This is a genomic window from Vibrio sp. D417a (assembly GCF_030248595.1).
In the GTDB taxonomy this organism is placed as follows: Bacteria; Pseudomonadota; Gammaproteobacteria; order Enterobacterales; family Vibrionaceae; genus Vibrio; species Vibrio alginolyticus.
Genome location: NZ_JAHGAM010000027.1, coordinates 1 through 115,343 on the forward strand (window position 1 = coordinate 1; position 115,343 = coordinate 115,343).

Here is a 115,343-nt window from a genome sequence, read left to right on the forward strand (position 1 = left end):
AAACGTTAACTCGCCATCCACGTTATCCACATCGCTGAAAGCGGTATTCAGATTGATGCTGTATGGGGTGAAATCTTCCGCCAAGGTTTGGTCTGCAATGCTGCTTTCAACCACAGGCGTGTCGTTCACCGCATTCACGGTGACGTTAACCGTCGCTTGGTCAGTCAGTGCACCATCGGTCACGGTGTAAGTGATTTCAGCGTCACCATGGAAGTTCTCAGCCGGTATGAAGACCAGTTTGCCATCAACGATCTCAACTGTACCTTGTGTTTCAGGTACGGAAGCCGATTCAATCGACAGCGTATCGCCATCAATATCGGTGTCGTTTGGCAGGACATCAACCGTTACTGAGCTATCTTCCTCTGTAATTGTTGTATCATTAGAGGCAATAGGCGCATCGTTAACTGAGTTTACTGTTACCGAAACTTGGGCTTCATCCTCTAACTCACCATCTGAGATGGTGTAGCTAATCGTTGCATTACCGTTGAAATTTTCAGCCGGAGTGAAAACAAGCTTACCATCGATAATCTCAACGATACCTTGCTCTTCTGGTACAGAAGCAGAGGTAATGATTAAATCATCACCTTCAATATCACTGTCGTTAGCGAGCACATCAATTACAACCTGGGAATCCTCGTCAGTTTGAATCGCATCATTAGTTGCTATTGGCGCGTCATTAACAGGCGTAATATCTAAGTTAGCAGTGCCATTAATAACACCGCCATCGTTATCAATAATGTCATAGGAGAATGACACTTCAGTGTCATCGTCAGCCTCTGGAATGTAAGTCCAAGATCCATCGCTGTTATCAATTAAGGTGCCATTCCCACTCTCAATAGTGACGTTTGTAATGACAAGAGTATCGGCATCATCAATATTGACGTTCGATAGTAATTCATCAGTAGTTATCGTGATTGGATCGCTATCTTCCTCAACAGCGCTTAATGTCACTGGAGAATTAGTAAGTGGCTTACTTGAGCCATCCCCACTTGTCTCGATACCTGTTGTGAAGAAGTCATTTAAGGTCAACGCTTGAGTTTCAGATAAGCCGAGGGATTCTAAGCCAATAGTTTCAAAGTTTGTTGAGGCTAGCACTTCAGTACCATCTCGTACAATCGTGGCACTATTTTGCAAACTGGAGCCACTATTTTCACCCGCTGCAGGTGCGAGTTCTTCATCAATAGCAGAAGGGTCTTGACCTTGCTCAATAGCACTAATAATCTGTGCTACATCGTCTGAAACATCTTTTAAACCTTGCTCTTGAGCAAGCTGAATTTTCAGGTCTTGAGGCGCAGCATCTGTCATTGCCACTATCACTTCACCTGGTAGAGGCTGCTGTCCTTCTGCAAGGACTCTCAGCTGCCCATCCAAACCTATTACGACGACTTGATTACCGAGTGGCACTAATGCTGTACGATCCATATAAACCTTAACCCTAAATAACTGTCAAGTTTTTGACTAACAATACTAATTTGCTATATATTGCCCGAATATATAGTGCAATAACAGCAATTTGATGCTCAATAAAGTAATTATGTGTCATACATCAATAAGAATCCAGATGCATAAGTGTTTTATTTTATTAAAATCTGGACACTCGTTTCTAGCCATTACCTCCATCTTTAATTTGAGATCTTAATTCAAGTTTTAGGCAGATTTAGTAGGTTGATTTATCAAAATTGAAACAAATGAACAGCGAATCAACAGGTTACTTCATCGCATATTAATGTTATTGTGCGCTAAATTATTGACGCCCTTATAAGTATTCCACTTATAAGCCCTATCACCTCGAGAATTTTTACCATTATCTAGGAGAATCACAGTGAAGTGGACTCGTGCCAACGCCTTTTGTATTGGTATGTTCACCGCTAGTCATGCGTTTGGGCAAACGCTAGAGCAAGCGGTTGAAAACACATTAAAAACCAATCCTGACATCAAAAGTGCGTTCAATGAATTCGTTAGCAAGCAATATGTGAATGAAGCATCTGGTGGTGCTTACCTCCCATCCGTAGACTTAGATGCCGGTATCGGTTACGAAGGAATCAAACCTGCAGAGTCAGGGCGAGATTCAACCGATCTGACAAGAAAAGAAGCCACCGTGACACTAACCCAGCTAATATGGGATGGTTCAGCGACACTTAATGATATGGATCGAACAGCAGCTGATGCTGAATCGGTCCGTTATCAACTTCTAGCTGATGCCCAAGACACCGCTCTAGAGGTCGCGAAAGTTTATTTAGACTCAGTAAAAGCTTATGAAATTCTTACACTTTCCGAGAATAACTTGAAAGTGCATAAGAAGATCTATGAAGACATTAAAAAGCGAGTTAACTCAGGTATCGGTTCTACAGCAGACCTAACCCAGGTAGAGGCTCGTTTAGCAAAGGCTCACGGTAACTTGGTGGCAGCTCAGAACAACTTATATGACAGCCACACCACCTTTACACGCCTTGTCGGACAGTCACCACAAGGATTGATTTTCCCAAGAGCGGACCAAAACTTTATTCCCTACACCATCGATGAAGCGATTGACTTGGCATTCGAGTCACACCCAGTAATCAAAATCTCGGTAGCTGATGTGGACTCTGCAAAGTTCCAATACAAGCAATCTAAGGGAGCTTACTACCCAACGATATCGGTAGAAGCGGCTCAAACATGGCGTGATGATGCAAGCGGTATTGAAGGAAGCAGCGAAGAGACAACAGCGATGTTGCGCATGCGTTACAACCTCTTTAACGGTGGTAGTGACGTAGCCAACGCTGAAAGTTTTGCCTACCAACTAAACAAAGCAAAAGACCTAAGAGAACGTGCATACCGCCAAGTAGAAGAAGGCCTTCGTCTATCTTGGAGTGCGTTAGATTTAACACTTCAACAAAAAGAGTTCCTAGCGGATCACGTAGATTCGGCCTCTGAAACTGTCATCGCCTACGAAAAGCAGTATCGCATTGGAAAACGCACTCTGCTGGACTTGTTAAATACTGAAAACGAACTTTTCGAAGCGAGAAAGAACTACTTGGATGCTCGATACTCAGAGCAGTACGCCAAGTACCGCGTTATGAACGCGACTGGCCAATTGTTAAATGCCTTGCGTGTCGATGTACCTACAGAATGGAATGAAAAGGTGGAGTACTGATCATGAAACCAGTGAAGATTCTATTTGCATTGGGTATGCTCGCCATCACTCAACACGTTGTTGCTGAAGACGAATATGAGTATCGTCCTGTACCAAATGCAGAACAAATAGCAGATTTGCAAGATGACGATAACGATGGTGTCATCAATGCTCGAGATATGTGCCCAGGTACACCTGAAGGCTCAGAGGTCGACAACGACGGTTGTGGAGAATACATTAAAGCATCAGATAACATGCAAGTGCGGATACTTTTTGCTAACGACTCTGATGAGATCAATCCAGTCTTCAGAAGACAAGTTCGAGAGCTTTCCGACTTTTTAAAAGAGTACCCTACTACTTCGATAGAGCTGCACGGCTATGCTAGTAAAGTTGGTGGTTCGAAGCATAACCAAGATCTTTCTGAAAGACGAGCACGCAATGTCCGTGAAGCCCTACTAAGCTACGACATCGAACCGAGTAGAGTCCGCATTGTTGGTTTTGGTGACACTCACTTAGCACAGCAAGGGACCGATGAAGTCAGCCATGCTTTAAATCGTCGAGTAACCGCATCAGTCGTTGGTTACAAAGGCGAGATAAAAAGAGAGTGGACAATATTCACAACTCTTCCAGAAAGGTAAAGTACCTGTTTTTGTTTGCTCTGCAAGCACAAAGCAAACAAAAACGAGTGAATACTTAACCTCAGAAAAGGAGCTTCGGCTCCTTTATTTTTACTCATTTCGACAACCGTATTATGCTTTAGGAATCGGCACTTTAGTGTTACTCTAGCCACGTCATAACAACGAGAGTTTTGAAATGAGCAAACTTACATCAGATATCCAAGCGAACCTTGACCTTTTTGTTGCAGAAACGAAAGAAAACCAATTGGTTTGGGGTTTACGCAATGAAGAAGGTTGGCTATCTTGCGATTCAACTGAATTCGAAAACAGCGAAGTCATGCCTTTCTGGTCTTCTAAAGAAGATGCAGAAGCACATAATGTTGAAGAATGGGCAGATTTTACTGTACTAGAAATCCCATTAGATATCTTTGTTGAAGATTGGCTTTTGACTCTTGCTGAAGATGGTGTTCTTGTTGGAACTAACTGGAACGATCAGTTAGAAGGCAAAGAAATGGAGCCTCAAGATCTAGCAAAGCTTTACATTGATTAAAGATTTCTGACCTCAACTTTATGTTGAGGTCTTTCTTTTTATGCCTCTTCTTTCAATATCTCGACCAAGTGCATAGTTTTACTGCTCTTTTTCTTAGTACACCCAACTTAATCACAACGCTGATGCGTTAAAAGCGCTATGATAACTCAACTTTAAAGGCACCTTAAATTAAAGGCTCGTTTAAACATGCGCGTGCTCTATCCCTTGCTTGCGTCACTTTTGCTCACTCCAGTATATGCAAGCGACACTCAAGATATTGAACCAAACCAAAATATCACACAGTGGCACTCTGTCTACCAAACCACACTACGAAGCAACCCTGAGTCGGCATTGAGCATGCTTCAAGATCGCTACCATACAGCGAAATCGGACAGCGAAAAGCTCTACGTAAGTGGATTGATTTATGAATATATGTCAAACATAAATCAGCCTTACTACGGCAGCAGTCAAGTCTTAGACAACCATTTTTCTCAATTAGAATCAGAATATATTCTTGCCTTAAATGAACGTAAGCATGGTAGTTACGAGGCCTCAGTAGATAGCTTTTCTTCTTTGCGACAGACAATGAAGAAAATATCCGATTCCGAAGGCAAGGCTCTGATGAACTATCAACTTTGTTATACGCTGAATCAACAAGGTCGTTATCACAAAGCAAACTTTTATTGCTCATCCTTAGAGAGCCACTTAAATCATAAGCATCAAGAAAACTTCCCTGTTGATCTTGCTTTGCGCGTGATAGCAAATAACTACAATTACCGCGGTGACTATGAAAAAGCCTTAAGTTTGTATCGACAGTTGATGGCCAACATGTCGAAGCAAAGCGATCCTTCAGGGATTTACAATGACGTCGGCAATTTACTTGCAGAGCTGGGGCAATTTGAACAATCAGAGCAATATCTCATTCAAGCCTTACTGGTTCGCCAAGATGAAGGGACACCTCTTGAAGTTGCGCAAGTCGAACATAGTCTAGGAGCGATGTACAGAAAATCCAAAGAACTCGATAAGTCCATCAGCCACTACAAAAATGCATTAACGATTCTCGAACAACTTCATTATCCATACGGGCAAGGGTTGACCTATTTAGGGTTATCTGCTGCTTTGGCCGATTCTGGGCAATTGGATACCGCGGTAGATTACATTGGAAGAGCATTAAACATTGCCCAAACTTATGAGAATACGCACCTTGAAACAGAGGGTCATTTGGCTGCTGGATTGGCATATTTAAAGAACCATACACCCGAAAAATCGATTGAACACGGTACAATTGCGTTAAGATTAGCGGTAAAAAACGCTAGGCCCTTATTGCAAGCGCAAGCCCAATTACTCCTCTCAAAAGCATACCAAGCTCAAAATGATTACAAAAAGGCACTGGAGCATCACGAGGCCTACTCGACGATTGAACTAACGAACCGAGACGCGAGTAATATCAAGGCGTTAGAGGCACTAGATCTCACTAAAAAAGAGTATGAATATGATCTACAAGTCGCGCAGTTGAACAACGAAACTCTTCTAAGTCAGTATCAGTTTGAAAAACTCACAGACCAACAACGCACTTATAATTTTGTTGTTTTCTGTTTATTGCTTCTCCTCGCTCTGGCATTGATGATTCAGCGACAAACACGCTTAAAAGCCAAAATAGACAGCTTAACGTGTGCATTAAACAGAGCGGCAATTATAGAGACGATTAAAAGCCAAACCTCCAAAGCGGAAGGAGACTTCCGCTACGTTCTAGCATTAATCGATCTAGATGACTTTAAGGCGATTAATGATCAGTATGGTCATCCAACTGGCGACTTAGTACTACAACAGGTGTGCAAAGCGCTTAAAGCTAAACTTAATAAGGGAGAGTACTTGGGTCGTTTAGGTGGAGAAGAGTTTATCTTGCTATTGAAAAACGTCGATGAGATTGACGTTCCCTTTAGAATACAAAGTCTGCATAAAACAATTTCAGAAAAGAGTGTACATTCGCTTAATAACCATCAATTGAATATATCTGCGAGTCTGGCCTATCTATCAACCTCAATGCCACTCACCAACTTTGATGAGCTCTATTCGATATTAGACCAAGCGTTATACAATGCTCAGAAGCAAGGAAAAAACTCTCTTGTGGACGCATACAACGAGCCGATCAGTTTAAGTGCTGAGTATATTCTCTAATAAAGCCAAACCACCAGCGTAGTGGTTTGTTATAGGTGGAAGCATCAGTAAGCCATTCAGATGCAACACCATCATCAAGGAGTCTTTGTGCCCAAGGCAAGAAAAAACATTCAGTCTCTAGAGCGAGGTTTTCTAATCCTCGAGTTGCTCTCGATGAGTGAGTCTCCCCTATCATTACAGACGATCAGTAATGCGATCCAGTTAAATAAGACGACTGTTCACGGGTTACTTGCGACTCTACACTCTCTTGGATATGTATCCAAACACAACCATAGCTACAGCCTAGGGTTTAGATGCTATGAACTGTCTAAGCCGATTGAACAAAAAAACGAAGCTATCCGACAACATTTTGTTCCATTGCTGAAAAAAATGGCCCAAATGACTAACAACACAGCTTACCTCGCTGTACAAAGTGGCGCTAAAGAGTACTTGTATATCGATGCTATAGAGCAGGATAACCCTCTTACTATCCGTAGCCCGAGAGGGAAACGAGAAGGACTCACAACATCTGCGATCGGCAAGGTTTTTCTTAGTTTTGATGATGAGCTTCGCCGAACATTGCGCCTTGAAAGCCAAATATCCCCCACGTTAGAAACTGAACTTAATCAGGTTGTATTATCAGGTTACGCACTCGATTTAGAAGAGGCAGAGCCAAACCTCAATTGCTTAGCGATCCCCCTTTACTTGGATGGTAAAGTCGTTGCTGTTGCAGGTGTTAGCGGTGCTGCCTCCGAACTGACGGTCACTAGGCTAAAACACTTTGCAAGAATCTTTCTCAAATTTTAAGATTTGACAATGTCGAATCCTAGGCCATTTTTATACTGTTTTGATTACATGCTTATACGTCGCCTCTAATATGGTCGTTGTTCAACTCAACAACGTAGGAGAAGCGATGTCTACTGTATTAATCACTGGCGCTAACCGTGGCTTAGGCTTGCAATTTGTCCGCCACTACCTTGGAAAAGGTTGGCAAGTTATCGCAACTTGTCGTTCACCAGAAAATGCTAAGCAGCTCAATGAACTAGTAACCCAATCCAATCAACTTCAACTGATGGCTCTAGACGTCACTAACCAACAAGATATCGATCAGTTAGCCACTCAATTAGCGGATCGTCCGCTCGATCATTTAGTTCTTAATGCAGGTGTATTAGGCGAAGAGTGTGCAAAGCTTGGCGAAATGACCCAGAAAAAATGGCTAGAAGTACTAAACATAAATACCGTCGCACCTGCCCTGCTAATTCAAGCCCTACAAGACAACGTTGCGAAAAGTCAGCACAAAACCATCGTGGGAATCTCAACCCGAGTTGCGAGTTTAAGCGATAACAGTTCAGGTAACATGTACAGTTATCGAGCATCTAAAGCAGCGCTTAATCAGGTTCTAGTATCAGCAGCACGCAATCTCGAATCACGAGGAGTAAAAACTGTCGCAGTTCATCCCGGCTGGGTAAAAACCGATATGGGCGGTGAGGACGCAACCTTTTCTGCCGAGGAAAGTGTTGCTGGTATTGTTTCGGTCGCAGAACAGCTAACACTTGAGCAATCCGGAAGCTTCCGCGTATTTGATGGCTCTACAATCGAATGGTAAATGATCTCTAAATGACGTCTCCCGGCCAAATTGAAGGCCGGGAGAATACAATAAACCAATAGGCCAAAAAGATAAAAGCACGCGCTATCGTCAGACAAGCTAGCCGTTATCGTCTATGGTGTTGTACCACCGTCAAGCGCTGAGGAAGTCAGCGATTGCAGCGGCATCATTTAGGCAATGATTTCCCGTGAAACTCACTCAATCATCCCACTCAGGCGCTAGCCCTTCAGGGTTTACTTCGCGGCCATTTCTTTCCAACGCATCTATCTTTGCAATCGCCTCTTCACTCAGATTAAGTTCAAGTGCTTTCAGGTTACTTGCTAAATTCTCTCGTTTAGTTGAAGACGGGATCACCGCGTAACCTTTTGACAAAGCCCAAGCAAGCGCGACTTGAGCTGGCGTGGCCTGATAGTCCTCAGCAATACCTGCAATAGTTGGGTCCCCAAGTACTTTCCCATATGCCAAGGTCATGTAAGACGTTACCTGAATATCGTTTTCCTGCATGAAGCTGACCAACTTACGATTTTGCAAATAAGGGCTAAGCTCGATTTGGTTAGTAACAATATTCTCTTTACCGACCACTTCTATCGCTTGTTGCAACAAGTCAATATTAAAGTTGGATACGCCAATATTACGGGTTAACCCTTGCGATTTAGCTTCAAGTAATGAAGCCATGTATTCGTTCAAGTTATTGTTATTGCCAGGCCAATGGATCAAGGTCAAATCCACATAATCTGTATTTAGCTTTTCTAAGCTCTCTTTTAGACTTGGAATGAGTTGTTCCGTGTTCATGTTATCAACCCAGATCTTGGTCGTAATGAATAGCTCATCACGTGCAATACCGGACTGTGTCAATACTTCACCGATTTCTGCCTCATTACCGTAAATCTGTGCAGTATCAATTACGCGGTAACCCACTTCTAACGCATTACGGACTGAATCCTTAACTACTTCACCCTCTAAACGAAACGTGCCGACGCCAAATGATGGTACTTTCATCTAAATCTCCTGAATTATCGATTTTATAGTTGATTCGAAGCAAAACTTTACGCCGCAAGAAACTTTCCGTAAAGTTAACAATACTCAAATCTAATTTGAAATATATTCAACAATGAAAGCTACTCTAGATGAAATGCGCACCTTTATGGCCGTGGTCGATACGGGTTCAATCAGCTCTGCGGCTGAACTGTTATCGATGACCGTCTCGGCGGTGAGTCGATCGGTATCTCGGCTAGAAGCCAAACTCGAAACGACCTTGTTAAATCGCACAACCCGTAAGTTAGATGTTACTAATGAAGGAACGATATATCTCGATAAAGTCAGACATATTGTAGAAGCAGTAGAGAATGCCGAAGCACAACTGAAAAGCCAGAAATATAAGCCTTCTGGCCTCCTACGAATAAACGCAGCTACCCCCTTCTTACTGCACGTACTAACGCCGCACATTGCTAAATATCAGAGCTTGTATCCAGAAGTCGAAATCGATCTCAATTCCAATGAGGAAAATATTAGCCTTTTGGGAACAAAAACCGATATTGCTTTTCGTATCGGTGAGCTACAAAACTCAACCATGCGCGCGATATTTCTTGGTAAAAGTCGGATTCGAATCGTCGCGAGTCCAGAGTATTTAAGACAACATGGTACTCCAACCTCAATAGATCAGTTACTCAATCACAAGCTACTTGGATTCAACAAGCCGGAGTATCTTAAGGAATGGCCGATCATGGATGATAAGAACAAACTTCTGCGTATTATGAGTAGCCTAAGATCTGATAATGGCGAGACGCTAAGATGTTTAGCCTTACATGGTGCGGGGATAGCTTGCCTGTCTGACTTTATGACCTACTCTGACCGACAAGCTGGTCGCTTAGTGGGCGTGCTTAGTGAACACACGCATAATGTCGAACAGCCCGTTCATGCGGTGTATTACAAAAATGCCAGCACCTCACGCCGGATCAGCTCTTTTATTGACTTCATCAAGCAAGAAATCAAGGTAGAGAACCACCAGTTCCTTTAAAGACCACCGCTGTTTGTGGCAAAACACTTTTGTCTTTTTGCCGCTTTTTCTCACAACAAAAATCTCATAGTGTCCTGAATATCAGGGAGGCACCTTGCCTCCTAGTACTCACAGTAATAGTCAGGCTTCATAATGCATAAAGATTTAAGTAACAGATTCACCATCGGGGTTGAGCTCCCCCTAGATAATGACTGGACCCAAGAAGGCCAGAAAAAACGCCTGCTCCAACGAAAACCGTTCGGCGTACCAGACATGAGTGCACATAAACAGCGTATTATGTTAGCCGATAAGTTAGGCTTTAACGTAGCGTGGGTGAGAGATGTCCCGTTGTACGACCCTAACTTTGGAGACGCGGCACAAATTTATGAACCGTTCAGTTATCTTGGCTATCTCTCTGCGTGCACCGACAACATTCTACTAGGGACAGCAGCGATAGTATTACCGTTAAGACAACCTTGGCTAGTGAAAAAAGCCGCTGCGACCATCAACGAGTTAAGTGGTGACCGCCTGATACTCGGTGTGGCTAGTGGAGACCGCCCTAGTGAATATCCCGTTTTTAATGCCAACTTTGACAGCCGTGGCTCAGCTTTTCGAGAAAGTGTAGAGATTTTGAAAGATACGCAAAATGATAAGCTGGGTAACGATCTACAGTTATTACCCGAGTTTGCTGATATTCCTATCTATGTCGCAGGGTTAGCGCAGCAAAGTCCACAATGGATAGGAGAAAACCTAGACGGCTGGCTCGCCTACCCAGGCACACCTGATGATCATGAACACCGCGTTGCACTTTGGCGCTCCGTAGCGGGAAACAAACCCTACGCCAGCTTTATTCATCTTGATTTAGTCGATAACCCAAATGCACCAGTCGTTCGGCATCATTTTGGTATCCGGGCCGGAGTCAATGGCTTGAGCGATGAGCTAGAAAAAATGCAAGAAGCAGGAGTCAATCACATCGGGTTGCATTTCCGTCGTAATAGCCAACCAATTGAGAAATCAATGGAACAGATCGCTCAGTACGTGTTGCCACGCTTTAACTAAGATCAAATAAAAATATGTGCCACCTTACTAAGGGGTGGCACGCTAGGCTTGGCACTTGGAAAAACAAAAGCTGCAATAACGACAAAACTCTTTTGTTAAAACAACAATAATAGAGTTATTTTAAAGTAAGTCTTGGTTGAATAAAGTCGATGAACGCGGAAATACGTTTAGAGACTGAAGAAGATTTGTAGAAGACAGCATTGACCTGTTCTCGTCCAGTATTTGTGATTTTTTCCGATTCAAACAATGCCACTAACCGTCCAGAATCAAGATCATCTTTCACCATAAAGCCAGATAAACATGCAATGCCGTTCCCTGCCAACACTAACTGTCTAACCGTTTCACCACTGCTGGATAGGATATCAGGCTCTATCATCTCAAACCCTCGTAATGGCCACTGATTTAACACTTTAGCGCCAGAAAAACCGATCAAGTTATGACTGCGCAAATCGCTCACCGCTTCAGGGAAACCTCGTTTAGATAAATAACCAGGCGTGGCAACGATAAATAGTGGGCTTGTTCCTAAAGGTTTAGCATGCAGTGTTGAATCCGATAATCGTCCAATACGTATCGCCACATCGGTTCTTTTTTCCAATAGATCCACAAAACCCTCATTAGAGGTAAGATCGAGTTGAATATCAGGATAAGCCTCTTTAAATGGCTGAATTAACGGCACGAGTTGATGTAAAACAAATGGGCTAGCGGCATCAACTCTTAAGCGCCCCTTGGGTAATTCACCTCGTGTGATGATCTCTTCTTCAGCTTGCTGTATTTGTAGTAAACCTAAGCGAACCGCTTCAACAAACTGATGCCCTTCCTCAGTAACTTCCACTCTGCGCGTCGTGCGATTCAGCAAGGTTACCCCCAGCTGTGATTCAACTTTACTAACCGCACGAGATACCCTAGCGACTTGAATACCTAGTGCATCAGCAGCGGAAGAAAATCCACCACTATCCACAACTGCCATAAGAATCTCTAATTCATCTGATCGGGTTAACATTTCATCCCCTTTCTTAACTGCGCACTTTCATCATTTATAACAAAAGTATTTTGTAATAAACACCATTTTTCGCAACGAATAACTCTTTAATAATACACGACATGGAAACGGGCTATTCGTTTATCCATTCATATTCAATGATTATAAGAGAGAGTTGTTATGCCTTTAGCTTTACTTGCATTGACGCTTAGCGCCTTTGCTATTGGAACCACGGAGTTTGTAATTGTCGGTCTGATACCGACTATGGCCTCCGACCTCAACGTATCATTACCTTCAGCGGGTCTTTTAGTTAGCCTGTACGCACTTGGTGTTGCGGTTGGTGCTCCCGTTTTAACAGCGCTGACTGGTAACTGGAAAAGAAAGTACGTTCTGCTTTCTGTTATGGCACTGTTTGTTCTTGGCAATCTGTTAGCCTGGCAAGCACCTGGATACAACACACTAGTTACAGCAAGGATACTGACCGGGCTTGCACACGGTGTGTTCTTTTCGATCGGCTCGACTATCGCAACTGGCCTAGTGTCAAAAGAAAAAGCCGCTAGCGCAATTGCTATTATGTTTACCGGTCTCACCGTAGCTCTAGTGACGGGCGTGCCACTTGGCACCTGGATTGGCCAGACATTTGGTTGGCAGGCAACCTTCCTAATCGTCGCGATCCTTGGAATCATCGCACTGATAGGAAGCGCTCTGCTAGTGCCGAGTAATCTGAAACAACCACCAGCAACCAAGCTGTCATCGCAAGTGAAAGTCTTGACTCAGCCTCGTCTACTTTTGGTGTACGCAATCACCGCGCTAGGTTACGGTGGTACGTTCACAGCCTTCACTTACTTGGCTCCTATTTTGGAAGAAGTATCGGGGTTTGGCTCTAGCGCTATCAGCCTAATTATGTTGGTTTATGGTGTATCAGTCGCATTCGGCAACATCTGGGGCGGAAAGATGGCCGACTCTATGGGGCCAATCAAAGCTCTGACAGCGATTTTCTCGGGCCTAATTGTGGTATTGCTCGTGTTTAGTGTCACAGCATTTAATCCAATTTCTGCAGTAGTGACCATTCTTGTCTGGGGTGCCTTTGCCTTTGGTAACGTTCCAGGACTTCAAGTTTATGTTGTCAAACTAGCAGAGAAATATTCACCTGATGCAGTCGACGTCGCTTCTGGTCTCAACATTGCTGCATTTAACGTAGGTATTGCACTGGGTTCTTGGGGCGGTGGCCTTATCGTGGCCAATGCTGGGCTGATGCACACACCTTGGATTGGCGCGATCGTAGTATTAGGTGCTCTACTACTAACCCGTTTCAGCGGAATGCTAGACAAGCGTGGAGAGCAGCACGCAACGGCACACTGATTCACGTTCCGAATCGATAAAAATCACTTAAGTTAGCCCGGCATTACGTCGGGCTTTCAATACAGAGTTTAAATACACCATTGACTGAGGTAGAAAGTTTATTCTACCCTTAGGTAAAACAAACGTTCTACCTGGTATGTCAAATAGTGAAAGAAAAAATCGCAGCAAGCCTAGAAAAAGCATTCAGTCAGTATGGCTTCGCCGAGCCGAGCGTACCCCAACTCAAAAACGCCTGCGAAGTCAGCCTGAGAACCCTGTACAAATACTACCCCTCCAAGGAAGCGATGATTGTTGCAGCTCTCGAGCATCGCCATCAAAGGTATTTGAGTTTTTTGCTCGAAGACGCCCCTGCCAATGGAACACCGGCTGTATTACACCTATTCACTCGCCTCGAGGATTGGATGAAGGAGTTTGCACCGAATGGCTGCATGTCCATCAATGCATTAGCAGCCTATCCAGAAAATCTATCGATTAATCAAGCAGTAAAACAACACAAATTGGCGGTCCGTCAGCTTATGCTCCAACTAAGTCAGCGAGAAGACCTCGCAACCACACTCTTCTTGTTACATGAAGGTTTATCCAACGCATGGCCGGTTCTCGGTCACGCTGCCTTTGCATCCGCTGAACACACTCTGCTAGAACTAATGAAGGAGAACAATCAATGACCACAATCCCGAAAGTAATGAAAGGCGTCCAACTTATCGGTCATGGTGGGCCAGATATGCTTCGTTACCGCGATGATATACCTGTGCCAGTCCCCTCGCCTGATGATGTATTGATCCAAGTTGCCGCCGCCGGAGTCAATAACACCGACATCAATACCCGAACAGCATGGTATTCTAAAAACGACGCCAATAGCATGGATGCAAGTTGGTCAGGAGACGCGCTATCTCTCCCTCGAATCCAAGGTGCCGATGTATGCGGTACCATCGTCGCTGTTGGTGAGAATATCTGCCCATCACGAGTCGGCCAGCGTGTGCTTATCGAACCATGTATTACGCGCTTCAACAGTCAAGCACTTAGCTCGCCTTGGTACTTCGGTTCAGAATGTGATGGTGGCTTTGCTCAGTTCACTGTTGTTGACAGTGAACATGCATATGCAGTGAATAGTAGTTTATCGGATATCGACTTGGCCTCCTTCCCTTGTTCTTATTCAACTGCCGAGAACATGCTTGTCCGCTCTAATGTCACAGCGAGCGATACCGTACTGATTTCAGGGGCATCCGGTGGTGTTGGCTCTGCCGCAATCCAACTGGCGAAGGCGCGTGGAGCATACGTCATTGCTATCGCCAGCCCAGAAAAGAAAGAACAGATCACGGCATTAGGAGCAAACCAAGTTATCCCTCGCGATGCAAATTTGCCGGCGACTCTCGGAGAAAACAGCGTTGACGTAGTGATTGATCTGGTCGCAGGAGAGCAGTGGCCACAATTTCTTCAGGTACTAAAACCAGGATCAAGATACGCTGTTTCCGGCGCCATAGGCGGTCCAATTGTCGAGCTGGATGTAAGAACTCTTTACCTTAAAGACCTAGCGTTATTTGGTTGTACCGTTTTGGCACCAGAAGTATTCGGTAACTTGGTTCGCTATATCGAACAGAACGCAATTCGCCCCTTAGTCGCGGAGTCATTTCCCTTAAACCAGATAGGTCAAGCGCAAGAAGTATTTTCACGCAAGCAACATACTGGGAAACTGGTTTTGGAAATCACATAGCTTTTCGATTAACAGCGGCCTATACAAGTCGTTGTAATTTGAGAACACTTTAAGCATCCTAAAAAGTTCTCAATACTTAGAAGATCGCTACGGTTGGCTTAGCTTGTTATCCCTTTTCATCACGCTAAGCCAGCTTGTAAAAATATGTGTTTGTTTCTGAGTTATAAATGTTTAATACCAACATTATCTTACTTCTGGCGTTCATGAACAGAACCGAGATCTGAACGACTTCGGTGTTAAACCTACGATCCTATTAAATATTTTCCTGAACGCGCTCACATCTTGGTAACCCACTCTAAATGATATTGCGTCAAATGTTAGGGTTGTCGACTCAAGTAAATCACAAGCTTTTTGTACTCTTAAGCTTTGTATATATTGGTTAACATTGAAACCTGTCGCCTTTTTAAAGCGTCGCTGCAATGTCCTTTCTGTTAAACAACTCAACTCTGCAAGCTCTTTATTGCTCAGTTTTCCTTGATAATGATCGTTTATATAGTGCTGTAGTTGAACAATTACCTCATCACCATGTTGGAAGTTTGGGGTAAACTGTTGATAAAAGCGTTGCTCTCTCGGACCAGTATCAATAACCAACATTTTGCCTAACAGGCGCATTACTGCCGGTGACGCAAATAAGGAAACCAACTCCAAACCTAAATCCACCCATGACATCATACCCCCAGCCGTAATGATCGTTCCTTCGTTAATAAGGATGGCTTCTTGTCTTACGTGGATATCGGGAAACTGACTCGCTAATGAAGGAGCCAAGCCCCAGTGTGTTGTACAAGACTTATTGGTCAACAACTGGGTTTGAGCAAGAATAAAAGTACCAGCGCAGGCGGAGGCTAAAATCGCACCTTTACTATATTGGACATTTAACCAGTCGAGTAGCTCTGGTTCTGGTTCTAAGTAATATTGACCAGTGCCGCTAGGCGGAATCATTACCGCTGTTTTCACATCGAAGTGCGTGTTTGGCCAGTGATCCAATATCTCTACTTCAAAGTGCACATCAACGCCCAATTTAGCCGCCGCACGGTTTGCCATCTCGAAGAGTTCGCTTAAACCATATACGGAGGCTTGCGAGCTATCTGGGTAATTAACGAGTGCTATTTTCATTTTCAATTATCTTCAAGTGTCGCTTTTTGACTCTTTTGTGTCATTTTAGACTCTAAAGAAGGTAGCTAAAAGTCTTTATATTATTCGTACCGCAATGATCCTGAATAAAAGGAAAAGAAAATGACTCAAAAAGCCCTACTTGTAATTGATTTGCAAAACGACTATTTCCCAGAAGGAAAGTTTCCTTTATGGAATACAGAATCAACTTTAGACAATGTTAAGAGAGCAATAACTAAAGCCAATGAGCAAAACATTCCTGTGATTCATATTCAGCATATTGCCGATCCTGCCATGGGTATTGCCCCGTTCTTCAATGAAGGCAGCGACGGTGCCAATATTCACCCAGAAGTTCTTGCTTTAGCGCCGAATTCCGAAATCGTGGTAAAGCACTTCGCAGATAGCTTTGAAGGAACACGTTTAGAAGAAGTATTGGCAAGCAAAAATGTAACGGAGTTACTTGTATGCGGAATGATGACACAAAACTGCGTGACACATACTGCTATCTCAAAATCTGCGGACAAGTATGATGTTTCGATCTTAATGGATAGCTGTACCACGGTCGATGAAATGATTCACAACATTGCACTTCACGCTGTCTCAACGAGAGTTCCCCTCGTAACTATTGAAGATAAGCTGTAATACACGTAAAACCTTTCGCTCACACAATGCGGGCGAAAGGTCACACATATATGCACTTTCATTGATATTTGCTTACTTTGTGTTAAACATTGGTTTCCAAACAGTTACAAGGAAACGTTTATGAAATGGATAGTCGTATTGTTTATTAGCTTATTTTCAGTTTTCAGCCATGCGAAAGAGTGGAAACAAATTCGCTTCACTGTTGAAGGGGCTTACCCTCCATTTAGCTGGACGACAAAAGAGGGAAAGCTAGAAGGGTTTGAAGTCGACCTCGCTAACGCGTTATGCAAAGAGTTAGAAGTAAAGTGCGTTATCTCAAAAATGGATTGGGATGGCATCATCCCTTCTCTCCTTAGTCGCAAGAACGATGCGATTATTGCTGCAATGACAATCACAGAAGAACGAGAAAAGAAAGTCGATTTCACCGTCCCTTATGCAAAAGTACCGACTCGTTTTGTAATGAAAAATGATAGAGAAATCAACATGGATGACGGCAGCCTAAATCGTTTATCTATTGGAGTTCAAAGAGCCACAATTGGTGATAAGTACCTTTCGGCCTTGTATCCAGATATTGATATTCGTCGTTATGGTACGTTCGATGAGGCATTTACCGATCTACTCAATGGACGGTTAGATGCTGTATTTGGCGGCTCAATCGGTTTAAGTGCTGGTTTTCTTGAAACTGCACAAGGTCAAGGCTATCACTTTACTGGACCAGCGTTTACTGAGGAAAAGTGGTTCGGCCGTGGCATTGGCGTAGCAGTGAGAAAACAAGACAAAGAATTAAAAGCATTACTCGATAGCGGAATACAAAAATTGATCCAGAGCGGTAAGCATAAAACCATCGCCAGCAAGTATTTCTCCTATAGTATTTACGAGTAACCTCTTTATCTTTTTATAGCCTGCGCGGTATAGGAAACTTCCCTTTCCCTATATGGCGACAAAAACGGAGCCCTCGAGCAGTCGCCCGAGGGTTATTTTTATAAAAAAGCCCACGTATATAAGTAACCCGCTCCCATGGCCATCGTTAAGATAACGATTAGGAAGGCAGCGATCATTTGGTTCTTAAAAATTGATTTCAACAAAATCACTTCTGTAAGACTTGCGCCAGCACTACCAATAATAAGCGCCATAACAGATCCAAGAGCCATACCTTTTTGTACTAGTGCCGCGCTAAGTGGAATGACCGCCTCTGCACGGATGTACAATGGAATACCAATGATTGCTGCGACCGGAATCGCGTACCACTTCGCTTCACCAGCGAACTCCGCAATGAACTCCGTCGGGATGAAGCCATAGATAAATGAACCAATCGCAATGCCCATCATGAGATAATGGAACACTTGCTTAAAGTCTTTCCAAGTTGATTGCCAAATACGTACCCAGCGGCTAGGTTCTTTCTCTTCCACGACTGTCGCTGTTGCACTACCGTCTGATGAGCAGCAAGACACTTCCACTTTAGGTTCAGGTTTTGGTGCATCACCACAGCAAGATGTTTTCGCCGCAACTGGCGTAGGTTCATTGCAGGCGCTGGTACCACAGATTGATGCTGGTCTCGCTTCTTCTTTTTTCTTGCTTGAATCGCCACAAGAAGTACCGCACGAAGAAGAACCTACCGCTTGATATGCTTCTGGTTTGACGTAACGTTCAAACCCTAGTTTTTCAAGTACATAGCCTGCTACCACTGATACTGACATCGCGATAGCAAAGTAAAATACCGCAACTTTCCAACCAAAAGTCACCACAAACAAGCCAATAATCACTGGGTTAAGCAACGGGCTTGCAAATAGGAACACCATCATAGGTCCAAAACCTGCTCTTGCACGCAACAAGCCTTTTAAGAAAGGAATGGTCGAACACGAACAGAAAGGCGTAATCGAACCTAGCAACGCAGCAATGAAGTAACCTTTACCCTTTTTCGAGCTGAGAATAGATTGAATTTTTTCTGGCGTTAGAAAATCTTGCAACACACCGACAATGTAGCTAATTGCCAGAAATAAGATGATAAGTTCGGTTGCTAGAAACGCAAACATATCCAGCGCTTCTTTAGCCATAATTATAATTTCTGTATTCACATTTACTCTCCTCGTCATTTTTCGCTAACAAGCTTACCTGATAGATAAGCCTTTATTTCGATATTTCTGGAATTATAGAATCACAAAACAAAAGATCAACAAAATATTTCCATAAAAATGGAATAATAAAACTAGTCATTACTTATCATAAAGTTACATGTCATTAGCTATGCAGACTGGTTGTCGATGATAATTTCAGAGCATCTCGAATCCTTTTTATCAAACATAACCTAAAATTATCAAAATAAGAAAAAACGATAATTATTACAGTACTACCCTCTGAGTTAGTATGACTTTCGACCATTCTTAATAATGAGGAAAACCTATGAGAGCGATAACTTACCAACGAGATAACGATACTTTCTCTTTATCCGAATTACCTACACCAAAACTAGAAACCCAATTTGATGTATTGGTTAAAGTTAACGCTGTTGGTTTGAACCCTGTCGATGCAAAAATTCATTATTGGTCAGACATGGTCACTAACATGGGTAACAATTTTGTTGGCGGGTTAGACGTATCAGGAGAAATAGTCTCTGTAGGCGATGCGGTCGTTGATTGGAAGGTTGGCGATAAAGTGTTGTATCACGGAAACATGAGACGCCATCACGGTGGATTCGCTGAATTTGCTATCCATGATTCAAGAACGCTCATAAAGCACCCTCAGGTTCCGGTTGAAGTGGCAGCATCTACACCTTGCGCAGCCTGGACCGCATATCGCGCTTTGGTAGACAAGCTCGATATTTCAAATCGAAGCAGCATTTTTATCGCCGGAGGTGCTGGCGGCGTTGGAAGCTTTGCTATTCAGTTAGCAAAGACATTTGGTGTTGAACAGATCATTGCTACTAGTTCAGAAGCTAATCACGCATATTTGTCCTCGTTAGGAGCAACCCATATGATTGATTATCATCATGAAGATGTAGTTCAGCGAGTAATGGACATTACCGGAAATCATGGCGTTGAGGTTGCACTCGATTGTGTAGGCGGTGATAACGACCGAATTGCAGCCTCGGTGTTAACCTTTGAGGGAGAAATGGTGGAGCTCGTCAAGACTGTCGACCCTTCTCAATATCCAGATGCCTTCTTAAAAGGCTTGGGCTTCCACCAAATAAGTTTGGGCTCTGGTCATGTCTTTGGCGAGAGAGGGTTTGCAAGTATCGTTAATGCCGGAAAGGAAGTGTCTGAGCTATTAGAAAATGGAGAATTGGAAGTACCGAAACTGAAGATCATCGGCTTAGAAGATGTAGGTAACGCACTCTTGGACATGCGAAATCAGAGAACAGTTGGAAAGATTGTCGTTAATCTGAACCAAAAATAATTAATAAAAATCTCGAGGCAAACTGGCAAGGTAATGAATGAGCAAGTTAAAGCATCTTGTTACTTTGCCAGATATGAAAGGCCTTTATTTTATCTATAACGATGAATAAAAAACAAAATCTCTTGTCATGCTTCCCTGCGCTTCACCAAAATTAGGCGTTTTCGAGAGTGTCTCTCCAAGTCGCTAGCAATTTAATATGACGTGGTTCAATCCCACAGCAACCACCAATAATGCTTGCTCCCTGCACATGCCACTTTTTAGCATACTCAAGATATTCAGTCGGAGAGAAATGACGAACTTCCTGAATGGTCTCGTTGGCTTGGTGCGCTTGCTTTATCGGAGCAAAGCTATTTGCGAAAACACCTATCGTCAATTCTCTACCTGACTCACTCAACACTGCTTGTGTATCAATGATCGCTTGCTCGACAACTTCAGGAATAGAGCAATTGAAAAAGATACCTGAAACATTTGTTTTCAACAGCGTATTGACCGCGGCTTTGAGAGATTCCCCTGAGCGAAGGCGAGGCAAAGAGTTAGGCTCATCCATTAAGGTGAAAGCAAGATAATTGGGCTTATCTGTTTTGGCTAAAATTATTGATAGAACTTCAACTTCAGCGAGGCTAGACACGGTCTCAGCTAACCAAATATCAACATATTGATCTTGAGCTTCAAATAACTCAGAAGCCACTTCCAGTGCCCTTTTCGGCTCGAATAATTCAGGCCTGTAAGACCCCATGACAGGAGGAAGAGACCCCGCAACGAGCACTCTATCGTTAGAGCTGGTGACTACATCTCTGGCAATTTTGGCTGCAGATTTTGCTAACTCAATCCCTCGCTTCGCATAGAGTTCCTCTCCTAAGTGAAATGGAACACATGCATAACTGTTAACAGTGATAATCTCAGCGCCAGCGTCTATGAAATTCTCATGGGCCATTTTTACATATTGTGGTGATTCAATTAGCGCTTGTGCACTCCAAAGCGGCTGAGAAAAAGGGGCGCCAATACGTTTTAACTCTCGCCCCATGCCACCATCTAAAATTGTTACTTTCTTCATTTAGACATCCATACCGCCAAACATCCATAAGCTCTATTCAAACACAATTTTTATCAATTCAAAATGAAATTGTTATGTTTAAAGTGAACAAAACTTAATGGCTGATTAAACACTCTAGTATTTACCAGACCTTTCATTCGGACCAAGATAATGTTATCGCCATTAACTTCGAGTAAAAAGCCCATTATCTATGTCTCTCGGCGAGGCGAGCGTTACGAGCCACAATAGTGCATGAAGTGATTGAGGGACTCGCCCTCAATCAAATTTTCTTTTTATTATAAGACTTTAGATAAAAACTTCTGCAATCTAGGGTTGGTGGGGTTATCAAAAAATCGCTCAGGAGAGTCAGAAACCAAAAGCTCACCATCTTCCATAAACAACACCCTATCAGCGACCTCTTTTGCGAAACCCATTTCATGAGTAACCACGACCATCGTCATTCCGTCCTTGGCCAAATCTTTCATCACATCAAGAACTTCTCCAACCATTTCAGGATCTAGTGCTGATGTGGGTTCATCAAACAACATAATGTTGGGCTTCATTGCTAACGCACGAGCGATTGCGACGCGCTGCTGCTGCCCACCTGATAAATGATTAGGATAATTATCCATTCTCTCCGACAGACCGACTTTATAAAGCAAATCTTTTGCTTCTTTCTTCACCGATTCAGGGTCACGTTTAGAAACCTTTAAAGGTGCCAACATGACATTCTCTATCGCCGTTTTATGTGGAAAAAGGTTGAAGCCTTGAAATACCATGCCCACATCAGCGCGTAGTTTATTGATATCCGTAGATTTGTGGTACATATCGATACCATCTACGATTATAGACCCACTATTTATTGTCTCTAATTGATTAATCGTCCGTAAGAATGTTGACTTACCAGAACCTGACGGTCCTACGATGACAATCACTTCCCCTTTTTCTACATTTACCGATACGTCCCTGAGCGCATGGCAGCCATTAGGGTAAATTTTATTAATTGTTTTTGCTGAAATAATGTATTCCATTAATGACTCCACCATTAATCACTTGCTGCCAATTTCTTTTCTAACGTTTGTATTGCCCAAGATAAGGTACTAGTTAGAAGCAAATAAAGGGCCGCAACGGTAAACCAAACTTCAAATGGGGCAAAACTACCACTTACGACTTCCCTGCCCGCTTTTGTCAGATCAGTAATCGAGATCACGGAGACGAGTGAGGAATCTTTTATCAGGTTGATAAACTGCCCGGCTAAGGGAGGTAATGTCTGCTTAAACGCTTGAGGTAAAATGACATAAATCATCGCTTTGGGATAATTCATTCCTAGTGAACGCGCCGCTTCCATTTGTCCTCTTGGGATTGACTGGATTCCTGACCGCACAATTTCTGCGACGTAAGCGGCGGTAAACACGGAGAGCGCTATCACTCCCGCAGTAAAACGCTCAAGGTCAAGCACAGTACCAATAAAGAAGTAAACGATAAAAATCTGTACTAAAAGAGGCGTTCCACGAATGACCTCGACATACACAAGCGCCAGCTTTTTTAATGCCGGATTGCTGGATATACGCATTAGTCCGACAACTAAGCCCAACGCTAGAGCAATGATAAGTGACCAGAGTGAGATTTTAATGGTCGTCACAACACCATCTAAAATTGGGCCAGAGCGCCACTCTTTTATAGTTGCTAAGGTATCTCCTTCAAAAATAAGATCACCTTCATAGACGTCCACAGACTTATATTGGCTTAGTTCAAGAACAATATCACCATGAATACTCTCCAGAGCCAGTTGGTTATTCTCGTCGAGAATGATGTTCCCATCGACAGGCGCGGTAATGGATGAAGCAGCGTTAGTGGCAATATAAGGAAGGACACGCTCCCAATTCCAGCTGTAATCGATTCGCTTACCTGACAGATAGACAAGACCGCAAATTGATAGCAAAACAAGAACAAAAACAGCGTTCCACAATAGGGATTTAAAGTTATTTTGCATGTGATTCCGAGAATGACTTTGATTAAAGTTGGTTGGGTATTTGAATAAAGAAAAGCGTTAGCTTCACAGCGCGAACCGTTTGGTTGGCGATGAACCGAGCCAGAAGCTAGCCGCTCCTCTACAATAACAAAATGATTACTTAACTTGCTTTAACCATTTATCGTCGTTAAACCACTTATCGTAAATGCGATCGTAAGTTCCATCGCCCTTAATTTGACGTAAATAGTTGTTTAAGAAGTTAAGCGTATCTGGATTTCCTTGCGGCACAGCCCAACCCAAAGGCTCGTAAGTAAACGGTTTAGCCAAGTGCATTAACTGCCCTTTGTTTTCCGCCACATAAATAGAGTTGTAAGGAAAGTCATAAACAAACGCATCTACCTTTCCGTTGGCAACCTCAAGTACCGCTTCAGACTGAGTTTCGTATAGATTTATCTTAGCTTTCGGAAGGTATCGTTTTACCGCTTGCTCACCCGTTGTCCCAAGCTTAGTTGCAACAACATATTCTGGACTATTGAGATCTCGGTAACTAGACACTTTACCTTCATGTTTGAGATCTACGAGAATGGATTGGCCAATAACCACATAGGGATCAGCGAAATTCACCTGAGTATTTCGCATAGGTGTGATCGTCATCCCGCCCATAATCATGTGACACTTACCAGTCAACAGTGTTGGGATAATGCCATCCCATGAAGTGTTTACCGGCACAAACTTAACATCCATGGCACGCGCCATTTGTTTACCCAAATCGATATCAAACCCGATGTACTGCCCATTTTTTGCTGTCATTTCAAAAGGCATATACCCAGAATCAAAGCAGACTTTTAGCTCCCCTGTACTTTTGATGTCGTCTAAAATTGGGTCTGCATTAACCGTCGTCGAAACAGCTAACCCCAGTGCAGCAAAACACAATAACTTTTTCATGGATATTCCTTTATCATTTGTTGTAAAGTTTTTTTATACACGACAATAGAATAAAAAACCACAAATAATGACTTTTTAATCACTAGAATTTGTAGAATCGTCACTAAGACGGAAGATCTGAATGAAAATCTATACCAAGGCATTGCAATTGAATTGCATGCATTAAGTGATTAAGTTGTAGGCAGGTCACTATAACGACAACAAACATACGCTTTGACTGAATAGTCAGCGTTTCCGAAAGTGGTTTAATTATTAACGAAACCATACAGATATTCGCTTTTTCACATTGACCGTAATGTCAAAAGTGCTTGAGTTTTATTGTTGACAATTCTTCCATAGTCAATGGTCACAAATGTGATGTACAGCACATTTCTATAATGGCACTATCACCTTTGTCGAGAGATATTAACAAGGATTCGTTGGACATCTTGACTTTGTAATACAAATAAAAAGGTGACTATATGAAAAAACTAATGACGCTCTCATCACTATTATTATTCAGTTTATCTGCTACTGCTGGTATTCATGTCGAACACTCTACAAACAAAGTTGTTCTCAATGACTTTACGACAAAAGATGCCGCTTATAGCTCTGCGTTTGATCTTGTCGATGAATACCAAACGCTATCAAAACATGAACTTAGAAATCGTCTAAACATCATTGGAAGCGGTTTCCCTCGTGATATTGCAATCGATGATAGTAAGGTGAGAGTTGAAGAATACGCACTTAACCGTGATGAAGTTAAATATCGTGCAATCATAAACTTCGATTATCACTTCAGAACAAGTGACGGCGGTAAAAACTAAAAAATCATCTGCACCTTTACTTTCTTAGAGCCCTTCCTATTTTAAGAAAGTAAAGGTGTCTAATCACATTGAAACGACGGCTTTTCATAAATCGCTCTCTCCTTACATAAACAGTATCAATCCCTACCTCTATCGTTTACATAAAAATAATTTTTCCAATCTTCATTGAGATACATTTCGTCGTTTGGCGCTTTATCATTCACTTGGTTCGCCATATGGATTCCACATCACTTAAATGAAAAATACCCTTGAAATTGAGTTCACTTTTTTATGAAGATTAACTCAACCTAAGATTGACAATTGTCGTTATATTTTTCTCGTTTATAGCAATATATAAAAAACTCTTTTTGTTTTAATTAACCATAAGACGTAAAAATAAAAAAAGGCAACAAGATACTTCTTGTTGCCAAAGAAAAAATCATCATTCAAAAAATATGAAAATGAAAACTAGCAGTGGACTAGCTAACAAAACAATTATATCCAAAACACTTTAACAAGTAACGATCAATATAATCCATTATATATGGATGAAAATCAGCACTTATAAAATTACACCGATAAATAAAAAAGCCTGAAAATAGTTTCAGGCTTTTTATATTTATTAATTTTTTAGAATGAATATCTCGCAGCTATTGCAAGAATATCGTCTTCATTGTCTACATCTGTAATTCTGTATTCTGCTAGTGCTTTAAAATTAGAAGTCAAATCGTACTCTGCACCTAGTGAGTAGTAATCGACGACGTCTTCATCATCACGCTCTAGATTGTTATAGCCAACAAGTGCCCAAAGCTTATCTGTTATTTCATAAGTGGCAACTGCTTCAATACCGGTGTAATCAATATTACTTTCAGAACCATCTTTAGCCCAGTTTTCACCATCACTGTATAAAACAGAGGCATAAAACTTGTCGTATTCAAATGCAATAGCACCCGTTAGCAGCTCTGCATCTTCTGCACCCGATTGCCCTTCACCTTCGTTGTAACCAAGCGCAACTTTGAAGCCATATGGCAACTTGTAGTCCGCCGCCGCACCATAAGAGGCTGCATCTGTTGACACTTCATCGTTTTCAGCCTGATAGCTAACATGAATATTCAAACCTTCATAGCTTGTCGTTAGCTTAAATACTGAATCGGAGCGACCGGTACCATATAGATCCGCACTTACGCCAGCAGCTTCATTACCAAACTCCGGGAAAATATCCGTGTAGTCAGATACTAAAGTGACCGCACCGTATTGACGTCCATAACTTACTGTTCCGTAATCTGCACCAACTCCTACATAGCCTTTTCGGATATCAAATTCATCATCTTCAATCCCATCAGCATCTCTGCGATTAGACTTAAATTCCAACTCATATAAGCCGAAGGCATAAAGATCTTCATTTATTTTAGACTCACCTGCAAGTCCTACACGAATGTAGCTATTATCTCCGTCTGCATTTTTATCATCAGAGAAATAATACATCCCTTGCGCTCGGCCATGAATATTTAATACTGATTCTTGATCTTCATAAACTACGGCTGAATTTGCAGCACTTGCAGAAAAAAGTGCAGCGATTGCGATCGACGTTCTTGTCATTTTCATTTAATTACCACTACTTGTGTTGTTTGAATCGAGTGAAATTATGAACAGTGGCAATTATTTTTAAAGTGCAAATTCAACCATATTCTATGGATAAATATAAACAAGCCCTCAATCTAAAACATTATGTCCTAGTACTCATATTAGTTGAGATAATCCATCCAAACAGGAGGCGTCCCTATTATTTTTTGAACAGTATCAATGAACAGTTTGGCTAATGGTTGTTGATTTCGGTGAGTATACATTGCATATATTTCCCCTATCGCGGGAAGATTATAATCAGGAAGCAACTGTACAAGATCTTGTTTACTCAAACTCTCCTGAAGAAAGAACTGCCCTATTAAAGCATACCCTAGATCAGATTTTACGGCATCGAGCATTAACTCAGTTTCATTCACGAAGTACTGCCCATTGATATTATACGTTCTAACGTCGCTTGATGACTGGCTTGGCGCTATACGTAGCTTATCTGCCTTAAAGTTAGCATTAGAGTATATTACTGCTGGCATTTTTATAAGCTCTTCTGGAGAGCTCGGGGTTCCATACTTGTCAATAAAACTCTTCGATGCAACCAGTGCCATATTATTGCTTGCCAACTTACGTACTATCATGTTGGACTCTCGGATTGGTCCGATACGAAACACAACATCAAAACCTTCGTTGATAACATCGACTCGATTATCATCGAGCAGCAGCTCTACAGTAATGTTTGGGTACTGTTTTATAAACTCTTTAACTGCCTGATTTAAGTATGCTCTGCCAAAGAAAGTGGAGCTTGATATTTTCAGATTACCTTTCGGTTCATCCTGAAATGTAGCAGCAATACTACGAGTTTCAGTTAGAACCTCTCTTACTTTCTTAGCTTGCGCCACCATCTCAACACCAGCATTGGTCAGGGATAGCGAACGCGTGGAACGGTTTAACAGCCGTAAGCCCAATTCATCCTCTAGCTTTTTGATCTGTTTTGACAAAGCTGAACGATCTATATGATTTCTGTCAGCAGCCTTAGCAAAAGTTCCGTATTCAGAGACATCCAGTAGTAATTCAAGTTGGCTTGCGAGATCCACTGCACAATTCCTTATTTAGTTTTTATTCTTTATGTGATGGGAAATGGATTTTACAAAATTAATTTCAATTTTTTATGGTTCAAATTGCATCAGTGAATTGCAAATAATGCACGAATTAAAAAAGCTTTAATTTTCGTCGCTATCTTTAGCTTCTGTTTAGTTATTCCTATCTATTATGGCTTATTACATTTAACAATACTCCACGTCTTTAAAACCCTAAACTGACCTTTTTCAAACCAAAAAGTGAGCATTTTGACCAATATTTAATCGTGCATTTTTATCACTACTCTATGTTCGCTGAGGGCCTATTTACCCATAGGTACAATGAATACAATGCCGTTCCTTTTAGTATGAACAGAATCATTTAGGGCGCGACAAATGTTAAAGAAAGTTTTCGGCATTGGCCTTTTATCCGTTTTAGCTGCTTGTGCAGACGAAGAGATAACCAAACAACCTAATACTCCCTTACCTACGATAGACGTCTCCAAAGTCATCTATGAGCCCGTTCAATCGTGGTTCACCTTTACAACAAGGCTTCAAGCACCAGAGAAAGTTTCTTTAATGCCACGCGTTTCCGGAGTTATTGAAACGGTAGAGTTCAAAGACGGACAGAGTGTCAACAAAGGCGACTTACTCGTCACTCTTGATGATCGAACATTCAAAGCTCAGGTCTCACGACTTGAAGCGCAAGTTAAGAGTGCTCGAGCTGCGCTAGAGCAAGCAGCAAACGAACAAAAGAGAGCCGCTCAACTGGTTAAGCGAAAAGCCATCTCAGCGGAACAAGCAGAGGCCCGAGATACCGCAGTAAAGCAACGCTCTGCAGAACTAATGGCTTTGCGTGCTCAGTTAGAATCCGCAAAGTTAGATCTTGAGTTTACGAAGATATATGCCCCTATTAGCGGCACTATTTCAAGAGCATTCATTACTAAAGGAAACAATGTAAACGCAAATCAAAGCGTTATATCAAACATTGTCTCTAACGATCAGGTATATGCATACTTTGATGTCGATGAGCGAACTTGGAACCGTTACTTCTCGACAATCAATGCCGACTCTAACTTACCTACTCGTCTTGAACTATCTGGACAAAATGGGCAGGAGTTTTTTGGACGCGTTGACTTTGTCGACAACTCCATCAACGAAAACACCGGTACTTTGCAGGTTCGAGCGGTATTCGATGCAACAAAATCAAACTTAAAAGTGGGATCGTTTGGCCGAGTTCAGATATCAACAACCAAACCAGTTGAACGAGTTCTCGTTCCAGAGCGTTCTATTGGCACAGATCTAGAAAACCGCTTTGTATTAACACTCAATGAAGAGAATACGTTGCAATACAGCATCGTAACCTTAGGCGAACGTTACGGAACATTTCGTGCTATCGAGAATGGCTTGAACGCCGACTCAATTATTGCGGTAAATGGCCCAGCAAAAGTTGGCCCAAATAGCAAAGTCACACCAAAAAATGTCACGCTAGATATTAGCAATACTTCATTGATTATGGCTTCAAACTCAACATCGTTGCCAAACAAACGTTTAGCTCAAGACTAAGAAGACAACCGAATGAAATTTGCACACTTTTTTATTCAAAGACCCATATTTGCCTCTATGTTATCGCTATTGATATTAATAGTAGGCGCAATTTCACTTTTGCAGTTGCCTGTGAGTGAATATCCAGAGGTTGTCCCTCCTACAGTGGTAGTTACAGCAAACTATCCTGGTGCGAACCCAAAAGTAATCGCAGAAACAGTTGCTACGCCTCTGGAGCAAGAAATTAATGGTACAGAAAACATGTTATATATGTTTTCACAGGCAACCAGTGACGGCAGAATGACATTGACCGTAACCTTTGCTTTAGGTACGGACTTGGACAAAGCTCAGGTTCAAATTCAAAATCGCGTCACTACAGCTTTGCCCCGATTACCAGAAGCCGTCCAACGGTTAGGAGTTGTTGCCGAAAAAGCCTCTCCTGATCTCACTATGGTTGTGCATATATATTCTCCAGATTCTAGCCGTGAAGTCAGTTATTTAGCTAACTACGCTAATTTAAACTTGAAAGATGAGATAGCTCGGCTCGGAGGCGTCGGCGATGTGCGCCTTTTCGGTGGTGACGAGTACTCAATGCGCTTGTGGTTAAATCCAGATGAGCTCGCTTCTAGAAATCTAACCGTAATGGACGTTGTGTCCGCCGTCCGATCTCAAAACCAACAGGTGGCAGCAGGCTCATTAGGTGCGCAACCAGCCGCTAATGAAAACCAATTCCAAGTTTTGTTGAACGTAAAGGGCCGCTTGGAGAATATTGATGAATTCAACGACATTGTAGTAAAAGTTGACGAAACAGGGGCTTTGACACGTCTTAAAGACGTTGCACGCGTAGAGCTAGGTCAAAACTCTTATGCACTGCGCGCCTTGTTAAATGGTAAACCAGCGGTGGCGATGCCCGTATTCCAACGCCCTGGTGCTAATGCTATTGAGCTATCTAATCAGGTTCGTTCAACCATGGACCGTTTACAAGCAGCCTTTCCAGCTGGAGTTTCATATGAAATAGCCTACGACCCGACCGTCTTTGTCCGTGGATCGATAGACGCAGTGGTTCATACTCTGCTAGAGGCAATTGTACTAGTTGTTGTTGTAGTCATTTTGTTTTTGCAAACATGGCGCGCGTCTATCATCCCTATCATTGCGGTGCCTGTTTCATTAATCGGTACGTTCGCCGTAATGCAAATGCTCGGAGTATCGATTAACACGCTTTCGTTGTTTGGACTTGTTCTCGCCATAGGCATCGTCGTCGATGACGCCATTGTCGTCGTCGAAAACGTGGAACGGAACATCCATAATGGTCTTGCACCACTAGAAGCAACGAAACAAGCAATGACCGAAGTTACCGGGCCAATTATTGCAATTGCTTTAGTATTATGTGCGGTGTTCATCCCGACGACCTTTATTACAGGGTTATCCGGTCAGTTTTATAAGCAGTTCGCACTAACAATTACGATCTCGACGATTATTTCAGCAATTAACTCGTTGACGTTATCGCCTGCTTTATCAGCACTGCTATTACAAGATAAGAACGCAAAACCCGATCGGCTAACCAAGCTATTGGATGCGGTTTTTGGTAAGTATGTTTTTGCGCCATTCAATAGAATTTTTGAGTATAGCTCGAACCAATATCAAGCTCTGGTCAAGAAGCTGATTCGTTTTAGCCTTGTTGTTGTGGTGGTATACATTGCGTTACTCGGGGGAACGGTTTCTCTATTCAAAGCGGTTCCTGGTGGATTCATTCCTCAACAAGATAAGCAGTATTTAGTTGCGATCGCCCAACTTCCAGATGCAGCAAGTTTAGATAGAACAGAGTCCGTTATTAAAGAAATGGAAAACCTCGCGCTGGCAACACCTGGCGTAGCACAAACGATTTCTTTCCCAGGCTTATCGGTTAATGGTTTTACTAACAGTCCGAATAGTGGCATCGTTTTTGTTACGCTTGAGGACTTCGATAAACGAAATGATCCAACTCTCGGAGCAAATGCGATTGTTGCATCTTTGAATAAGAGCTTTTCAATCATTGATGAAGCCTTCGTTGCGATTTTTCCACCACCACCAATCCAAGGACTTGGCTCAACTGGCGGCTTTAAGCTTCAAATCGAAGACCGTGCGAACAAGGGGTTTGATGAGCTCTTCAAGCAATTGAACTTGGTAATAAGTGAGGCATCAACAAGACCCGAGCTGATGGGATTATATTCCACATTTCGTATACAAGTGCCGCAGATGGACATCCAAATAGATCGTGAACAAGCGATGCTGCAAGGTGTTCCTCTAGAGCAGGTTTTTGATGCGCTTCAAGTTTATTTAGGATCGTTGTACGTCAATGACTTCAATATGTTTGGTAGAACATACAAAGTGAATGCCCAGGCAGACATGAACTATCGTCTCGAACCTGACCAAATACTTAACTACAAAGTAAGAAATGCTGCCGGACAAATGGTTCCTCTCGGCGCTGTACTGGAGATCATACCTACGATTGGGCCTGACCGCGTGATGCACTATAACGGCTACCCTAGTGCAGAACTAAACGGCAGTCCTGCTTTTGGTTACAGTTCTGACCAAGCCCAAACGGCTATTGAGGAAGTACTGGCTCAAAACCTAGCAGAGGGAATGGTTTATGAATGGACTGATGTAACCTACCAGCAGATTTTGGCTGGTAACACGATGGTGTATATATTCCCACTTGTTGTTTTGTTAGTTTTCATGGTGCTAGCTTCGCAGTACGAGAGTTTAAAACTGCCATTCGCTATCATTTTGATCGTTCCTATGACCATTTTTTCTGCACTAGCAGGTGTTTGGTTCATTGGTGGTGACAACAATATATTCACACAAATTGCTTTGATTGTCCTTGTGGCTCTAGCGTGTAAAAATGCCATCTTGATGGTGGAGTTCGCTAAAGAACTTAAAGACAATGGTCAAGATACCTTATCAGCGATTTTGGAAGCATGTCGTTTACGTCTTCGACCGATTCTAATGACATCAATTGCATTTACCGCTGGTGTTATTCCATTAATGATTGGTACAGGGGCCGGAGCGGAAATGCGACAAGCAATGGGTATTGCCGTATTCTCGGGTATGGTAGGCGTAACGGTATTTGGATTACTACTCACACCTGTTTTTTACATGTTAGTGAGTCGAAACAAAAAACGTCAAACACTATAACCATAATATAAATACTCATTTAAATTCATACTAAAGGGAGCTATTGCTCCCTTTTCTTTTGGTTATTAAGTATATTAATAATTTCTAGACAGAGCAGCAGTTATACATGAAACTAATACGCTAATATCTAACTTGGATAAACATTGTGGATTTAGCAAATAAACTACACCTGCTTTTAGAAGTCTCTAAAGCTGGATCTTTTGCAAAAGCAGCAGATGGGATGAATATCGACCGCTCTGTTTTATCTAAACACATCAAGCAGTTAGAAGAGCACTTAGGCGTTAGGCTATTAAACAGAACAACTCGCTCTCTTTCATTAACACAAGTCGGCAAGCAAATAGTTGAAAAAGCAGACCAAATATCTCAACTCCTTGATGATACTCAACAAATAGCGGAGAACTTTCAGACTGAGCCTTCAGGGAAAGTACGAATTTCAAGCTCAACATTATTTGGAAAGCTCTATCTACAACCTTCGATAGAGAAGTTTTTACATAAGTACCCAAAAGCAAGTGTTGAACTAATGCTAGATGATCTTCATGTAGACGTGATTAGAAGTAATTTTGATATTGCTTTTCGAATCGGACCTATGAGGGATTCATCAATGGTAGCAAGAAAATTAGCAAAAAATACGACTGCAATCATTGCTTCTCGAAATTTAATTGAAAAACATGGTAACCCAGAAACGCCTGATGAGTTAGTTAAGCTACCTTTTATTATTTATTCAAATGGTAATTTTATTGTCGATAAACTTAAATTCTACGACAAAGCAAAATCAGATGGTTTAGATACATACCCAATATCAGGGTCATACATGGTAAATGAAGCTGAGCTAATAATTGAAAGCGTAAAGTCAGGTCTGGGCGCAGCACTTATAGGTCAATTTATGCTTCCTAACAACCTAGAGTCTTCTAATTTAGTTCAACTTTTACCAGAATATGAAACTCAAGATTTTGGTGATATTTATGCCATGTACTCACACCGTCAGCAATCACCATTGGTTAGGGCATTCATTGATATCGTTCAAGAAGAAATTGGCATACCACCAATATGGGAAAAGCATTTCAATAAAAGCTAGGTAATTCTATTTAACCAAAATTAACAGCAAATAAAACATCAAATAAAATCAATAAGTTAAACTAGAAATATTTAATGTTCATCGAAATTTAATGTTAGGTGAATTAAGTTCCATTCTAAATGGCGATTAATTCACTAAATATAAAACACTCTTGATTTATAATACTAACAAATCCATCACTTATACAAGTTACGATGTATATTAAAGAAAAACACACCTCGATCACTAGTTTGTTAGTATATAAAATATCTTATCTTATTTTTTTGGTTATTTATACGTTAGCAACGATTTATTTTAGCGTACAAATGGACAAAAGCACATCGGAGAACTCTCTTATAGAAATGACTCAAATAGCATTTGTGCTTTTTTCATCGTTAATGTGTTTGTATAAATCTAAGGAATATCTTGAACTCAAACACATATTAGTAATAATGTCTTCATTTTTTATGGTTATATTCGTTAGAGAAATGGACTACCACATAGAGCAGTATTTCCCTCACGGTTCATGGAAGTATCCTGCTTGGATTATAATAGTCTCGGTCTGTTATTTTTGTTTTAATAACATAGTTAACATAAAAAATGAGGTAAAACTTTTCATTTCTCATTCTAGCTTCACGACATTAACGATTGGCTTTTTTATTGTTTTCTTATTCTCACGCTTTGCAGGGTATGGTGATTTTTGGGTCGAGTTCATGGGGAACTCATACAATAGAGACGTGAAAAACTTGGTCGAAGAAAGCTTAGAGTTACTAGGTTACGCGATACTTTTAAACGGTGTTTTACTTATTAAAGTAGAAAATCACTAAGTATAAATAAGAGTTCAGAGCTTGTAGTTCAAGCTTTGAACTTTTTTGGCTAAAAAAAAGCAGCAAATTATATTTGCTGCAAATGATGAAAAAAACAATATGCGTAAGTTAACTTCCTAGCAATGGATGCGTTAACGAGTTAATAATAACGAACCGTAACAATTAAGTCTCGTTGAAAATAATCCATAAAGAATGGCATTTATTACACTGTTAATTATGTAACCTTATCTAATCTAGTTATCACACGCCGTCATTTTTATATCTTATCTCTTTCCGTCAATAAATAGCTCTTCACATCAGATCCCATTTATCATCCCACAACAGTCGGATTCACAACAAAGCAATAAAAATCAATAAATTAGAAGTAGCCACTTAAAAAGTAAAAAGGAGTAAAAACGAAACTATGTCAGATAGAACATATTAAAGATCACCGACTCTGAGTAGAAAACCGTTCATACTCGTTACGCATACAATCAATAAAGACTTCCATCGCCGGCGTCACACACTTCCCAGCATGATAAGCACAAAGTGGCTTGATCATCTGTGAAAATTCGGTGAACTCAAGCTCTTGTAAACTGCCCTCTTGCAACTCTTTTTCAACCGTAAAACGAGGTAAATAAGAGATACCAATATTACTCTCAACGCAATTTTTGATCGTATTAATACTGCTAAGTTCGATCATGTTGTCGATGCTAATATCACGCTCCTGAATAATGCTCTCAAACATCTGTCGAAAAAGGCACTTAGAGCCATTGCTTATAAACCCTAAATCAATATGTTGCTCTCTCTTCTTTAAATCTAGCCCTTTTAAAAGCGGTGAAGCAACCAATACCAGTGGCTCCTGCTCAAACTCGTGGACCTTGAGCGTATCGTCATTACCTACTCGATAAAACACACCTAAATCAGCTTTATCCGCTATCAACTCATCTCGAATCTGATAGCAATTTTGTGATTGCAGAGAGAGTCTGACATTGGGCGCTCTGATCCTGAACTCTTTTAAAACATTAGCCATCTTATAAGCAAGTTGAGTCTCAGCAACCAGCACTTTCAATTCACCGGTCGGCTCCGAGTTTTCTTGCTGTGCTGTTCCCTCAATATTTTCCATCACTCGCGCCAGTTCATAGACGTAAGGCAGTATCTTTTCTCCTGCTTGAGTCAAAACCATCTTACGCCCTATTTTTTCGAACAGCTGCAGAGACAGATCTTGTTCCAACTGCTTGATTTGAAAGGTGACGGTTGATTGCGTGCAATAAAGCTTCTGTGACGCTTTTAGAAACGATCCTTCTTCAACAATAGCTTTAAAAGTAAGAAAGCGTTTTAGATTCATGACTAGACTCCACAACCAACAGTTCAATAAATTAAAAGTCTAAGTTTTAATTTATTCAATTTTTTAATCAATTGTAGCGAAGTATAGTGCAGTAAAAACAGGAGAGATAGAGATGACAGCCATCTACACCGCATTTTTTACTTACGTAATCATTACTTCAATTACACCAGGGCCAAACAACATTTTATCGCTCAGCATCGCGACGCAATATGGACTAAAACGCTCAACAAAAGTGATTTCGGGGATGTTTTGTGGCTATGTTGTTTTGATGCTACTTTGTGGCGCTTTCACGTATAACATGATCAGCCTCTTGCCCGTGATTACACCTTGGCTAACATGGATTGGAGCAGCTTATATTGTTTGGTTGGCTTGGGGGCTTGCTACGAGTGAGATCAAAACTTCATCGGATAATTCTAAAGGTATCAGTTTCTTAACAGGTTTCGGTTTGCAGTTCGTTAATGTGAAAATCATTCTTTATGGAATTACCTCTATTTCTACGTTCGTACTGCCCCACACTCAGAATATCTACTGGATCTTAGCGACTAGCCTCATTCTTGCTTTGATCGCACTCCTTAGCAACGTAGTTTGGGCCGTTGCAGGAAAGCTACTTCAATCGCAATTCCAGAGATATGGCAAAGTCATAAATATGAGCTTAGCAGCAGCTCTGATCTATTGTGCGACACAGTTATTTACTTAAGTATATAGTTGATCATCAAGAACAATATTGCTCTTCAACTTAGACGACTACGTTTATGTGAAGAGCAAATTCTGCTCTACAAATAGCTGCGGTTTCTCGTGCCCTTACTCGCTCCTTCATACGGCAGTTTTTGAAGAAGTAGGTTCAACGTCACTTAATCAACCTAAAGATACGAAATCTTTTTTAGTTTTACAGACACGGCCTTGGCGACCTCGGCAATAACTAAGCATTGCTTAGTATACACAAATCAGAAAAACTAAGATAATCTTAGTCATCCAAGTCCTTCGTATGAACTTTAAGTGTTGTTTAATAACCCACTCCCAGCCCGCCTTAAGCATGCGCGTAAACAAGCGAATCTGTCCCAAAAAGCACTGGGCATCCGTATCGGCATGGATGATAGTTCTGCAAGTGCAAGGATGAATCAATACGAAAGGGAGCGCCATACTCCCGACGTAAAAACGCTCAAACTTATCGCAGATGAGCTAAACGTGCCTCTAAACTATTTTTTTTGTGAAGATGAAATCACCGCTGAACTTGCTGTGAATCTCCACAAGCTGTCAAATGATGACAAGCAAAGAGTGCTTGAGAGCACAGCCCAGCTGATTGCAGACGCAATCGCCACGAAGTCGAGTACGTAATTGGGATTAAACGCCTAAGAATACGTATCAATACCAAAGAATCAAAGAGCATAACTAAGGGTTCAACATGGCTACAACAAAAGCACTTGTGGTTTTTTCCGGTGGGCAGGACTCTACGACCTGCTTAATCGATGCATTAAATACATATGATGAAGTTCATGCTATAACGTTTGATTATGGCCAGCGTCATTCAGATGAAATAGATATCGCTATCGAATTAGGTAAGCAACTTAACATCAAAAGCCACAAAGTCCTGGATGTAAAATCAATTAATGAGTTAGCGATAAGCTCGCTGACAAGAGACAACATTCCGGTATCTAATGACTTAAGCGACGCTAACGTACCCAATACATTCGTTCCAGGGAGAAACATTCTCTTTCTTACTTACGCATGTATCCATGCTTACCAGCTTGGCATTCAAGACATCATTACGGGAGTCTGCGAAACAGACTTTAGTGGTTACCCTGACTGCCGAGACAACTTTATTCGCTCTCTAAATCTCTCTTGCAATTTAGGTATGGATAAAGCCTTCAACATTAAGACTCCTTTAATGTGGCTTACTAAAGCCGAGACCTGGGCTCTAGCTGATAAGCACAATATGTTGGAGTTTGTCCAAAACAATACTTTAACATGTTACAACGGAATCGTTGGTAAAGGCTGTGGTGAATGCCCAGCGTGCCTACTGCGACAAAGCGGCTTAGAAGAATACTTAGCGAGCAAATAGTCTTTGTTAGCGGTAATAGCGCTGGGATAAAACCTTTTGCGTTAGCTTCTAAACGCTTTATCTCAGCGTGAAACTCCAGCCAACAGAGCTTCATTTTGATGCCGCCAGATTGGTGGCATCAATTAAATGCGAAACGATTGTCGAACCAAAGATAGCACCACACCACAATAGCCAACACTTCTTAGCTTTTACAACGCTATAAATTGTTTAGATATATCGACAATGTTTCGATAGCAAAGCTACCAACGGCATTACTCGCGAAACCGGGATTAGATAGAAAAGCCACTTCGAATGATGACGAGCCTCTCGTCTAAGCAATACTCAAATATTTATGAGTTTGAACAGACAAACGCCAATTGCGGGCAATACACGTATCAATACACAATTGCGTAGCACGAGGCTTCTGGCTAATTGGTTGTAGTGCAATGATAGTCTCAGCCGCTACGTTCGCATTTGCTAAAAGGTCATCAAGGTGGTCGATGTCTTTCTGGGTGCCGACTGGATGCTTAATCTCATTTGCCCGCTCTAACGCGCTATTAAGCACTGGTAATTTACCTTTCATTGCTACTTTTGGTGACACTGTCACCCACGTATTTTCTGAAGTAATCACTTCTGATGTGCCACTGGTTTCAATTTGGCATTGGCACCCCATATCTTCAAACGCCTTTGTTAAAGGGCGCAGATCATAAATACAAGGCTCTCCACCAGTAATCACGATATGCTTAGCATTAAAGCCTTGCTGTTGATATTGCTCTACGATGTTCTCGGCAGATGCAACACACCACGTCGGAGAGTCTTCCGTTTTCACCAGAATATCGCCTATTTGACGTTGATCATTCTCATCTGCATACCACGTTTGTTTGGTATCGCACCATGAGCAACCAACCGGACACTCTTGAAGCCGAACAAAAACAGCAGGGACTCCAGTAAAAACCCCTTCCCCTTGGATGGTTTCAAACATCTCATTTAGCTTATACAACGCAGAACTCACTCAACTCATAACATTTCGAGGCGAAGACCATAATGGACACGCGTGTCTAGGTCAATTTAAACCAAAAATTAATTGTTAAAATAGACCATTTTGTAGTTTCATAGCCTAATGAATGTAGGTTTCTGGTTAACGTTAAACCAAGCCTTTTTCACTGACAGATCCCAAAAAACTTTAAGGTAAGAAATGATGTATAAACTGATCGCACTAGATATGGATGGCACGCTACTCAATAGTGATAAAGCCATTTCTGAAGAAAACAAACAAGCGATCGCAAAAGCTCGAGAAGCAGGCGTTACTGTCGTTCTCGCTTCTGGTCGCCCATTAGAAGGAATGCAAGACAAGCTCGACGAACTGAATATCCATTCCGATCGAGATTTTGTTCTTTACTACAACGGTTCGATGGTCAAGAACGTAGGCACAAACGACATCATCCACCAGCAAATCATAGATGGTAAAGCTGCAAAATTGGTGGCGCGAAAAGCCGAAGAGCTAGGTGCGTACGTCCATGCTTTTAGTCAAGTTCATGGTTTAATCACCAACGAACACAACCCTTACACCGATATTGAAGCAAAGATAAATGGCTTAAATGTCACCGAGATGAACTTCGAATCACTAGAAGACGATCATCCAATCATCAAAGCTATGATGGTTGCAGAGCCAAGCAAACTAACAGAAGTTATAGCAGCACTGCCAGCTGAAATGCGCGAAGCGTTTACGGTTGTTCAAAGCGCTCCGTTTTTCCTTGAGTTTCTTAACCCTGCGAGCAACAAAGGTATTGGTGTTGCCGCAATTGCCGAGTATCTGGGAATTAAACCGGAAGAAGTTATCTGTATGGGTGACGCAGAAAATGACCACCACATGCTGAAATACGCTGGCCTTGGTATCGCGATGGCAAATGCAATGGAAGAAACCAAGCAAATCGCTGACTACATTACGGCAAGTAATGATGAGCACGGTGTCGCTAAAGCTATAGAAAAGTTCGTGCTCAATGCATAGTCCTTTCCGCCATGTCTGTTGCGTTAAGCTTCTTACGTTTAACATCCCTAGCCGTCCAAGATAGGCAAGCGGCGTTGTTCGTGGACTAAACGTGTAAAAGCCTTGCTGTAATGCAAGGCTTTGTTTTTACTTAAATACTAATAGATAACAAATACAGCCATCAATCTAGCAACGTTTTGCTCGGTTGGTTTTCACAAGTCAGCTTCCTTGCAAGCAGCATAAATAACAACATTAATAATGGATAATGTAACGTCGACAAGACTAATGACCACAAACCGCTAAACGATACGATATTAGCCGAGTACAAATAGAGTTGATCAACAAGCAACAATGCCAGCGTCACAAAGATCATCTGCCGAGTATCTAAATGTGCTTTCGACTCTTTAAATGTCATGACCAACGCTGATGCAGTGATTAAAATTGCTAGCCAGCGACCAAACACAGGTAATGGCCAGATGACGGAGATGACCGCTGTTGCCGCAGTCATAATGAACCAGACGCCTTTTGAGCTTAGAACTTGATCAACGTTCACATCTTGATTTGTTTCCAATCGAAGAACATGCCAAGCCACCAAGCTGCCTAACAGCGCGCCAAATAACATATCTAAAATAAAGGCACTGCCGAGGAAAAACTTACCTAACACCACTGTAAGAGTGATGAACACGAAGACTGCCGTTGTTCCATTCAAACCAAAATACTGGGTTCTATGAAACAAGAACGTCAGCACACAAAACCACACAGCGATAGGCAAGCTAGGAAAACTAAAGCCAAAGCTGTGCGTTAACTCCATCATTGGTATATAGACATGTGGGCGCGGTAACGAAAAGCCTTGTTGAGCGACAAGCACCATAAGCGACGTTGCACTAATTGCAAAAAAGAGTCGGTACACAAACCGGCTACCAAAGCGCATCATGGCAAAAGGAAATAGAAAGAGTAGTACCGTCGGTTCTGTCAGGTCTATAACCAGTTTCGAGATCTGACTAGCTACCTCGTAACTCGTTTCTGACAACGCCCCTACCCAACTCTGTAAATCTATCAGCCACGCCAATTCAACCTGACGAAATGAAGGCGCGGATTCGATCAACTGAGTCACATAAGATACTGATTGCTTGGTAGCTTGATCAAAAAACTGAGTGGCTTGTGGCCATTGCTCAGGATAACGATATAAAGATGATGGTAATTCAGATGGGCTAAGCAACATCGCTGACGCAACTTCTACTCCATAATGAGGGGCAAACCAAATAGGTAGTTCATTTCCACCTAAAGAATTATTCATAGAAAAAGCGATAATGTCAGAGTCTGATATACAGTCGTAAAAAACCGCAGTGTCCGTTCTGCCAAGCTCCTCTCCAACCGTAACCACTATACCGGTTTCTTCCCACGTTTCTCGTTGAGCAGCAACTTGTGGAGACTCACCATCAATAATGGTTCCGCCAGGTAGAGAAATCTTATCCGTTAATACTTCATGAACTAGCACTAACTTGTCATCAGCGCGAACAATACAGAGCGCTCCTTTAACTTCGCTCGCAGTGGCTTTAGCCGTAGAAATCGGTGAAACAGGTAACAAAATAAAACAAAGGATGAGTAATAACAGCTGTCTCAACACAAAATATGACCTTAAATAAACATAATGATAACCAATGAATCATGGCAGTTAATCTTATCTTTTTCGACAAAAATTAAGTAACGAGTTATGCCAAACTGAGTTGATCGCGTAAAACCTGATCTCAACGCTCACTGGAGAATAATTTAATGCAAACCTGACAAAAATCAGACAAAACATAAAATGTTGATCGCAATTCTGCCAGTTATATAAAGATAACGTCAGGACAAAGTCATACACATTTTGTGGGTTCTCATAGTTGACACAATAAAAAAGGGCTTATTATTCGCAAACAATAAACCCCAGTTATGGTAACTATGTACTGATCGTTGAAACCAAGAATGAATCTTATCTCATGGTCAACGAATCAAATTCACTGGCCCGATCGTTAGTTAGACGTGCAATTCGCATCGCCGACTTTTTGCCAAACACCCCAAGGCCCTGAGTCTGCTGGATTATCACCTTGAGTCCACCACTGCGCTTGCCAAACTTTACCATTCCAAGTAACCGTATCTCCTTTGAGATACACTAAGCTGGCTTGCCATACAGTTTTACAGCTATCTGTGGGAGGCGTTGTCACCGTTTTCGCTTGAGCGGATACTAACGCTTGGTATTGTGTGCTGGTCTTATCAACGTTGAAGTTCAAAGCCACTCTTGCTTCTCCGCTCTGAGTAGCACCAAATTCAACATCAATACGACAACTTGCATTCATTGCTAACGTCGCCTGAGAGCACTGATCATTGGCAATAACAGCTGCATCAGTAACACCCGAAGCAAACGCGCGAACATTTTCCACAGTGAACGTGGTGTTCCCTGAATTCTGGATAACAAAGCTATGTTGCTGTAACTCCCCAACATTAAATGATGCCAGTGTCTGTTCGGTGGTGTATCCAACAGAAACATTCTCTTTTGGTGGTGTTGCTGTTCCGATAACACCATCGACAAAATTGCGCATAGCAGCGATATCGCTATAAACCCCATACATACCAGGACGAGCACAACCTATTCCCCAACTGACCACACCAAGTTGAGTAATTACACCACTGCGATTAATGACGATTGGACCACCACTATCTCCCTGACAAGAATCTATCCCACCTTGAGGAATACCCGCACAGAATGACACTTCTCCAACCGTTGTGTAGTTGCCACCGGCTTGACGGCAAGTCATATCCGACACAAGTGGGACGTCAACCTCTTGCAATCGAGACGGAGAGCTTCCTCCTTCAGAAGTTCGCCCTAAGCCAGCAACACTAAGCCAATCTCCGATGCTCGCGTATTGCGTTAGACTGCCATTCGCAATCTCAACTGAAGAAACACCTTGAGGCACAGAGTCGAGCTTCAATACCGCGAGGTCATGAGAAAGCGTCGCGCGGCGATATGCCGGGTGCATATGGATCTCACTGACGTTTGCACGAACACCGTCACTACCGTTATAAACAACGCCACCGATTTTAACCGCTATCTGATTCGGAGAATCACCCTCAACACAATGCGCAGCAGTCAGGACGTAACCATTCCCGATATAACTGGCCCCACAATATGATCGGTTACCATAACGACTAACAATTTGGGTGTAGAATTTCCAGTCACGTGGGTCGGCAGTTACTCCGCCTACGATCTGGGGTTGGATAGTATGATTTTGCGTCTGTGACAAATCATCAGCACTTGCGAACATTGGCAAAACGGCTAAAGCAAGTAACGATTTTGTTAGTTTCAAAATATTGTCCTCTTGTTTTTGTAAGCACGATCCTCGTGCTACTAATAAACAAGCAGACAAAAACGCCGATACCAATGTGGGTGCATATCAATTTGTTAACATTGCGAGCAACTTATAGAGAAAAGTCTATTGACGAACTGAATGATTTCAATTCGATAGAACCTAAATCACAATATTAAAGTTAAATACGATTATTCGTTCAGCGGTTTTCTTAAATAGTGGATATGATGTGCAAATCCTTGTTTTTCATACAAAGATATTGCGCCCTGGTTAAAATGCCATACTTCAACAAACATCTGTTTTGCACCGTAATCAGAGAACGTTGACTCAATTTTATTAATCAATGCCTGCGCCGTACCTTGTTTTCGATATTCAGGCAGCACATAGAGCTCATCCACACTTCCCATCATAACTGGCTGGCTGACGGTAGAAATAAGTTCACAGAAGTGACCAGAGATAAAGCCAATAATTTCATCTCCTTGTTTTGCTACGTAAACAAGGCACTCAGGGTCGTCAATATATCGAGCAATGCTTTTTTCTTGTTCTATCTCCTCTGCCGTTTTGAAAAGCTCAGGAGATTGAAGATGATGCTCATCATGAAGCTCGAACATAAGATCGTTGAGCAACTCTAGGTCGCTAAAACACGCAGGTTTAATCGCAAACGTGGTCATACAAAGGGTCACTAAAAATGGAATGGCTGTAGTTTGTGAGGAAAACGTCGTATTGGCAAGTCACAAATGCTTTCACGATACGTTTGTACTGTTTGAACAACAAAAAGGCCCCTGCACTTAATAAACGTACAGAGGCAGAACCAACCAACAGAGTTCGAGGATCAGGGGTTAGTTAGAATTGAGTTTTTCTCAGCGTCGTAGCACTCGCTCAATTTCGTTCAAGCTACTTGGGTCATCAATCGTTGACGGAACGGTGTATTTTTCACCATCAGCTATTTGACGTATAGTTCGACGCAAAATTTTACCTGAACGTGTTTTCGGTAAACGGTCTACAACCAACGCATGCTTGAAGCAAGCAACTGCACCTATCTCACTACGCACTTTGCCCACAAGCTCACCTTCAAGGTCTAGCTCATCCACTTTTACACCGTCTTTTAGTACCACAAAGCCAAGTGGAAGCTGACCTTTTAGATCATCGTGGATACCAACCACCGCACATTCTGCAATCGCTGGGTGGCCTCCTACTATTTCTTCCATTTCACCTGTCGACAATCGGTGTCCCGCGACATTAATCACGTCATCAATACGTCCCATAATAAACAGGTAACCGTCTTCATCCAGATAGCCACCATCACCTGACACGTAGTAGCCTGGGAATTGGCTAAGATAACCAGTTTCAAAACGGTCATGATTACGCCAAACCGTTGGCAGACAACTTGGTGGTAGCGGACGTTTTAATGCGACAAAGCCTTGTTGGTTAGGCCCGACAGCCTCTCCAAGTTCATTCAGAATCTCGACCTGATAACCCGGAATGGGCTTCGTCGAAGAACCAGCTTTAACTGGCATCATTTCGACACCTGTCGGGTTGCCCGCGATGGCCCAGCCCGTCTCGGTTTGCCACCAGTGGTCAATAACGGGCTTGTCCGCTTTGCTCTGAACCCACTCCAGTGTCGGAGGGTCAAGGCGTTCTCCCGCCATAAAGATGGTTTTCAGATTCGACAAGTCGTACCGTTTTAAGTGCTCGCCTTCCGGGTCCTCTTTCTTAATCGCACGAAACGCCGTTGGTGCAGAGAACAACGCATCTACTTTATATTCATCACACACTCGCCAAAATGCCCCAGGATCCGGTGTTCGAACAGGCTTGCCTTCGAATAGGATAGTAGTGCAACCGTGAATCAGTGGAGCGTAAACAATATAAGAGTGCCCTACTACCCAGCCCACATCAGATGCCGCCCAAAAGACGCCATCTTGAGGAATGTTATAGATTGCGCTCATGGAGTACTTCATCGCGACAGCATGGCCACCGTTATCACGCACAACGCCTTTCGGCTTACCTGTCGTACCCGATGTATAAAGTATGTAGAGCGGATCGGTTGCTAACACCGGAACACAACCATGTGGCAGCGCTTGTTTGTACTCTCGCTGCCAATCTAAGTCTCTTTCTTGGTTTAGCTCAGCGTCGCACTCTGGACGTTGGAAAACAAACACTTTCTCAGGCTTCCAACGGCTGTCCATAATGGCTTTGTCTACCATTGGTTTGTATGGAATGACTTTGTTGATCTCAATCCCACACGACGCCGTCATGATGACTTTCGGCTCTGCGTCTTCAATTCGTACAGCAAGCTCATTAGGTGCAAAACCACCGAATACTACGGAATGAATCGCCCCCAAACGCGCGCAGGCAAGCATCGCCATTGCGGCTTCTGGGATCATCGGCATATAAATAACGACTCGGTCGCCTTTTTCAACACCTTGAGCAGACAGCATGCCAGCAATTTTTGCTACTTGGTCACGTAGGTCGCTATAGGTGTACGTGGCTTTACGACCTGTCACTGGCGAGTCATAAATGAGTGCAGTATTATCACCGCGTCCTTGCTCGCAATGGTAATCTAATGCTAACCAGCACGTATTCATTACACCATCTGGAAACCAACGTTCTATGCCGTTTTCATCAGATTTCAAGATAGTTTTAGGAGATTCAAACCAATCGAGATTCTCCGCTTGAGCGCGCCAAAAACTCTCCGGTTCATTCTTCGCCCATAAGTATTCTTTTTCGTATGAAGACATATTGCTTCCTCCAGTATGTCCTGACATTGCTCTCGTTCTACTCAAAGATCGCTCTTTTAATACAAAGATCGTCTCTTTTAATCGAAGACATAGAAGGGTACACGCACAAATCCCTCCATCAGTATTCTCGCACTTCGGCTCATAATGGCTTTTTGCACCACCCAGCCCTGCTCAGTTTGCTTCGCTTGTGCCCCAACTTTTAACGTTCCTGACGGGTGGCCAAAAGTCACGGACTCTTTTTCACCGCCACCAGCGGCTAAATTCACTAACGTTCCGGGCACACACGCAGCAGAAGCAATAGCAACGGCTGCTGTTCCCATCATTGCATGATGAAGCTTGCCCATCGACAGCGCGCGAACGAGCACATCAATATCCGACTCATTAACGGCTTTACCACTTGAAGAAAGGTAACTTCTCGGTTTAGAAACAAATGCTATTTTCGGCGTATGTTGGCGTGTTTGAGCTTCTTCTAAATCAGAAATCAGGCCCATTTTTAACGCGCCATATGCACGGATGGATTCGAACATCGCTAATGCTGTGTCATCGTTGTTGATATCGTCTTGCAGCTCGGTGCCCTGATATCCTATCGATTCAGCATCAATAAAAATGGTTGGTATGCCCGCGTTAATAAAGGTCGCGTTGAACGTACCCACATCCGGCACCACCAAATCATCAACTAAGTTGCCCGTTGGGAACATACTCCCTTCGCCATCGGAAGGATCAACAAAATCCACTTGAATCTCTGCCGCTGGAAACGTGACACCATCGAGCTCAAACTCGCCGGTTTCTTGAACGAAACCATTGACGATTGGCACGTGAATCAAGATGGTTTTGCTGATGTTCACCTGCCAAACACGCACCGTCACAATGCCATTTTCTGGAATGCGATCTTGTGGGATCAGACCAGCATGAATGGCGAAAGGACCGACAGCGGCAGACAAGTTGCCGCAGTTACCGCTCCAATCGACGAATGGTTTGTCGATCGACACTTGACCAAATAAGTAGTCAACATCGTGATCGGCTCTGCTGCTGCGCGAAACAATCACTGTTTTACTGGTGCTTGACGTCGCGCCCCCCATACCATCAATTTGCTTCGCGTACGGATCAGGGCTGCCAATAACGCGTAACAACAGTTTGTCACGTGCGGCTCCAGCCACTTGCGCTTCTTGAGGCAAATCCTCTAGGTTGAAAAAGACACCTTTACTCGTGCCGCCACGCATGTACGTCGCGGGCACTTTTATTTGGCTTGTTTGATTCGGAGTATTATTTGACATACGCACTCCTTATTGTGCCAAGAAATCTTGCGCGAAACGCTGCAGAACACCGCCCGCGTTGTACACGTGAACTTCGTCAGCGGTATCTAAGCGACAAGTAACCGGAACATCGACTTTATCGCCGTTGCTGCGTGTGATAACCAGCGCTAAATCAGCGCCCGGCTTGATTTCTCCAACCACGTCGTAAAGTTCCGTACCATCCAGCTCTAGCGTATTGCGGTTAACGCCCGACTTAAATTGCAGTGGTAGTACGCCCATGCCAACCAAGTTAGTACGGTGAATACGCTCAAAGCCTTCAGCAACAATGGCTTCTACGCCCGCCAGTCGAACGCCTTTTGCTGCCCAGTCACGGGATGACCCCTGACCGTAATCCGCGCCAGCCACCACGATCAATGGTTGTTTACGATTCATGTAGGTTTCAATCGCTTCCCACATACGAACCACCTGCCCTTCTGGCTCTACACGCGCCAGAGATCCCTGCACGACTTCGCCGTTTTCCTTCACCATTTCATTGAACAACTTTGGGTTAGCGAAGGTCGCGCGTTGCGCCGTTAAGTGGTCACCACGGTGAGTCGCGTAAGAGTTGAAATCTTCTTCTGGCACACCCATTTTCGCTAAGTATTCACCTGCTGCGCTGCTTGCGAGAATCGCGTTGGATGGTGATAAGTGATCAGTGGTGATGTTGTCGCCCAGAATCGCCAATGGACGCATACCAGACAATGTTCTTTCTCCCGCTAGCGCACCTTCCCAGTACGGTGGTCGGCGGATATAGGTACTCATCGGACGCCAGTCGTACAGCGGGTTGGGATTTTGCTCTTGATCATTCAGCTTAAACATCTGAATGTAAACTTGCTTAAACTGCTCAGGTTTAACATGAGTACCGACAACTGCATCGATCTCTTCATCGCTTGGCCACAAATCATTGAGATAAATTGGTTTGCCGTTTTGGTCCGAGCCCAATGCATCGCGCTCGATATCAAAACGAATGGTACCCGCTAGCGCATAAGCGACAACCAATGGTGGTGAAGCCAAAAAAGCTTGTTTGGCGTACGGATGGATTCGACCATCAAAGTTACGGTTACCAGACAGAACGGCTGTCGCATATAAATCGCGATCAATGATCTCTTGCTGGATTTTTGGATCCAACGCGCCACTCATGCCGTTACAAGTGGTACATGCGTAACCAACAATGCCAAAGCCAAGCTTCTCAAGCTCAGGTAATAAGCCCGCTTCTTCCAGATACAGGCGCGCAACTTTAGAGCCCGGAGCAAAAGACGATTTCACCCAAGGCTTACGTACAAGACCAAGTTCGTTGGCTTTCTTCGCCACAAGGCCAGCAGCAACCACGTTTCTTGGGTTACTAGTATTCGTACATGAAGTAATAGCAGCGATGATCACTGCACCATCTGGCAACTCGCCTTCTTTCTCTTCCCACGCTCCAGAAATACCGCGCTGTGCCAACTCAGAAGTTGGTAAACGACGATGAGGGTTTGACGGACCAGCCAAGTTACGGCTAACTGATGATAAATCGAACTCAAGTACGCGCTCGTAAACTGCGCTATCAAGATCGTCTGCCCAAAGACCGGTTTGTTTTGCGTAATTTTCTACTAAAGCAACTTGTTCTTCATCTCGACCAGTTAGTTTCAAGTAATTGATGGTCTGCTCATCAATATAAAACATGCCAGCTGTTGCGCCGTATTCTGGTGTCATGTTTGAAATCGTTGCGCGGTCTCCGATCGTTAGATCACGTGCGCCTTCTCCGAAGAATTCAAGATATGAAGATACCACACGCTCATTACGCAGAAACTCGGTAATCGCGAGGACAATATCCGTTGCGGTAATGCCCGGTTGACGTTTACCCGTCAGTTTGACACCGACAATATCTGGTAGACGCATCATTGATGGTCGGCCAAGCATGACGGTTTCTGCTTCCAGACCACCGACACCTATCGCAATAACACCAAGAGCGTCTACGTGAGGTGTGTGACTGTCCGTACCCACACAGGTGTCTGGGTAGGCAATGCCCTGCCTTGCTTGTACCACAGGAGACATTTTTTCCAAGTTGATTTGGTGCATGATGCCATTCCCAGCTGGAATCACGCTGACGTTTTCAAACGCTGTTTTACACCACTCGATAAAGTGGAATCGGTCTTCATTACGGCGCTCTTCAATCGCGCGGTTTTTGTCGAAGGCATCAGGGTCAAAGCCCGCATGTTCAACCGCTAAAGAGTGGTCAACGATCAATTGTGTCTCAACCACTGGGTTCACTTTTGCAGGATCGCCGCCCTGATCTGAAATGGCATCGCGCAGACCCGCTAAATCGACTAGAGCGGTCTGACCAAGAATGTCATGACAAACAACGCGTGCTGGATACCAAGGAAAATCAAGATCACGTTTGCGTTCAATTAACTGTTTCAGGCTATCTGTCAATGTGTTCGGGTCACAGCGGCGGACCAGTTGCTCAGCTAGCACGCGAGAGGTATAAGGGAGTGTTTCATAGGCTCCAGGAGAAATGGCATTGACGGCTTCGCGTGCATCAAAATAATCCAGTTGAGTTCCCGGAAGCGGCTTACGATATTGAGTATTAATATTTGTGTTCATGGTTTGCTTCCATTCAGTCTTTACATCTTGCCTTCATCAAGGTTTTCCATTGCTCCAGAAACACAGTGATGAGAGGATCTCCTTCCTCTGTTAGAGAGAATGACAAAGGAAGGAGGTGGTCAACCAAAGCATATAATGCCCTCGTTGACCTTCGCGCTAGCGATTCTCGATAGGCACCCATTCTTGATGATCTGGGCCCGTATAATCGGCACTTGGGCGAATAATACGGTTATTGGCACGCTGTTCATAAACGTGTGCAGCCCAGCCCGTTAAACGACTCATCACAAAGATTGGGGTAAATAGTTTGGTTGGAATGTCCATGAAGTGGTAAGCCGATGCATGGAAGAAGTCCGCATTACAGAACAGACCTTTCTCTCGCTTCATCACTGATTCAACACGCTCAGAAACCGCATATAGATGAGTATCACCAACTTGTTTCGATAGCTCTTTGGACCATCGTTTTATTAAGGCGTTGCGAGGGTCACTTTCACGATAAATCGCGTGACCGAAGCCCATGATCTTGTCTTTATTGGCTAGCATTTTCATGATGTTCGCTTCCGCCTCGTCGGGCGTTTGCCAATCTTCAATCATTTCCATCGCCGCTTCGTTCGCACCACCGTGAAGTGGCCCACGAAGCGTACCGATTGCTGCCGTGATACAAGAATGGATGTCTGACAACGTTGATGCACAAACGCGTGCTGCGAATGTAGAAGCATTAAACTCATGTTCAGCATAAAGAATGAGCGAGCAATGCATCACTTGTTTGTGCAGCGCAGATGGCGCTTTGTCTGTAAGTAATCGTAAGAAGTAACCACCGATGCAATCTTCAGTCTGATCCTCGGTGTTGATACGCACGCCATCATGACTAAAGCGGTACCAGTAACAGATGATGGCAGGGAACAAGGCTAGCATACGTTCGGTTGCTTTCAGTTGCTCCTCGAAGCTCATTTCTTGCTCTAGGTTACCCAATACAGAACAACCCGTGCGCATTACGTCCATTGGGTGTGCGCTTGCAGGAATTAACTCTAAAGCTTGTTTTAGCTCGGCTGGCAAACCTCTAAGGCTGAGTAGGTGTGTCTTGTATGCATCGAGTTCTTGTTGATTCGGCAAGTGACCGCGTAACAGAAGGTGAGCCACTTCTTCAAACTGTGCGTTGTTCGCAAGATCAGTAATATCGTATCCACGATAAGTTAAACCAGTTCCCGTTTTTCCGACAGTACATAAAGCTGTGCTTCCTGCGCTTTGACCACGAAGGCCTGCGCCACCTAATTCTGCTTTCTTTTCTGCAGTTTGAGACATTGTTTGAACTCCTTTTCTGTCTGACTTTTCCCTCTCTGGGGTGTTTTTAGCCAAACGAATTTCACGTTATTAGATGAGATAAATTCCGATTATCTTTTTCTTGGGCTTCCGTTTATTTTTGCTTTTCCCCCGCTATTTCCCTTCAGAGAATAACTGGTCAAGTTTGTCTTCGTAGTCGTGGTAATTCAGGTGCTGATACAACTCTTTACGTGTTTGCATCGAATCAACCAGTGCTTCCTGATTACCCACTTCTAGCAAATGTTTGTAGACCGTTTCAGCAGCTTTGTTCATGGCACGGAACGCACTTAATGGATAAAGCACCATGTCCACTTTTGCTTTCGCTAGCTCATCGCAGCCATACAGCGGTGTCGCGCCAAATTCTGTAATATTCGCCAGAATAGGAACGTGCTTTCCGGTCGCTTGCTCAAGCGCATTTGAAAACTGAAGGTACTGGTCCAGCTTGTTCATCGCTTCTGGGAAGATCATGTCTGCGCCAGCTTCCACACACGCAATCGCGCGCTCGATTGCGCTGTCCATGCCTTCAACAGCTAACGCGTCAGTACGAGCCATAATCACGAAACTTTCATCATTGCGTGCATCAACCGCGGCTTTTACACGATCAACCATCTCTTGCTGGCTGACTATTGCTTTGTTCGGACGATGACCACAACGTTTCTGTGCGACTTGGTCTTCCATGTGCACCGCTGCCGCGCCCGCTTTTTCCATCGCTTTGATCGTGCGAGCAATGTTAAATGCACCGCCAAAGCCCGTGTCGATATCAACCAAAAGAGGCAAATCACATGCGTTAGTAATACGGTCAACATCAACCAAAACGTCGTTTAATGTTGTGATACCGAGATCCGGCAATCCGTATGACGCATTTGCGATACCGCCACCAGACAAGTAGATCGCTTGGTGACCCAAGTTTTTTGCCATCATGGCGCAATACGGGTTTATAGTGCCGACAATTTGTAGTGGATTATTTTGTTCAATGGCGAGTCTGAATTTCGCTCCCGGTGTTAAGCTCATGACGAATTCCTTCTAGTCTTTGTCTAAACTTTCTGTATGTATAATTTGAGATTGGATGAGCTTTCGACTTCCTGATATGTGTCTTCTCATCAACATTTCTGCAAGCTCTTCATCGCGATTGCGAATGGCTTCCAAAATGAATTTGTGTTCGGTGAGCGCCTCATTCGGGCGAGATTGCGCACGTGGCGACTGATAACGATACATCCGTAATAAGTGATAGAGTTCATCACACAGCAGAGATATTAACTTACTGTTTCTGCTCGCTTGGATGATGCGATAGTGAAAATCAAAGTCACCATGTTGATGGAAGTAAGACGCGCCTTCCATTTGGTCTATATGCTTGGAGTGTGTCGACAATAGCATTTCCAAGCTTAAGAGCTCTTCTTGCGTAATGTGTCGCGCAGCTAACCTTGCCGCCATGCCTTCCAATGCTTCTCGAACGGCATAAAGTTCTATCAGCTTTTCCGGAGAAAAAGTGGTCACTCTGGCCCCAACATGAGGAATTCGCTCGATGAGCCCTAGCCCCTCTAAGCGCATCAATGCTTCACGCAAAGGCCCACGACTGACCTGATATTTCTTTGCTAGCTCAGGCTCTGATATCTTATGGCCAGGCTTCACATCGCCATTAACAATGACTTCAATCAGTGTTTCGGTCAGCGTTTCGGATTTGGTGTGTTCTTTCTCAGAACCCAGCACTTTATAACGAGCTTTCAACTCAGAGTTCATATTCAGATACTCTTGTTACCGACATCGAAATGTCTACAATTTCTTAACCTGAATATAAAGTAGTCGATCAAAGTGTCGACAATCAAGTAAATTGTCGACAATTTAGACTAAGGTCGTAATTTAAATTGGCCTAAAATGCCTATTAAGTGCCGTTTTTAGCAGAAATAAAGAATGGGGAATTGATATTGTCGACAACTTATACACCTTTAAGCTTATGATCTAAAAACTAAAAGCTCAGCTGTCGAACAATAATCGGATAAAAAACTATTCTTTAGGTACAAATTGATCAAAGACTTGCTGCGAAGTCATCTTTTGTGAAGCGGAATTGAAGTCATAATAAGCTGGCTTTTCATCGGTAAAAATCTCTAAAGTGAGTTTGAAATCTGGGTTATCGAACAAACCAGCGGAAAGAATGTACTCACCTGTCGGCAACAAATGGTAGAAAAGGTTTGTGCCACACTCACCGCAAAACCCCCTCACTCCCCAGTCTGACGACTGATAACGTTTAGGTTCGCCACCTTTAAACGTCACGTTAGGCCCACAATGCACCGCATGAAGTGCGCCACTCGACCATTTTCGACACATAGAGCAATGGCACAGGCTAACCTCATTTTTAACCTCAGCGATGACTTCAATTGCGCCGCACAAACACGTTCCTTTCATTCTCTTTTCCTCGTTCATTTCCGTCATTTTATTATGGCCTACCAAAGCGTAAAGCCGCGTGACCTAACACCAACTTCTCGCCGTGAACTTTATGAACAAAATAACCGAAATGCTCAATATTCTCTTTATATCTCTTTTACAGACAGATATTTAACACTTAATTAACCTTTACACCAAGTTCAGCTTTAACGCTTACAAGGCATGACAACTGAGCAAAAACAATAAGGCTCAACTAAATAGAGTCGCCAACATAAGGAACGTGAACATGTTAAAGGTACTCAAACCAACGCTCGCCGCTTCAATCATCGCAGCTTCATTTTCATTCAACGCTCTTGCTGCAGATATTGAAAAAATGCACTTTCTTATCCCTGGAGGTGCCGGTGGCGGTTGGGACATGACCGCCCGAGGTACTGGTGATGTATTAATAAAGTCAGACATCGTCGAAACCGTATCATTTCAAAACCTATCTGGTGGTGGCGGTGGCAAAGCAATCGCACATTTGATTGAAACGGCTGATCGTCAAGAAGATACACTCATGGTGAACTCAACACCGATCGTCGTTCGCTCGCTCAGTGGGATCTTCCCACAATCTTTCCGCGACTTGACTCCTGTTGCCGCAACGGTTGCCGATTATGGCGCCATTGTTACATCAGCCGATTCTCCTTACAGCTCTTGGGAAGATGTCGTTAAAGCTTTTAAAGAAAACCCACGTAAGGTGAAGGTTGCTGGTGGCTCTGCTCGTGGTTCTATGGATCATTTGGTTATAGCAGCAGCTTTCAAAGGTGAAGGTTTTGATGCGCGTAAAGTTCGTTACATTGCCTATGATGCAGGTGGAAAAGCCATGGCAGCCCTACTTTCAGGCGAAACACAACTGCTCTCTACAGGGCTAGGTGAAGTACTCGAAATGTCTAAGTCTGGACAAGTGAAAGTGTTAGCGATTACAGCACCAAAACGTTTAGAAGCTGCGCCTAACATTCCAACTCTCACCGAATACGGTAATGAAACTGTCTTTGCTAACTGGCGTGGATTCTTTGCAGCACCAGGCACAAGCCAAGAAAAGCTAGATGAATGGAATGCCGCATTTACTAAAATGTATAACACCGACGAATGGCAAGTCGTTCGAGACCGCAATGGTTGGATCGACAACTATAAAGCGGATAAAGCATTCTTCGCGTTTCTTGAAGATCAAGAGCAACAGATGGGTGACTTAATGCGCGAGTTAGGCTTCCTGAAGTAACAGTCGAATTGGGGTCCCTCAGATACCAACCTCAATGAATAACGTAGGTTGGTATTTCCCCATTGTATTTGCACTCTAAGTTTCACCGCATATGGACATTGTCGACAATCGGCATGCACACTCCTTTGTTTATATACCCAAAGCGGCTCGACTAGCAGCGAAATGCTTAATTGTTAATGGTTTAGTTTATTCATTGACGTCCATATGCGGTCTTTTTTACTTTTGTTAGGAGTTGAATATGCCTCGTTCAACCAACTTTTTCACCAAAGAGTACTTGCTCTGTCGTGACCGCGTCGGCGCAATGATCTTTCTACTCTTCTGTCTTTGCTACGGTTATCAAACCTCACAAATTCCATTGTTTCCAGGTGATGAGTATGAACCATTCACCGCACGTACTCTGCCAACCATCCTGACTTACGTTGGTGTCGGCCTTTCTTTGCTATTGCTGGTGACAGGACAACCAGATAAACAAAGTGGCGCAGTGCTGACCTTCAATTGGAAGTTACTGATTGCCTTTTTAATTTTAATGGCGCTCTACGGCGTGGGCCTGACTTATCTAGGTTTTGTGATAGCTACTGGCTTCTTTTTATTGGCTGGCTTTTATCTGCTCGGGGAAAGACGTAAACCCGTTCTGTTTGGCGCGTCGTTTCCATTCGTGATCGCGTTCTACTTATTACTCACTCAAGGTTTGGACATCTATCTCGAACCGGGTTTGATTTTCACCATCTGGTAGTCAAAGAAAGGACTGAATTATGTTAGATGGAATTCTACAAGGTTTATCCACCGCAGTAATGCCAATGAACATTATGATGGTGATCGTTGGTTGCTTCGTCGGTACATTTATCGGCATGTTACCTGGACTTGGGCCGATCTCAGCCATTGCTTTGATGATCCCAATTACTTATGGCCTAGAGCCCTCCTCTGGCCTTATTTTAATGGCGGGTGTTTATTACGGTGCGGTATTTGGTGGTTCTACATCGTCGATTTTAATTAACGCGCCGGGTTGTTCTTCAACCGTGGTCACAGCATTCGACGGCTACCCAATGGCTCAAAAAGGCCAGGCAGGTAAAGCATTAGCTTTGGCAGCTTATTCGTCTTTCACTGGCGGTACGCTATCTGCCATTATGTTGCTTGTTGCCGCACCAGCATTGGCTAGCGTCTCCCTTAGCTTCCAATCGTCGGACTATTTTGCGTTGATGCTACTTGGGTTATCAGCAGTCGCGGCTTTTGCGGGGAAAGGTCAGGTAATCAAAGCGTGGATGATGACCATTCTTGGTTTGATGCTATCTACAGTTGGAATCGATAAAGGCGTAGGCGTTGAACGCTTTACCTTCGGTTTAACGGATTTAATGGATGGCTTTAGCTTCTTGTTGCTTGCAATGGCGACATTCGCACTGGGTGAGACACTGATGGGCATCCTTAAACCATCAAAAGACACCAGCGATGAAGAACAAGAAAAGCTGAGCAACATTGGCTCAATGAAAGTGACCAAGGAAGAAATCAAAGATGTTGCGCCTGTTTCAATTCGCTCTTCAATATTAGGTTTCTTCACTGGCGTTCTTCCTGGCGCAGGGGCAACCATTGCTGCTTTTTTAAGCTATGGTATGGAGCGCAACCTCGCACCTAAAGAGAAAAAGGATGAGTTCGGTAAAGGCAGTATCCGTGGTTTGGTTGCGCCAGAGTCTGCGAACAATGCAGCATCTAGTGGTTCATTTGTACCGCTATTAACGCTTGGTATTCCGGGGTCTGGTACAACAGCAATAATGCTCGGCGCTCTGATCGCTTATGGTATTCAACCTGGCCCTCGCCTGTTTGTTGAACACCCAGATGTGTTCTGGTCAGTGATCATTTCCATGTACTTCGGCAACATCGTACTTGTGATCCTGAACTTACCGTTGATTCCGTATATTTCAAAGCTTTTGGCGGTTCCAAGAACGGTGCTTCTACCGATGATTTTATTCTTCTCAATCACCGGGGTTTATTTGGTCTCTTTTAACACTATGGATGTGTTCGTGATGCTGATTGTGGCTATGGCTGCCATTGCACTTCGGCTCGCTAACTTCCCGCTCGCACCTTTATTGCTGGGCTTCATCCTTGGAGGATTAATGGAAGAGAACTTACGCCGCGCATTAATGATTTCAGATGGAGAACTGAGTTTCCTATGGGAGCGTCCTATTACCCTTACCTTTACTGTTTTAGCTGTATTGGTATTGGCAAGTCCACTAATCGTAAAGCTGATTCAAAAGTTTAAAGCACAGCCAGTCAGCGTTGAGCAGTAATCGCTGTCTCTTTCAACCTAGATAAAGCCATCCATCGTGATGGCTTTATCTTCCCCCTTCCAAATCGTTCGCTTGTTGTACAGATGGTATTGACAAATCACTGTCGTTATATGAAGGTGATTGTATGAACACACACTTAGCGCAACTTAACCAACGAATTATCATCATTCCATAGGAATGGTGGGATTTTTTGATGCGCTCAGTATTTATCGAACCCACCCATAGCGGTGGGTTTTCTGTCTCTACCGTATGGGAAAAGCTCTCTTGGAGGCGGTCACAATGCAAAAAATAGCAGTTTTTGGTAAACCCGGCAGTGGAAAATCGACGGTAAGTAAAGCAATCGCGTCTGCTACCGGTCTTCCTCTTCATCAATTAGATTCAATAGTCTATAAACCAAACGGTGATCCCGTTGAGCGTAGCGTTTTTGATGAAGCCCATAGCAATATACTAAGCTCAGATCGTTGGATTATAGATGGCCTTGGACCGATCAGCTCTTTCAACGCTCGTTTAGATGCAGCCGATACTCTCATTTATATTGATCTACCATACTCAGTAAGCTATTGGTTTGTGACGAAACGTCTCCTTAAAGGACTATTCATTAAACCTGAAGGTTGGCCTGATGGTAGTTCGGTACTGAAAGGAACGTTACAAAGCTACAAAGTTCTTCAGCAATGCCCCGCATTCTGGAATGATGACTTTATGTCTCGCCTCAAGGGGTACTCTCAAACTAAAGCCGTTCATGTCATCAAAAACGTTACAGAACTGAACAATTTTGTTTTAGAGCGGGTAAAGTAAACCTCATATCAGAACATTAGAGCATGTGGGTTAGATCATCTGAAGCTCTAACAATGAAAAAGAACATAACAAGGATTGCTTATGCTTTTAGAACTCGCACTTTTATTCGTTGCTGGCGTAATTGGTGGGATTATTAACTCCATAGCGGGAGGCGGAAGCTTTATTACTTTTCCGGCTCTATTGGCAGTTGGTGTTCCTCCTATTATGGCTAACGCAACAAACACGTATGCTTCATGTGCGGGTTACATTAGCGGAGCCGTCGGGTTCAGAGAAGAGATCATGAAGAACAAGCATGAACTGCTGTTCACAGTCTCATTCAGTTTAGTCGGCGGCGCTGTCGGAGCATATCTGTTGCTCAACACGCCAGAATCGCTATTTATGGAAGCTATCCCTTGGTTACTTTTATTTGCCACCGTGCTCTTTCTCACCGGTTCTCGTTTAACAATGCTAATCAAAACTGTCGCGAAAGAGCACAAACATGCTGGCATACTCGGAGCAATCGCGTTGGGTTTACTACTTGTTGGTGTCTCTGCTTACGGTGGTTTTTTCAACGCAGGTTTAGGGGTTATTGTTCTGAGCTATCTGGTAGTAGCTGGCCACCAAGACATTAATTTAATGAACGGTTTGAAATTGCTCGTATCTACGTGTGTTTCACTCATTGCTATCGTGATTTTTGTTGCCAATGGCTCCATTGACTGGCGCACAGGTAGTGTTGTTTTGGTCGGTACGTTGGTAGGTGGGTATCTTGCAGCTCGTGTATCTCGTCAACTGAATCCCAATCATGTTAAAGGGTTTGTTGCTCTTTCTTCTATTCTCATCACTATCTACTTTTTCATTGATGTTTATGTTTAAGCAAAACTTGTACAAGTGGATAACACTCCTAAAAAACGCTAGCGCGAAAGATTAATGCAGATAGCCTAACGATTTTTTGTGTCACTCCAGCGAGGTTAGGAATCTAATAGCACTACACTGAGCGGCTAATGAAACCATTTTGAGCACAAAGTGCTCGGATGGAAGATCCTGTATCACGCTCCTTCGTCGCTGTACAGGATGACAAGAAATAGAAATATGCCACTCGCAGTTAAACGAGTGGCATTGTTCGAGAAAGATGGCGTTTTACATCAATAATAAGAGAAAGTAACGCTTACTTAATCAGCCCTACTTCTTTGTAGTATTTGAGCGCACCTGGGTGAAGAGGCGCAGATAAACCGTCTTTTACCATTTCCTCTTTCTTCAAGTTTGCAAACGCTGGGTGGAGACGGCGGAAATCATCGAAGTTTTCAAATACCGCTTTAACCACGTTATAAACCACATCTTCTGGTACCGCAGTAGAAGAAACAAACGTCGCGCCCACACCAAAGGTTTGAACATCACTATCTGTGCCACGATACATACCACCTGGGACATTTGCGACACGATAGAAGCTGTTGTCTGCAACCAGTTTTTCTACATTAGGTCCAGCTACCGTTACGATATTACTATCACACGACGTAGTGGCTTCTTTAATCGCTCCACTTGGGTGACCAACGGTATAAATCATCGCATCAATTTTGTTATCACAAAGTGCTTTTGATTGCTCTGCTGCTTTTAACTCAGAGACAAGCTTAAAGTCGTCGTTACTCCAACCATACTGGTTCATTAGCACTTCCATAGTACCTCGCTGACCAGAACCAGGATTACCAATGTTAACGCGCTTACCTTTCAAATCATCAAAAGTTTTGATGTTCGCGTCTTTACGTGCAACGACAGTAAACGGTTCTGGATGAACGGAGAATACGGCGCGTAGCTCTTTAAAAGGCCCGCTTTCTTCAAACTTACTGGTTCCTTTGTAAGCATGATACTGCCAGTCTGATTGCGCGATACCGAGGTCCAATTCACCAGCACGAATAGTGTTGATGTTATAAATCGATCCCCCAGTACTTTCTACCGAACAACGGATACCGTGATCTTCTCGCGATTTGTTAACCAAGCGACAAATAGCGCCACCAGTCGGATAATAAACCCCTGTTACGCCACCGGTACCAATCGTGACAAACGTTTCCTCCGCAGACGCAGAAAAGCCTGTTGTGAGTGCCGCTAAAGAAGCAGCAAGTGCGATTTGCTTAAACTTAAACATTGAACATCCCTTTTACTTGTGTTGATGACCGTTTAAGTATAGCAATCGTTAACAATTTGATAACGTTTGAGTTCTCATCCTTAGAGGTTGATTTATAGATATATACTTTTTTATCAACTTAACCTGCTGATAAATAGCGTTTATACTTTAACCCCATAAAAAAAGCGTTGTATAAACAACGCTTTGTAGTTAGTGAAACGGATGGTTACACCGTTGGGACTGATGCTCGCCACGCTTGGTTCTGGCTATCTGAGATAGATCGGAACAAGTCACGTAGCTCTTTCAATAAGCCTTCTTGGAAACCAATGTTTTCATCGGCTTTCTGTTTGGCTGCTTGTGCGCGAGTCGCTTGTACTTCATCATCTTTGCTGCGCGCTTGCGCTTTGGTTTGCTCTACATTCGATGCTGAGTTTGCCATCTGGCCCAAAGCTTGAAGAATCGCGTTCTTCGCTTGGTTTGAGCTCATCAACTTATCGAACTTACGGCCACCACTTGTCAGCTGCGCTGTCGTGTCTGCGATATTGTCTTTCGCTAGTGAGTGCGCACGCTTAACCTGATCTTGCTGCGTTTTAGACAAGCTATTGTTATTTAATAACTCTTCTGCTTGATCGAAGCCAGCTTTTTGCGTTTTAAGTACATTATTGCTCGCCATTTCATTCTTGATTTCTTTCCCTGCTTTGAAAGAACCAAGGGCACCAATAATTGCGGTAGCACCCGCTAGTACACCCGAAACGACTGCCATCGCGATCATCGCGCTTGCCGAGTTGTTGAGTTCTGCCGCTTGGCTTTCTAAACTCGCGACGTTTGCTTCAACAGCAATTTCACGTTGTAGCACTTGCTGCTCACGGCTCAGCTTTGATACTTGATACAACAATGTTAATAGCGTCAACGATTGTGATACCGCATCTGATGGTGACTTGATCACCTCCTCACCGTTAAGCGCTTTCATCGTTGTGCTCATTAATGAGCTCACCGTCGGTGCAAGAGCGCTCATTAGGTTTGCAACAACTTGAGCTTGGTTACTCACTGTAGAAGCTTTAGGTGTCTCTAACTGGTAGCGTGCTGCACCAGAAACACCTGACTCACTTTGGCTTTTAACGGCGCCCGCTTCAAGCTTTGTTTCCGGCGCTTTTTCTGCTTTGTTGGTTTTAATGGTGTCGCCTAAACCGTATAGTTCACCACGACCCGTTCCGCCTACTTTATCTAGCATAATAAACTCCTTATACCGTTGCAGGACGGCTTAACACCGTTTGCATAGTTTCACTTTTCGCTTGAATCATTTGCATGATGAGACTCATCAGCTCTTGGAAGTCTTCCATCAACTTACCAATCTCTTCTTTGAGCTTATCAATGACAGCCTGGCTTAACGTCATTTTGGCTCGAAGGTCTGTGATATCAGCCTGAATCTCTGTCACGTGAGCATTGTTAGCAGCGTGGACACTGTCCGTTGCGCCTTTACCCACGTTGACGGCAAGATCGACGGTTTCTGCGCCATAACGAATCGCTTTCGCTGTTGTTGTCGCAGCTTTTGTGCCCATATCCGCCACTTTCGCCATGTTTGCAGCGGCTTTCGTAGCGATTTCCGTGACCTTTTGAGCTACCTTACCAGCACCTTTTGCTGCAAGTTTCGCGATACCGCCAGCAGCTGCACCACCAAACGTCACAACAGCTCCGATAACCGCGACGGCGATTTCTAATGCCATTAAGACTTTGTTTAGCACATCGACATTTACGCCCGCTTCTTTTAGCGCATCTTGAACGGCTGGCTCTTGCAACGCCATGCTCACTGCTCCCATGACGCCACCAGCGATCATAAGTGCACCGGCTGCTGCACCAACACCCGTTGCCACCATTACGGCACCAACAACAATAGAAACCACCGCACTGATCCAACCAAAGATCTTCGCTGCTAAGCCTGATTTTTGGGCTTCTTTTGCAGCGGCTTCCGATTCTTTGATTTTGTCTTGGTTTTCCACCATCTCTTTTTCGTGCTTAGCTTTTGCGACCTTCACTTCCTGAATTTTCAGCTCGTTTTGAGCACTTTTCAGTTTATCCGTGATAGCAGCAAGCTCTACTTCAAAATCATCAGCAGATCCTGCGATGATTTTGACGGCAATCGAACCTGTTTGGTCTGCAACTGCATGGAGAGATTTTGCAATGGTATCGACGATCTTTTGCAGCTGTGCCATGGCTTTTAGCGTCAAATCATTCACTTTGTCACTAACAGCTGCGTTAGGTGCATCTAACTGAACTTTTACTTTTCCGGTGTTCAGTACATCTGCATCTTTACTCTTCACGTTTTCTACCGTCACAGAAGGCGTCGCTGTAGACGCCGTTTTCTGCACGTTATCTAACGTGGCTTGGCCAGATTCAGGGCTATAAACCTGTGTCTGGATGCGGTCAAGTGCAATAGAACTCATAGTCTAATTACTCCTTTTTATTTCTCACCGCTTCTAACATGATGCCTGCACGCTCATGCAAATCTGCATATTGTGATTTTCCGGCAGACATCTCCTTCGCGCTGTAAAACCCACTCTCTGCTTCTGTCAGTTGTTCCAGTTTAAGGTGACATTCAGCAGAGTGAAAAGGTGGGCGTGGATCATTTACGTCCACTAGCGCTGCGTAGCTGTAGGCGTCTATTGCCTGCAGATACTCACCCAACTCCTGACGAGCCGCGCCAAGGCCAATGAAAAATCGCGCCTGATAATGATCAAGCATGCTGAGTAATTGAAATACTTTCGCTGCTTGCTCAATCTTTCCCGATTGGAAAAAGTTGTAACCTACGGCATAAATGTGTTCGATGGTGTCCTGAGACACATCGTGCAACATTTTTAGCGTGCCTCCCTCTTCCAAAAAAGACAGCAGTTCTTCTGCTTGCATTTGAGATGGATCGGTCGCGTTTGTTTTAGTCATGGTTGGTTATCCTTAAATGGCTCGTAGGATTTCTTGTAAAATACTGTGGTACTTCTGAACAAACTTGTTCATCGCTTCAACGGTCGAGTTGTATTGAGAACTGGTGTCGTTCAGCTCAGTGGTTTTGATTTGCACTTCATCGTTAAGCAACTTGGATTTAGCACTGACAGAACTAGAAAAATTAGACAGCTTTTTCGACTTCTCTTCGTCTTGGTACGACGCACCATCACCGATAGTAATACCTTGTGTTTGAAGGAAGTCTCGATGGTTTGTTATTTTATTATCCGTCAAATACTTGTACTCAGGTGAAGCTTCAAAATCCGTTTGATTGCTGTAGTTAAAGTCACTCGCTTTGAAGTTACTTTCTGGATATCCCGGTTTATAAACCCCATCAACACTTTGCGTAGAGTGAATTTTTGATTGCACAACACCAAAAACTTTAAGCTGTATTGTGAGATCCTCTAATGCCTCTTTCTGGTCATTACGTTTCTCTAAACGGTTAACACGACGCTCATTTAGCGCAAGCAGCACTTGCTCATCAAAACGGTCTCCAATGCTGGACTCAACAACGGCCAACAAATCACGAGCCGTTAGAGAGTGCTCTGCTCTCACCTCGCGATCCGCTTTCTCTTTGTCGGTGATATTGAGTAGACGCTCTTTCAATGCCCCTAAGTTCTTGCGCAATGCCTCGTATCGCTCAGTAAATGAAGCCCCGGTAGATTCACCTTTTACTATTTTTTCAAACTGTAATCGGATATCTCGTTCGGTGTTTTCTTTGATCAAATTAACTTGAGCTGCCGTTATTTGTGTCTTTTGGACATCGGCTATCGCTCTGTCCTGGTAAAAGTCGTCGATTTCTATATTTGTTAAACTCACCGCGAAGTTGGCGAACAGACTAGAAAGGGTCAAAGGCTCAGTTCCACCAATAACAGTGTTAAGTGCTGCTTTTAGATTGTTCGTTCCACTCGCCTCACCATAAGCTGCGCTATATTGGCCTTTCACTTGAGCGGCCATTTCATCTAACGCTTCTTTAAGCTGCTGTTTAGAAATACCAGGAGTCCAGGTAATTCTGCTAGCTAGCGCACTTGCGTCATCGGTGCTTAAAGTAATACCAATGCCTTGAAAACTACTTTTTAATTGAGCTGAGACTTGAAGGGCGAAACTCTCTTTAGTCAACAGAAAGTCCGAGCTCTTCAGCTGCGCGAGATTAACGGAACCTAGGCTACTAAAGGCATTGCGAAGAAAAGAAATAGAAGCATCTCTCACTTCACGGGAGCCCATTTGATTAGCAAGCTCTGCAACAAAAAGAGAAATTTCTTTGGTGGCATTAGCCAGACCTGTCTCGGAGAGGTTGGCGATCTGCTCCGCTTGGTTACTCTGAGTGCCCAGATTAAATTGACTAACAAACTCAGTAGATAACGAGCTATCTACGTTTTCCGTCAGTAACTTACTAAACCAAGCCTGAAACTGATTTGATAGCGTTTGGTTTGTTTGAGCATTAAACTCGGCTGCGGTTAATTCGCCATCTGAGTTAGCACTTTGTAGCGACTTTATCCAAACAGATGCGGTGTCGGTCAATGATATATCAGCAAACGCGTTATTTTTCGCTTTTAGGTTTTCAAGTGTATCAACATAAAGCGCGATGCTTTGTGATTCCGTTTGTCCCGAGATAGTTGGCAATGAAGAGATTAGAGAGGCAAGTTGCTGAGTCTCTGCTTCACCCAGTACAGGGGTAAATGCCTCTATCAAGTTTTGTTGGAAAGTGGGTAATGGTGCACTACTCGCAGCTGTGTCTGTTGCTCCTATCGTAGAGCCAGTCGTTTTCATATTCGTCATTTCCAAACCTCTAAATCATCATGCCGCGCATCACTGTGGGACGCTTTCTGCGTTTACCTGACGTACCTTGTAGCTGAGTTTGTTGTTGCCGGCGGCGCTGGACTTCGTCTATTAGCTCTTGCTCTGCACGTTTCATGGTATCTACTGGTGCTTTTATGCCGCCAAGTAAAACATCACCCGCAACAGGACCAACACCTAAGCCTTCCAATAGCTCGTTAAAAATATCGGTTCTGTCTTCAGCTTTTCTAATGGCAAGCTCAGCGTTCTCAATCGCATCGGTAAACGGTTGCTTCATCTTGATTCCTATCTTAAAGCGGGTCATCTCATCGGTGCTGTCAGTAACAGTCGTGAGTTTTTACTTTTTCAACTTTTTCAAAGGTCTATAATCTGCTAGGCGTAAACAGTACCAGTCGTCTAGCTCATCATGGCTTGCACCGCATGCTTTTAGATAGAATTGTGCCAATCGCTGGCTGCTCATGTTGCTACCACGTAACACATCGACGTTGCCGCGAATGACCCAATCGGAGGGATAAAGTTGAATGGCATGTTCAGCCAAAAGAAATAAGCCGGCAAAGGGGTTACTCAACCCCAATTTGGGACGAACGCGTTTCAGAAGAACGATGATGATTTCACCGTCCTCCACCCGAAAAACGAGCTCTAAGCCTTCAACTTCAATTCGATAACCAAGTTGAATTTCACTTTGTTGCCAAAAGTATGGCGTCACTTCGATCCCCGCTTGCGCCAGCGAGAGTATTAGTTTTGTTTTCATTACATCCCCACCCTTCCAAGTGGCTGAATATTGATTTGCTGGGTTAGTTCTTGAAATGACAAAACGGGCAGATCGTAGTATTCCGATTCAATAAGCTTTCGCACATATCGGCGTACATCCATAGACACAACTAGCACAGGTTTATTCGGCATGCGGCTTAAGTCACCAATGGTCTGTTTCACATCACTGACAAATTGTTGCGTTACTGACGGATCTAACGCCAAGTAACTCCCTGCTGAGGTTTGACGAATACCGCTGCGTATTGTGTCTTCGAGATTTTGATCCAATAAGTAAGCGGGCAACATGTTTTGTCCGCTCGCGTATTTGTAGCAAATGTAACGTTTTAAGCTGGAACGAATGTACTCCGTCAGCTGTACAACATCTTTCTCTTTTTGGCCCCACTCAACCATCGCTTCCAAGATCACGCGAAGGTTTCGGATAGAAATGTCTTCAGAAACCAAGCGTTGCAAGATTTCCGTCATTTTTTGCAACGGAACAATACGCTGGGCTTCTTTGACTAGCTCCGAATAACTGCCTTCCATCTGCTCCAACAGATAACGCGTCTCCTGAATACCAATAAAGTCTTGTGCGTACTCCTTGAGAACATGAGACAAGTGGTACGTTAAAATTCTGTCGGGTGTGAGAAAACCTACATGACTGGCTACGAGTTTTTGCTCATAACTCTGTGCCACCCAAATGCTAGAAATACCAGGTAGAAAATCTTCATCTTGCTCATAAGGCACGCCTAATAAATCGATCTGTTCATTCCCTTCTGTCACCAAGAGTTGATCTTTAACAATTCGTCCTCGTGCAACCGGGACTTCTTGTAACTGAATTAAGTACTCGCCATTTTGCATCCCCTCGTTAAAGCGCAGGTGGATGCCTGGGAAAGGCACGCCTAGGTCGAGATATAGTGCGCGTCTAACCCTTGCTAGCTCTTCATTTAATGCGACCGCTTCCAAGCTTTCCTGAAGGCTCGCGTCAAGATCGATCAAGAGTGGGACCGTCATGGCAAACTCTTCTTGCTCACCTAATTTGCCTTTACTGTTTCTAGATGGAGTGGGTTTGCTTGGCTTCGCTGCTGGCGAACCGGCCCCTTGCGAAACAAAGCTTGATAAGTCGGTGCTATCTGATTCAGCTTGTTTTTTCTGTTGATAGAAAAGGAAGAAACCACCACCACCAACCACGGCGGCCAAGACAAGAAAAGTGATTTTTGGAAACCCAGGGATGAGTGCGAACAGCACCAAAAGCACACCACCAATAAGAAGCGCACGTGGCTGAGCAATCACCTGCCCACCAATATCCGACCCAAGATCAGAAGAGTCTTCATGAGAAACACGCGTCACGATAATACCGGCGGTAATCGCGATAAAGAGTGCCGGGATCTGCGACACCAAACCATCGCCAACGGTCAAAATCGCAAATAACTCAAGTGCTTCAGAAGCACTCATGCCTTTTTGCGTTACCCCGATCGTGACGCCACCTAAGATGTTGACCACAATGATGACCAGACCCGCAATGGAGTCGCCTTTAACGAACTTCATCGCGCCATCCATCGAGCCATACATTTGGCTTTCTTTTTCAATCAGTGATCGTCGGTGCCTAGCTTCGTGTACGTCAATTACTCCAGCACGCATGTCACCGTCAATACTCATCTGCTTACCAGGCATCGCATCGAGTGAGAAGCGCGCACTAACTTCTGCTACCCTTTCTGAGCCTTTGGTGATCACCATAAACTGAACAATGGTAATGATCAGGAACACAACAATACCGACCACTAAGTTACCGCCCACAACGAAGTTACCGAATGTATAAACGATTTGACCAGCATCGCCTTGTAGCAAGATCAAGCGGGTTGTCGTGATAGATAAAGACAGACGAAACAATGTCGTGATCAATAGCACCGCAGGAAATGCAGAGAACTCAAGTGGCGTGGTGATGTAAATCGCTAACATAAGCAGCACCACCGCAATGCTCATGTTGGTGCCAATCAGCACATCCACCAGTGCGGTAGGAAGTGGCAATATCATCATAAAGACGATCGCGAGTAACATCACCGCAAGCATGATGTCTTTGCGTTGCCCTACTTTGTTTAGAATATCGATCAACTTATTCATGTGATTCACTATTTAAAGATTGCAGATAGCGTCGGTGCGCTTGGCGTGCCCCATCGACGTCATTTTGTTTCCAACGCGCTTGGCTTAAACAAAACCAGAGTCCTGCCGAGTCAGGATGAAGGTCGGATTTTAATAAGTGCTCACACACCTCAATCGTCCGGGTATATCGACCACTTTGTAAACACGCCACAGCAAGTGTTTGCATCGCCTCTTTGTGATGCGGTTCTATTTCTAGAACCGCATCGAGAATAGAAATGGCATGCTCTGGCTTTTGGTATTGAACTTGTAGCGCAGCGTGAACAAGTAAGAGTTCAATGTCTTTGGATCTCAACATGTTGGTTAGACCTGAATAAGGAGATTGAGCGCCATAGTGAGGTAACGCTGATCAAGTTGTGTACTTTGTAGCGTTTCGGATGCTTTGATAAAAGAAACGGAGCCTGAGTCCTGTGCAAGAACTTGCAGCTGAGCCAACGTTTCATCGAACTGTTGGCGGTACTTTTCTGGACGCAACAACTCTGAGTGCAACAATTTTGGCTTGGTTAACGCGATTAGGTATTGGTCTGAAGGCCTGAGGTCATAGAGCTTCTCTAAATGCGTAGCGACCGCCTGTCCATCCGGAAGTAATTGAAACCGTTCAGGGAAATCGGCCTTAACCTCACTATGAGTAACATGCGTGAAGGCTTCTATGCCTACGTTTAAAGTGCTAACTCGAGTCATGAGCCTGCCACATCGTTATGCAGACGAGCCAAAAGCGTAAACGCTTGCTCTAAGGTCGGAAGTGTTACTTCTTCTCCTTTTAGCCTTGCTGAAAAAACCAGAGTTTGCTCATCTAACAAGCCGGTTTTAATTTCGAAAGGCCAGCCTTGATCGGCATGACACAAACACAGTGCACTTTGAATCATGTCACTGGTTTGATGCCAAGATAACGCTCGAGACAACATCAAGAATAACTGCTCACCCTGTCGCTCAATATGCAGCGTACCACTTTGCTCAAAATCCAGCTGCACCCGTCCAGCTGATGAGAAATCGACGGCATCGAGCCCCATTCCTCGGCAAAATTCATCGACGGATGCATCAATCCAACTCATCTTCCCACGCTTCCTCTTCTTCTATATCAATGGCTTCGTCTAGCGCCTTTTGTACCGCTTGGATTAAATTCTGTCGTTGTTCTTCATCGGCGAATACGTCAATTGGGATTGCGCGAACTAACTTATGGAACTCTCGAAAAAAATCGATTTTTTGTTCTACCGCCGTCAATTCCATTGCGTTGGCGACTTTCCATATCTCATCACTGCTTACCCATCGCTGCTCTACCAACGCAATCACATCAGCCATCAAATTAGAAACTTGATAAGCCATAATTCGTCCTTTCCGGTTTAAACATTTGGAACAGCTGACTCACACGATCTTGCAACGTATTTAGAGTTTTGAGTTTTTGCATATCGGACATCAACCACTGCAACTTAACCGAATCGATACTGCTACCTTGAACACTAAGATCTGCACTCATGCCTTGCAGCATAAAGTCAACAGCAGTCGATACCTCCTGCTCACCAAAGCGCGCCACTACATCTTGATAAGCCGCGCCGAGCCCTTGATAACTATGAACGGTATCGCGGTAGAAGCCGCGCAGCTGATGCAAAGAGCTAAACTCTTGCTCTTGGCTGTATTCATCAGCAAAATTTGAGACACGGATTTCCGTATCAATTTGAGACCATGTATCTGGGTTTTGCTCGATTCTTAGAAGTGCTTGGTCAATCAGCGCTAGTAGGTGTTTACTTTCTGGACTCGCACTCAAAAACTTTTTAACGGCTTTTAGGGCGAGGTATTGATGGCTTTTCTCCTCGGAAAACCCATTCAAGTAGGCTTGTAATTGCGCGATGGTCGAGATATTTCCTCCCGCCATTTTTGTAGCCAAATCTTTGATCTTTTGATTCTTTTCAAGATCAGGGACTTTTCTTAAATAGTCCGAAACGAGTTCATGTGCTTCATTAACTCGAACACCACTGTCTTTCACTTTGCGCTTGGTCAGATCTTTCTCTGCTTTTTCGGAACCGAGTGAAGTGAGTTCTTCCATCGCATCAAAAAGTGATTGTGTGGCATTGTGAACACGGACGGTTTCACCGCGATAATTGCCTTTTTGTGAAACGTCGGGGCGAGACGATTCCAACCCGTTTTGGATAGACGCATCAAACTTTGGATTTGTTGCGATATGATTGTTGATAATACTCATTCACTTGCACTCCTTCCGCACAATACAGGCGAATTATAGGAAGTGCGCTTTTTTGAAGCTGTCAAAATCAGACGTGTTTTTTTAGTGCGCTTTCAGTTTTCTAAAAACTCCCGACTGATATTCACTATAAATTGATTCTTATACTTTCTATCCTCTCAGCATCAATCATTGCGCATATTTTTACCTTGAACGATTTCTCATACATCACTGATATCCAACAATCTGCGATTAAACACACGCGTTTGATCCAAATTCGCGGGCGCGTTACACAAGTCACCGGCACCATTATCAAAGCTGTCGTCCCTGGCGTTCGTGTAGGTGAACTGTGTGAGTTGCGTAATCCCGATCAAACTCTGTCTTTGTTAGCGGAAGTGGTTGGCTTCCAGCAGCATCACGCTCTGCTCACCCCGTTAGGAAATATGTTTGGGATTTCCTCAAATACAGAAGTAAGCCCAATGGGCAAAATGCACGAAGTGGGTGTTGGCGACCACCTGTTAGGTACAACGCTTGACGGGCTTGGGCGTCCTTTCGATGGTACGCAAAGTCAGGAACCAAGTGCTTGGTATCCTGTTTATCGCGATGCGCCACCACCAATGCAACGTAAACTGATTGAAAAGCCAATCTCTCTTGGCGTTCGATCCATTGATGGGCTACTGACCTGTGGTGAAGGTCAGCGCATGGGTATTTTTGCAGCGGCTGGCGGGGGTAAAAGTACCCTACTGGCAAAACTGATTCGCTCCGCAGAAGTTGACGTGACCGTTCTCGCTTTGATTGGTGAACGTGGACGCGAAGTGCGCGAGTTTATTGAGCATGACCTAGGCGAAGAAGGTATGGCCAAATCGGTTTTAGTGGTCGCTACCTCTGATCGCCCAGCAATGGAGCGCGCCAAAGCCGCCTTTGTTGCCACTTCTATCGCAGAATATTTTCGTGACCAAGGTAAACGCGTGCTACTGCTGATGGATTCGGTGACGCGTTTCGCCCGCGCACAGAGGGAGATTGGACTAGCCGCAGGCGAGCCACCAACACGACGTGGCTATCCACCTTCTGTTTTTGCCGCTTTGCCAAAGCTGATGGAACGAGCTGGACAATCAGACAAAGGATCAATTACAGCACTGTACACCGTGTTGGTGGAAGGTGACGACATGACGGAGCCTGTCGCGGATGAAACTCGCTCAATTTTAGACGGGCACATCATTCTCTCGCGCAAACTTGCGGCAATGAACCATTACCCCGCCATTGATGTACTTCGGTCAGCAAGCCGAGTGATGAATCAAATCGTTGAATCCGATCATCAGGTGTCTGCTGCTCATATTCGCGAAATGTTAGCTAAGTATGAAGAAGTTGAACTGCTAATCAAAATTGGCGAATACCAACATGGCGCAGATAGCCGAGCGGATATGGCCATTGCACAAAGTGATGATATACGCGCCTTTTTACGCCAAGGCACTCATGAACCAAGCGATCTTGATGGCGCTATCGCTCAACTTAAAGGGATGGCGAAACAATGATAGAACGCTTATTAGAAATCAAAAAAATTCGCGCTGACCGTGCGGATAAAGCCGTCAAGCGTCAAGAATACCGAGTGTCAAACGCCGCAGCACAGGTTCAAAAGGCCGAACGTTCTGTCGCGGACTATCACGTTTGGCGCCAGGAAGAAGAAGAGCGACGTTTTGCTAAAGCAAAACAACAAACGCTCGTTCTTAAAGAGCTGGAAACATTAAGACAAGAAATCGCGTTGTTAAGAGAGAGAGAAGCCGAACTTAAACAACGTGTGGCCGAGTCAAAAAAAGCGCTTGAAATCGAACGCTCGGCACTTAAAGAAAAGCAAAAAGAGGCGCGACAAGCCCATAAAACCAAAGAAAAATTCGTTCAGTTGCAGCAACAAGAAGTCGCGGAAAAATCGCGAGAAAGGCAATACCAAGAAGAACTCGAACAGGAAGAGTTTCGCACTGTCGACATTATCTAAAGGTTCACTATGCGCATTACCCCAACAACTGAAACATCGAATACGCTGCACAAATCAACGCCGGAACAAGTGCCTCTCGAGAAGGAGGCCGAGCTTCAATCACAATTCGAGCATGCAATGACGAAGAAGCCTAGCAAGGGAAAGGAGTCTATCGTTGCGAATCCCCAAAAAAATCATACTGGCGAAGAAGACATACCGCTAAGGCATAAGACATCTCAAGGTCTAGATAAGAAACTTAACCTATCGAACCAAGAAGCCAACGCTGACAAAAACACCTCCACTTTAAAAGGTAAAAGTGACGTCGTCACTAAGAGAGATATAGAGAAACCGCAAGACGACGCAGCAAATAGCGAAGAAATAATTAGCGAAAACAATAAATTGCTTAAAAATGATGGAAAAAGCGATGGCGACACAGTTCTAAGCTCCCCTTCTACCGAGCGTGTTGATCCTCACTTTCAAGCTCAAGCTCATTTGAAAGATGATAAACCGACGCCGATGGATAAACATACCTCGCCGGATTGTCTCTCTACGCTTGAATCTGGCTTGCTTCCCCAAAGTGCGACAGAGACAGAGCTCGCTCAATATGGGATTAACATTGTTGGCTTAACGAAAAAGCAAACTGAAAAAACGCACAATAAGCGTGCAACTCCGTCGCTACAGAATACAGGCAAACGACCAGACCAAACTGGTGGCCTGCCTGAAACCAAGCCTCTTGAAAAAATCGAGACGAAAAGCGCACTATTCGCCGTTAAAACGGATGAAGAAAAAGTGCCCTCTCAGCCCTTTGCAAGTGCGGTAACACAAGGCGATGTCATCCTAAAAAGTGTTGCTTCGCAGGCTCAACCAAGCCCAACGCGAGACGTAAACCAATTACTCCAGCAATTGGTGGACAAAATCTATGTTGCTCTGCCAACCGCATCGGACAACAAAGAGGTTCGGCTGTTTCTAAGTGAAGGGCAATTAAAAGGTGGTGAAATCCACATCAAGTTGGACGCTCAAGGGTATAGCGTGACGATTCGACAAGAGCATGCCCTTTCCATTATTAGCCAGCAAGCTAGACAAGATCTTGCTGAACGGCTAAACCGATTCGGCGGTGAGCAGCCACTTCGCTTAGCGATCAGCGAACAAACTCAACAGCTCGATCAACAACAACATGAACAACAACACTCACGCCAACAACGCAGCGTGTATGAAGAATGGCAAGCGGAGAATGACCTATGACGCCGTTAATAATCCCCAAAGTGGATGCAGAAAGTATCGCGCTCAGCAATCAACTTTGTGCAAAACAGTGCCACTTCCAAGGGACTGATGGTCAGAGCGTATCGATTACTGTTGCTCAAATCCCTTCATTTGAAGGGTTCCGTTTAACCACGTTGATTGGAGGGCAAACCCTACAAGTAGACTTTTCTCGTGCGCAGCTCCAACATTGGCTGAAATCGACCTTAAATGCTACTGCGTTTGAGTCCCTGCCTAACTCCCTCCAGTTAGCACTTTTGAGCTCACAGATAGAACCGCATAGTGAGGCAATCAAAGCGCTATTTGGTCAGTTACCCATTCTTAGTCAACTACAGCCGTTAGAGGCGAGCCAGGCCCAAGAGCATACTTTAATGTTAACCCTCAATAAGCCTAACGGCTCTCTTTGTTTGTGGGTTAGCGAAGGATCAGACGTGTTGTTGGATGCGCTACCAAACAGCGCTGCTCTACAAGCTCGACACCTCGCTTTACCTGTGTGGTTAAGTCTTGGAAGGACCCATTTGACGTTAAGCGAATTTAATTCGCTCGAGCTGGGAGATGTCATCTTTTTTGACGATGGTTACATCGCCAAGCAACAAGCCATTTTTCAAGTATCTAACCAGAATCTCTGGCGCTGCCAACTGGATGACCAAACTCTTCACATTATGGAAAAAGAAACCAATATGAATGACGTAAACACTTCAGAAATGTTAACCGACCACCAGCAACTGCCTGTGGAACTCACGTTTGATATCGGCCATCAAACCATCACGCTAGAGCAGCTTAACCAGCTTCAGCCAGGGTACGTATTCGAGCTAAACCAGCCTGTATCTAAGCCGGTAACATTGCGTGCCAACGGCAAAATCATTGGTGAGTGTGAACTGGTTAATGTTAACGAACATTTAGGTGTGCGCGTACTGGAGCTGTTCGGTGGCACGCAGGAGCCAGCATGATCCAGTTACCCGACGAGCTCAATCTCATTGTCAGCTTAGCACTGCTGGCACTGATCCCATTTATCGCCATGATGGCGACGTCATTTGTGAAACTCGCCGTTGTATTCTCACTGCTGCGTAACGCTCTCGGTGTACAGCAAATTCCGCCGAATATGGCGCTTTACGGATTGGCTATCATTCTGTCAATTTTCATCATGGCTCCCGTCGGGTTTGAAACCTACGACTACGTAAAGCAGCATGATATCTCCCTTGAAGATTCTGCAAGTGTAGAAGGCCTCATTGAAAGCGGTTTACAGCCTTATCGAGAATTTTTGAAAAAGCATATTCGGGAAACCGAAGCCATATTCTTCACTGATGCTGCACGCACATTGTGGCCACAGAAGTACGTAGACCGTTTAGAGTCGGACAGCTTATTGCTCTTACTGCCCGCATTTACCGTCAGCGAGCTTACTCGCGCTTTTGAAATTGGCTTTCTGTTGTACTTACCGTTCATCGCTATTGACCTAATTGTGTCGAATATCCTACTCGCGATGGGGATGATGATGGTATCGCCAATGACGATTTCCCTCCCCTTCAAATTGTTGCTTTTTGTCTTGCTTGACGGCTGGACAAAGCTCACCCACGGCTTAGTGTTGAGTTACGGTTAATCACGGAGAAAGTATGCATTCTGCTGAAATCATTCATTTCACGACTCAAGCATTAACCCTAGTGTTGTACTTGTCATTACCGCCGATTTTAGTCGCAGCATTGGTTGGTACATTGGTGTCGCTTATTCAGGCGTTAACTCAGGTCCAAGAACAAACGTTAGGCTTTGTGGTCAAGCTTATCGCGGTCATTATTACGCTGTTCGTCACAACGCAATGGCTAGGGGCAGAGCTCCACGCCTTCGCCTCGCTTGCTATGGATAAAATTCCTCAAATACGATGAGTTATCACGACTTACACCAGGTTTTATTTTTGTACAGTCTGACGTTACCTCGGTTAATGGCATGCTTCATCTTTTTGCCTATTTTGAGCAAGCAAATGCTAGGCGGCACCATGGTGAGAAATGGTGTGCTTTGCTCACTCGCGCTGTTTATATTTCCGATGATTAATCAGCAAAGCTTGCCCGCAGAAACCGACGGCATTTGGCTGATAGTGATTTTGGGTAAGGAGGTATTAATTGGGCTATTGATAGGGTTTGTTGCTGCTATCCCCTTTTGGGCGATAGAAGCGGTCGGTTTTCTGGTCGACAACCAACGTGGTGCTGCCATGGCAAGTATGTTTAACCCAACGCTAGGCTCACAATCCACACCAACAGCCGTGTTGCTGACCCAAACGTTGATTACCCTGTTCTTCTCTGGCGGGGGCTTTGTCACTTTTATCTATGCGTTATTCAAAAGCTATACATCTTGGCCGATCGTGGACTTTTTCCCAACCGTTAGCGACGCATGGGTTAGCTTCTTCTACGCGCAATTTGAACAGCTTATGTGGCTTGGTGTGTTGATGTCCGCTCCACTAGTGTTGGCAATGTTTCTTGCTGAGTTTGGTCTGGCGCTTATCAGTCGTTTTGCACCGCAATTGAATGTTTTTTTCCTTGCCATGCCAATAAAAAGTGCCATCGCGAGTGTTTTACTGATCGTGTATCTCGGAATAATGATGGATCACTTTGAAGTACAGTTTTACGGCATTACCCGATTCGCAGAACAACTCAATACCATTTGGCAATAACGCTTAGGATTCTTTATGAGTGCAGAAAAAACTGAGCAACCCACCGCAAAAAAGTTACGCGATGCTCGACAGAAAGGTCAGGTTGCCAAAAGCCAAGAAATCGTATCGTCTGCATTAATTTTGGCGCTCATAATTGTACTGTTTGCGTTCGCCGATTATTACATGTCGCACATCTCAGCGCTTATTCTCCTACCAAGTAAGCTTGCTTATCAGGGTTTCCAAGATGCGCTAGTCGATGTCGCTATCGCCATCGCAAAAGAAATTGCCTATCTACTCGCTCCGATTATTCTGGTTGCTGCACTCGTCGCCATCTTTTCCAATATGGGGCAGTTCGGGTTCCTATTTAGTGGTGAATCCGTTAAACCCGACATCAAAAAGATCAATCCCGTCGAAGGTGCCAAACGCATTTTTTCCCTCAAGAGTGTGATTGAGTTTATCAAGTCGATCCTTAAAGTCTCTCTTCTTTCCTGCATTATCTGGGTGACATTACGCGGTAACATCAACACTTTAATGCAAATTCCAACTTGTGGGCTAGAATGTGTCCCGACCATTACTGGCGTCATGATTAAACAATTAATGATTATCTCTTCGGTAGGCTTCATCGTCATCGCTGCCGCAGATTTTGCGTACCAGAAGTTTGATCACACGAAAAAGCTCAAAATGAGCAAGGACGAAGTGAAGCGCGAATACAAAGAGATGGAAGGCAGTCCAGAAATAAAAAGCAAACGTCGTCAGTTACACCAAGAGCTACAAGCCTCTAATCAACGTGAAAACGTTAAACGTTCTAATGTATTAGTTACAAACCCAACACATATCGCGGTTGGCCTTTATTACAAGAAAGGCGAAACGCCCCTGCCCGTCATCACTTTGATGGAAACCGATGCGGTAGCCAAACGTATGGTCGCAATCGCTAAAGAGGAAGGCGTGCCTGTGATGCAAAAAGTCCCTCTTGCTCGTGCACTATACGCCGACGGTAACGTCGACCAGTACATCCCAAGCGATCTTATTGAGGCAACTGCGGAAGTGCTTCGTTGGTTGGCTTCGTTAGAGTCCGAGGCGGACTAACAAACCACATCCCATTCAAGATCTGGGCTTACAACTGCCCAGCTTTCAACCTCGATACTTTCAACGCTATAATGCGGTATCCTTTAACTGTATGTTGTTTTTATGAAATCTAGCTTAAGCATTCGCTCCTACACGAAACGTATGAGCCGACATACTCATAGTGATTATCATCAACTGGTGCTTCCTCTCCAGGGCAACATACATATTGATATGGATAGCTATGTCGGAAAGGTGGCGGTTGGCGACTGCATAGTCATCCCCAAAAGTTGTGCTCACGGGTTTAATGCCGAAGAGTCATCACGCTTTATTGTTGCGGATATGACCACTTTGCCCACTCATTTGATGGATAATAGTGTGGCTGTGTTTTCGATTAGCCCGCCTCTACTGAGCTTTATCCAGTTTGTCGAAAAGCAACTTGAGTATCAGGTTAATGATGAAATTGAAAACTCAATGGTTGCAACCTTCTATCTGTTGCTGGAGCAGCAAAAGCGGTCTCGCTCCGTGGATTTGCGTATTCGAGATGTACAGGTTGTGATCGCGGAGCAGCTTGATCAGCCACTCACCATTGCCTCATTAGCGAATGCCGCTTGCTTGAGTCCGACGCAGTTTAAAAAGCTTTTTAAAGAGCAGCTAAAAGTGAGCGTCCATAAGTACATTACACTACAACGTATGGAAAAAGCCAAAGCACTACTGACTCATACAGACCTTCCAGTTCAGTTGATAGCTGAACGAGTTGGTTATAGTGACCTTTCCGCGTTTAGTCGACGGTTTTCAATGCATTTTGGTATGTCTCCTAGAGAGTTTTCCCGATAGTCACTAAAATAGTCTTCTGGAACAAGTATTCCGTCTTTTCAGCACAAAAATCTCTATCGCTTTCTTTTATTCTTTCTACCCTAAAACAGCCATTCACTAGGTAGAAATTACAGTGTTAAAAAAACATTTCACCGACTATCAATTAGGAACTTTATCCATACTTTTTGCTTCAACCCTGTGGGGAACGACGGGCACCGCTGCCAGCTTGGCACCGGATGTCAGTGCTCTCGCCATTGGCGCATTTTCTATGGGTATTGGTGGGTTTATGCAAGCATGTCTATCTGCGAAGTCACTGAAGAGAGATTTTCGAAAAGTCGTACATAAGAAGAAAACGTTACTGATTAGTATTATCGCCTTAGCCACCTACCCACTGGCTTTTTATTCATCAATGCGATTCGCTGGTGTGGCTATTGGTACGGTTATTTCTATCTCCACTGCTCCTTTCTTTTCTGCTTTGTTAGAGTGTCTCTTTAGCCGAAATCAGACCATAACCAAGCGCTGGATGATGAGTTTCGCAATCGGGGTCATTGGCATTACCTTGTTGCTGGCTTCTGAGTCATCCGCAAATAGCTTATTTGATCAGGATATGAAGCATTGGGGTGTATTACTTGGCCTATTGGCAGGTTTGACGTACGCCATTTACTCATGGGGAGTAAAGGCTATGATTGACCACGGCATTGAATCGCAAACGGCCATGGGAAGTGTTTTTGGTATTGGTGGAGTTTTGCTTCTACCAACACTTTTCATCACGGGTGATAATCTATTTGCATCGTCAACTAATACGGCGGTCATGCTCTACATGGCCTTGATTCCAATGGGGTTAGGTTACGTCGCTTTTGGGTTTGGGCTACGGTTTGTTACAGCCAGTGGAGCTAGCATACTCACGCTATTTGAACCTGTTATCGCAGCAGCACTAGCAGTTGCGATTGTTGGGGAAGAAATTTCTTTCATTGGTTGGGTTGGTATAACGTTGACACTTGTGTGTTTGTTTCTTCAGTCGAAAAGTTAAATTAAACCGATATTAGCCAGCCCCAAAAAGGAACGCTGACGGTAGATAAAGTAAGGAGCAGCACCTACTCCCTACTTTACCATTTGAAATTACACCCAGCCTTCTGCCAAGTACATCAATCGCAATTGACTTGGTGAGCCTAGTTTTTCTAGCGCATCTAATTGGACGTCACTCAGGTTTGGGCATTTATCAAGATAAACTCGTCCGTTTGCTGCATCTAGGGGGAGCTTGTAGGTGAGCTTTTCGTTTATTTTACTTGCTTCCCCTTTATCAATCGCTCGAACAGCTGGCATGAGCCAATCCCAATCTTCTCCTAACAGTTTTTTAAACGCCCCGTTAGCAATAGACTCGGTTTTACTTGGTGCATCCTCTGGGCTTAGCTTCAAGATAGAGTCTACGTCAGGAACCAAGTGCTCACTTGGCTCTGAACCCAACATCTTTTTCAGTGTTAATCGAGCGGTTTCCATCTCTTGTGCCTCTTTAGGCGCTTGAGGAGAAGTCATTGCAGTATTCTCCTTAGGACCAAGGTACGCCATTAATGCGCGGACAGAAGCCGGATCTTGCATACTGAAGGTAAAGTCTCCTTTGGCATTAGAAACTTCAAGCCTTGGTAAAACACCAGACATCTCACCTTGCATGAGTTGTTCTTTGACTTCTGTATTTAGTCCGTATGCTCCAGCTTGGTTCGCCACAAAACCACCGCCGCTCATGATAGCAGTCGTTGCCGCAGAACCGATTGCCTCTTTTGCTATCGGTGTGACGCCCACCGTTGCTACAGAGCTAACACCGAACGTGCCCAGGCTCCCCGTCGCCATACCTAACGTAGCTCCAATGCCACCTTCAGCCGACAGTATCGCATGACCTTGAGCCAAGGTTTGCTGCATCGGCATAGAAAGACGTTGATCTCGCCCTGGCAGCTGTGAAATTTGTTCTAACTGATGATGGTAAGCCTCAGCATCACCATTTACGGCCGCTTTGTGCAACTCTCTACCTGTAGAAATCAATAAGCCAACGCCAGGTAATGCCAAGTTAATAACGGCGTTCACACCAGAACCTTTTAGCTTTTCTTTGCCCATCTGCAGCAGTTCAGCAGCGAAGCCATCCATTTTTCCTGGATACTGGGCTTCTAAACTCACCTGCATACGCGGATCTTTGCTGATCGCATCAAACGTATTTTTAAGCTGCTGGTACGTATCGCTGCTCACTTTTATTTCATCCAATAGGCTGACAACTTCTAAGATTTTACGCTCAGTAAGTGGCTCACCGCGATAGCCTGAAGGACTCACTAGGGAGTAAGCCAACAGCGCAACCTCAGGTTTTTCTTGCTTAAGTAGCGCCTGCTTTAAATCAAGGTGAGTTTTGATGTTTTCTTGGAAAAACTTAGTGTATTTGCTTCTCAATACGCCTTCGTGAATAGAAGCAAACTTGTGACCTTTGTGGAATGTGGAAGGCTCTTTTACTTCACCTCTTTTGCTGATCACTCGGTCATCTTTTTGCGCAGCAACTGCACGAAACTGTTCTAGATCAGGTACTGGGCTTTGGCTGATTTTTTGTGTTGTATTAACCATTTTTCTCTCCTACACACGAAGTGATTGAACATGAGCTTGTTCATGATTAGAGGTGGTTGGAATCGCTTGATCCAACATTGCGAAACGCGCTTGCCACAGCTCGGCCTGTTCAATAACTTCGTGAAACCAAGCGGTAAGGTTCGTCGTATTTAGATGCTCAACGGGTTTACGTCCTGCTAAGACAAGCTGTCGACCATTTGGAGCTAAAGCAAGTGCGAGGTTGCCACTACCAATTCCTTGATAGTTAGCATGAGCAAGAAGCTCTAAACCTTTTAGTCGTTGTTCACCGGATTTTTCTAACCCTCCGAACGTTACAGACAACATCAAATCATCCGTATCTGTCGCGATGAAATACAACATGTAGCGATCATCGACCAGTAGCTGACAACGTTCATTTTCTTCAAAATTCAGTTCGGGCAACTCATTGAGTTGGCAAAACTCCAAGAGCAGTTGTTGAATCGTGTTCATAACTTTTTCCTTTTGTTTCAATAACTCTATTGAACAACGATTGCAGATTGAACGATGTCGGTAATGGCTTTATTTTTGTCACTTTTTCGCCTTCATTGTGAGGTTTTCCGCAGAAATCTCGCTCTAAAATCGAGTTGCCAGAGTAATAAAAAAGAGCAGCTCAGAGCTGCTCTTTCAATAAAGGTTAGATGCTTAGCATGGTGTATTTGCTCACTTCTTTTGCAGATTGACTAACCCAGTTTATGGCTATCAAAAATGACTTCTGTTGGCGGGAACATATTCGAAACAGGTGGTCGTTGTGCATCTCCAAACATTGGTGCACCGAATGCAGATGTCGCCCACGGGTCAACAATTTTCACATCCTTACTCCACGTTGATGGATCTTTTATGTCGCTCCCATCTTGTCGACCAACCAGTACATAAAGGTGTGTACCTGAATGACCCTTTTTAAACGCAACCACTTCTACTTTGGGTTCACTTTCAGGTGTTCCTGACATGCCTTGAATCATCTCAGCGGCGGCAGCAAAAGCAAATGTAGTACAGCAGCCGGCTTTCGCGGTTTGTACTGCCTTAGCAATGTTCTGTAGAGTGCTTAATTGCGGTGCGGTTCCTCTTTGTGCTGCAGCTTGAACTCCGTTTGCGGACATCGTCGCTCTGTGATCTTGCATGATTCGCGCTTGATCCGCGTGAAGCTCTTTTAGTCGTGGCTTTCCTTTTGTTTCATAAAACTGTGACCCCTTAACACCGAACGTATTTAAGTCCGTACAGGCAAAATCACCAAGCTTTTGAAGGTTGGCTTTATGTTCGTTGATAAGCGCGACACTCGATGAGGCTTTATTGGTTTTGGAAGAAGAGGCTGCCGTTTGTGCAGTGGGCCAATTTGAGCTAGGGCCAGACGACAATCTCTCAAGATTTTTCAGGCTCCCAAGCGTTAACTTGTTTTCACCATTCAACACATTTTTCAGCATGAGCTTCGCAACATCTTTAGGAATACCCTGCTTAGTAAGCAGGCTCACTACAATATCTTTCGCTTTATTCTGGTGGCTAATACGCGCGCTGATACTTTTATTTTTTGGTGCACCCTCTTTAACAAAAATATCTTTGCCGTTGTGTGCTCGAACTTCTTTGTCGTCAGCTTGATTTTGTGTCGCCAAATGTGACGTTAACTGACTCAACGAGTGCATGTGCGATGTATTAATATTGACCATGTGTGATGCCTTAAACTTGAATAAATGCGTGTACGTCTGTTTGGCTAAAATCTACAACCGTGTTGTTTTGAAATAACTGTCCCCAAGTATCAACTAATTCATTCAACTGAATGATTAAGTTAGCAATGTTGGTGAGTTCACTTCCAGCCGCGATAGCAACTTGAAGAACAACGTCTTTGCGTGTTGGATTCACACAAAACTGCACACCACCTGTTTCTCGATACAAGAAGTTGTATTCAAGCAAAACTTGAAGTTTATCTAGCGTAATATCATCTTGTTCTATAAGCAGGTTTTTGGAAATCAATAACTCGCCTTTTTCCTCTACGAGCAGAACATCGACACTGTTGTTTTTAGCAAAATGCAGTGACCACATTTGATCGTCATACGCTGTCACGCGCTCAAGGTTCAGCACTTCTCCCAGCTCAGAGAGAAGCATATTAATCTTTCCTGTATCCATGTTGTGTCCTGTCTAATTTATTATAACTAAGTGACATCGATGTATTTATTGCAGCGAAGCCACTTGGGTATAACGGCTCATTTAAATAAGCGAATAAGGATAAAAGAGATTTTATGGCGAGATAGAAACCGACACTTTATTTCAACGTCTCATTTTTATTGCTATTAGCCGTTTTATTGAGAAGAAAAATTAAAGTTAAGCTGGAAAATAAAAGAGCGGCAATCGCCGCTCCAAAAATTAAATAGAAGTAAAAAATCACTTAATACCGTGAAGGCTATTTTCTGCATCCATAGCTAAAGGATTGAACGAGTCATTACGAAGTTCTGCTATCGCGTATAGCATACGCCCCATGCGACCATTTCCATCGGTAAAGCCATGGTACCCGATAACTCCGGCGAACAAATGTTTACCTAAGTCTTTATCTTCTACAGGATTCTCTTTCAAAAAGCCTTCAATGTGCTGCTTTAACATGCCCTCACCGCCAATACTTGAAGGCAAAGTGCCACCCGAAATATTTGGCCCTCGGTAATCACGCTCAACATTAGGCACCAATCGAGCGTGTAGCTCTTTTAGGTTTTCCATATTCAATAAGTCTTTACCATTAGACGCGTATTCTTTCAGTAAAGACGTAATATTTTCGGCATCGTTTCCTTTAGAGTTAGAAGCATTAATGATCCACGCCGCAGCTCTTTCAACATTATTGGTTACGCCACTTTTGTTAAACGCGTCCTCTGCCAGTCCTTCAGCGTATACACCTTGGCTTAGATCGGTGCTTGCTAGACCTTCGATATGACGTTGCGCCGATTTAAGATGCATCACCTCCATATCAAACACCGCTTGCATTTGATTAATGCTACCTGCCGGGTTTTTCTGCGCTGCAGATACACCACCGCCGTAGTCCTTTACTACACGTCCAGCAAGCGACTTCGCTGCACTTTCGCCAATCAGTGATGTGAGGTTTTTACCAGAATCGGTTTCTAACATTGCCTCTGTCATCGCTCGCTCTGCTAACTGGTTTAGCTCAGCAGAGTTCGACTGAACTGATTTACTGTCTAACTTCGCAAAGGCATTTAAGACATCTGATGCGGTTTTTATGCTTCCATCCTTGAAGAACATTTGTCCATGCTCAACAGAAGAAGCAGCTTGTAAACGCTGAGCTTGTCCTTGCTCATTATCAAATACGGCTTTTGTAAGGGCTTTCGCTACCGATTGTGGGCTACCTTCGCGAAACAGTTTTCCTGTCGCTTCAAAAAATCGCGCTACTGCACCATTCGTAGGATTGGCGCGAGTAAATTCTTGGGTCGCTGCGTTGATTTGGTATTCTTTGCCACCAATACTCAGCTTACCTTCGTTAAGTATCTCGTTACGAGCTTGCGGCATGGCGGCCTGCAACGCGCTAACACTTCCAAAACTGATCATGTTTTAAACCCTTAATGTGGAAAAATGAGTGGTATTCGTTTCCGGTACTTCGATTGTTTTATTGGTTACTTCTTGTGTATTCGCACTTTTTAGCCATTCGATGAAATTCGCTAATGATTCATCAAGAAAAGAAGCAGTTAACAGTTGCTGGTGCAGGTGTATGAAACCGATGTATCCCGTTTCTGCCTCCCAGAATACCGCTGGAGAGCCTTGCGTTAAGGCATCTTTCATATGTTGATGCAAAATATCAGCACTCGGTTTATTACCTGAAATCAGCCCGATAAGTGTCAGGCGATCTTCTTGTGCGCGAATTGTGATTGCTGTGTTTTGGTCAATGAGTAGATGACAACAATCATCCTCATCAAAAACCAGCGACTCCAGTTGGCAGCGGCTGGCAAAATCTGTCAGTAAAGAAGTTATAAATCCATTAGCCATTCGACTAAATAATCCTATTTTTGTTGTTTTAGAGGCGCTGCTTGGTTGCAACACTTATCACCTAAGCAGCTTTCTTAGGTGTATTCTTAAGGATTTATGGCAGTGAATATTTTAGAAATGGTCGGATTTTTTTTGTTTAAAGGCATTAAAATGAAAAAACTCAGCAAGTGCTGAGTTTTTGAGGTTTATTCATGAATCGTAATTTTACGCTCGCTGAGCTGCTTCACCATGGCTTGCTTTAATGCATGCAGCTGTCCATCAATACTGGCGTCGATGATCCCAACTTCTGTTTCCAAAATGCAGCCTCCATTTTTCAAGCGCGCATCTGCTACCACGTCAACGTAACCGACTTCAGGGAAATCACTTAATACACCAGCCACCTTTTCCCTCACCTCAACAACCTGCTCTGGGTGGACATGTAAAATGACCTGCTTTTGGTTGCTCACCAGTTGCAACGCTTCTCGAACTACACTCACCGTGGTATCGACATCATCGAAGGTATCGATGATCTTACGTACTGCTTCTAACACCACACCTGTCATTTTTTCTTCGACTTGCTGATAGTAGTCATTACAACGTGCTAAGGTTTCAACCATCGTTTGCGCATTTTCAATCTTGGCTTGTGCAAGGCCATCTTGATAACCACGTTGTTTTTCGGTTTCGTAGGCTTGTTGGGCATTAGCAATGATGCTTTCAGCTTTGGAGTTCGCGGCTTCAACTAAGTGTTGCGAATCCAGATAACTGGCATAATCTTTCGCTTTCAGCACCTTTAAGCCAGGTGCCAGCTGCAAATTGTCTGTTTTTATTTCAACAAATGAAACCATTGAGGAATAACCTGTTTTGCGATTTTTTTTGTGAGTCGATACGCCAGATCTCGTTGATCCGCTTCCAACCAGTTAGCTGTTTCCGCGTTTTCGCTAAGTTGCTTTTCTAATTTGAATTGCCAACGAAGAACAACATCTTCTGGTGAGTTAATCAAAATAAACCTCATCCAAAAATATCCCAGCGCCCTCATACTTGCTTCAACAGACCTTTCATCCAATAGTTCTGGTAACGAACGCTGCCAGCCTTGCGGCCAGCTGGATAACAGCATCGGCCCGTTTTGAATTAAGAACCGAGCGCCTTCCAAACCAAAAACGTTGTTCAGAACCTGTTTCGGGCGTTTTAAAACAACGCCTCGCATTGCCACACAGTGTAAAGCTCCGCCCACCATCAATACGAGTTGGTTCAACGCATCCGCTGGGAGCAACGCCAAGCTATGGCAAGGTTTGTTAAAAGCCGTCTCAGGAACGGGAGATAACGCCCACTCATTTATGCACCATTGGTTAAACATGGGGTTATCTCTCCAGCCTTCGATATTTAGTAACCAAGGCTGCTTTTGCTCTATCCAACTTCTATGGATGTACTGGCAAGGCGCATAGTTAAACTGGTGTTGTACCTGCGCGAGTGGTGTTTCTGGTTTAACCACGCTTCGTGTTCCTACGACACCATGTAAAAGTAGCGATATTCGAGCCGATGAGTGCCGCTACCAAGAACACCAAAATGGCGATAAGATTATTCGCCGTCTCTTTGGTGACCTGAACCGACAAAATGCTTTTAAATTGATTGTTTTGAGTAGCAACTCGAACCTCTGATGAGGGTACCATCACTACGCTGATTCGATCGTAGTTCAGCCCCTCAATGCTATTGTTCACTAATAATTTGATCTGCGGAACATATGAATCAAGCGCAATATCTGCTGCGTGTTTAATAAATACGGAGGCAGAAGCTGGAGTTGGACGCTCTCCTGGACGCAGATCTTGATCTTCCAAAACAACATGAACACGTGCCACCAGCACACCATCAATCTGAGATAAGGTTGAGGAGAGCTCTTGAGATTTCGCGTACACCAAACGTGCTCGCTCTGCTAATGGTGACGAGATCAAATCGTCTTTGGGAAACACCTCTTTCAGTGTGGAAAACTGCTCTCTTGGATAACCTTTTCGCTTTAGCGCGTCTACCGCGAAGGCGATTTGAGAACTGTCTACCATTAACTTGACGGTGTTGTCTTTGTCAGGTTCTTTTGTTGCAACGACACCTTCGGATAGTAAGATCGACAACATCTCATTACCCTCTTTCTGAGTAACGTTGGTGTATAACTCGGTCTGACAACCTACCAGAAACAACGTGAGCATGATGAAAACTGCTCTCATTTTATTCATCATCACTATTGTGCCTTCAATAAGGTTTCTACGTTTTGTGTGGTTTTACCCACGGTTTTCGCGATCAGCTCTTCTTGAAAAGTAATGCGTGTGAGCGCCCACTGCATTTGCAGTAATTGCGCCGGATCATCACCCACCATCTTCATGTTGTCTTGCAGGTTACTTTTCGCGTTATCGATAGTGTTTTTCAACTCGCTGATGTTTTCTAGCAAACCTCCCTCCAGGCCATTACTTGCCTCGGGAACCGACATGGCTTGCTCAAAACGTTCGCTTAAACCGTCTTCGACTTGCGCATCCTGTAACTTATCAATGTTGGTTTGCATCACCTCGGTGTACTGCGTGTTTATCATATGTACTCCTAAGATAAATCTAACTTGTGACTGTGAGTCATGATGTTTTTCACCATCGCATTTTTTTGGATCATGAAGCTAAGTTCATCACGAACCATGTCCAGTGTTGATGCCATATCAGGTAACGACTTCAACTCTGCCCAGCAATGCCATAAGGCTTGTTCTTTCTGAGCACCCAGTGGAAAATGCTGCGCTAGCATTGCTTTTAGTGCTGTTTTATCAGCAGGTGGTTCGGCAATAAGCTGTCCCGAAAAATTCCCTAGTAACTCCTGCTTCAACACCTTTAACAAATCAGATTGTGGCTGCTCGTTGCCTTTTGCACTCTTCGCCTCATGAAAGGCGTACCACATTGCCTCTCGTTTAACTTGAGGGTCGGAGAACGCTTCATTTAACGATGATAAGACACTTTGTTTACTGACAACCTCTGCGTCTTTTAATGATTCGTACCACGCTTTAATCTCCGCCAGTTTCGCTTCTGTTTTCTCTAGCGTCTCTTTTGGAGAAACATGTGAAACTTGCTCTTGCTTGTCACTTCGCTCCATGAACGTTTTCATCTTGTCTTCATCGCTCCGCTCATAATGGCGCGACTCCGACTGACGCAAAGATTGGTGTTGAAGACTTAGGTTACTTGAATCAATGATCATCCAAGATTCCTAATGTCCTGAGAAAAGCTCGCAGCAAATGCTTGGCTTTCTTCGCTTCCTTGTGACGCAAGTTCTACCCAGCTTTCCGCTTTGCTCAGTAAACCGGCTTTGGCAGAAGCAAGAGCCGCTAAGCTGATCAGATCTGGATAGGCGTTACAAAGTGGTTCGAGTAATTGATGAGCCTCTTCATACAAGCCTTTATTCATGAGGCTCATTGCACGAATCATCGCAACGGTCTCTTCAGAACCTGAGCTTGCTTCAAGGCCATCTGCAATCGTGTTGGCTTCTTGATGACGATGCATACCTGTTGCCATCAGCGCGATTTCAGCCAGCAGTTGGCGCGTTTCTCGTTCCATGCTTTACACCTTCTGGAGAATCGACTGCATCACATCTTTAATCGCACGAGTGGTGGTCGCATTGATATTGTAAACAACAGACCATTTGTTGATCGCGTGCTGAAGCTCGGCAAGCTTTGATGGATCATCGGCATTGGTTTCTAGGTTCTTGATGGCTGCCGTCACTTCTGTGTTGGCATCTTTCGCTTGTTGTTCTAACTTAGCTTTAACATCATCAAGGTTTACACTGTTACTAGCATCGTAAAATGACATAAGACTTCCTCGTATTTTTTAGTTAGCTTCGTATGATTCAACGACCGCATGGGCGGCTGTGTAAGCTTCATACTGTTTGAGTAGCAATTGGTACTGCTGTGGTGAGCACCCTAAATCCAACTGACGTTTCACCACCGCTTGTGCTTCTAAGAGCTTGCTCTTAATCTTGTGCACTTCCGCACCGTTTGTGTCGTTATTTAAAATTTGTTCAAGATTTGTCATTGTTCGTCTCACCTTCATATCCAAGTTCTATTGTTATCACCCGCCCGCCTTTAACCAACTCAATACCAGCAGGTGTAACACTGGATATTCGGTAGCCCTGAGGCGTTCTTGCACCGACCATATAGCGAACGTTATCGGTCAGAATCACATATGGAACCTGGCCAAAGTTAACGCTACGAAACGGGAAATCGATGTTGGTGCCTTTACTCACCTTAGGTATGGATTTCAAAACTAAGTACGGTTTCTCACCATATTGTTCCCGGAAGTCTCGGGTCACACCGTAAAATCGGGTCGTTTCGATATCATCAAGCTCACCACGAACTTCGATGCGATCACCGCTGGTGACCAACTGGACTTTTTTCAGTAGCTCCGCATCCGTCAATAACGCTTTTAGCGTATCCATGTAGGCACCCGCTCGCTGCAGTTCAACCTTCCACGCAACAAGACCAGGCACGTCTCGCTCCAAGATTTGTTCAACTTGGTTCCAGCGGCTTGCATCATCGATATAGCCCGTCAGCAGCAGTGTGCCGGTCTCATCACCATTTTCGACTTTCACTTGGTGATAGCCGAGGTTACGCAAAATAAATCGAACCCCGCGACGGATTTCTTCCATCGTTCTTAAGTCACTTTTGTAATTGATGCCCAATACATCAATTCGACCAAGCAGATCGAGTTTCTGTGTTCGGTCTTCAACATAGCCCTCTAGGACTGCTTGGCGTGCGGCGGCATTCCATTCCACACGAACGTCGCTAAGTTTGAGCTCGCCTAAGATGTTACGTACCAAAACAATGGGTTCTGCTTCTGTAACAACTTCATTGTTGCTTCCGTTAGCTTGGCTGTACCACATACCAGCAAAAATGACACTCGGGACAAAACTACAAAGCAAAGCGATGAGCGTTGTTTTTTTCCAGCTAGAGCGTTGCACAGCAACCACAGGTGTATTCTGTTGGCTAGATTCGTCGCTGACGTTACTCACAATTAACGCATCTTCCGCGTATCCCAGAGCGAACTTCACAACGCCGACCGAGACAACAGCATGGCGTGACAACTCGATACCATCACCTGCAACAGCGATGTCTTCACTGTTAATATTTGCCTCTTCGCAGCCTCGTAAAATGACCGAGTCTTGCTGGCAAACGAGGGTGAAATGGTTCGCTTCGACCCCAGCATCAGACAGTACAAGATCAGCAATAAAGTCGTCACTGCCAAGCACGAGAGCACCTTCAGGTAAGGTGACTTCTACTCCGGTATGCACGCCTGATAAAATACGAACTTTCCATTGCTGCATCGCGGTTAAGACTCCTCTGAAGGGCGCGCACACTCACTTTGTGAGTCATCACATTCCAATACTTTCACCCGCCAACCCTTTTGCCCTGTTGGTAATTGGCACTGCGTTAATTGAGACGACTTTTGCTGTGACAATAAGTCTTGTTGATAGCGCTCGGCTTGAACCCTCGATGTGCAGCTATATACTTCCACTACCGATTTAAATTCAGCGCTATTGTTGGAGATGTTGTTAAGCTTGCCGATACTTGGTCGCAAGTCATATTCGTTGCCAATCAACACACTATCGCCAATACCATCCACAACAATTCGAGGTTCTAAAATAAACATTCGTACTGTGCGGCGCTTAGTGTTGGTATTACTTCTAAACAGCGCGCCTAAATATGGGATGTCTCCTAGCAATGGCACTTTACGTAACTGATGGCTCACTTCATCTCGGTACACACCACCGATAAGTAAGCTTTGCCCTTGTTTAACCGTCGCTAAGGTGCTGATTTCAGTTTTACGAACGGAAGGAAGATCATCGACGCCACCATCAGCGATCTTTGCACCGTCTTCGAGATGAAGGCTCAGGTTAATTTCAGGTCGTGCAGCAAATCTATCACCAACGATACGTGGGACAATTCTCAGTAACGTGCCATACGTGACCTCTTCCAGCGCTGCGGTTTCTTTACCAACCAGCTTGACGTAAAACGTGCTGCTGTTGTTCAGTACCGCTTCGACATTTTCCTGAGTTAACAATGTTGGTCTTGAAACCACTTGAGCACTGCCTTTGGATTCCAATAAACGAATTTGAGCTAGCAAGTAATTTAGGTTGGTTGAATCAAGCAAGGACTTAAAGTTCTGTCCACTGCCGAGCGTCACATCCCCCGAATTCACATCACCTGTTGTTTTGATATCGACAATGCGGTTGTTTCCGACAGACACTCCCGCTCGCCAATCCACGCCTAACTGACTTAAATCGTTGGCACTGATATCGACAATCGATAGCGCGACTTCAATTCTTGATTGCGGCTGGTCTAATTGCGCGACCAGTTTACGATAGAGCGGTAATCGTGCTTGAGTATCACGAACGATAATCGCATTAAGGCCCGGCTCTGCTTCAACTGTTGCGCCACCATGAACTGAGGCGGTTTTATTACTTTTTACAGGCTTATCTGGACTGGTAACTTCTTTGCTAGACGCACTCGCCACTTGCGTTTGGACACCAGACACGACCCGTTTTAACACCGATGCGATGCCCGGGACCGTAATTGTCTGATCTCGATATGCAATTTCTCTATCCGTTGCAGAAGCGTACTTCAAAGGAATTATCTCAACGAATAATTCGTCGGTTGAATTCGATTTCTGCAGCAAGCGCGTTTCCAATGCCTCCGCCGTTTGTACCACTAAGTCGACATAACGTGGAGGACCCGCAAGATAGACTAACCCTTTGCTCTCAGCGGCTCTCCAACCATAACGAGAATCCCAAACGCCGGTGGAAATTAACGTACTGCGTAGCTCTCTAGCCGTAAGTAATTCCAATTGAAGTAAACGTGAGCGAGTTTCTGTCGCCTTATAGACATGTAAGACGGCACCATCGAAATACCACATCAAGTTGTACACTTGCGATAAGTAATCGAGGAATTCCGCCGGATCTTCAGGGGTAAAACGCCCATTCACTCGATCGTTGACTTTGTCACTAACAGAAACCGAGACCCGATAATTTGCACCGAAGTTATTCAACAACTCTTTTAATGAGTCGTTATCTGCATAGTAGCGGAACGGTTGTTCGGGCCAGTGTAAGTCTGTTGCTTGCGCGTATCCCAAAGGAACAACACTCACTGCGCATAACAATGCCTTTGTTGCAGCACGCCTAATGTTGGGAAAGATTTTTAGCATCATGGTAACCACACTGTATGGTTGATTGTGTGGTTCACACGTTCTTGTTCCAATAATGCAATGTAACGTTCGCATAGATTGACGTGCTTAGAAAGCAAAGCAGAGAACCGTTCCACCGAACAGTCCTCAACCCGTACTTTACTTTGCAAAATCAATTGCTTATCATCATTGGCTGTCAGTACGCCGCCATCCTCACGAATGGTTTTTAATGAGAGCTGCATGCAACGTTGTAACGCTTGTTCTTGTTGATAATCTAGATGCTCTTTAAACTGGAAGGGTAACGTCGCTTCCCATAAAATCCATGACGCATGTTGCTTGATGGTCAGTGATAACTGGTCAACCTCGATGTTGTAAGAACCATTTTCTGAGGCAATAAAATCCCCTACCTTTAGCGCTTCCGCTAAAGATTTCATCATCTTATCTAACATTTAACGCCCTATTTAGATCTGGCTGAGGTGATTGCAAGCCTGGCCGCACTGACCACTTTGAGTATCAAAATAGTAGTGATCGATATCACCAACAGTTTGCATGTTCTTGAACCATTGCCATACTTTCGCAACCGCATTTTGGTCGTTGTAAACCACATCGCATGCATCCCAAACTTCGTTCAGCTCAGGGGCTTCAAGTCGCACTTCCGAACACCAATTTTTCCACTCAGAAATAAATTGTTCGGTTGTAGAGGTGTACTCCGCGAACCCTTTCAGCTCGTCTAAAGACGGTTGCCACTTCTCAATTAACAAACGATGACATTCAATCACTTGCAACTGTTGTTCGCTTAACGTCCCAAGTTGCTTTTTAAGTTGATGCTGCTGGCTCTTAATAAGATCGAGTTGCTGTTGAACAAAGACGGCACTGGTGTCTTCCCCTGATAGCTTCGACCAATATTCCTTCTGAATATCGAGTTGATTGATAAGTTGTTCAACTTTAATCGAAGCATGAAGAGCACTTTGATCGACTTGTCGGTTAATCCACTCGTTGAGTGATAAATGGAAACAAAGCATCAACGTTTTTGGGACAGCCAAATTAAAGCGAAAGCCCAGACGAGAGTTGATGTAGTCCAGCCTTTGTTCGAACGTTGTGATTGTGCTGCTATCACTGAGCTGCGATCCAATTTCCAAAAATAAACGCATGGCAAACCGGTCTATCGAAGCACCAAGTTTTTGATACGTTTTAACTAACTGGCTAGCGCATAGGCTATCGACGACATTTCTATCCAACAAGCGTTGAAGTAAAGATAACTGCTCATAATTTATGACGCCTTCACTCAACAATTGTCGGTGATTGACTTGCACAACATTGAGGTCCTGCGTAGGTTTCGAGGCGCTTTCATAACGAGCTCCTCTTTGTAAAACAGTCACTTTCCGCTGTGTCACTATGCTGTCTGGAAAAAGCGAACGGCGTCGCCAATGCTGCTTTTTCATTTATGTTCGTCTCCGCACCCCTTTCGAACAATCCAGAAAGAAAGAGATGTAATAATTTTTAATCGTTCGTTGTTACACGATACATAATAGAATTTACACTGGTGAGTGACTTTCAAAATTAGTCAGAAAATTTTAGTCCCAAGTCATTTCATTTCGCGATAGCCACTTGATCGTCTCCCGAACGTACGCGGCTTGGGGTCGTTCCAAAACGACGACGGTAACTCTGCGTAAAGTAAGACTGACTGGAAAACCCTGCCTCCATCGCCACATCTACGATGCTCATCTTGCTCGTCAACAGCAGTTTATGAGCATGCAGTAGTCGACGCTCACTGATCCAAGCTCTTGGAGAAATGCCATAGTGCTCATTAAAAAGCTCTTTAAAAGTGGTTAAGCTGGCACCAAACTCCTGCGCGTAGTCTGTCAACTTCCATTCTTTTAAGTAATGCTGTTCCATAAATCGACGTAACCGTTCCGACGTACGGTTTGTTTGTTGTGACAGCAACGCATACAGTGATTCTCCTCCTTTGCTGTGTAGCAAGAGAATGAGTAGTTCTTCGTATTTTAGGCACATAATGGCATCAGGGTACGCTTGTTGCTCAAGCGTCTGCATGCTAGAAAGCACTTGTTCAACGAGTATGTTCAAACCAAAAGTAAACAAACCAGAACAAACTTTGTCTACCTTAGGCAGCATCATCAAGAGATCACTGTGTTTTTGCAGCAACTGACTAACGAGCTCATTGTCGTAAGCAATAATCGACGCTTTGTATGCCCCATCTAGCGGAGAGTACTCTAACAAGTAATCCCCTTGAGATAGAAATACCCCATTTTCTGCAGCAACATCGATTGTGCAATCACCTGTTTGAACTCGAAGCTGACCATTGTGAACGACAACAATGTGAGACTGGTCTGAGTGAAATACTTCGTCAGATTTTTCATAGCAGGAAAAACTACGAATTTTTCGTGAACTCGAGTCGACCCTTTCTGAGTTTAGTTGGCCTGACACATCCATTTTCTACCCTTCATTATTTTGAGTTTCTCAGTGCAAATGTTGAGAAACTTTCAAAGCACTACTTTGATTGTTGTTATTTCTAAGTACTGCCGTATGAATTAAAGAAGCAAAGAAAAGAGCATAGAAGTTCTATCACTTACCATACCCCCCGAATAATTAGCGAATAACCCAAGCATTACCTTTACCTAAAGGTAAAAGTTTGACTTAGTAAATTTCTGCTGTCCGTCTTTATTATTTTTATCAGATAGCGTTTATCATTAGCCAAAACTTAAATATCATTTCGTTATTTAAGCTTGGTTGTTTTGTTATACATTAGAATACAATTAAATAGATTTCGGCATCGTTTCGAGAACAAAATTAAATTTCCAAAATCATAAAAATGTATGTTTTATAGCCTAAAACGCCAAGCCAACGTGTTCAAGGAGCGAGATATAATCATAAAAAATACTGTTTTTGCAACAAGTATGAGTCTAAAAAACAACTGACCCGATGACTTCAAAGTCATGTAATTAATGTTTATAAAAGACAACAAATCTTTCACAAAAGGAAAGATATGGTCTTTATTTTTATAAATTAGAAAATTCTAATAAAAATGTAGTACTTAAAATTTTATCTGTTTATTTTTGGAACAAGAATCAAGTTTTCTTGTTTATTTCCCTCAAAAAATAAATAGTTCTTTTCTTTTTCCGCAACGAGATCACCGTTTGAATAAAGCTTTCCAATAATCTTCATTTTTCCTTCACCAGCTTGAATTGGTGCAATTAAAAACGAATACTGCACAGGCAACTGAACACCTTGGTAGCTCTGAGATGCCGATTTAAAGCACTGATTATCAATAATTTTACATATTTCCACTTCAAGAGAAGTAATCGAAGGTGGAAAGTAGCCGTCGACAGAAACCCAACCATAGACTGATGCCTGACTCTGTGTATCAAAGCCATCCACCCCATTAACGGACACAGTCTGACTGCACCCACTCAGTATGAATAACCCAATAAAACCAGCCCATATAGAATTGTTCATTATGACCCCATAAACTTATTTTATATAATCTAGCTCATTTGAAATTCACACAATTCTTTATGTAAAAATATAAAAGATCAACTTATATTTATACTACAAGCGGACAATAAATCGCATTTTTCAACAACACGTAGTTAACATGGACTGTAATTTCAAAAATAGTTTCTGCTCTCTTTCATTCCTTCCTTAATTGAAGTTCATTAGAGAAAAGTGATATTCATATATATCATTGCCATCGAGATATGCATCTGAACACACTTACTTTTGTCTTTCTATTTCTCTCAACACATTTAAAAGCCAAAATATAATAACAACCGACTAATATTGATAAACATGAAGAGATACATCTAATATTTTCCTTGATAAAATTTCAAAAGGGACTATTCCTATGTCAGCACGCCAAACTATCGATGAGATTTTGCTAAAGTTTGCTCATCAAATAGGCTTGCCTGCACTGCATCTAACGGAAAATGAAGTAAGCTTAGCCTTTGATGATAATCTAAGGGTGCATATCATCTTTCATCCTGAATCGACAACTCTGCAGCTCGAAGCTGAGATTGTTGGCCTTCAAATTGTAAATTCCGATCTCTATCGCTCTTTCTTGGCCTTTAATTATCACTGGCCTGAGCACCAGTTATTTTTTAGTTTGGATAACCACCGACATGTCCTATGTTTAAACCGACTCATTAACATTAGGCGACTGGATTACGAATATTTTGAAACAGCTTTAGCAGAATTGCTGACGCACAGCGAGTCGTGGGAAGCGTTATTGTCTTCTCATGTAACCATTGATGAGGCACCACCGATGCCACAAACTTTAGACTTGAGAGTTTAGGTGTCTTTATGTCCAATGACATCCAATCCACATACACCAATTCATCGGTTCATGACGTTCAACAAGCGCAGCAAAGTGATGCAGTGCCGCAAGGAACGTTTCATGGCCGTAAAGTCACCCTACTCTCCTCATCAGAAAGCAGTATGACGCGAACAAGCTCTAAAAGAGAGCTTGGTGAATGTTTAAATCAATTTGCCAGTCTCGAATCTTGCAATCGCGTTTTGGACTTTGATCCGCAACTCAATATTGACAAGCAAAACGCCGCCGTAGAAAAGCTTATGGAACGAAAAGTGGCGATAATTCAACGTTCCTGATATCACAATATAAGTAGGTTAAACATCTAAGTTAACCTTCAGCCGACAAGCTCACGCTAATAAAAAACCCCGAAGATTCGGGGTTTTGATTCATACTGCTTTTTCTTTATTAATTACTTAGTTTCACTAGAAGAAGCCTAACGGGTCGATGCTGTAGCTAATCAGCAAGTTCTTAGTATTCTGGTAGTGATCCAGCATCATCTTGTGCGTTTCGCGCCCGATACCCGATTTTTTGTAACCACCGAACGCTGCGTGTGCAGGGTAAGCGTGGTAACAGTTAATCCAGATCCGGCCAGCTTCAATATTACGGCCCATACGATATGCAACGTTCGCATCACGTGTCCAAACACCTGCGCCTAAGCCATATTCAGTGTCGTTTGCGATTTCCAACGCTTCAGCCTCATCTTTGAATTTGGTGATAGCGATCACTGGGCCAAAGATTTCTTCTTGGAAGATTCGCATCTTGTTGTGGCCTTCCAACATGGTTGGCTGAATGTAGTACCCCTGGTTGATAGACTCTGGCTGTTCTGACACTCCACCACCAAAGACCACTTTTGCGCCTTCTTCACGGCCGATTTCCAGGTAACTTAAAATCTTATCAAACTGTTCTTGAGAAGCCTGAGCACCTACTTGAGTATCGGTATCGAGCGGATTACCTTGTTTAATCAGCTGTGCACGTTCCGTCAGTTTCTCTACAAACTTGTCATAAATCGCTTCATGAACCAGTACGCGAGATGGACAAGTACAAACTTCACCTTGGTTGAAGAAACCAAGTAACGTACCTTCGATACACTTATCAAGATACTCATCTTCGTAATCGAAGATATCTGAGAAGTAGATGTTTGGAGATTTACCACCTAACTCAACTGTCGATGGGATCAAGTTGTCTGCTGCACATTTCAGAATGTGGTTGCCAACTTGCGTAGACCCGGTAAAAGCGAGTTTCGCAATGCGGTTGCTGGTTGCTAATGCTTGACCCGCTTCAGAACCATATCCGTTTACAACGTTGATGACACCAGGAGGAAGAAGGTCACCGATTTTTTCCATCAGAACCAGAATGGATGTTGGGGTTTGCTCTGCTGGCTTCAATACCACACAGCAGCCCGCCGCTAGTGCCGGTGCTAGTTTCCAAGCCGCCATCAACATTGGGAAGTTCCACGGAATAATTTGACCAACCACACCAATCGGTTCTGGGAAGTGGTAGCTTGCGGTGTGCTCATCCAGTTCTGCCGCACTGCCTTCTTGTGCGCGAATACAGCCAGCGAAGTAACGGAAGTGATCCACTACTAAAGGTAAATCTGCCGCCAAGGTTTCGCGAACTGGTTTGCCGTTTTCCCAAGTTTCTGCAACAGCAAGCTCTTCTAGATGCTGCTCAATACGGTCAGCAATTTTCAGCAAGATGTTCGAACGTTCTGTCACGCTGGTTTTGGCCCATTTTGCTCTGATGTTGTGCGCGGCATCCAGTGCTAAATTAATATCTTCCTCGCCAGAGCGAGCAACTTTACAATACGCTTGTCCGTTGATTGGTGAGATATTGTCAAAGTACTCACCACCCGTTGGTTTTACCCATTCCCCACCGATAAAGTTATCGTAATGCGATTTAAAGTTAACAATGGCATTTTCACTACCTGGCTGTGCATAGATCATAACTCTTCCTTTTGTTTCTCGTTCAATGTGTTATTGCAGTGTCGTATCGCACTGTTCACAAAGAGCATTACGCAAGTCACACGCCAACTACGCCACGCTTGTTGTTAATTAAATGTAAAACTATGATTACCAAGCGATAACAAACCAAGTGAGCGATGTTTGAGCGGATGTATGGTGTGAACACCAATGTTCAAGTGTTCCAAAATGGCACACCCTCACTGTGACAAAATGGTACAGTCATGGAACTTCAACATATTAGCGATAACAATTGGCTTTCAACTTCATGGGTCAGAAGTGAACAAGCGGGTTTAAAACAGCGTCGACGCCCTGAAGATATTCGAGTAACGCCAGCGACGCTCCAAGATAGGCGTCACCAACTCAATTTTTTGCTAGAGGCAGTCACTCAATTTGCGCTCCCTTTGTTTAATCAGCTATTTGCTCATAGCGACAGTCGCTTAATTTTGACGGATTCAGATGGTGTCATCATCGGCAGTTGGGGACAGCCTAGATTTCGTGAAAAGTTAACGGAAATCTCGCTAAGCTCTGGAGCATGCTGGCAAGAAAAGGTCAAAGGCACCAACGCGATTGGTACAGCTTTGGTTGAAGCAAAGCCCGTTTCTGTTATTGGTGATCAGCACTTTATCCAACACCATCGTTTTATTAGCTGTTCGGCTAATCCTATTTTCGATCATCTTGGTAACCTCATTGGCGTATTAGATATTACAAGCGAGCAAAAGAGACATGACTTCTCAACGCAAGTACTAGTACAAAACATGGTCCAGCAAGTGGAGAATCAACTACTTAACTTGATTCCACAAGGGCATATTCGTGTGGATTTAGCGTGCGAAAAAGGTTTACTGAATAGTGGTTGGCAAGGAATTATCATTGCAAATGAAGACGGACAAGTTTTGGCTCACAATCAAGTAGCCTCTCAACTTTTTGCGCAAAAAAGTATCATTGGGCAATCCTTAGACGACATTCTATCCACTCGGGGAAATGAGCACCCTTTCGTTTTCAAAACAAAACCGCTTACCGATAAAGATAGCAAGGTCAAGTCTCGTGCTGTAGCGGCGTCCAATGATCTTCATTATGGCGACTCCGCTGTTGAGCACTGTTGGCAGCAAGCTAATCGCGTCATCGATAAAGACATCAGTTTGTTGATTCTCGGAGAGACTGGTGTTGGCAAAAACGAGTTTGTAAAAGCACTCCATAAAAACAGCCAGAGAAAAACGGGACCGTTGGTTTCCGTTAACTGCGGAGCTTTACCAAAAGACTTGGTTGAATCTGAATTGTTTGGCTACGTAGCCGGTGCCTTTACTGGCGCAAACAGCAAAGGCTATCAGGGAAAAATTCGCCAAGCACACAAAGGGATTTTGTTTCTGGATGAAATCGCAGATTTACCCTTGGAAGCTCAAAGCCGCTTGCTCCATGTATTGCAAGATAAAACCGTGCTTCCCGTGGGTTCAAACCAAAGTATTCAAGTCGATACGCAAATCATTGCAGCCACGCATAAAGATCTGGAACATTTGGTCAGCGAAGGATTGTTCCGCCAAGATTTGTATTATCGCCTTAATGGCTTGATCATTGAGCTACCTCGCTTTGAGGAGCGTGAAGATAAACGACAACTGATTGAGAACATTCATCGGCGTCACGCCGAATCTGAACAACAGCTTTGCCCTCACCTACTTTCTCTGATGCTGTCTTACTCATGGCCAGGAAATTTGCGTGAACTCGATAGTTTAATCAAAGTATCCGCCTTAATGGCGCAAGGTGAAGAAATATTGGAACTCACACACGTCCCAGCCCACCTAAGTAAGAAACTCAGCCAAGCTCAAGAAGGGGCAGCATCCGCTGAACCAACTTCAGAACTGCGTGCAACCGTCGAAGATAAGTTACTCAAAACATATCAAGCCAACCAGGGGAACATTAGCAAAACGTCTCGTATGCTTGGTGTGAGCCGAAATACCATTTACAGAAAGTTGAAAAGCCTTGGCATATTAAGTTAATTCTACGACCTCAGATATAAAAAGAGCACCGTTGCGGTGCTCTTTCTCTTTGAAACCTAGCTTACAGGCCGCCTTGTTGTTGTGCCTGTTTTACTAATGCCTGACGTTGAGTTTCCTTCTCAGAGATCACTTGATTGTCCTTGTGCATTTCCTGTTCCAATTCTGCTGGAATGAAAACAAAGTACTTGTTAAGAGTCATCTTAGAACCTCAATTTGCTGTGTTAATTACCTTCTTGGTCAACGTAAACAAAACCAGAAAAACATGTTTTACTGGATCCTTGTTGCTAGTTTCAAAAAATAAAGGATGTTCATATAGTAAACATCCTCCATGTGGGCGCTAATTATAGGCGTAGTTTAAAGGCTTACCTAGCACTCTTTTTCACCTTTTATGCAATCTGAGTTTCGATCGAAAAACGGGGTTAATTGCCCGTCGTTACTAAGGTATTGTTAAACAGAGAAAAAAGCTTTTACTGTAACTGACGACAGGGATGAGCTTACGAGTGTAGGTTCACTTGCAATTGTGTATCGTAGAGTTCGAATACGATAATAATAGCGCTACATGCCCTTAATCTGCGTAGTTAAAAACTTTGAAGTGATAGACAACCGAAGTCATATCTGTGCAACTCAGTTTAACGATTTGTCTACCAGTTCAATATTTCACCTTTTTTGAGAAATCTTTAGCCACTTTTTTGTGTGAAACGTCCCAAAAGAGCAGACAATTAAAGTGTGGTATATGACCACAATTGTCTATTCCCACTTAGCTTCGGGAGGCGTTTATGAAAAGTAACAAACTTGGCCATGTGATGTCTTTCAGCAGGATGTTTTCCTTCATCGCATTCTTGACGGCCACATTCGCATGGATTCTCAGCATGTACGCCCTATTTACTGTTTCTTTAGTGGCTCTTGTGGTCAGTGCAATTCTCTACCTAAAAGACAGGTTTTATCAAAACAAGAAAACGACCACTGAAAAGAGCGCCTAGGCGCTCTTTTCTATTGAATGTCATTTCTGTGTGACTTGATATAGTTATCAATCCGTTCGAGTTCGTGAAAATAGCCATACATACCAATACGATTAATTTCTGGTTCTATACAGTATTTTTCTTCTTTTACCATAGCTTCTACAAACATTCCGCTTGATGCAATAGTGAAAGGTGGGCACGCTGAGTAACCATTATTTTCTGCAATATACTTCAATCGCCCAAATTCAAAAATTTGACCTGGAATAGCAACGATAAGGGACAAGACAATTGTTATAGTTATCACTTTAATCGGCACTTTGACTAACTGAGTCATTCGATCAAATAAAATATAGACCAATAATGTAGGGCACAAGAGTAAGCTTGCGATACTTAAAACATATGACGCATCAATGTAGACCACTTGAAAACCACTACTGAGCTGACGCGGTAGAGATTCGAAAACGAAATGATGATAAAGGCGATAGATGGAGTAAGTAATCAGTAATATGAACATAAGCAACACGAAAGCTGTGTGAAATGGATGCTTCTGTTGTGTCATTTCTATTACCTTATAGTTGAGGAGACGGCAGAGAGCGGCTTAGCTTCACTCTTCGAAGAGAAATATTAAACTGCTAGCAAATGCATGCTCTCCCATTTCTGAGAACTGCGTGACGAATCAACGTTTAATGTAACTTTTAAATCTACCAATATCTTACAGACACAAAAAAGGATGCCACTTGGGCATCCCTTTATATCTTTATATTTAGTCGGTTTACTTAAAACGATTACACGTCGTAAGTTGTAGACGCTGTGTCGCCGCCTGTACCAGTCCAGTTAGTGTGGAAGAATTCACCACGTGGACGGTCAATGCGCTCATAAGTGTGAGCACCGAAGTAGTCACGTTGAGCTTGAAGCAGGTTCGCTGGTAGACGAGCTGTTGTGTAACCGTCTAGGAAAGATAGCGCAGAAATCGTACATGGCATTGGGATACCAGACTCTAGAGATTTCGCTGCTACTTTACGCCATGCTGCTAGGCTGCCTTGTAGGATGTTTTTGAAGTACTCATCAGAACCAAGGAATGCGATGTCTGGGTTCGCTTCGTACGCATCACGGATGTTGCCTAGGAACGCAGAGCGGATGATACAACCACCACGCCACATTAGTGCTACGTTACCGTAGTTTAGGTCCCAACCGTTCTCGTTCGATGCTTCGCGCATTAGCATGAAGCCTTGAGCGTAAGAGATGATCTTAGAAGCTAGTAGCGCTTGACGTAGTGCATCAACCCACTCTTGCTTGTCGCCTTCAACCGGAGTGATTGTCTTACCGAATAGAGATTCAGCTTCAACACGTTGGTCTTTCAGTGCAGATAGACAACGAGAGAATACAGACTCAGAGATAAGTGTTAGTGGAATACCTAGGTCTAGTGCGTTAATACCAGTCCATTTACCAGTACCTTTTTGGCCTGCTGTGTCTAGGATCTTCTCAACTAGAGGCTCACCGTCTTCATCTTTGTAGCCAAGGATGTCAGCCGTGATTTCAACAAGGTAGCTGTCTAGTTCAGTCTTGTTCCAATCAGCGAATACTGCTTGCATCTCGTCAGCAGACATACCAAGACCGTCTTTCATGAACTGGTAAGCTTCTGTGATAAGCTGCATGTCACCGTATTCGATGCCGTTGTGTACCATCTTAACGAAGTGACCAGCACCATCGTTACCAACCCAGTCACAACATGGCTCACCAGCGTCAGTTTTCGCAGCGATACCTTGGAAGATAGGCTTAACCGCTTCCCATGCTTCAGCAGCACCGCCAGGCATGATAGATGGACCGAAGCGCGCACCTTCTTCACCACCAGATACACCAGTACCGATGAAGTGGATACCTTTTTCACGTAGTGCAGCAACACGACGGTTTGTATCTGGGTAGTTAGTGTTACCACCGTCAATAATGATGTCGCCTTTGTCTAGCAGAGGTACTAGCGCTTCGATGAACTTGTCTACAACGTCACCAGCGCGAACCATCAACATTACTTTACGCGGCGTTTCTAGCTTCTCTACTAGTTCTTCTAGAGAGTATGCACCGATGATGTTCGTGCCTTTTGCTGGACCTTCCAGGAACTCGTCTACTTTAGCAGCAGTACGGTTGTGAGCAACCACTTTAAAGCCGTGATCGTTCATGTTTAGGATAAGGTTTTGACCCATTACTGCTAGGCCAATTACACCGATATCACCTTTCATTGTTTCTCTCCAATTTTATTTCATCGACGAGCAGCGTCTTAAGCAATTTTTGCTGCCGCGTCTAAATCTAAATACCATTCCGTTAGGCCCGATTTCGCTTGAATCTTAGCCGCTGGGTATGGCAGTGCGTGTGCTGGTGAACTGTTAATTTCTTCAACAATGTCCGCTTTTCCTGCACCAAGCACTAAGTAACTAATGCGTTTCGCTGCTTCTAATACGCGTGCGGTTTTCGACACACGAAGTTGGCCCGATTCAGGATGCGACGCCACAAGAGATAGGTTCGCATCATCATAATTCGTTTGGCCAGGGAACAGAGAAGCTGTATGACCATCTGCACCAACGCCTAATAAGATCCAGTCAAACACAGGTGTGCCGTTTTCATTCGGGATTACCTCTGCCATCTCTTTTGCAAAGCGCTCGGCTTCTGCTTTAGGCTCATCTTCACCACGGATGCGGTGAATGTTTTCTGCAGGAATATTTACTTGGCTAAACAACAACGTGTTCGCTTCACCGTAGTTGCTTTCTGCATCGTCAGGGGCAACACAACGTTCGTCACCCCACCAAAAGTGGAGGTTTTCCCATTGAATGGAGGTTGCGTAAGCCTCTGAAGCCAGTAGTTTAAACAGCATTTTAGGAGTGCTGCCGCCAGAAAGAGAGATGTGAACAGGTCTGCCCATTTCGCTAAACGCTTTCATATCGTTAGCTAGGCTTTCAACTACCTGTTCTGCTGTTTGGTAGATCTTATGGTTGATCATAGTTCACAGTAATCCGTATCTGTTAAGTTTTTACATGGGAAACGCCAAGCGCGACCATCACGCTGTAACAAGTCATCTGACTCTTTAGGTCCCCAAGTGCCGCATGCGTACCCGAAGAGGGATTGTGGATCTTGCTTAAAATCTAAGATTGGTTGTACGTATTGCCAGCACGCTTCCACCGCATCACTACGTGCAAATAGCGTAGCATCACCATTCAAAGCATCAAGTAGAAGACGCTCGTATGCCGTTAGCATTTGCGTTTCTTGCAGGTCAGCGTAATGGAAGTTCATTTTCACTTCCTTCGCTTCAAAGCCTGCGCCTGGCTCTTTCAAGCCAAAGCTCATTTGAATGCCTTCGTCTGGTTGAATACGAATGATCAGCTTGTTTTCTGGTGCGTTTTGACCAAACACAGGATGCGGTGTTTGTTTAAAGTGGATAACCACCTCAGTAACGCGTGTTGGAAGACGCTTACCAGTACGCACGTAAAATGGCACGCCATTCCAACGCCAGTTGTTGATGTACGCTTTCAAACCGATGTAAGTCTCTGTACGAGAATCGTCTGCAACTCCCGGCTCTTCACGGTAGCCGCGTAGGCTTTGCCCACGGACTTCAGACGCCGTGTATTGGCCTAATACTAGATCGTTGCGCAGAGCGTTTTCGTCTAATGGCTTTAGGCATTGAAGCACTTTTACCACTTCATCACGCATCGAGTCTGCATTGATTTGCGCTGGTGGTTCCATACCTACCATTGCTAATACTTGTAGCAAGTGGTTTTGGAACATGTCGCGCACAGCACCAGAGTTGTCGTAGTAACCACCACGCTCCTCTACGCCAAGGAATTCTGCGCCTGTGATTTCAACGTAATCAATGAAGTTACGGTTCCAAAGCGGCTCAAACATCGCATTAGAGAAACGAAGCACAAGTAGGTTTTGTACCGTTTCTTTACCTAAGTAATGGTCAATTCGGTAGATTTGATGCTCTTGGAAGTGCTCGTGAATTTCTTTGTCCAGAATACGCGCCGATTCAAGATCATAGCCGAATGGTTTCTCAATGATCAGGCGTTTCCAGCCATCCTCTTCACTGTTAAGACCATGTGCTGCAAGACTTGCAGGGATCACACTGTATAAACTTGGTGGGGTTGCTAAGTAAAAAAGCGTATTGCGTTGCTCGAATTGATATTCGTCCGCAAGTTGGTCTAAGCGAGAAGATAGCTTACCGTAATCTTGTGTGTCAGAAGTATTAATTGCTTGGTAGTGCAGATGGTTAATAAATGCATCAAGCGTTTCTGGCTCAGTCTTTTCCATTTCCTGAAGCGATTTTTTCAGCTTCGCGCGGTAAGACTCATCACTGTATTCAGTGCGACTTACCCCCAGAATGGCAAAATTCTCTGGAAGCTGCTTGTTCGCGTAGAGGTGGTATAAAGCAGGAATGAGCTTACGGTACGTAAGGTCACCTGAAGCACCAAAAATAACGATGCTGCTGTTTTCTGGTATTACCATCATCTTTCCCTTAAAAACGAGGTACTTATTGTGTGCCCGGATACGGCTAGAGAATGAGCCAACCCTATCAATGGCACCTCAAAATAGAAAATTGGTCTTACCTATTACGTTGATAGGTAAAGTCTATGGGCCCAAAGAACCTCAAGAAGTTGCATTTCCGATTCTTGGAAACACGACGTATTGAGGTCATTTAAGTCACTTATGTCTCAAAAGTACACACTGTACTCGCTGGAGGAGAGTCCGACACGGGGCAATATTGTCTACGACTATTTGATTTACATCAACACTTGCCAGTGCAAACGTTTAAATAAGTTGCACAAAACGTCATAAGCGATTGTATTTTATTGATAAAAAAAGTTTCATCTGAACGCTCCAGAATTTAAGCAAAAACTCTAATGTGGGCAATAATTACTCATCCTTGCAATCCATTACAGTTTTATCGTGATCTGTGTTACTTACTTTTTATTTCATTATGCTATTGATAATGATACTCAATTAAAGATAATGAAATCACTATTAATGTGAAAGTAGAACGCCATGAAATCAAGCGCCATTAACCCACATCCCATAAACCGAATACAATCGGTGCTTGACTACATTCACACCAACTTAGACAGCACTCTGAGCGTAGATGAAATATCGAAAGCAAGTTGTTGGTCTCGCTGGCAACTGCAACGCGTATTTCAACAACACACTGGCGTATCCGTCGCTCACTATATCAGAGAGCTTAAACTTAGCCTTGCGGCTGAGCGCTTAATCCATACTTCTGACCGCTCGTTAGATATAGCGATAGAAATGGGATTTACATCTGAACACGCATTTAGCCGAGCGTTCAGGAATATGTTTTCAAAAAGCCCCCGTGAATATCGAAAAACGCAACAGCTCTCCGGGTTGAGACAACCTTTGACGCTGCGTAAGACACCAAAAGAAGAGAAAAAACATCAGCGCTTTATTGAAGTTCGAATAGAAACAAAACCGGCTTTTGAACTTGCTGGTTATCATGAACCTATTCACGGATTGTTTTCCGCTGCGCCCGATTTCCAATCCAAAGTACCGTCACTTTGGTCACGTCTTTATTCATCTGAAAACCTTAACAATTCGGAAAGTAGTTACTTTGGCGTGATTGATGTGACTCAAGCGTATTCAAACAACCAACAACTTGAGTATTGGGCAGGTTATGAGTGCAGTCCAACAGCAAATGCACCAAGATCAACGAACTCTTCCAACTCGGGGTTAGACCTCTTGGCTGTTCCTGAGCAAACCTACGCCGTCATTACACACATAGGCAAAGCATCAGAGCTCGCCTCAACGCTGGAATGGTTTATTTTACATTGGCTACCCTACTCTAATTATCATGCTATCGATGGTTATGAGTTAGAGCTTTATCCAGAAGGTTATGATGTTGATAGCGAACAAGCACAAATGCAGTATTGGATTCCTGTCGAGCCAAACGACTCGCTATCTTTAAAACCTAAGAACAGAAGAATAAGTTCCAAAGATTAGTGTTTTGCACCAAATTGTTAACTTTTCCTATTTCTTTGAATATAGAATACAAATAACAATCATTATCAATAAATAGAAAAAGTAGTGGAATTTATAAATATGGAAAGTCCGATTCGATTTCATCGTTCAGCGGTTGCTATCGTCGTATCCGCATTGCTCGCTGGCCACGCCAATGCGACTGAGAGCGTATCCCAACACGAAACGATTACGGTGCTAGGAGAAACATACCGAAACACCGCAACTAAAACCGTTTTAGAACCGGAAGAAACACCGCAAGCGATCACGGTAATCACTAAAGATGACATGGACCTACGCGGCGTAAACTCGGTGAGCGAAGCATTGCGTTACGCGCCTGGCGTAAATACAGAATTGCGTGGCGGTGCCGTTTCCCGACTTGACCTATTCAATATTCGTGGTTTTATTAACTACACCAACTTTTATGATGGTCTTCCTTTGCTGTACAACGGTTGGAACCTTCAACCGCAGGTCGATTCCGTTGCTCTTGAGCAAATCGAGGTTTTTAAAGGGCCAACGTCTGTTCTTTACGGCAATATTCCACCAGGAGGTATGGTTAACATTATCGCCAAGGCGCCTCAGTCAACACCCTCACACTCTGTCTCGATTAGTACAGGGACTAACAGCCTAAAAGAACTGACGTTCGACACCACAGGACAAATTGGTGATTCTAATGTGGATTACCGTATCGTCGGCCTGGCAAAACAGCGAGATGGTCAAGCCGATACGTCTGAAGATGAACGTTATGTACTCGCCCCATCTTTCAATTGGCAAGCGACAGAAAGCACATTAGTGAACGTGAATGTTTACTATCAAAATGATCCATCAGCAGGTATCTACACGACTGTGCCTGCATCTGGCTCAGTGATTAAAAACCCACTTGGCTCGATGTCACCAAGCACTTATTTAGGGGATGAGGACTGGAACACTTACGAACGCGAAGTTCTGATGATGGGTTACAAAGTCCAACACGACTTTAACAACAATTGGCAATTTCTACAGAATGCCCGCTACATGACCGCCGATGCCTATCAGGAAAACACATATAACGGTGCACTTGAAGCGGATAACCGTACCGTTGGTCGAAATGCCTATTTAACCGATGAAAAGTCCAAATCCTTTGTGATTGACAACCAACTATCTGGCTACGTTAAAACAGGAAATTTTGAACATAACTTATTGTTCGGGCTTGATTATCAGTATCTAGACTCAGATGTAAAATACAAAGACACGCTTGGGTATTCGCTAACTCAGGACATTTTTAATCCTGACCACAACAGCATTGATCGTAATGCACTGAATTTCCAATACAAACAAAACTTAGATATCAAAACGAAGCAGATTGGCGTTTATTTCCAAGATCAAGTTCGTTACGACCAACTTGTAATGATTGCAGGTCTTCGTTGGGATAAATACGATTCAAATACAGACGCCGTTAGCGATTATCTAGGAACAGTATCCAAGAGCAAGGAAGAGTTAGACGATACCAACGTATCTTTCCGAGTCGGTGGTTTGTATGAGCTAGATTTTGGTCTCTCGCCATACCTTACTTACTCGGAAAGTTTTGAGCCAATTGCGGGTGCCGACTCTTCTGGTAAAGCATTTGAGCCATCAACCGGTCATCAATGGGAGTTAGGCTTTAAATACGCACCATTATCTGGTGATATCTCAGGTAACTTAGCACTCTTCCATATCACGAAGAAAAACGCGATCTTGACCGATCCGAATAATCCTTATGCACCGAACTATCAAGCGGGCGAAGTGGTATCACAAGGTATTGAACTTGAGGCAAAATGGCAAGCCACAGCACAAGCTGATTTCACTCTAGGCTATACATATACCGATATGGAGATTACCGAGGACAGTTATTACAACCAAGAAGGTAAAACGCCGGTTTGGGTACCTGAGCAAACGGCCTCTCTATGGGCAAATTACTTCTTTGAAGGAAATCTTTCAGGCCTTCGTACCAGTGCTGGCGTTCGCTATGTCGGAGAAGCACAAATTGATGCACAGAATAGTCAAAAAGTACCGGACTACACCTTGTTTGATTTGGCAGCAAGTTACGATTTCTCAACGGTATCTGAATCAATGAAAGGGGCTAGCGTCACGCTTTCTGCAAGCAATCTATTCGATAAAGAATACTATTCTTGTTACGACAAAAATAACTGTTGGTTTGGCGCTGAGCGCTCTATCGAAGCGAAGTTAGAATACAACTTCTAACCTCTTAGAGCGGAACAGCAGTAATTTGTAAAGCGATGGTTTCTACAATAAGCCATCGCTTTTTATTTTGCATAGAGCATCAATATAAACGCTACCGTGTCACTTTTTTATAGCACCTTTCTGGCCTACCAACAGAGCCATAGTTTAAATCAGCCTCTAGTTCACCAGTGCTGATAAGATACTCCAAATAGCGCCTCGCCGTTGTTCGGCTCGCGCCGATCTTTTCGCCTGCCTCATCAGCGGTCAGCGCACTGCCATTTGGGAACAACTCCCTGATCTTGTCTAGGGTTACACCATCAATCCCTTTTGGTAATCGGTTCGGCAAGTTGTCTTGATTGGCGTGAGACTGCAGCATTTTATCAACGAGGTTCTGATCCAAACTCTCTACGATGTCTAGTTGTTGGCGTTGGGACACATACTTTTTCAGTGCGGCATCTAAGCGTGGAAACATCACTGGTTTTAACAGGTAATCGACAACGCCACCCCTCATCGCCTGTTGTAATGTATCGACATCCCTTGCGGCTGTAATCAAAATGACATCACACGTTTGGTTACTTGCACGCAGTGTATTTAGTATCTCAAGCCCTGTGCCATCGGGAAGATAGACATCCATCAATAGTAAATCTGGCTTAAGAATGTCGAGTTGCATTTCTGCTTCCATTCTCGTGGTCGCAATTCCAACCACTTCCAAACCTGTCAGTTGGCTTAAGTATTTGTGGTGCAGCTCAGCAATAGCCAGATCATCTTCAATGATCATTACGCGAGTCGCCATACTCATAATTGTTCTTCCTTGGGTAAGTACACCGTTATTCTTGTCCCATAATTTGTATTGGGTATCATCTCAACATGGCCGTGATATCGAGTAGCAAGCTGATTGACAAGGTGTAACCCAACACCTCGATTTTGACGAGATTTCGTCGAAACGCCTTTTGTAAATAATGTTTGTGGATCCATTGTTTTTGGGAGGCCACAGCCATGATCTATCACCTCAAGTATCACTTCATTTCCGTAATCGCTAACGGACACATCAATGTTTCTGCGTTCTGACGCAACATTTGATTCATCGCGAATTGAAGTTAACGTTGCATCGAAAGCGTTATCAATCAAATTACCCAAAATTGTGACTAGGTCTTCCGAATTTAGCCACTCAGGCAGGGGCTCCAGACGACTGCCTTCCTCAACCACCAGTTGTAAGCCTAACTCGCGAGCACGTTCAGTTTTTCCAAGCAACATACCTGCAATTAGCGGGTCTTTAACGGTATCTCTTAAAAACTCAATCATTGCCTGATAGTGTGCGGTTTCTTGTCCAATTAACTTTTGCACCGCATCAAGTTCACCCATTTGTACTAGCCCACTAATGGTGTTGAGCTTATTGCGATGCTCATGGGTCTGCGAACGTAACAAATCTGCATATTCCTTGGTTTGTGATAGCTGCTCGGTTAGATCATTGATTTCATCCCTTAAACGGAAACTCGATACCGCCCCCACGATTTTTCCATCAACATAAATTGGAGAGCGATTTGCAATCAGGCGCTTATGATTAAGGAATATCTCAATATCATGATCTTCCTGCCCGCTTTCTAACACTGTATATAGATCGCTATCACGCAGCGTGTCAGTCAAAGGTTTATTGAGCGCTGATTCTCTATCAATACCGAGAATCTGGCAGGCACTACGATTTATCGAGCGAAGTATCCCCTGGGCATCAATGCTTAACACGCCCTCTTTGATGGTGCTCATCGTCACTTCTAATTCGCCGTACAACCGCCCTATCTCTTCAGGCTCAAAGCCTAAAATGGCGCGCTGAAACTTTCTCGACGCATAATTGGATACAATGGCATTAGCGACGACAACTACGATGACCATTAAAATCAAAAAGGCCAAAAATGGTTCGATGCGGTCTTGCAGTCGGTCGAGCAAATAGCCAACCGAAACCACACCAATGATGTTCCCTTGCTCGTCAAAAATCGCAGCTTTACCACGAACTGAATAACCTAACGAGCCCTGTGCCGTCGAAACATAAGACAACCCCTGTTCTAGCGCTCGACGATTGTCGCCACCTCTCATTGGCTTGCCCAACCGCTCATCAACAGGGTGGATTAAGCGTACTCCCTTATGGTCGCCAATAACGATGAATGCAGCACCTATGGCTTCGGTTAATTCTCTAAAGCGAAGTTGGTATGGCTGGGGGTTTTGGGTTTCGATCATTTCACGAACAACCGCTGAGTCCGCTAAAAAACGGGCAACACCCAGTGCTTTTTCTCCCATTTCTTGCTCTTGATTGATTTTGAGATAAGTGAAACCCGCGGCGACGAGCAATAACAGCTCTATCAACCCCGATAGCGTCATGATAATGAGCATCCGCTTACGAAAGCTGATGGTTTTCCAACTCATTGATACATCCTTGTGATTCACTCTTGAGCGTAACGTTAACACTCAGTTAACAGCATGACGTTGTCGCGGTGATAAATCTGTGAGGAAGGCAAGCAAACCGCAGAGTTTACGGTTAATTAATCGACGAGCTGAAACATAAAATTACAACCATTCACCAAATTTAGCATTCCTCTCTGATACTCAATTCCATACATAAATTGCCCTTAAAATCATGATCGCGATCACATCGATTTTAGCGGTTTTTGAGGCGTTTTTAGACTTTACAACGTATAATTTTTAATCAACGAAACCAATGAGAGTTTCGGTTTGAAAGCAGTGAAGCTGGAAGTCTATTAAAAGCTCAACATTGATGTCAGTGATTTGGACACAAATAAAACAAAACACAAATACTGACTATATGACAAACACTTAGACACCATCTGAAAACTGGAAAACTATAAACAGAGGTGCATTTATAGTTAGAAGGAACACCAAACATGGAACGCGATACCTTTGGAATATGCCTGAATAAGGCGATGCTGTCAGAGAATATGTATTCAACATTTACACACGTCAGGGCTTATGAAAAAAACGGAGGCGGTACTTCTGATCTCAAAGTCCTGTTATCGTTCCCTCAAATGAGTGGAAAAGATCTATTGAATACGATGCGAGGTTCTCGTCAGCTCGAGTGGAGAGCGGAGTTTCACTGTCCATATACGAAATAAATTTGTAACATCTCCCGCGCCCAGCACAAATATAACTGGGCGCATACTACTGCCCAATTTTCCCTCCTACTTAACACGCAGTTACGAATCCTTTATATTAGAGCTAATACTCTACGACAAAGCAGCCATTATGAAAAAAACAGGAAAGTTTTGGATACTGGGCTTACTTAGCAGCTCGATTTCCCTTGCCTGTCATGCGGCACCGATCACTTTTGATACCGCATGGCAGCTATTGCTAGAAAACAACTATTCTCTCAAAGCTCAACGCTCAAACGTCGAGAACTACCAATACCAAGAGAGTGCCACCAGCAATCTCAACTTACCTCAGGTTACTATTGGCGCGAATTACACGCGTTTAGATACCGATATCACGCTGTCGGGAAAACAGATCCTAGACAGCACAGGAGCACACATTAACGTACCTCCTGCTTTTCAGCCTATTTTTGGTGCCTTAGCTAATACCACTTCGACCATAACCGAGCGCGATATTTTCTCTTCGTCTATTCGTGCGATTTGGCCGATTTTTACTGGTGGTCGAATTTCTGCGGCTCAATCAGCTGCAGAAGGCAAAACGGATGAGGCGAAAAGCCAGCTTCTAATGGAACAACAAGCGCGTTTTGAAGATTTATCGAAGTACTACTTTTCTGTCGTACTGGCAAAGGAAGTACTCGCAACGCGGCAAGCGGTTGAAGCAGGGCTAAAAAAGCATCGAGATTTTGCCATTAAGCTTGAAGAGCAAGGACAAATCGCGCACGTTGAGCGCCTGCAAGCCGAGGCTTCTTTAGATAAAGCATCTGTAGAAACACGTAAAGCAGCCAGTGATTTGAGTATCGCTCAGGCTGCATTAGGTAAATTACTCGCGCAAGATGATGCCGTAGAGCCCGCTGAATCTTTGTTTATCAACGACAGTCTTCCCCCTCTTAGCGCTTTTGTCGATCAAACGTTGCTTACCTATCCGGGGTTAGAACTTCTGAGCGCTAAACACAAACAAGCCTCTAGCTTAATCAAAGCAGAAAAAGGGAAATACTACCCTGAAGTTTATCTTTACGGCGACTACAGCTTGTATGAAGACGATTCTCTCGCAAGCCAAATGAAGCCTGACTGGTTAGTTGGTGTTGGTGTCAGCATTCCACTGATTGAATCATCAGGGCGAAGCGAAAAAGTCAAAGCCGCTCAAAGCGTCGTCTCGCAGGTCGACTCATTAAAGTCCCAAGCCAAACAAGACTTATCGCTGTTAGTCCAAAAGACATACTTGGAGGCTCAGCAAGCCATTGATGAAGTACAAGGGCTCGCATCTAGCATTGAACTCGCTAACGAAAACCTGCGCTTGCGTGAAAAAGCATTTACTCAGGGTCTGTCGTCTTCTCTGGATGTTGTGGATGCACAACTTTATGTCGCGAGTATAGAAACTCAGCGTTCAGCGGCGCGTTTCCGCTATTTAATATCTTTAACCAAGCTACTCGCATTGAGCAGTGAAATGAACAGCTTCGAACAATATCAAAATACCGCTTATATCCCTGCTTCAACATCCAAAGAGGTGAAATAAATCATGGCAGCTAAATCACTAAAACCCGTTTTACTCTCACTTTGTGCTTTGGGTGTTGCCTCTTGGGTTGGGTATCAATTTTACCAAGCCTATCAACCGGAACCGATCCGCTTACAGGGATTAATTGAAGCCCAGCAATACAGCATTTCCTCAAAAGTCCCAGGGCGTATTGATGAGGTAATGGTACGTAAAGGCGACGATGTAGAGAAAGGTCAGCTTATTTTTACCCTTCATAGTCCTGAAATTGAAGCGAAGTTAGAACAAGCAAAAGCAGGTGAAAAAGCGGCGGACGCCTTAGCTCAAGAAGCTGAGAAAGGCGCACGTGAGCAACAAATCCAAGCAGCAAAAGATCAGTGGATGAAAGCCAAAGCCGCTGCGAATTTAATGGAAAAAACCTACAATCGTGTGAATAACCTTTATAACGATGGCGTTGTTGCAGAACAAAAGCGCGATGAAGCTTTAACGCAGTGGCAAGCAGCGAAATACACAGAAAGTGCCGCGTTTCAAATGTACGAAATGGCAAAAGAAGGCGCTAGAAGTGAAACCAAAGTGGCTGCGGCGGAAAAAGCGCGCATGGCATCAGGTGCCGTAGCCGAAGTAGAAGCGTACGCGAAAGATACTCAGATCTACAGCTGGTTCGACGGCGAAGTCTCTCAAGTTCTACTTCAAAGTGGTGAATTAGCACCTCAGGGCTTCCCGGTTGTTACTGTGATAGATACAGAAGATGCCTGGGCGACACTTAATGTGCGTGAAGATTACCTTCAACACTTTAAAAAAGGAGCAACCTTTGATGCCTATTTGCCTGCCTTAAACAAAAATGTTGAGTTCAAAGTAACGCATGTTGCCGTTATGGGTGACTTTGCAACGTGGAGAGCAACCGATGCTTCTCAAGGTTTTGATCTTCGTACCTTTGAAGTAGAAGCTCGTCCAGCTCAACCCGAACCTGAACTGCGTATGGGAATGAGTGTTGTCGTTGAACTTTAATCACAACCACTAGGTTAATGCTATGACGATTAAGATTTCACAGCGGCATATCTTACGACGAGACAAGTGGTTGCTTTCGTGCCTTACTTGGATACCGATTTTGCTCGCGATGATGATTTGGGGAGTGTTCTCTGCGGGCATTGCCCGGGATCTACCAATCGGTGTGGTTGATCTACAACATTCCCAACTTTCTCGAAAGCTCATTCAATCTTTGGATGCGTCGTCGAGTCTGGCTGTTAACTATCACTACACCAGTGCAAGCGAAGCAAAAAATGCGATGATTGAAGGCGATATCTACGCTTACGCGGTCATCCCATCTAAGTTCGACCAAGATATTCTCCAGCACCGCCAACCTCAACTTTCTGTCTTTTACAACAGTCAGTACATTTTGGTAGCGAAACTGATCAACTCTGCCGTTGCGCAAGCACAAGGCTATTTCGACGCTCAGGTTGAAGTAATGGGAAACTTGGCTAAGGGTAACACCACAACGTTAGCAGCGGCTGGACAGGCTGTACCCGTGTCGACACAAATAACCGCATTATTTAACCGTAACAATAACTACGCACAATTTTTGGTAACGGCTATCGTGCCAGCCATTTGGCAAATATGTATTGTAGTAAGCACTATTTTGATTCTTGCCGCGCACTTTCGCATTTATGGTGGAAAGAATAGCTTTGCATTTTTGGGCGAAAAGCCATACGCCAGGCTCACTACCCTATTAAGTCAGTACATTCCGGTCTTTATGGCGCAAGGTGCGTTGTTCTTGTACTGGTTTTATTCCGTGCTTGATTGGCCAATGGAAGGCAGTTTTGTGGTTATGCTATTAGCACAATTGGCGACGGTTATCGCCTGTATCATTATGGGAGCGTTGTTCTTCTTCTTGTCGATGGATCCTGCACGTGCGATGAGTTTTGCTGGCGCATTTACGGCTCCAAGCTTCGCGTTCATGGGAATTACATTCCCAGTTTCTGACATGAACACGCTCGCTTATGCATGGCGTTCATTATTGCCGATTACCCATTACATTGAAGTACAAGTGAGTCAAGCAAGCTATGGAGCATCGGCCGCACAATCTTTAAGCTCGCTATGGCCTATGATTGGTTACGTTGTGCCCCTGCTCATTACCGCAGCCTTGATGGGTAAACATCGAACAGCTTCATCAACACGCCAAGCGAAGGAGGCGGTATGACATTGTGGCAACT

General features: G+C 43.8%; 112 protein-coding genes (1 of these 112 running past the window's edge). 48 read left to right on the forward strand and 64 right to left on the reverse strand.

The features are described from left to right. Positions 1-1,422, reverse strand: a 1,422-nt coding sequence (locus KI742_RS19920) for a cadherin-like domain-containing protein (protein WP_285445304.1), incomplete at its 3' end; no start/stop codon positions are given. Positions 1,423-1,822: 400 nt separating this feature from the next. Between KI742_RS19920 and KI742_RS19925 the strand changes: the two genes are divergently transcribed. The 6 genes from KI742_RS19925 (at position 1,823) to KI742_RS19950 (ending at position 8,021) form a co-directional block, all read left to right on the forward strand. Next, positions 1,823-3,133 carry a TolC family outer membrane protein gene (locus tag KI742_RS19925; RefSeq protein ID WP_017821962.1) on the forward strand — a complete coding sequence of 437 codons (1,311 nt, stop codon included), beginning with the start codon at positions 1,823-1,825 and terminating at the stop codon, positions 3,131-3,133. Positions 3,134-3,135: 2 nt separating this feature from the next. After that, positions 3,136-3,750, forward strand: a complete 615-nt coding sequence (locus KI742_RS19930) for an OmpA family protein (RefSeq protein WP_005377354.1) — start codon at positions 3,136-3,138, stop codon at positions 3,748-3,750. Between the two features lie 175 nt (positions 3,751-3,925). Next, positions 3,926-4,279 (forward strand): DUF2750 domain-containing protein, encoded by a 354-nt coding sequence (locus tag KI742_RS19935; RefSeq protein ID WP_005377352.1) that lies wholly within the window; start codon positions 3,926-3,928, stop codon positions 4,277-4,279. Positions 4,280-4,465: 186 nt separating this feature from the next. Next, a complete protein-coding gene (locus KI742_RS19940; RefSeq protein WP_285385464.1) occupies positions 4,466-6,436 on the forward strand; it encodes a diguanylate cyclase in 1,971 nt (656 codons plus the stop codon). Between the two features lie 87 nt (positions 6,437-6,523). Further along, positions 6,524-7,222: an IclR family transcriptional regulator gene (locus KI742_RS19945; RefSeq protein WP_213971011.1), complete on the forward strand. Its 699-nt coding sequence runs from the start codon at positions 6,524-6,526 to the stop codon at positions 7,220-7,222. 106 nt (positions 7,223-7,328) lie between these two features. Further along, positions 7,329-8,021 carry an SDR family oxidoreductase gene (locus tag KI742_RS19950; RefSeq protein ID WP_053304419.1) on the forward strand — a complete coding sequence of 231 codons (693 nt, stop codon included), beginning with the start codon at positions 7,329-7,331 and terminating at the stop codon, positions 8,019-8,021. A gap of 198 nt (positions 8,022-8,219) precedes the next feature. Here the strand turns inward: KI742_RS19950 and dkgB are convergent, their stop codons facing one another. Then, the gene (dkgB, locus tag KI742_RS19955; protein WP_053304418.1) at positions 8,220-9,020 is read right to left on the reverse strand and encodes a 2,5-didehydrogluconate reductase DkgB; all 801 of its coding nucleotides are present in this window, start codon (positions 9,018-9,020) and stop codon (positions 8,220-8,222) included. 112 nt (positions 9,021-9,132) lie between these two features. On the opposite strand from dkgB, the gene KI742_RS19960 reads away from it, so the two are divergent. Continuing rightward, entirely contained in the window at positions 9,133-10,038 is a 906-nt protein-coding gene (locus KI742_RS19960; protein WP_005377343.1) for a LysR family transcriptional regulator, read from the forward strand. A gap of 132 nt (positions 10,039-10,170) precedes the next feature. Further along, positions 10,171-11,076, forward strand: coding sequence for a TIGR03571 family LLM class oxidoreductase (locus KI742_RS19965; protein ID WP_064353954.1), 906 nt, complete (start codon positions 10,171-10,173; stop codon positions 11,074-11,076). 115 nt (positions 11,077-11,191) lie between these two features. Here KI742_RS19965 and KI742_RS19970 read toward each other — a convergent pair whose 3' ends face one another. After that, entirely contained in the window at positions 11,192-12,076 is an 885-nt protein-coding gene (locus KI742_RS19970; RefSeq protein ID WP_005377338.1) for a LysR family transcriptional regulator, read from the reverse strand. 159 nt (positions 12,077-12,235) lie between these two features. Here KI742_RS19970 and KI742_RS19975 point away from each other — a divergent pair, with 159 nt between their 5' ends. The 3 genes from KI742_RS19975 to KI742_RS19985 all read left to right on the forward strand — a co-directional run bounded on the left by KI742_RS19975 (position 12,236) and on the right by KI742_RS19985 (position 15,128). Further along, positions 12,236-13,417 carry an MFS transporter gene (locus tag KI742_RS19975; RefSeq protein ID WP_017635963.1) on the forward strand — a complete coding sequence of 394 codons (1,182 nt, stop codon included), beginning with the start codon at positions 12,236-12,238 and terminating at the stop codon, positions 13,415-13,417. Between the two features lie 143 nt (positions 13,418-13,560). After that, positions 13,561-14,082 carry a TetR/AcrR family transcriptional regulator gene (locus KI742_RS19980; RefSeq protein ID WP_042523849.1) on the forward strand — a complete coding sequence of 174 codons (522 nt, stop codon included), beginning with the start codon at positions 13,561-13,563 and terminating at the stop codon, positions 14,080-14,082. Next, positions 14,079-15,128 (forward strand): alcohol dehydrogenase family protein, encoded by a 1,050-nt coding sequence (locus KI742_RS19985; protein WP_213867136.1) that lies wholly within the window; start codon positions 14,079-14,081, stop codon positions 15,126-15,128. The genes KI742_RS19980 and KI742_RS19985 overlap by 4 nt, the downstream gene beginning before the upstream one ends. 201 nt (positions 15,129-15,329) lie before the next feature. Here KI742_RS19985 and KI742_RS19990 read toward each other — a convergent pair whose 3' ends face one another. After that, the gene (locus tag KI742_RS19990) at positions 15,330-16,241 is read right to left on the reverse strand and encodes a GlxA family transcriptional regulator (RefSeq protein WP_062730577.1); all 912 of its coding nucleotides are present in this window, start codon (positions 16,239-16,241) and stop codon (positions 15,330-15,332) included. 120 nt (positions 16,242-16,361) lie between these two features. On the opposite strand from KI742_RS19990, the gene KI742_RS19995 reads away from it, so the two are divergent. Both KI742_RS19995 and KI742_RS20000 read left to right on the forward strand, forming a co-directional pair. Next, a complete protein-coding gene (locus tag KI742_RS19995) occupies positions 16,362-16,880 on the forward strand; it encodes a cysteine hydrolase family protein (RefSeq protein ID WP_005377333.1) in 519 nt (172 codons plus the stop codon). Between the two features lie 120 nt (positions 16,881-17,000). Next, positions 17,001-17,762 carry a transporter substrate-binding domain-containing protein gene (locus KI742_RS20000; protein WP_005377331.1) on the forward strand — a complete coding sequence of 254 codons (762 nt, stop codon included), beginning with the start codon at positions 17,001-17,003 and terminating at the stop codon, positions 17,760-17,762. A gap of 98 nt (positions 17,763-17,860) precedes the next feature. Here KI742_RS20000 and KI742_RS20005 read toward each other — a convergent pair whose 3' ends face one another. Continuing rightward, entirely contained in the window at positions 17,861-18,934 is a 1,074-nt protein-coding gene (locus KI742_RS20005; protein WP_250157774.1) for a permease, read from the reverse strand. 346 nt (positions 18,935-19,280) lie between these two features. Between KI742_RS20005 and KI742_RS20010 the strand changes: the two genes are divergently transcribed. Then, positions 19,281-20,273, forward strand: a complete 993-nt coding sequence (locus tag KI742_RS20010; RefSeq protein ID WP_170890260.1) for a zinc-binding dehydrogenase — start codon at positions 19,281-19,283, stop codon at positions 20,271-20,273. Between the two features lie 151 nt (positions 20,274-20,424). Here the strand turns inward: KI742_RS20010 and KI742_RS20015 are convergent, their stop codons facing one another. The 4 genes from KI742_RS20015 to KI742_RS20030 form a co-directional block, all read right to left on the reverse strand. Continuing rightward, entirely contained in the window at positions 20,425-21,327 is a 903-nt protein-coding gene (locus tag KI742_RS20015; protein WP_017635219.1) for a homocysteine S-methyltransferase family protein, read from the reverse strand. Between the two features lie 275 nt (positions 21,328-21,602). Next, a complete protein-coding gene (locus KI742_RS20020) occupies positions 21,603-22,337 on the reverse strand; it encodes an amino acid ABC transporter ATP-binding protein (RefSeq protein WP_017635218.1) in 735 nt (244 codons plus the stop codon). A 14-nt stretch (positions 22,338-22,351) separates the two neighbouring features. Continuing rightward, on the reverse strand, positions 22,352-23,299 hold the full coding sequence (locus tag KI742_RS20025) for an amino acid ABC transporter permease (protein ID WP_005377325.1): 948 nt from the start codon (positions 23,297-23,299) through the stop codon (positions 22,352-22,354). Positions 23,300-23,434: 135 nt separating this feature from the next. Next, positions 23,435-24,223, reverse strand: coding sequence for a transporter substrate-binding domain-containing protein (locus KI742_RS20030; RefSeq protein WP_005377324.1), 789 nt, complete (start codon positions 24,221-24,223; stop codon positions 23,435-23,437). A gap of 461 nt (positions 24,224-24,684) precedes the next feature. Here KI742_RS20030 and KI742_RS20035 point away from each other — a divergent pair, with 461 nt between their 5' ends. Beyond that, positions 24,685-25,029 (forward strand): DUF3316 domain-containing protein, encoded by a 345-nt coding sequence (locus tag KI742_RS20035; protein ID WP_005377323.1) that lies wholly within the window; start codon positions 24,685-24,687, stop codon positions 25,027-25,029. A 609-nt stretch (positions 25,030-25,638) separates the two neighbouring features. Here the strand turns inward: KI742_RS20035 and KI742_RS20040 are convergent. Continuing rightward, positions 25,639-26,613 carry a porin gene (locus tag KI742_RS20040; protein ID WP_025768142.1) on the reverse strand — a complete coding sequence of 325 codons (975 nt, stop codon included), beginning with the start codon at positions 26,611-26,613 and terminating at the stop codon, positions 25,639-25,641. 140 nt (positions 26,614-26,753) lie between these two features. Next, the gene (locus KI742_RS20045) at positions 26,754-27,677 is read right to left on the reverse strand and encodes a LysR family transcriptional regulator (protein ID WP_262640033.1); all 924 of its coding nucleotides are present in this window, start codon (positions 27,675-27,677) and stop codon (positions 26,754-26,756) included. 378 nt (positions 27,678-28,055) lie between these two features. Between KI742_RS20045 and KI742_RS20050 the strand changes: the two genes are divergently transcribed. The 3 genes from KI742_RS20050 to KI742_RS20060 all read left to right on the forward strand — a co-directional run bounded on the left by KI742_RS20050 (position 28,056) and on the right by KI742_RS20060 (position 33,453). Then, positions 28,056-29,225: an efflux RND transporter periplasmic adaptor subunit gene (locus KI742_RS20050; RefSeq protein WP_053304410.1), complete on the forward strand. Its 1,170-nt coding sequence runs from the start codon at positions 28,056-28,058 to the stop codon at positions 29,223-29,225. A 12-nt stretch (positions 29,226-29,237) separates the two neighbouring features. Further along, positions 29,238-32,378 (forward strand): efflux RND transporter permease subunit, encoded by a 3,141-nt coding sequence (locus KI742_RS20055; RefSeq protein ID WP_213911255.1) that lies wholly within the window; start codon positions 29,238-29,240, stop codon positions 32,376-32,378. Positions 32,379-32,523: 145 nt separating this feature from the next. Beyond that, on the forward strand, positions 32,524-33,453 hold the full coding sequence (locus KI742_RS20060) for a LysR family transcriptional regulator (RefSeq protein WP_025768139.1): 930 nt from the start codon (positions 32,524-32,526) through the stop codon (positions 33,451-33,453). 1,233 nt (positions 33,454-34,686) lie between these two features. Here KI742_RS20060 and KI742_RS20065 read toward each other — a convergent pair. Then, the gene (locus KI742_RS20065; protein ID WP_213967923.1) at positions 34,687-35,586 is read right to left on the reverse strand and encodes a LysR family transcriptional regulator; all 900 of its coding nucleotides are present in this window, start codon (positions 35,584-35,586) and stop codon (positions 34,687-34,689) included. A 112-nt stretch (positions 35,587-35,698) separates the two neighbouring features. On the opposite strand from KI742_RS20065, the gene eamB reads away from it, so the two are divergent. From eamB to queC, 3 genes are all read left to right on the forward strand, one after another. After that, the gene (gene eamB, locus KI742_RS20070; RefSeq protein ID WP_005388201.1) at positions 35,699-36,283 is read left to right on the forward strand and encodes a cysteine/O-acetylserine transporter; all 585 of its coding nucleotides are present in this window, start codon (positions 35,699-35,701) and stop codon (positions 36,281-36,283) included. 299 nt (positions 36,284-36,582) lie between these two features. Continuing rightward, positions 36,583-36,921: a helix-turn-helix domain-containing protein gene (locus tag KI742_RS20075; protein ID WP_005388200.1), complete on the forward strand. Its 339-nt coding sequence runs from the start codon at positions 36,583-36,585 to the stop codon at positions 36,919-36,921. A gap of 67 nt (positions 36,922-36,988) precedes the next feature. Further along, positions 36,989-37,645 (forward strand): 7-cyano-7-deazaguanine synthase QueC, encoded by a 657-nt coding sequence (queC, locus tag KI742_RS20080; RefSeq protein ID WP_005377298.1) that lies wholly within the window; start codon positions 36,989-36,991, stop codon positions 37,643-37,645. A gap of 310 nt (positions 37,646-37,955) precedes the next feature. Here queC and queE read toward each other — a convergent pair whose 3' ends face one another. Continuing rightward, positions 37,956-38,606 (reverse strand): 7-carboxy-7-deazaguanine synthase QueE, encoded by a 651-nt coding sequence (queE, locus tag KI742_RS20085; protein WP_005377296.1) that lies wholly within the window; start codon positions 38,604-38,606, stop codon positions 37,956-37,958. A gap of 216 nt (positions 38,607-38,822) precedes the next feature. Between queE and KI742_RS20090 the strand changes: the two genes are divergently transcribed. Next, positions 38,823-39,632, forward strand: coding sequence for a Cof-type HAD-IIB family hydrolase (locus tag KI742_RS20090; protein WP_017821691.1), 810 nt, complete (start codon positions 38,823-38,825; stop codon positions 39,630-39,632). Between the two features lie 160 nt (positions 39,633-39,792). On the opposite strand, the gene KI742_RS20095 is transcribed toward KI742_RS20090, so the two are convergent. The 10 genes from KI742_RS20095 to KI742_RS20140 form a co-directional block, all read right to left on the reverse strand. Then, positions 39,793-41,238, reverse strand: coding sequence for a bifunctional NUDIX hydrolase/phosphatase PAP2 family protein (locus KI742_RS20095; protein WP_213906145.1), 1,446 nt, complete (start codon positions 41,236-41,238; stop codon positions 39,793-39,795). 385 nt (positions 41,239-41,623) lie between these two features. Continuing rightward, on the reverse strand, positions 41,624-42,955 hold the full coding sequence (locus KI742_RS20100) for a trypsin-like serine protease (protein ID WP_256903294.1): 1,332 nt from the start codon (positions 42,953-42,955) through the stop codon (positions 41,624-41,626). Between the two features lie 191 nt (positions 42,956-43,146). Continuing rightward, positions 43,147-43,626, reverse strand: a complete 480-nt coding sequence (locus tag KI742_RS20105) for a GNAT family N-acetyltransferase (RefSeq protein WP_005377290.1) — start codon at positions 43,624-43,626, stop codon at positions 43,147-43,149. A 189-nt stretch (positions 43,627-43,815) separates the two neighbouring features. Beyond that, complete coding sequence (locus KI742_RS20110; RefSeq protein WP_213877664.1) at positions 43,816-45,693, reverse strand: propionyl-CoA synthetase; 1,878 nt, start codon at positions 45,691-45,693, stop codon at positions 43,816-43,818. 77 nt (positions 45,694-45,770) lie between these two features. Then, positions 45,771-46,967: a 2-methylaconitate cis-trans isomerase PrpF gene (gene prpF, locus KI742_RS20115; RefSeq protein WP_086046780.1), complete on the reverse strand. Its 1,197-nt coding sequence runs from the start codon at positions 46,965-46,967 to the stop codon at positions 45,771-45,773. 9 nt (positions 46,968-46,976) lie between these two features. Continuing rightward, positions 46,977-49,568 (reverse strand): Fe/S-dependent 2-methylisocitrate dehydratase AcnD, encoded by a 2,592-nt coding sequence (gene acnD / locus KI742_RS20120; RefSeq protein WP_213871871.1) that lies wholly within the window; start codon positions 49,566-49,568, stop codon positions 46,977-46,979. 156 nt (positions 49,569-49,724) lie between these two features. Further along, positions 49,725-50,867, reverse strand: coding sequence for a 2-methylcitrate synthase (gene prpC, locus KI742_RS20125; RefSeq protein ID WP_005377283.1), 1,143 nt, complete (start codon positions 50,865-50,867; stop codon positions 49,725-49,727). Between the two features lie 132 nt (positions 50,868-50,999). Then, the gene (gene prpB, locus KI742_RS20130) at positions 51,000-51,896 is read right to left on the reverse strand and encodes a methylisocitrate lyase (RefSeq protein ID WP_005388185.1); all 897 of its coding nucleotides are present in this window, start codon (positions 51,894-51,896) and stop codon (positions 51,000-51,002) included. Between the two features lie 12 nt (positions 51,897-51,908). Continuing rightward, complete coding sequence (locus KI742_RS20135) at positions 51,909-52,622, reverse strand: GntR family transcriptional regulator (RefSeq protein WP_005377279.1); 714 nt, start codon at positions 52,620-52,622, stop codon at positions 51,909-51,911. 264 nt (positions 52,623-52,886) lie between these two features. Then, positions 52,887-53,285 (reverse strand): GFA family protein, encoded by a 399-nt coding sequence (locus KI742_RS20140; RefSeq protein WP_213986809.1) that lies wholly within the window; start codon positions 53,283-53,285, stop codon positions 52,887-52,889. A gap of 265 nt (positions 53,286-53,550) precedes the next feature. Here KI742_RS20140 and KI742_RS20145 point away from each other — a divergent pair, with 265 nt between their 5' ends. From KI742_RS20145 to KI742_RS20165, 5 genes are all read left to right on the forward strand, one after another. After that, positions 53,551-54,522, forward strand: coding sequence for a tripartite tricarboxylate transporter substrate binding protein (locus KI742_RS20145; protein WP_005388181.1), 972 nt, complete (start codon positions 53,551-53,553; stop codon positions 54,520-54,522). Between the two features lie 238 nt (positions 54,523-54,760). Next, entirely contained in the window at positions 54,761-55,255 is a 495-nt protein-coding gene (locus KI742_RS20150; RefSeq protein ID WP_005388179.1) for a tripartite tricarboxylate transporter TctB family protein, read from the forward strand. Between the two features lie 19 nt (positions 55,256-55,274). Then, positions 55,275-56,801, forward strand: coding sequence for a tripartite tricarboxylate transporter permease (locus KI742_RS20155; protein WP_005388177.1), 1,527 nt, complete (start codon positions 55,275-55,277; stop codon positions 56,799-56,801). A gap of 279 nt (positions 56,802-57,080) precedes the next feature. After that, positions 57,081-57,596, forward strand: a complete 516-nt coding sequence (locus KI742_RS20160) for an adenylate kinase (protein WP_213885709.1) — start codon at positions 57,081-57,083, stop codon at positions 57,594-57,596. 81 nt (positions 57,597-57,677) lie between these two features. After that, positions 57,678-58,448: a sulfite exporter TauE/SafE family protein gene (locus KI742_RS20165; protein WP_213871873.1), complete on the forward strand. Its 771-nt coding sequence runs from the start codon at positions 57,678-57,680 to the stop codon at positions 58,446-58,448. A gap of 292 nt (positions 58,449-58,740) precedes the next feature. On the opposite strand, the gene KI742_RS20170 is transcribed toward KI742_RS20165, so the two are convergent. From KI742_RS20170 to sctW, 13 genes are all read right to left on the reverse strand, one after another. Next, a complete protein-coding gene (locus KI742_RS20170; RefSeq protein ID WP_005388171.1) occupies positions 58,741-59,712 on the reverse strand; it encodes a TAXI family TRAP transporter solute-binding subunit in 972 nt (323 codons plus the stop codon). Between the two features lie 205 nt (positions 59,713-59,917). Further along, positions 59,918-60,922, reverse strand: coding sequence for a type III secretion system translocon subunit VopD (gene vopD / locus KI742_RS20175; protein ID WP_285385457.1), 1,005 nt, complete (start codon positions 60,920-60,922; stop codon positions 59,918-59,920). Positions 60,923-60,932: 10 nt separating this feature from the next. Further along, positions 60,933-62,132, reverse strand: coding sequence for a type III secretion system translocon subunit VopB (gene vopB, locus KI742_RS20180; protein ID WP_285385455.1), 1,200 nt, complete (start codon positions 62,130-62,132; stop codon positions 60,933-60,935). 7 nt (positions 62,133-62,139) lie between these two features. After that, positions 62,140-62,625 (reverse strand): SycD/LcrH family type III secretion system chaperone VcrH, encoded by a 486-nt coding sequence (vcrH, locus tag KI742_RS20185; RefSeq protein WP_005377258.1) that lies wholly within the window; start codon positions 62,623-62,625, stop codon positions 62,140-62,142. A 12-nt stretch (positions 62,626-62,637) separates the two neighbouring features. Beyond that, positions 62,638-64,461 carry a virulence-associated V antigen gene (locus KI742_RS20190; protein ID WP_277987589.1) on the reverse strand — a complete coding sequence of 608 codons (1,824 nt, stop codon included), beginning with the start codon at positions 64,459-64,461 and terminating at the stop codon, positions 62,638-62,640. A gap of 10 nt (positions 64,462-64,471) precedes the next feature. Beyond that, positions 64,472-64,756, reverse strand: coding sequence for an LcrG family type III secretion system chaperone (locus KI742_RS20195; protein WP_005377254.1), 285 nt, complete (start codon positions 64,754-64,756; stop codon positions 64,472-64,474). A 60-nt stretch (positions 64,757-64,816) separates the two neighbouring features. Then, on the reverse strand, positions 64,817-65,230 hold the full coding sequence (locus KI742_RS20200; RefSeq protein WP_053304394.1) for an LcrR family type III secretion system chaperone: 414 nt from the start codon (positions 65,228-65,230) through the stop codon (positions 64,817-64,819). Beyond that, a complete protein-coding gene (gene vcrD, locus KI742_RS20205) occupies positions 65,230-67,356 on the reverse strand; it encodes a SctV family type III secretion system export apparatus subunit VcrD (RefSeq protein ID WP_086013006.1) in 2,127 nt (708 codons plus the stop codon). The genes KI742_RS20200 and vcrD overlap by 1 nt, the downstream gene beginning before the upstream one ends. Further along, complete coding sequence (vscY, locus tag KI742_RS20210; RefSeq protein WP_158156522.1) at positions 67,340-67,681, reverse strand: type III secretion system chaperone VscY; 342 nt, start codon at positions 67,679-67,681, stop codon at positions 67,340-67,342. Before vscY ends, vcrD begins: the two co-directional genes overlap by 17 nt. 5 nt (positions 67,682-67,686) lie before the next feature. Continuing rightward, positions 67,687-68,064, reverse strand: a complete 378-nt coding sequence (vscX, locus tag KI742_RS20215) for a type III secretion system protein VscX (RefSeq protein WP_064368455.1) — start codon at positions 68,062-68,064, stop codon at positions 67,687-67,689. Then, the gene (gene sycN, locus KI742_RS20220) at positions 68,061-68,435 is read right to left on the reverse strand and encodes a type III secretion chaperone SycN (RefSeq protein ID WP_005388159.1); all 375 of its coding nucleotides are present in this window, start codon (positions 68,433-68,435) and stop codon (positions 68,061-68,063) included. Before sycN ends, vscX begins: the two co-directional genes overlap by 4 nt. Further along, positions 68,422-68,706, reverse strand: a complete 285-nt coding sequence (locus KI742_RS20225; RefSeq protein WP_005377239.1) for a TyeA family type III secretion system gatekeeper subunit — start codon at positions 68,704-68,706, stop codon at positions 68,422-68,424. Before KI742_RS20225 ends, sycN begins: the two co-directional genes overlap by 14 nt. Next, entirely contained in the window at positions 68,687-69,580 is an 894-nt protein-coding gene (sctW, locus tag KI742_RS20230) for a type III secretion system gatekeeper subunit SctW (protein WP_017821331.1), read from the reverse strand. Before sctW ends, KI742_RS20225 begins: the two co-directional genes overlap by 20 nt. Positions 69,581-69,765: 185 nt before the next feature. On the opposite strand from sctW, the gene vscN reads away from it, so the two are divergent. The 10 genes from vscN (at position 69,766) to KI742_RS20280 (ending at position 78,328) form a co-directional block, all read left to right on the forward strand. Next, positions 69,766-71,088, forward strand: a complete 1,323-nt coding sequence (gene vscN / locus KI742_RS20235; RefSeq protein WP_130546116.1) for a SctN family type III secretion system ATPase VscN — start codon at positions 69,766-69,768, stop codon at positions 71,086-71,088. Continuing rightward, a complete protein-coding gene (locus KI742_RS20240) occupies positions 71,085-71,546 on the forward strand; it encodes a type III secretion protein (protein WP_005377236.1) in 462 nt (153 codons plus the stop codon). The genes vscN and KI742_RS20240 overlap by 4 nt, the downstream gene beginning before the upstream one ends. A gap of 9 nt (positions 71,547-71,555) precedes the next feature. After that, a complete protein-coding gene (locus tag KI742_RS20245; protein ID WP_206970889.1) occupies positions 71,556-72,767 on the forward strand; it encodes a type III secretion system needle length determinant in 1,212 nt (403 codons plus the stop codon). Beyond that, positions 72,764-73,732: a SctQ family type III secretion system cytoplasmic ring protein VscQ gene (gene vscQ / locus KI742_RS20250; protein ID WP_017634547.1), complete on the forward strand. Its 969-nt coding sequence runs from the start codon at positions 72,764-72,766 to the stop codon at positions 73,730-73,732. Before KI742_RS20245 ends, vscQ begins: the two co-directional genes overlap by 4 nt. Further along, the gene (gene vscR, locus KI742_RS20255) at positions 73,729-74,379 is read left to right on the forward strand and encodes a SctR family type III secretion system export apparatus subunit VscR (protein ID WP_005377232.1); all 651 of its coding nucleotides are present in this window, start codon (positions 73,729-73,731) and stop codon (positions 74,377-74,379) included. Before vscQ ends, vscR begins: the two co-directional genes overlap by 4 nt. A 13-nt stretch (positions 74,380-74,392) precedes the next feature. Beyond that, positions 74,393-74,659 carry a SctS family type III secretion system export apparatus subunit VscS gene (gene vscS, locus KI742_RS20260; RefSeq protein ID WP_005377227.1) on the forward strand — a complete coding sequence of 89 codons (267 nt, stop codon included), beginning with the start codon at positions 74,393-74,395 and terminating at the stop codon, positions 74,657-74,659. Continuing rightward, positions 74,656-75,441 (forward strand): type III secretion system export apparatus subunit SctT, encoded by a 786-nt coding sequence (sctT, locus tag KI742_RS20265; protein ID WP_285385451.1) that lies wholly within the window; start codon positions 74,656-74,658, stop codon positions 75,439-75,441. Before vscS ends, sctT begins: the two co-directional genes overlap by 4 nt. A 15-nt stretch (positions 75,442-75,456) precedes the next feature. Next, on the forward strand, positions 75,457-76,506 hold the full coding sequence (gene vscU, locus KI742_RS20270; RefSeq protein WP_151514828.1) for a SctU family type III secretion system export apparatus subunit VscU: 1,050 nt from the start codon (positions 75,457-75,459) through the stop codon (positions 76,504-76,506). A 102-nt stretch (positions 76,507-76,608) separates the two neighbouring features. Then, entirely contained in the window at positions 76,609-77,319 is a 711-nt protein-coding gene (locus KI742_RS20275) for an AraC family transcriptional regulator (protein ID WP_021707757.1), read from the forward strand. 106 nt (positions 77,320-77,425) lie between these two features. Beyond that, positions 77,426-78,328: a DMT family transporter gene (locus KI742_RS20280; RefSeq protein ID WP_373417447.1), complete on the forward strand. Its 903-nt coding sequence runs from the start codon at positions 77,426-77,428 to the stop codon at positions 78,326-78,328. An 89-nt stretch (positions 78,329-78,417) separates the two neighbouring features. Here KI742_RS20280 and KI742_RS20285 read toward each other — a convergent pair whose 3' ends face one another. The 20 genes from KI742_RS20285 to KI742_RS20380 all read right to left on the reverse strand — a co-directional run bounded on the left by KI742_RS20285 (position 78,418) and on the right by KI742_RS20380 (position 94,526). Next, complete coding sequence (locus KI742_RS20285; protein ID WP_025768120.1) at positions 78,418-79,896, reverse strand: hypothetical protein; 1,479 nt, start codon at positions 79,894-79,896, stop codon at positions 78,418-78,420. 9 nt (positions 79,897-79,905) lie between these two features. Further along, complete coding sequence (locus KI742_RS20290; RefSeq protein ID WP_005377211.1) at positions 79,906-80,364, reverse strand: CesT family type III secretion system chaperone; 459 nt, start codon at positions 80,362-80,364, stop codon at positions 79,906-79,908. A gap of 230 nt (positions 80,365-80,594) precedes the next feature. Continuing rightward, complete coding sequence (gene vopR / locus KI742_RS20295) at positions 80,595-81,572, reverse strand: type III secretion system effector VopR (protein ID WP_262902209.1); 978 nt, start codon at positions 81,570-81,572, stop codon at positions 80,595-80,597. A 10-nt stretch (positions 81,573-81,582) separates the two neighbouring features. After that, positions 81,583-82,029, reverse strand: a complete 447-nt coding sequence (locus tag KI742_RS20300; RefSeq protein WP_285385449.1) for a type III secretion system chaperone — start codon at positions 82,027-82,029, stop codon at positions 81,583-81,585. Positions 82,030-82,284: 255 nt separating this feature from the next. After that, positions 82,285-83,448: a VopS family T3SS effector adenosine monophosphate-protein transferase gene (locus tag KI742_RS20305; RefSeq protein WP_025768118.1), complete on the reverse strand. Its 1,164-nt coding sequence runs from the start codon at positions 83,446-83,448 to the stop codon at positions 82,285-82,287. Between the two features lie 3 nt (positions 83,449-83,451). Then, entirely contained in the window at positions 83,452-83,937 is a 486-nt protein-coding gene (locus KI742_RS20310) for a CesT family type III secretion system chaperone (RefSeq protein WP_285385448.1), read from the reverse strand. A gap of 131 nt (positions 83,938-84,068) precedes the next feature. Further along, the gene (locus KI742_RS20315) at positions 84,069-84,707 is read right to left on the reverse strand and encodes an HrpE/YscL family type III secretion apparatus protein (RefSeq protein ID WP_005387146.1); all 639 of its coding nucleotides are present in this window, start codon (positions 84,705-84,707) and stop codon (positions 84,069-84,071) included. Continuing rightward, complete coding sequence (gene vscK / locus KI742_RS20320) at positions 84,686-85,351, reverse strand: SctK family type III secretion system sorting platform protein VscK (RefSeq protein WP_005387147.1); 666 nt, start codon at positions 85,349-85,351, stop codon at positions 84,686-84,688. The genes KI742_RS20315 and vscK overlap by 22 nt, the downstream gene beginning before the upstream one ends. Further along, positions 85,344-86,090, reverse strand: a complete 747-nt coding sequence (sctJ, locus tag KI742_RS20325; protein ID WP_086012989.1) for a type III secretion system inner membrane ring lipoprotein SctJ — start codon at positions 86,088-86,090, stop codon at positions 85,344-85,346. Before sctJ ends, vscK begins: the two co-directional genes overlap by 8 nt. Continuing rightward, positions 86,090-86,434, reverse strand: a complete 345-nt coding sequence (sctI, locus tag KI742_RS20330; protein WP_005387149.1) for a type III secretion system inner rod subunit SctI — start codon at positions 86,432-86,434, stop codon at positions 86,090-86,092. The genes sctJ and sctI overlap by 1 nt, the downstream gene beginning before the upstream one ends. 8 nt (positions 86,435-86,442) lie before the next feature. Beyond that, positions 86,443-87,078, reverse strand: coding sequence for a YopR family T3SS polymerization control protein (locus KI742_RS20335; RefSeq protein ID WP_186584992.1), 636 nt, complete (start codon positions 87,076-87,078; stop codon positions 86,443-86,445). Then, entirely contained in the window at positions 87,075-87,434 is a 360-nt protein-coding gene (locus KI742_RS20340; RefSeq protein ID WP_005377200.1) for a YscG family type III secretion system chaperone, read from the reverse strand. Before KI742_RS20340 ends, KI742_RS20335 begins: the two co-directional genes overlap by 4 nt. Positions 87,435-87,437: 3 nt before the next feature. Then, positions 87,438-87,686, reverse strand: coding sequence for a type III secretion system needle filament subunit SctF (gene sctF, locus KI742_RS20345; RefSeq protein ID WP_005377199.1), 249 nt, complete (start codon positions 87,684-87,686; stop codon positions 87,438-87,440). Between the two features lie 18 nt (positions 87,687-87,704). Then, positions 87,705-87,908 carry an EscE/YscE/SsaE family type III secretion system needle protein co-chaperone gene (locus KI742_RS20350; RefSeq protein WP_005377198.1) on the reverse strand — a complete coding sequence of 68 codons (204 nt, stop codon included), beginning with the start codon at positions 87,906-87,908 and terminating at the stop codon, positions 87,705-87,707. Next, a complete protein-coding gene (gene sctD / locus KI742_RS20355) occupies positions 87,895-89,196 on the reverse strand; it encodes a type III secretion system inner membrane ring subunit SctD (RefSeq protein WP_285385446.1) in 1,302 nt (433 codons plus the stop codon). Before sctD ends, KI742_RS20350 begins: the two co-directional genes overlap by 14 nt. A gap of 5 nt (positions 89,197-89,201) precedes the next feature. Beyond that, a complete protein-coding gene (sctC, locus tag KI742_RS20360; protein ID WP_306309093.1) occupies positions 89,202-91,076 on the reverse strand; it encodes a type III secretion system outer membrane ring subunit SctC in 1,875 nt (624 codons plus the stop codon). Further along, a complete protein-coding gene (locus KI742_RS20365) occupies positions 91,073-91,501 on the reverse strand; it encodes a YscB family type III secretion system chaperone (RefSeq protein WP_285385443.1) in 429 nt (142 codons plus the stop codon). Before KI742_RS20365 ends, sctC begins: the two co-directional genes overlap by 4 nt. A 12-nt stretch (positions 91,502-91,513) precedes the next feature. Next, on the reverse strand, positions 91,514-92,494 hold the full coding sequence (locus tag KI742_RS20370; RefSeq protein WP_285385441.1) for a T3SS regulon anti-activator ExsD domain-containing protein: 981 nt from the start codon (positions 92,492-92,494) through the stop codon (positions 91,514-91,516). A gap of 148 nt (positions 92,495-92,642) precedes the next feature. Next, positions 92,643-93,503 carry an AraC family transcriptional regulator gene (locus KI742_RS20375; protein ID WP_005377191.1) on the reverse strand — a complete coding sequence of 287 codons (861 nt, stop codon included), beginning with the start codon at positions 93,501-93,503 and terminating at the stop codon, positions 92,643-92,645. Between the two features lie 609 nt (positions 93,504-94,112). Next, the gene (locus KI742_RS20380) at positions 94,113-94,526 is read right to left on the reverse strand and encodes a YscW family type III secretion system pilotin (RefSeq protein ID WP_047102708.1); all 414 of its coding nucleotides are present in this window, start codon (positions 94,524-94,526) and stop codon (positions 94,113-94,115) included. A gap of 388 nt (positions 94,527-94,914) precedes the next feature. Here KI742_RS20380 and exsC point away from each other — a divergent pair, with 388 nt between their 5' ends. Together exsC and exsE2 are read left to right on the forward strand one after the other, a co-directional pair. Continuing rightward, complete coding sequence (exsC, locus tag KI742_RS20385; RefSeq protein ID WP_005377174.1) at positions 94,915-95,361, forward strand: type III secretion system regulatory chaperone ExsC; 447 nt, start codon at positions 94,915-94,917, stop codon at positions 95,359-95,361. 8 nt (positions 95,362-95,369) lie between these two features. Beyond that, complete coding sequence (exsE2, locus tag KI742_RS20390) at positions 95,370-95,675, forward strand: T3SS regulon translocated regulator ExsE2 (protein ID WP_005377171.1); 306 nt, start codon at positions 95,370-95,372, stop codon at positions 95,673-95,675. Positions 95,676-95,801: 126 nt separating this feature from the next. Here the strand turns inward: exsE2 and KI742_RS20395 are convergent, their stop codons facing one another. After that, entirely contained in the window at positions 95,802-97,322 is a 1,521-nt protein-coding gene (locus tag KI742_RS20395) for an aldehyde dehydrogenase family protein (RefSeq protein ID WP_005377169.1), read from the reverse strand. A gap of 239 nt (positions 97,323-97,561) precedes the next feature. On the opposite strand from KI742_RS20395, the gene KI742_RS20400 reads away from it, so the two are divergent. Then, positions 97,562-99,328 (forward strand): sigma-54-dependent Fis family transcriptional regulator, encoded by a 1,767-nt coding sequence (locus tag KI742_RS20400; protein WP_017821352.1) that lies wholly within the window; start codon positions 97,562-97,564, stop codon positions 99,326-99,328. A 61-nt stretch (positions 99,329-99,389) separates the two neighbouring features. Here KI742_RS20400 and KI742_RS20405 read toward each other — a convergent pair whose 3' ends face one another. Next, positions 99,390-99,527, reverse strand: coding sequence for a hypothetical protein (locus tag KI742_RS20405; protein WP_005377165.1), 138 nt, complete (start codon positions 99,525-99,527; stop codon positions 99,390-99,392). A 577-nt stretch (positions 99,528-100,104) separates the two neighbouring features. Between KI742_RS20405 and KI742_RS20410 the strand changes: the two genes are divergently transcribed. Next, positions 100,105-100,308: a hypothetical protein gene (locus tag KI742_RS20410; protein ID WP_005377162.1), complete on the forward strand. Its 204-nt coding sequence runs from the start codon at positions 100,105-100,107 to the stop codon at positions 100,306-100,308. 10 nt (positions 100,309-100,318) lie between these two features. On the opposite strand, the gene KI742_RS20415 is transcribed toward KI742_RS20410, so the two are convergent. The 4 genes from KI742_RS20415 to zwf all read right to left on the reverse strand — a co-directional run bounded on the left by KI742_RS20415 (position 100,319) and on the right by zwf (position 104,775). Then, positions 100,319-100,846, reverse strand: coding sequence for a hypothetical protein (locus KI742_RS20415; RefSeq protein WP_054575047.1), 528 nt, complete (start codon positions 100,844-100,846; stop codon positions 100,319-100,321). 226 nt (positions 100,847-101,072) lie between these two features. Further along, the gene (gene gnd, locus KI742_RS20420; protein WP_005377160.1) at positions 101,073-102,521 is read right to left on the reverse strand and encodes a decarboxylating NADP(+)-dependent phosphogluconate dehydrogenase; all 1,449 of its coding nucleotides are present in this window, start codon (positions 102,519-102,521) and stop codon (positions 101,073-101,075) included. A 38-nt stretch (positions 102,522-102,559) separates the two neighbouring features. Next, a complete protein-coding gene (pgl, locus tag KI742_RS20425; RefSeq protein ID WP_005387158.1) occupies positions 102,560-103,276 on the reverse strand; it encodes a 6-phosphogluconolactonase in 717 nt (238 codons plus the stop codon). Next, entirely contained in the window at positions 103,273-104,775 is a 1,503-nt protein-coding gene (gene zwf / locus KI742_RS20430; RefSeq protein ID WP_017634563.1) for a glucose-6-phosphate dehydrogenase, read from the reverse strand. The genes pgl and zwf overlap by 4 nt, the downstream gene beginning before the upstream one ends. A 537-nt stretch (positions 104,776-105,312) precedes the next feature. Here zwf and KI742_RS20435 point away from each other — a divergent pair. Both KI742_RS20435 and KI742_RS20440 read left to right on the forward strand, forming a co-directional pair. Next, positions 105,313-106,278, forward strand: coding sequence for a helix-turn-helix domain-containing protein (locus KI742_RS20435; RefSeq protein WP_137282067.1), 966 nt, complete (start codon positions 105,313-105,315; stop codon positions 106,276-106,278). 99 nt (positions 106,279-106,377) lie between these two features. Beyond that, complete coding sequence (locus KI742_RS20440; RefSeq protein ID WP_053306995.1) at positions 106,378-108,513, forward strand: TonB-dependent siderophore receptor; 2,136 nt, start codon at positions 106,378-106,380, stop codon at positions 108,511-108,513. Between the two features lie 91 nt (positions 108,514-108,604). Here the strand turns inward: KI742_RS20440 and KI742_RS20445 are convergent, their stop codons facing one another. Continuing rightward, positions 108,605-109,291: a response regulator gene (locus tag KI742_RS20445; RefSeq protein WP_005377133.1), complete on the reverse strand. Its 687-nt coding sequence runs from the start codon at positions 109,289-109,291 to the stop codon at positions 108,605-108,607. Beyond that, a complete protein-coding gene (locus KI742_RS20450) occupies positions 109,288-110,907 on the reverse strand; it encodes a sensor histidine kinase (RefSeq protein ID WP_053306993.1) in 1,620 nt (539 codons plus the stop codon). The genes KI742_RS20445 and KI742_RS20450 overlap by 4 nt, the downstream gene beginning before the upstream one ends. Positions 110,908-111,383: 476 nt before the next feature. Here KI742_RS20450 and KI742_RS20455 point away from each other — a divergent pair, with 476 nt between their 5' ends. From KI742_RS20455 to KI742_RS20475, 5 genes are all read left to right on the forward strand, one after another. Then, complete coding sequence (locus KI742_RS20455) at positions 111,384-111,611, forward strand: hypothetical protein (RefSeq protein WP_005377125.1); 228 nt, start codon at positions 111,384-111,386, stop codon at positions 111,609-111,611. Between the two features lie 130 nt (positions 111,612-111,741). Beyond that, positions 111,742-113,157: a TolC family protein gene (locus KI742_RS20460; protein ID WP_053306992.1), complete on the forward strand. Its 1,416-nt coding sequence runs from the start codon at positions 111,742-111,744 to the stop codon at positions 113,155-113,157. A gap of 3 nt (positions 113,158-113,160) precedes the next feature. Further along, positions 113,161-114,141: an HlyD family secretion protein gene (locus KI742_RS20465; RefSeq protein WP_005377122.1), complete on the forward strand. Its 981-nt coding sequence runs from the start codon at positions 113,161-113,163 to the stop codon at positions 114,139-114,141. 22 nt (positions 114,142-114,163) lie between these two features. Beyond that, complete coding sequence (locus tag KI742_RS20470) at positions 114,164-115,330, forward strand: ABC transporter permease (RefSeq protein WP_213898658.1); 1,167 nt, start codon at positions 114,164-114,166, stop codon at positions 115,328-115,330. After that, positions 115,327-115,343 carry the 5' end (the start) of an ABC transporter permease gene (locus KI742_RS20475; protein WP_033906182.1) on the forward strand. Its footprint extends 1,135 nt past the window's final position, so 17 of the gene's 1,152 nt are visible here — the first part of the coding sequence; the start codon lies at positions 115,327-115,329; the stop codon falls past the right edge of the window. The genes KI742_RS20470 and KI742_RS20475 overlap by 4 nt, the downstream gene beginning before the upstream one ends.

Excerpts from the sequence above, each read along its gene's own strand:
- KI742_RS19930 (WP_005377354.1), top strand. The coding sequence starts at position 3,136 with ATGAAACCAGTGAAGATTCTATTTGCATTGGGTATGCTCGCCATCACT.
- KI742_RS19935 (WP_005377352.1), top strand. The coding sequence starts at position 3,926 with ATGAGCAAACTTACATCAGATATCCAAGCGAACCTTGACCTTTTTGTT.
- KI742_RS19940 (WP_285385464.1), top strand. The coding sequence starts at position 4,466 with ATGCGCGTGCTCTATCCCTTGCTTGCGTCACTTTTGCTCACTCCAGTA.
- KI742_RS19950 (WP_053304419.1), top strand. The coding sequence starts at position 7,329 with ATGTCTACTGTATTAATCACTGGCGCTAACCGTGGCTTAGGCTTGCAA.
- dkgB (WP_053304418.1), bottom strand. The coding sequence starts at position 9,020 with ATGAAAGTACCATCATTTGGCGTCGGCACGTTTCGTTTAGAGGGTGAA.
- KI742_RS19960 (WP_005377343.1), top strand. The coding sequence starts at position 9,133 with ATGAAAGCTACTCTAGATGAAATGCGCACCTTTATGGCCGTGGTCGAT.
- KI742_RS19965 (WP_064353954.1), top strand. The coding sequence starts at position 10,171 with ATGCATAAAGATTTAAGTAACAGATTCACCATCGGGGTTGAGCTCCCC.
- KI742_RS19970 (WP_005377338.1), bottom strand. The coding sequence starts at position 12,076 with ATGTTAACCCGATCAGATGAATTAGAGATTCTTATGGCAGTTGTGGAT.
- KI742_RS19975 (WP_017635963.1), top strand. The coding sequence starts at position 12,236 with ATGCCTTTAGCTTTACTTGCATTGACGCTTAGCGCCTTTGCTATTGGA.
- KI742_RS19985 (WP_213867136.1), top strand. The coding sequence starts at position 14,079 with ATGACCACAATCCCGAAAGTAATGAAAGGCGTCCAACTTATCGGTCAT.
- KI742_RS19990 (WP_062730577.1), bottom strand. The coding sequence starts at position 16,241 with ATGAAAATAGCACTCGTTAATTACCCAGATAGCTCGCAAGCCTCCGTA.
- KI742_RS19995 (WP_005377333.1), top strand. The coding sequence starts at position 16,362 with ATGACTCAAAAAGCCCTACTTGTAATTGATTTGCAAAACGACTATTTC.
- KI742_RS20000 (WP_005377331.1), top strand. The coding sequence starts at position 17,001 with ATGAAATGGATAGTCGTATTGTTTATTAGCTTATTTTCAGTTTTCAGC.
- KI742_RS20005 (WP_250157774.1), bottom strand. The coding sequence starts at position 18,934 with ATGGCTAAAGAAGCGCTGGATATGTTTGCGTTTCTAGCAACCGAACTT.
- KI742_RS20010 (WP_170890260.1), top strand. The coding sequence starts at position 19,281 with ATGAGAGCGATAACTTACCAACGAGATAACGATACTTTCTCTTTATCC.
- KI742_RS20015 (WP_017635219.1), bottom strand. The coding sequence starts at position 21,327 with ATGAAGAAAGTAACAATTTTAGATGGTGGCATGGGGCGAGAGTTAAAA.
- KI742_RS20020 (WP_017635218.1), bottom strand. The coding sequence starts at position 22,337 with ATGGAATACATTATTTCAGCAAAAACAATTAATAAAATTTACCCTAAT.
- KI742_RS20025 (WP_005377325.1), bottom strand. The coding sequence starts at position 23,299 with ATGCAAAATAACTTTAAATCCCTATTGTGGAACGCTGTTTTTGTTCTT.
- KI742_RS20030 (WP_005377324.1), bottom strand. The coding sequence starts at position 24,223 with ATGAAAAAGTTATTGTGTTTTGCTGCACTGGGGTTAGCTGTTTCGACG.
- KI742_RS20035 (WP_005377323.1), top strand. The coding sequence starts at position 24,685 with ATGAAAAAACTAATGACGCTCTCATCACTATTATTATTCAGTTTATCT.
- KI742_RS20040 (WP_025768142.1), bottom strand. The coding sequence starts at position 26,613 with ATGAAAATGACAAGAACGTCGATCGCAATCGCTGCACTTTTTTCTGCA.
- KI742_RS20050 (WP_053304410.1), top strand. The coding sequence starts at position 28,056 with ATGTTAAAGAAAGTTTTCGGCATTGGCCTTTTATCCGTTTTAGCTGCT.
- KI742_RS20055 (WP_213911255.1), top strand. The coding sequence starts at position 29,238 with ATGAAATTTGCACACTTTTTTATTCAAAGACCCATATTTGCCTCTATG.
- KI742_RS20065 (WP_213967923.1), bottom strand. The coding sequence starts at position 35,586 with ATGAATCTAAAACGCTTTCTTACTTTTAAAGCTATTGTTGAAGAAGGA.
- eamB (WP_005388201.1), top strand. The coding sequence starts at position 35,699 with ATGACAGCCATCTACACCGCATTTTTTACTTACGTAATCATTACTTCA.
- queC (WP_005377298.1), top strand. The coding sequence starts at position 36,989 with ATGGCTACAACAAAAGCACTTGTGGTTTTTTCCGGTGGGCAGGACTCT.
- queE (WP_005377296.1), bottom strand. The coding sequence starts at position 38,606 with ATGTTTGAAACCATCCAAGGGGAAGGGGTTTTTACTGGAGTCCCTGCT.
- KI742_RS20090 (WP_017821691.1), top strand. The coding sequence starts at position 38,823 with ATGTATAAACTGATCGCACTAGATATGGATGGCACGCTACTCAATAGT.
- KI742_RS20105 (WP_005377290.1), bottom strand. The coding sequence starts at position 43,626 with ATGACCACGTTTGCGATTAAACCTGCGTGTTTTAGCGACCTAGAGTTG.
- KI742_RS20110 (WP_213877664.1), bottom strand. The coding sequence starts at position 45,693 with ATGTCTTCATACGAAAAAGAATACTTATGGGCGAAGAATGAACCGGAG.
- prpF (WP_086046780.1), bottom strand. The coding sequence starts at position 46,967 with ATGTCAAATAATACTCCGAATCAAACAAGCCAAATAAAAGTGCCCGCG.
- acnD (WP_213871871.1), bottom strand. The coding sequence starts at position 49,568 with ATGAACACAAATATTAATACTCAATATCGTAAGCCGCTTCCGGGAACT.
- prpC (WP_005377283.1), bottom strand. The coding sequence starts at position 50,867 with ATGTCTCAAACTGCAGAAAAGAAAGCAGAATTAGGTGGCGCAGGCCTT.
- prpB (WP_005388185.1), bottom strand. The coding sequence starts at position 51,896 with ATGAGCTTAACACCGGGAGCGAAATTCAGACTCGCCATTGAACAAAAT.
- KI742_RS20135 (WP_005377279.1), bottom strand. The coding sequence starts at position 52,622 with ATGAACTCTGAGTTGAAAGCTCGTTATAAAGTGCTGGGTTCTGAGAAA.
- KI742_RS20140 (WP_213986809.1), bottom strand. The coding sequence starts at position 53,285 with ATGAAAGGAACGTGTTTGTGCGGCGCAATTGAAGTCATCGCTGAGGTT.
- KI742_RS20145 (WP_005388181.1), top strand. The coding sequence starts at position 53,551 with ATGTTAAAGGTACTCAAACCAACGCTCGCCGCTTCAATCATCGCAGCT.
- KI742_RS20150 (WP_005388179.1), top strand. The coding sequence starts at position 54,761 with ATGCCTCGTTCAACCAACTTTTTCACCAAAGAGTACTTGCTCTGTCGT.
- KI742_RS20155 (WP_005388177.1), top strand. The coding sequence starts at position 55,275 with ATGTTAGATGGAATTCTACAAGGTTTATCCACCGCAGTAATGCCAATG.
- KI742_RS20160 (WP_213885709.1), top strand. The coding sequence starts at position 57,081 with ATGCAAAAAATAGCAGTTTTTGGTAAACCCGGCAGTGGAAAATCGACG.
- KI742_RS20165 (WP_213871873.1), top strand. The coding sequence starts at position 57,678 with ATGCTTTTAGAACTCGCACTTTTATTCGTTGCTGGCGTAATTGGTGGG.
- KI742_RS20170 (WP_005388171.1), bottom strand. The coding sequence starts at position 59,712 with ATGTTTAAGTTTAAGCAAATCGCACTTGCTGCTTCTTTAGCGGCACTC.
- vopD (WP_285385457.1), bottom strand. The coding sequence starts at position 60,922 with ATGCTAGATAAAGTAGGCGGAACGGGTCGTGGTGAACTATACGGTTTA.
- vopB (WP_285385455.1), bottom strand. The coding sequence starts at position 62,132 with ATGAGTTCTATTGCACTTGACCGCATCCAGACACAGGTTTATAGCCCT.
- vcrH (WP_005377258.1), bottom strand. The coding sequence starts at position 62,625 with ATGACTAAAACAAACGCGACCGATCCATCTCAAATGCAAGCAGAAGAA.
- KI742_RS20190 (WP_277987589.1), bottom strand. The coding sequence starts at position 64,461 with ATGACGAATATGAAAACGACTGGCTCTACGATAGGAGCAACAGACACA.
- KI742_RS20195 (WP_005377254.1), bottom strand. The coding sequence starts at position 64,756 with ATGAAGCAACCGTTTACCGATGCGATTGAGAACGCTGAGCTTGCCATT.
- KI742_RS20200 (WP_053304394.1), bottom strand. The coding sequence starts at position 65,230 with ATGAAAACAAAACTAATACTCTCGCTGGCGCAAGCGGGGATCGAAGTG.
- vscY (WP_158156522.1), bottom strand. The coding sequence starts at position 67,681 with ATGTTGAGATCCAAAGACATTGAACTCTTACTTGTTCACGCTGCGCTA.
- vscX (WP_064368455.1), bottom strand. The coding sequence starts at position 68,064 with ATGACTCGAGTTAGCACTTTAAACGTAGGCATAGAAGCCTTCACGCAT.
- sycN (WP_005388159.1), bottom strand. The coding sequence starts at position 68,435 with ATGAGTTGGATTGATGCATCCGTCGATGAATTTTGCCGAGGAATGGGG.
- KI742_RS20225 (WP_005377239.1), bottom strand. The coding sequence starts at position 68,706 with ATGGCTTATCAAGTTTCTAATTTGATGGCTGATGTGATTGCGTTGGTA.
- sctW (WP_017821331.1), bottom strand. The coding sequence starts at position 69,580 with ATGAGTATTATCAACAATCATATCGCAACAAATCCAAAGTTTGATGCG.
- KI742_RS20240 (WP_005377236.1), top strand. The coding sequence starts at position 71,085 with ATGATAGAACGCTTATTAGAAATCAAAAAAATTCGCGCTGACCGTGCG.
- KI742_RS20245 (WP_206970889.1), top strand. The coding sequence starts at position 71,556 with ATGCGCATTACCCCAACAACTGAAACATCGAATACGCTGCACAAATCA.
- vscQ (WP_017634547.1), top strand. The coding sequence starts at position 72,764 with ATGACGCCGTTAATAATCCCCAAAGTGGATGCAGAAAGTATCGCGCTC.
- vscR (WP_005377232.1), top strand. The coding sequence starts at position 73,729 with ATGATCCAGTTACCCGACGAGCTCAATCTCATTGTCAGCTTAGCACTG.
- vscS (WP_005377227.1), top strand. The coding sequence starts at position 74,393 with ATGCATTCTGCTGAAATCATTCATTTCACGACTCAAGCATTAACCCTA.
- sctT (WP_285385451.1), top strand. The coding sequence starts at position 74,656 with ATGAGTTATCACGACTTACACCAGGTTTTATTTTTGTACAGTCTGACG.
- vscU (WP_151514828.1), top strand. The coding sequence starts at position 75,457 with ATGAGTGCAGAAAAAACTGAGCAACCCACCGCAAAAAAGTTACGCGAT.
- KI742_RS20275 (WP_021707757.1), top strand. The coding sequence starts at position 76,609 with ATGAAATCTAGCTTAAGCATTCGCTCCTACACGAAACGTATGAGCCGA.
- KI742_RS20285 (WP_025768120.1), bottom strand. The coding sequence starts at position 79,896 with ATGGTTAATACAACACAAAAAATCAGCCAAAGCCCAGTACCTGATCTA.
- KI742_RS20290 (WP_005377211.1), bottom strand. The coding sequence starts at position 80,364 with ATGAACACGATTCAACAACTGCTCTTGGAGTTTTGCCAACTCAATGAG.
- vopR (WP_262902209.1), bottom strand. The coding sequence starts at position 81,572 with ATGGTCAATATTAATACATCGCACATGCACTCGTTGAGTCAGTTAACG.
- KI742_RS20300 (WP_285385449.1), bottom strand. The coding sequence starts at position 82,029 with ATGGATACAGGAAAGATTAATATGCTTCTCTCTGAGCTGGGAGAAGTG.
- KI742_RS20305 (WP_025768118.1), bottom strand. The coding sequence starts at position 83,448 with ATGATCAGTTTTGGAAGTGTTAGCGCGTTGCAGGCCGCCATGCCGCAA.
- KI742_RS20315 (WP_005387146.1), bottom strand. The coding sequence starts at position 84,707 with ATGGTTTCATTTGTTGAAATAAAAACAGACAATTTGCAGCTGGCACCT.
- sctI (WP_005387149.1), bottom strand. The coding sequence starts at position 86,434 with ATGATAAACACGCAGTACACCGAGGTGATGCAAACCAACATTGATAAG.
- KI742_RS20335 (WP_186584992.1), bottom strand. The coding sequence starts at position 87,078 with ATGATCATTGATTCAAGTAACCTAAGTCTTCAACACCAATCTTTGCGT.
- KI742_RS20340 (WP_005377200.1), bottom strand. The coding sequence starts at position 87,434 with ATGGAACGAGAAACGCGCCAACTGCTGGCTGAAATCGCGCTGATGGCA.
- sctF (WP_005377199.1), bottom strand. The coding sequence starts at position 87,686 with ATGTCATTTTACGATGCTAGTAACAGTGTAAACCTTGATGATGTTAAA.
- KI742_RS20350 (WP_005377198.1), bottom strand. The coding sequence starts at position 87,908 with ATGACAAATCTTGAACAAATTTTAAATAACGACACAAACGGTGCGGAA.
- sctD (WP_285385446.1), bottom strand. The coding sequence starts at position 89,196 with ATGCAGCAATGGAAAGTTCGTATTTTATCAGGCGTGCATACCGGAGTA.
- sctC (WP_306309093.1), bottom strand. The coding sequence starts at position 91,076 with ATGATGCTAAAAATCTTTCCCAACATTAGGCGTGCTGCAACAAAGGCA.
- KI742_RS20365 (WP_285385443.1), bottom strand. The coding sequence starts at position 91,501 with ATGTTAGATAAGATGATGAAATCTTTAGCGGAAGCGCTAAAGGTAGGG.
- KI742_RS20370 (WP_285385441.1), bottom strand. The coding sequence starts at position 92,494 with ATGAAAAAGCAGCATTGGCGACGCCGTTCGCTTTTTCCAGACAGCATA.
- KI742_RS20375 (WP_005377191.1), bottom strand. The coding sequence starts at position 93,503 with ATGGATGTGTCAGGCCAACTAAACTCAGAAAGGGTCGACTCGAGTTCA.
- KI742_RS20380 (WP_047102708.1), bottom strand. The coding sequence starts at position 94,526 with ATGAACAATTCTATATGGGCTGGTTTTATTGGGTTATTCATACTGAGT.
- exsC (WP_005377174.1), top strand. The coding sequence starts at position 94,915 with ATGTCAGCACGCCAAACTATCGATGAGATTTTGCTAAAGTTTGCTCAT.
- exsE2 (WP_005377171.1), top strand. The coding sequence starts at position 95,370 with ATGTCCAATGACATCCAATCCACATACACCAATTCATCGGTTCATGAC.
- KI742_RS20395 (WP_005377169.1), bottom strand. The coding sequence starts at position 97,322 with ATGATCTATGCACAGCCAGGTAGTGAAAATGCCATTGTTAACTTTAAA.
- KI742_RS20400 (WP_017821352.1), top strand. The coding sequence starts at position 97,562 with ATGGAACTTCAACATATTAGCGATAACAATTGGCTTTCAACTTCATGG.
- KI742_RS20405 (WP_005377165.1), bottom strand. The coding sequence starts at position 99,527 with ATGACTCTTAACAAGTACTTTGTTTTCATTCCAGCAGAATTGGAACAG.
- KI742_RS20410 (WP_005377162.1), top strand. The coding sequence starts at position 100,105 with ATGAAAAGTAACAAACTTGGCCATGTGATGTCTTTCAGCAGGATGTTT.
- KI742_RS20415 (WP_054575047.1), bottom strand. The coding sequence starts at position 100,846 with ATGACACAACAGAAGCATCCATTTCACACAGCTTTCGTGTTGCTTATG.
- gnd (WP_005377160.1), bottom strand. The coding sequence starts at position 102,521 with ATGAAAGGTGATATCGGTGTAATTGGCCTAGCAGTAATGGGTCAAAAC.
- pgl (WP_005387158.1), bottom strand. The coding sequence starts at position 103,276 with ATGATCAACCATAAGATCTACCAAACAGCAGAACAGGTAGTTGAAAGC.
- zwf (WP_017634563.1), bottom strand. The coding sequence starts at position 104,775 with ATGGTAATACCAGAAAACAGCAGCATCGTTATTTTTGGTGCTTCAGGT.
- KI742_RS20435 (WP_137282067.1), top strand. The coding sequence starts at position 105,313 with ATGAAATCAAGCGCCATTAACCCACATCCCATAAACCGAATACAATCG.
- KI742_RS20440 (WP_053306995.1), top strand. The coding sequence starts at position 106,378 with ATGGAAAGTCCGATTCGATTTCATCGTTCAGCGGTTGCTATCGTCGTA.
- KI742_RS20445 (WP_005377133.1), bottom strand. The coding sequence starts at position 109,291 with ATGAGTATGGCGACTCGCGTAATGATCATTGAAGATGATCTGGCTATT.
- KI742_RS20450 (WP_053306993.1), bottom strand. The coding sequence starts at position 110,907 with ATGAGTTGGAAAACCATCAGCTTTCGTAAGCGGATGCTCATTATCATG.
- KI742_RS20455 (WP_005377125.1), top strand. The coding sequence starts at position 111,384 with ATGGAACGCGATACCTTTGGAATATGCCTGAATAAGGCGATGCTGTCA.
- KI742_RS20460 (WP_053306992.1), top strand. The coding sequence starts at position 111,742 with ATGAAAAAAACAGGAAAGTTTTGGATACTGGGCTTACTTAGCAGCTCG.
- KI742_RS20465 (WP_005377122.1), top strand. The coding sequence starts at position 113,161 with ATGGCAGCTAAATCACTAAAACCCGTTTTACTCTCACTTTGTGCTTTG.
- KI742_RS20470 (WP_213898658.1), top strand. The coding sequence starts at position 114,164 with ATGACGATTAAGATTTCACAGCGGCATATCTTACGACGAGACAAGTGG.